This window comes from Pseudomonas mendocina, assembly GCF_900636545.1.
In the GTDB taxonomy this organism is placed as follows: domain Bacteria; phylum Pseudomonadota; class Gammaproteobacteria; order Pseudomonadales; family Pseudomonadaceae; genus Aquipseudomonas; species Aquipseudomonas mendocina.
In genome coordinates this window covers 1,032,812-1,144,339 of the sequence record NZ_LR134290.1, presented here as the reverse complement: position 1 = coordinate 1,144,339, position 111,528 = coordinate 1,032,812, and the positions used below count along the sequence as shown (strand labels likewise).

Below are 111,528 nucleotides of genomic sequence, written 5' to 3'. Positions count from 1 at the left end.
GTGGCAATGACAGCCCTGGCGCGCTAACCTGCCCGCTCTACTCGCCACAGCGATAAGCTCATGAGATTGCGTCAGCGCCTCGAAAACCTGCCGGTTGGCCGCAAACTGCTTGCCGCGCTGCTGGTGCTGCTCGCCGCGGTGATGCTGGTGGCCAACCTGGCGTTCATCAGCGCAGCCTACTGGATCACCCAGGAGAGCATGGCGCCACAGGCCCTGCACACTCTGGGTCGGCTCATCGCCAGTCAGACACTGAGCAAGGAGGCCCTGCACTCATCAGCCTCGGCCGAGGCGGTGCTCAAGCGCCTGGACGATTATGCGCCGCTGCGTGCAGCGGTCATCTATGACAGCAACGGCAACAGCCTGGCACAACTGCAGCGAGGGGAAAAACTGCAGCTGCCACAACAGCTCAGCCAGCTGCAGAACTGGCGTGACACCGCCTTTCGCACCAACCTGCTGGTTGACCTGCCGCACCCCAGCGGTCGCCCCGGAGCGCTGCTGCTGGTCGCGTCCAGCGAGCTGCCCAGTGTCTTCTATACCGGCACCCTGACCGCCAGCCTGGTAATCCTGGCGTTCAGTGTGCTGCTCTGGCTGCTGGTGGCCAAACAGATCAAACGCCTGGTAACCAAGCCCATCCGCCGCCTGGAGGAACTGTCCCGCCAGGTTACCCGCGAAGAAAACTATGCGCTGCGCGCCAACCGCGGTCACCAGGATGAAATCGGTAGCCTGGCCGACGCCTTCAATACCATGCTGATGCGCATGGAAGCGCGTGAACAGCAACTCAAACGCGCGCGCGACGACGCCCAGCAGGCCTTCGATCAGGCACAGAGCCTGGCCGAGGAAACCCGCCACTCCAACCGCAAGCTGGAGCTGGAAGTCCAGGTGCGCAGCAAGATCGAGAAGAAGCTCACCGGCTTCCAGAATTACCTCAACAGCATCATCGACTCCATGCCTTCGGCGCTGATTGCCCTCGACGAGCAGCTGTACGTAACGCAGTGGAATCAGGAGGCCAGCACGCTATCCGGCACGCGCCTGGAAGAGGCTCTGAACCAGCCAGTGTTCCTCGCCTTTCCACCACTCAAGCCGTTCCTCCCCCAACTCAAGCGCACCGCCGAACAGCACAGGGTGGAAAAGATCGAGCGCGTAACCTGGCACAAGGACGAAGAGCCCCATCACTACGCCCTGACCTTCTACCCACTGATGGGTGGTGCCGGGCGCGGTGTGGTGATCCGCATCGACGACATCACCCAGCGCCTGGCTCTCGAAGAAATGATGGTGCAGTCGGAAAAGATGCTCTCGGTCGGCGGCCTGGCCGCAGGCATGGCACACGAGATCAACAACCCGCTCGGCGCCATCCTGCACAACGTGCAGAACATTCGCCGACGTCTGTCACCGGACCTGGAGAAGAATCTCGAACAGGCCGAACAGGCGGGTGTCAGCCTGGCCGCCATCCAGCACTACATGGAAGCGCGCGAGATACCGCGCCTGCTCGACGGTATCCAGCAGGCCGGCCAGCGCGCCGCCAAGATCGTCAGCCACATGCTCAGCTTCAGCCGACGCAGTGACCGCCAGCTCTCGCCCTGCGATCTGCCGGCGCTGATCGACCAGGCGCTGGAGATCGCCGGCAATGACTTCGACCTGGCCGACAGCTTCGATTTCAAGACGCTGGAAATCGTGCGCCAGTTCGACCCGCTGCTGGGGCCGGTAGCCGGTACCGCCAACGAACTGGAACAGGTGCTGCTCAACCTGTTGAAAAATGCCGCCCAGGCCATCCACCAGCGCGACGAAGAGGCCGAGCCCGGCCGCATCATCCTGCGCACCCGACAAGCCGGCAACTGGGCAGAAGTGCAGGTGGAAGACAACGGCACGGGCATGAGCGAAGCCGTGCGCAAGCGCATCTTCGAACCCTTCTTCACCACCAAGGAGGTTGGCCAGGGCACCGGACTCGGCCTGGCGGTCTCCTATTTCATCGTCACCAACAACCACAAAGGGCAAATGGAGGTGCACTCCACGCCGGGCCAGGGCACCTGTTTCACCCTGCGCCTGCCACTGGCTTCGCTGCCCGAGCACACAGGACTCTGAACCATGGGCTTTCGCCTTTCGAAGATCTACACCCGCACCGGCGACAAGGGCGAAACCGGCCTCGCCGATGGCCGTCGAGTCGGCAAGGACCATCCGCGCATCGAAGCCATCGGTGAACTGGATACGCTAAACAGCCAGCTGGGCCTGCTGCTCGCCGGCCTCGATGAAGCCGCAGCGGCCAGCCCCGGCCTCAAGGAGATCAGCGAGGTGTTGAGCCCCTGCCAGCATCGCCTGTTCGATCTTGGCGGCGAACTGGCGATGCCCGAGTACCAAGCCCTGCAGCCAGAGGAAATCGAACGTCTGGAGGCTGTTATCGATCGCTGGAACGATGAGGTCGGGCCGTTGGAGAACTTCATCCTGCCCGGCGGCTCCAGGCTGATCGCCCAGGCTCATGTCTGCCGCAGCTTTGCCCGCAGCGCCGAGCGCCGTTGCCAGCATCTCAATGCCGTTGAGCCGCTGCGCGCCGAGGGCCTGGCCTACGTCAATCGCCTATCCGACCTGCTGTTCGTGGCTGCCCGTCTGATTGCCAGGCGCCAGGGCGTGGCCGAAGTACTGTGGAAAGCCGCAGACAAGCCGTAGAAGTGCGCCAGACCTATAGCGAATTCATTCGCGGTCATCGCAGACTCGGCGCCATCCGCTCTTCGCGGATAAATCCGCTCCTACCGACCGTGCATACAGGGTCGTAGGGCGTACTCGCGGAGCAGTACGCCATTCTGGAATACGATGATGGGTTGCAGAGCCACCGGCGGACTGTTCGCCTAGGCTCCTGAGTCCGCCCTACGGCCAGAATGCGCGGATGCCCGCAACGCCCTGGGCGCCAATCTGCCAGGCGCGCTCGATATCGGCCGGGCCGATACCGCCCAACAGGTAAGCCGGCAGGTTGAAATGGGTCAGCATCTCGCTTGCTGCCTCCCAACCCAGCGGCAGTGCTTCGGGATGCGTTGCGGTCGCCTGCACCGGCGACAGGGTGACGAAATCCACACCCATCTGCGCTGCCAACGCCAGCTCCTCGGCACTGTGGCAGGAGGCTGCCAGCCAGCGATGCTCCGGGAAAGGCCGGCCGCCAGCGGCATGCTTGCGCAACTGCTCGGCAGTCAGGTGCCAGCCTGCCGCCGGAAAGTCGCCCAGCCATTCCAGCGGTCCCTTGAGCATCAGTTGCGCCTTGCCGGCGCACAGGCCCTGCACGTCGACAGCCAGGTCGCGGTACTGCGGGTCGAACATGTTCGGCGCACGCAGCTGAATCAACCGGACACCCTGCGCCAGGGCACTGCGGATGCCGGCCAGCAGCTCGCTCGGTTCCAGGCCGTCCGGGGTGATCAGGTAACGATCTGGCAGGCGCGCGGCGGCGACTATGGGCTTGTTGGCAGCGGGAAACTCGTACTCCGGAAGTTGCCGCTCGCTGACCCAGGCCAGCGGCTGGCCTTCTGCGCCATGTGGCTCACCGCTGAAGGTCAAGACTTCCCAGACGTCCAGCAACACCTGCTTGTCCGGGTAATCGTGGCGAATCTGAATCAGCGCACGCGCCGCTTGCGGACGGATGCCAAGCTCTTCCTGCAACTCACGGTCGAGGGCGACGCGCACTGCCTCGCCCTCTTCCACCTTGCCGCCGGGAAACTCCCACAGACCACCCTGGTGCTTATCCTGCGGGCGCTTGGCAATCAGGATGCGTCCATCGACACCCCGAATCACCGCTGCGGCGACATGAACACGCTTCACCCCTTTACCTCCTGCAATGCTGCCTGATACCAGCGTTGGAACGCCGGCCAGCGATAGATGGTTTCGACATAAGCCGCAGCTGCTGTCGGTAGCGCCACACGATAGCTGCGCAGTCGCGCGGCGACCGGTGCGTAGAAGGCATCGGCGATACTGACCTGGCCGAACAGGTAGTTGCCGGTACTGGCGTATCGCTCGCGGCAGCCGGCCCAGATCGCGCAGATGCGGTCGATATCGGCCTGCGCCTCGTCAGGCAGCTCGGCCAGCGCCTTGTCCCGGGCCAGATCCATGGGTAGATGACTGCGCAGCGCCGTAAAGCCGCTGTGCATTTCCGCACAGATACTGCGCGCCAAGGCGCGGGCCTGACGCTCCTGCGGCCACAGCTGCGCCTCGGGATAACACTCGGCCAGGTACTCGGCAATCGCCAGGGAATCCCACACCGCCCCCCGCTCGGTCAGCAGAACCGGCACCTTGCCGGTGGGCGAATAGCGCAACAGTTGTGCGCGGCTATCAGGCTGAAACAAACGCACCCGCAGCTCTGCGCAGTCGGCACCGGCCAGATCGACCGCGAGCGCCGCACGCAGAGACCAGGAGGAATAGTTCTTGTCGCCAACCACCAGTTGCAGTGCCATCTCGCGTGTCCTCGGGAATGAAGTCGCTCGACGTTAAAAGCCCGACCACCGAATAGCAAATTCCCGCGCGTCATGAGGTCATGAGGCGCGGGAATAATATACGGCCGAGACTGATCAGGTGCGGTATTCGGCGTTGATCTTGACGTACTCGTGGGACAGATCGGTGGTCCAGATGATCTCGCTACAGGCACCGCGCCCCAGTTCGATGCGGATGGTGATCTCCTCACGGGCCATCACCGCTGCGCCTTGCTCTTCGGTGTAGGTAGTCGCACGGCAGCCCTTGCTGGCGATGCAGACCTCACCGAGGAATACATCGATCTTGCTTACGTCCAGCTGTGACACACCGGCATAGCCGACAGCCGCGAGGATGCGCCCCCAGTTCGGGTCGGAGGCGAACAGCGCGGTCTTGATCAGTGGCGAATGGGCCACGGCGTAGGCGACGTCCAGGCACTCCTGATGGGTGCCACCCCCGTTGACCTGCACGGTGACGAACTTGGTCGCACCTTCGCCGTCACGCACGATGGCCTGCGCCACTTCCATGAAGACGTCGAACACCGCCTGCTTGAGCTTGGTGAACAGCTCACCAGAGGCTTCGCCGATCTCAGGCAGTGCGGCCTGGCCGGTAGCGATCAGCATGCAGCAGTCGTTGGTGGAGGTATCGCCGTCGATGGTGATGCGGTTGAACGATTTGTTCGCCGCGTCGCGCACCAGATCCTGCAGCACACCTTGGGCGACCTTGGCGTCAGTGGCGATGTAGCCGAGCATGGTGGCCATGTTCGGACGAATCATGCCAGCGCCCTTGGAGATGCCGGTGACGGTGATGGTCACGCCGTCATGCTGGAACTGACGGCTGGCGCCCTTGGGCAGGGTGTCGGTGGTCATGATGCCGGTGGCGGCAGCTTCCCAGTTGTCGGCCTTGAGGTCATCCAGCGCAGCCTGCAACGCGGACTCGATCTTCTCCACTGGCAACGGCTCACCGATCACTCCTGTGGAGAACGGCAGCACGGCACTTTCGGCCACGCCGGCCAGCTCGGCCAAGCGGGCACAGGCGCGGCGCGCACGAGCCAGGCCGTCGGCACCGGTACCGGCGTTGGCGTTGCCGGTATTGGTCAGCAGATAGCGCACCTCGCCGCCCAGACGCTCGCGGGTGATCAACACCGGAGCTGCGCAGAAGGCATTGGTGGTGGTCACCCCGGCGATACGCGAGCCCTCGGCACAGCGCATCACCACCACGTCCTTGCGACCGGGGCGCTTGATGCCGGCCGAGGCGATGCCCAACTCGAAACCAGGAACCGGGTGCAGGGTAGACAGCGGGCCAAGACCAACAGCCATGAGATGCGCTCCTTCAGATATACGGTGATCGCTTCGGCGACCAAATGAGATGGTAAAACGCCGCGAGCGGCTGAGCCGTTCGCGGCGTTGTCAGGGCGCTGGCAGCATAGCCGAAGCGCCCGCTACTGCAAGAGTCCCAAACGGGCCGGTGATCAGCCGATCTGACCGTGGCAGTGCTTGTACTTCTTGCCCGAACCACAAGGGCACGGCTCGTTGCGACCAACCTTCGGCTCGGCACGCACCGGAGCGGCAGCCACGGCAACGTCGCCCTCTTCGCCATTGCTCTCTTCCGCCGCCAGGGCCGAGGCGTCGGCATGCTGGAACTGCATGCGCTCTGCCATGGCTTCGGCTTCACGACGCAGACGGGCCTCTTCTTCGGCCGGGTCTTCGCGACGGACCTGAACGTGGCTGAGAACGCGTATGGCGTCGCGCTTGATCGACTCCAGCAGCTCCTGGAACAGGGCGAAGGACTCGCGCTTGTATTCCTGCTTGGGGTTCTTCTGCGCGTAGCCACGCAGGTGAATACCGTGACGCAGGTGATCCATGGTAGACAGGTGGTCTTTCCACAGGTCGTCCAGCACGCGCAGCAGAATCTGCTTCTCGAAGGTGCGTAGTGCCTCGGCGCTGGCCTGGGTTTCCTTCTCGTTGTAGGCAGCCAGCAGCTCGGCGAGGATGCGCTCGCGCAGGGTTTCCTCGTACAGCTTGTCGTCTTCGTCCAGCCACTGCTGGATCGGCAGCTTGATGCCAAAATCGCTCTGCAGGGTGGACTCCAGACCGGCGACATCCCACTGCTCCGGCATCGACTGCGGCGGAATATGGTTGTTGACTGCGGTGGTCAGCACCTCCTCGCGGAACTCGGCGATGGTGTCGCCAACGTTCTCGGCAGCCAGCAGGCTGTTGCGCATGTGATAGATCACCTTGCGCTGCTCGTTGGCCACGTCGTCGAATTCGAGCAGTTGCTTGCGCATGTCGAAGTTGCGGCCTTCGACCTTGCGCTGGGCCTTCTCGATGGCATTGGTGACCATGCGGTGCTCAATGGCCTCGCCGGACTGCATACCCAGAGCCTTCATGAAGTTCTTCACCCGATCCGAGGCGAAGATGCGCATCAGGTTGTCTTCCAGCGACAGGTAGAAGCGGCTGGAACCCGGGTCACCCTGACGGCCGGCACGGCCACGCAGCTGGTTGTCGATACGGCGCGATTCGTGACGCTCGGAGGCGATCACGTGCAGGCCACCGGCCTCGATCACCTGCTGGTGACGCTTCTGCCACTCGGCCTTGATCTGCGCGATCTGCTCGTCGGTGGGGTTTTCCAGGGCAGCGACTTCCACTTCCCAGTTGCCGCCGAGGAGGATGTCGGTACCACGACCGGCCATGTTGGTGGCGATGGTCAGCGCCCCCGGACGACCGGCCTGGGCGATGATCTCGGCCTCCTTGTCGTGGAACTTGGCGTTGAGCACCTTGTGCTCGATACCTTCCTTGTTGAGCAACTGGCTGACGTACTCGGAGGTTTCGATGGTCGCAGTACCGACCAGGATCGGTCGGCCCTGGGCCTGGCAGTCCTTGATGTCGGCAATGATCGCCTGATACTTCTCTTCCTGGGTCAGGTAGACCAGGTCGTTGAAGTCCTTACGCGCGATCGGCTTGTTGGTCGGAATCACCATCACGTCCAGACCGTAGATCTGGCGGAACTCGAAAGCCTCGGTATCGGCAGTACCAGTCATGCCGGAGAGCTTGTTGTAGAGGCGGAAGTAGTTCTGGAAGGTGGTCGAGGCGAGGGTCTGGCTCTCGGCCTGGATATTCACCCCTTCCTTCGCCTCGATGGCCTGGTGCAGGCCCTCGGACAAGCGACGGCCCGGCATGGTGCGGCCGGTGTGCTCGTCGATCAGGATCACCTGGCCGTTCTGCACGATGTACTCGACATTGCGATGGAACAGCTTGTGCGCACGCAGGCCGGCATACACGTGGGTCAGCAGGCCGAGGTTGTGCGCCGAGTAGAGGCTCTCGCCTTCGGCCAGCAGGCCGGCTGCGGTAAGCATCTCCTCGACGTACTGGTGGCCGGCTTCGTTGAGTTCGACCTGACGGGTTTTCTCGTCGACCTTGTAGTGACCTTCCTGGGTCACCACACCTTCCTCTTCCTCGATGTGCTGCTTGAGGCGCGGAATCAGCTTGTTGATCTCGATGTACAGCTTGGAGCTGTCTTCGGCCTGGCCGGAAATGATCAGCGGGGTACGTGCTTCGTCGATGAGGATGGAGTCGACTTCGTCGATCACGGCGAAATTTAGCTCGCGCTGGAACTTGTCTTCCAGGCTGAACGCCATGTTGTCGCGCAGGTAGTCGAAACCGAATTCGTTGTTGGTACCGTAGGTGATGTCGGCAGCGTAGGCAGCGCGTTTCTCTTCCGGCGGCTGGAAGGGGGTGACGATGCCCACGGAAAGACCGAGGAACTCGTACAACGGACGCATCCAGTTGGCATCACGACGTGCCAGGTATTCGTTGACCGTGACCACGTGCACGCCCTTGCCGGACAGTGCGTTGAGGTAGACCGCCAGGGTACCTACGAGGGTCTTGCCCTCACCGGTACGCATCTCGGCGATCTTGCCTTCGTGCAGGGTCATACCACCGATCAGCTGCACATCGAAGTGGCGCATGCCCATCACCCGCTTGCCGGCCTCACGGGCCACGGCGAAGGCTTCGGGAAGCAGCTTGTCGAGGGTTTCGCCCTTGGCCAGACGCCCCTTGAACTCTTCGGTCTTGCCACGCAGCTGCTCGTCCGAGAGGGCGATCATCTGCTCTTCGAGGACGTTGACGGACTGCACCGCCTTGAGCATGCGTTTGACTTCACGCTCATTCTTGCTTCCGAAAAGTTTTTTAAACAGAGGCGCAAACATATCGACAGGATCTTCCGGCGAATGGATGGAGGTCGGCGCAAATCGCGACCTGGCAGCCTGCATGGCTGCGGGCGAAGGGGGCATTCTACCCGGAAAACCCAGGGAGGAAAGTGACGTTGTCAGCCCGTTGCTGCCGCGTGATGGCGCAAGCCACGCATCCCGGCAAACCGTGGGCGCGGCGTGAACGGTTATATGAGGGTCGCATGCTGGCAATTCAAGGGCAGCGCGAAAGCGGCATGCTTACTCGACGCCATTGGCACGCGCAATGTACAGCGCGGGATTGACCTGACGGCCATCCTTGCTGACTTCGAAATGCACGTGATAACCGGTGGAACGTCCAGTACGACCTACCCTGGCGATGGTCTGGCCACGCTGCACCAGGTCACCGATCTGCACGGTGTTGCTCTGGTTGTGGGCGTAGAGCGTGACGTAGCCATCGGCGTGGCTGATTTCCACGGTATTGCCGTAACCGCTCTTCTTGCCGGAGAAGGTCACTACGCCTGCGGCCACGGAAACCACATCGCTACCGGGCTTGGCGGCGAAATCCATGCCCTTGTGCACACTGGCGCGCCCGGTCAGCGGGTGTACACGCCGGCCGAACGGTGATGACACATAACCTTGTAAAACCGGGCGACCGGAAAGGGTTTCGGCCTCGCTCAAGCGACGTTCGCCAAGCAGTTGCTCCAGTACTTCCAGTTGCTGCTCGCGGCTTTCGACACGCAGGGCGAGTTCATCCAGCGCGTTCATGAAAGGCGGTGGTGCATAAGCCGAAACACCCAACGCATCTTCCGCACCGCCCTGGCCAACGCTCAGGGAGAAGTCGAATTCACCGGCATCCAGCTCCGCCAACTCCGTGAGGCGCTCGCCCAGAGCATCGAGCCGGGTAAGGCGCGCCTGCAACTCGGCGACGTGCACAGCGAATGCATCGAGCTGACGCTGAGCATCCTGACGCACGGCGCCAACCTGCTCGCGTTGCTGATCGAGTGCCTTGGCCAGCGAGGCGTCGACCACCGGTTCGGCTGTCAGCCACTTGGCACCCAACGCGGCACCGGCGCCAAGGCTCAGGACCAGCAACAGGACAACCGATAGCAGCAACCAGCGCAGGTTTAGATGGATCGTTCGCGCCGAACCATGACGACTGTTGAGCAGAATGATATGCATGGTTTCCCCATTTCGCAGAACGCAGGCCGGCAGCACGCTCTGCTACCATGACGACTCTGCAACCAAAGGCCTCCTGCCATGACGTTTCGTCCCTTGCCGGCCCAGGCACCCGCTAAGCTGTTACGCGAAGCCAAGCCCCTGAAAGCGCTGTTCGGTCAGGCGCAACGCCTTACCCACCTGCAGCGTCTTGTCGAAAGCCAGCTACAGCCCGCGGCCCGGGAACACTGTCATGTAGCGTCCTGGCGTGAAGGCTGTCTGCTATTGATCGTGACCGATGGCCACTGGGCAACACGCCTGCGTTATCAGCAAAGAAGACTGCAACGACAACTACAGGCACTCGAAGAATTCGCGACCTTAACGAAAATCCTGTTCAAGGTGCAACCTCAAGGGGGGCAGAATCGTGGAACCGGTCGCACCCTGCACTTGTCCAATAGCGCCGCACAAAGCATCCAAGCGACCGCCGAAGGTATCAGCGACCCCAGGCTGCGCGCCGCATTGGAGCGTCTGGCCAGCCATACACAGAAAGGCGAATAGCACGCCTGCTCCGTTCGTCGGCGTGCCTCACCTCGCCGCACTCGCCAGGTAAATAGCGCCAGAAATTCCCCGACGATTATTCGGCTTGCCACAAGACTGGCAAGTTTGTGTGCGTATCGCTTACTGACTTATCACTATTACCGCGTGCGCTGAGCGTTTGGCTTTTGCTCTTGAAGCGCGATCTCACAGACGACGCACAAGCCCCCTTCAGGAGGCCGAGTGGAATCGCTGCGTAAGGGGTTGAGCGACATGGATGTCGCGAGAGCTGCGATGGGCCAGGGATGGCCCTTCGCAGCGGCCCCTCGAGCAGTGATGGAACGAGGGAACCCCGGCGCAGCCGGGGCCGGATGGCGGGGTGCCCTTCTCTTTGGTTACTTTCTCTTGGGCAAGCAAGAGCTACGAAGCGCAGCGAAGTAACAGCCGCAGGCTGGCCCGAAGGGTGAGCGCAACGAATCAAGTGACTCGCCCGTAAGGGGCGAAACCTATCAGATCAGGCGACGCGCCAATGGATAGTGCCAATACCGAAAGCACACATTTATTTGCCAGTCCGGTGGCAAACGTATCCCTCCGCAAAAAGCGAAGAACCATAAAAAAGGCCACCCGAAGGCGGCCTCAAATAAAGCTGGAAAGAGAGTAGGTTTACACCGCCGCAACCGGGCGCATGTAGGAGATCGGTGCGAGCTTGGCGTCCTCGAAGGTCACCATTTCCCAGGCATCGGTCTGTTCGATCAACGTGCGCAGCAAACGATTGTTCAGCGCGTGACCCGACTTGAAGCCCTTGAACTCGCCGATCAGGCTGTTACCCAGCAGGTACAGGTCGCCGATGGCGTCGAGAATCTTGTGTTTGACGAACTCGTCCTCGTAACGCAGGCCGTCCTCGTTGAGCACGCGATACTCGTCGACCACGATGGCGTTTTCCACACTGCCGCCGAGCGCCAAGTTCTGCGAACGCAGGAACTCGATGTCACGCATGAAGCCGAAAGTGCGGGCCCGGCTGACTTCCTTGACGAAAGACGTGCTGGAGAAATCCACACTGGCGCTCTGCGTACGGTTGCGGAACACGGGGTGATCGAAGTCGATTTCGAAGCTCACCTTGAAGCCGTCGAAAGGTACGAAGGTGGCGCGCTTGTCGCCCTCCTCCACGGTTACCTCACGCAGGATGCGGATGAACTTCTTCGGCGCTTCCTGCTCCTGCAGGCCAGCGGATTGAATCAGGAATACGAAGGGACCGGCACTGCCATCCATGATCGGTACTTCGGACGCGGAGAGCTCGACGTAGGCGTTATCGATGCCCAGGCCTGCCATGGCCGAAAGCAGATGCTCTACCGTGTCCACCTTGACATCACCATTGATCAACGTAGTCGACATGGTGGTTTCACCGACATTCCCGGCCAGTGCGCGGATTTCCACGACTGGGTCGAGATCGGTACGACGAAACACGATACCGGTGTCCACCGGTGCCGGCTTCAGGGTCAGGTAAACCTTCTCCCCCGAATGCAGGCCAACGCCGGTGGCACGGATGATGTTCTTCAGGGTGCGTTGTCTGATCATGGCTTGGCCGCTATATCGCTAGTTGCGAACTGTTTTCAACAATGGTCGGGAATGATAGCAGAACCGACCTTTGCTGAACACCAATCACCCATATACTCCTGATAAATTCCATCAATCAGCCTGGCGACGCAGGAAAGCAGGAATATCCAGGTAATCCAGATCGTCCTGGGTATTGAGCTTGGCTGCAGTGGCCGCGCCGCTGTGGCTCTGACGCTGTACGGTCGGACGCTCGTAGTCCTTGTAGTTGACCGACTGCTCGCTACGCGGCTGCGCGGCGGGCTGCTGGGCGACCGGCTGGCTGACGGCGACCTGCACAGTGTTATCGACCACCTTGACCGGTTTTTCCATGCGCGCACCAAGGCCGGTGGCGACCACGGTAACGTGCAGCTCATCACGCATATCGGCATCGATCACGGTGCCGACCTTGACGGTGGCCTGCTCGGAAGCGAACTGCTCGATGATGCTACCCACGTCGGAGTACTCGCCCAGGGACAGGTCCGGACCGGCAGTGATGTTCACCAGGATGCCGCGAGCGCCCTGCAGGTTGACGTCTTCCAGCAGCGGGTTGCGGATAGCCGCTTCGGTGGCTTCACGCGCACGGTTCGGACCGCTGGCGCAGCCAGTGCCCATCATGGCCATGCCCATTTCACTCATCACAGTCTTCACGTCGGCGAAGTCGACGTTGATCATGCCCGGACGCTTGATGATGTCGGAGATACCGCGCACGGCACCGGCCAGCACGTCGTCAGCCTTGGCGAAGGCGGACAGCAGGCTGGCATCCTTACCGAGGATGGTCAGCAGCTTTTCGTTGGGGATGGTGATCAGCGAGTCGACGCTCTCGGCCAGCGCACGGATGCCTTCATCGGCGATGACCATGCGCTTCTTGCCTTCGAACGGGAACGGACGGGTGACCACGGCCACGGTCAGGATGCCCAGTTCCTTGGCCACCTCGGCGATCACCGGAGCCGCGCCGGTACCGGTACCACCACCCATGCCGGTGGTGATGAACACCATGTCGGTGCCTTGCAGCACTTCGGCGATGCGCTCGCGATCTTCCAGCGCGGCCTGACGACCGACTTCAGGATTGGCGCCAGCACCCAGCCCCTTGGTCACGCCTGGGCCGAGCTGCAGCACGGTGCGCGCACCGATGTTCTTCAGTGCCTGCGCATCGGTGTTGGCGCAGATGAACTCGACACCCTCGATGTTGCTGACAGCCATGTGATTGACTGCGTTACCGCCGCCACCACCGACACCGATGACCTTGATCACCGCGCTTTGTGGAATGTTGTCTACTAGTTCGAACATGATCCCTCTCCTTCCTTTCTAGTTGTGTAACGCCTACTGCAAAATTTAGAAATTGCCTTGCACCCAACGCTTGATGCGTTCGAGTACCGGGGTTTTGCTCTCGTCCTGATAGGGACTGCCCACCGACATGGAAATGCCGTCGTTCTGCTTCTGCAGCCCGTACAACAGCAAGCCCACACCGGTGGAATAAATCGGGTTGCGCACGACATCAGCCATGCCCTTGACGCTATGCGGCACGCCGAGACGTACCGGCATATGGAAGATTTCCTCGGCCAGTTCCACCGCACCTTCCATCTTCGCCGTACCGCCGGTCATGACGATGCCTGCGGGAATCAGGTCTTCGTAGCCACTGCGACGCAGCTCGGCCTGAACCAGGGTGAACAGCTCGTCGTAACGCGGCTCGACCACTTCGGCCAGGGATTGGCGCGAGAGGTCGCGCGGCGGACGATCGCCGACGCTCGGCACCTTGATGGTCTCGCCAGCACCAGCCAGCTTGGCCAGGGCGCAGGCGTAGCGGATCTTGATCTCCTCGGCGTACTGGGTCGGCGTACGTAGGGCCATGGCGATATCGTTGGTCACCTGGTCACCGGCAATAGGGATCACCGCGGTATGGCGAATCGCGCCCTCGGTGAAGATGGCGATATCGGTGGTGCCACCACCGATGTCCACCAAGCACACGCCCAGCTCCTTCTCGTCCTCGGTCAGTACCGAATAGGCCGACGCCAGTTGCTCGAGAATGATGTCGTCGACTTCCAGGCCGCAACGGCGCACGCACTTCTCGATGTTCTGTGCGGCATTAACGGCGCAGGTGACCACGTGCACCTTGGCCTCCAGACGCACACCGGACATGCCCAGCGGCTCGCGCACGCCTTCCTGGTTGTCGATCACGTAGTCCTGCGCCAGGGTGTGCAGCACGCGCTGGTCCGCCGGAATGGCCACGGCCTGCGCTGCGTCGAGCACACGCTCGATATCGGCCGGGCTCACTTCGCGGTCGCGGATGGCGACGATGCCGTGGCTGTTAAGGCTGCGAATGTGGTTGCCGGCCACGCCGACGAAAGCCGAGTGGATACGGCAACCGGCCATCAGCTGCGCTTCTTCCACAGCACGTTGAATCGAAGCCACGGTGGACTCGATGTTGACCACCACGCCCTTCTTCAGCCCGCGCGACGGATGGGTGCCGATGCCGACGATTTCCAGCTGGCCGTCGGCCGCCACCTCGCCCACCAGGGCAACCACCTTGGAGGTGCCGATGTCCAGGCCAACGATCATCTTGCCGCTCTGCGCGCTACTCATTAGTCCTGCCTCTCCTCAATTCACTTTCTGCTCGGCCGCGGCCGGCTCCACCGGCTCGCGCCAGGCCACGGCCAAGCCGTTGGCGTAACGCAGGTCGATGCGCGCGATATTCGCGCTTTGTTCCTTCAGCTCCCGCTCGTAGATGGCGGCGAACCGACGCATTTTTTCCACCACGTGATCACGTCCCAGCAGGATGTCGATACGCTGGCCGCTGGCATTCTCGGTGGCCGAGAGGAACCAGCTGCCACGTTCACGCAGTTGCAGCCCGACCACGGTGAAGCCCATCGGCCGCAGCAACTGGCTGAGCATCTGGTATTGCTGCATCACCTTCGGCTGCGCCCGCTTCGGGCCGGACAGCTGCGGCAGGTGCTGGTAGTTGTCCAGCTCCTGCGGCGCGAAGGCCTGGCCCTGGTTGTTGAGCAGCGCCTCGTCCCCCCAGCGGGCGATGGGCAGTTGTTCTTCCAGACGCACGTCGATCTGATCCGGCCAGACGCGACGCACTTCGGCGTGGGCAATCCAGGGCATGCGCTCAAGCTCTTCGCGCATGCCACGCAGGTCGACACTGAAGAAGCTCGCCTCGATGAATGGCGCGATCCGCCGCTGCACCGCCTGCTGGCTGACGTAGGCCAGATCACCCTGCACGCTGATCCGCGCGATCGGGCGGTCGGCGTAAGGCAGCAGACGCTGCGCACCTTCATAGGCGCCAAAGCCCAGACCGACCAGCAGCAGCGGCCAGAGCAAACGCCCGACCCAGGAAAAATCCGGCTTGGGCATGCGCAGGCGCATCGGCTCCTTGGCCACCAGACGGCTGGCGCCACGCGGCGCGGGCTTACCGCGCAACGGAGCCCTCAGCGTGTCCTGATGACGCAAAGCCACTGTCATGACTTAACCCCTCGCCTCGACGCTGTCGGCCAGGATCGCCAGCACCAATTGCTGGAAATCCAGGCCGGCGGCGCGCGCGGCCATAGGCACCAGGCTGTGATCGGTCATGCCCGGTACGGTGTTCACTTCCAGCAGCCAGAACTGGCCGCTGGCATCCTGCATCACATCAGCGCGCGCCCAACCCTGAGTACCCACGGCCTCGCAGGCACGTGCGGTGAGCGCCTTCAACTCGGCTTCCTTCTCCGCGGACAGGCCGCAGGGAATACGGTACTGGGTGTCATCGGCCAGGTACTTGGCGTCGTAGTCGTAGAAGGTGTGCGGTGTACCGAGGCCGATGGGCGGCAGCACTTCACCACGCAACACGGCGATGGTGTACTCGGGTCCGGCGATCCACTGCTCGACCAGCACCTGGCTGTCGTAGCGGGCCGCGTCCTGCCAGGCAGCGACCAGCGCCTCGACGCTCTCGACCTTGGCCATGCCGATGCTCGAGCCTTCGTGGGCCGGTTTGACGATCAGCGGGAAGCCCAGTTCAGTGGCGGCAGCCTCGCAATCGGCCTGCGAAGTCAGCACGGCATGGCGCGGCGTCGGCAGGCCGAGACTGTGCCAGACCTGTTTGGTCCGCAGCTTGTCCATAGCCAGCGCCGAAGCGAGGATGCCGCTACCTGTATAAGGAATGCCGGCGCACTCAAGCAGGCCCTGCATCGAGCCGTCCTCGCCACCGCGGCCGTGCAGCACGATGAAGGCGCGGTCGATCTTCTCGCTGTTCAAACGAGCCAGGAAATCATCACCCACGTCGATGCCGAAGGCGTCCACGCCAGCCGCCTGCAGGGCGCTGAGCACGGCATTGCCGGACTTCAGCGACACCTCACGCTCGGCGCTCTTGCCGCCGAACAGCACGGCGACGCGACCGAAAGCCTTGGGATCGAGGGTACTGTGCAAACTCATTTCGACTCCCCCACGAACAGTGGGTGCTTGATCAATTGCGGTGCTACCGCGCCAATATCACCAGCCCCCTGGCACAGCAGGATGTCGCCGGCACGCAGCAGCGGTTTGAGCAGCGGCGCCAGGTCGGCACCGCGCTCGACATAGATCGGATCGAGCTGGCCGCGCTGGCGGATGCTGTGGCACATCTGCCGGCTGTCGGCACCGGGGATCGGCTCCTCGCCGGCCGGGTAGACCTCCACCAGCAGCAGTACATTGGCCTCACCCAGCACCTGCACGAAGTCGTCGTACAGATCGCGGGTGCGACTGTAGCGGTGCGGCTGGTAGACCATCACCAGACGGCGCTCCGGCCAACCGCCACGTACGGCCTTGATCACCGCGGCCACTTCACGTGGGTGATGACCGTAGTCATCCACCAGCATCACGCTGCCGCCGTCCACCGGCAGTTCGCCGTAAACCTGGAAGCGCCGGCCGACGCCCTGGAAGCCGGACAGGCCGCTGACGATGGCGGCATCGTCGATGCCTTCGTCAGTGGCGATGGCAATGGTTGCCAGCGCGTTCAGAACGTTGTGATTGCCCGGCATGTTCACCGACACATCGAGCGGCTCGCAGTCCGGACGCAGCACGGTGAAATAGGTGCGCATACCTTCCTGGCGCACGTTGATCGCGCGCACGTCGGCGTCGTCGGAGAAGCCGTAGGTCACGGTCGGACGGCCGACCTGTGGCAGCAACTCGCGCACCACCGGATCGTCAACGCAGAGCACGGCCAGGCCGTAGAACGGCAGGTTGTGCAGGAACTCGATGAAGGTCTTCTTCAGCTTGTTGAAGTCGCCGCCATAGGTGCTCATATGGTCGGCGTCGATATTGGTGACCACCGAGACCATCGGCTGCAGATGCAGGAAGCTGGCGTCGCTCTCATCGGCTTCAGCGATCAGGAAGCGGCTGGAGCCCAGCTGAGCATTGGTACCGGCAGCGTTCAGACGGCCGCCGATGACGAAGGTCGGATCGAGGCCACCGGCAGCGAACACCGAAGCCAGCAGGCTGGTGGTGGTGGTCTTGCCATGGGTGCCGGCCACGGCGATGCCATGACGGTAACGCATCAGCTCGGCGAGCATCTCCGCACGCGGTACCACCGGAATGCGGCGCTCCAGCGCGGTGGCGACTTCCGGGTTGCTGGTGTTGACGGCGCTGGAAACCACCAGCACGTCAGCCTGCTCGGCATTCTCTGCGCGATGCCCGATGAAGATGGTGGCGCCGAAGTTTTCCAGGCGCTCGGTCACGGCCGAGGCCTTGAGATCGGAGCCAGACACCTCGTAACCCAGGTTGAGCAGCACTTCGGCGATCCCGCACATGCCCACACCGCCGATACCGACGAAATGAATGCGGCGGATACGGCGCATACGCCGTACTTCGGCCTTGACCGCTGCAGGCGACTTAGCCACGCATCACCTCCTGGCAGATGTCGACCACCGTGCGGGTGGCATCGGGCTTGGCCAGGCGACGCGCGGTGGCGCCCATGACATTGAGTTTCTCCAGGTGCATCAGAACCTCGGTGAGCTGCGCGGCAAGCGTGTCCGCGTCAGTGGCATGTTGCGCAAGAAGGACTGCAGCGCCCTCCTTCGCCAGGTATTCGGCATTGCGGCTCTGGTGGTCGTCGATGGCGTGCGGCAGCGGCACCAGAAACGACGGCAGACCCGCGGCGGCCAGCTCGCTGACGGTCAGTGCGCCGGCGCGGCACACCACCAGATCGGCCCAGCCGTAGGCGCGAGCCATGTCCTTGATGAAGGGCGCGACCTCGGCTTCGACCGCAGCATCGCGATAACGCTCCGCAGTGATCTCGGCATGTTGTTTGCCGGCCTGGTGGAACACCTGCGGACGGACGTCAGCGGCAATTTTCCCCAGCGCGGCCGGCAACAATTTGTTCAGCGGCTCGGCCCCCAGGCTACCGCCGAGGACCAGCAATTTCGGCTTGCGACCGACCAGCGGCTCGCGCGGCGTTTCCAGGAACAGCTCTTCACGCACCGGGTTACCGGTGGTACGCCGCTTGTCGGATGCACCGAAGGTGTTCGGGAAGGCTTCACAGATACGCGTGGCAATGCGCGACAACAGGCGGTTGGCGGTACCGGCTACGGCGTTCTGCTCATGAATCACCAGCGGTACGCCGGCCATGCGCGCGGCCAGGCCGCCCGGGCCAGTGACATAGCCGCCCATGCCCAGCACGCACACCGGCTGCAGCTCGCGCACGATGCGACGTGCCTGCAGCAGCGACCGCAGCAACTGGAACGGCGCCTTGAGCAACGACAGCTTGCTCTTGCCACGCAGACCGCTGACGTTGATCAGGTGCAGCGGCAAGCCGGCTTGCGGCACCAGCTCGTTCTCGATGCCACGCGGCGTACCCAGCCAGTGCACGCTATAGCCGCGTGTCTGGAACTCGCGCGCGCAGGCCAGCGCCGGGAACACGTGGCCGCCTGTGCCGCCAGCCATGATCAGGACATTACCGCGCATGGGCGACCTCCTTGTTCGGCTCGGCGAAATCCTCTTCGCTGAACTCGATATCCTCGTTGCCCAGCACGTTGCGCGCCTCCCACTCGATGCGCAGCAGGACTGCCAGGCTGACGCAGCAGATCACCAGCGACGAACCGCCGTAGCTGAGGAAGGGCAAGGTCAGGCCCTTGGTCGGCAGCAGGCCGGTGTTCACGCCGATGTTGATCAGGAACTGGCCGATCCACAGGAAGGACAGGCCGTAGGCCACATAGGCCGAGAAGAACTGCTTGGCCTTCTCGGCCCACAGGCCGATGTACAGGCCGCGCACGCAGACGAAGACGAACAGCGCCAGGGTCGCCAGTGCGCCGACGAAGCCCAGCTCCTCGGCCAGTACCGAGAAGACGAAGTCGGTGTGCGCTTCCGGCAGGTAGAACTGCTTCTGAATGCTGTTGCCCAGCCCCACACCGAACCACTCGCCGCGACCGAAGGCGATCAGCGCCTGAGTCAGCTGATAGCCCGAGCCATACTGGTCAGCCCAGGGGTCGGTAAAGGTGATCAGACGCTGCAGGCGATATTCCTGGGTCTGCACCAGGACGAATACCGCGCCGACCGCCAGAGCAACCATCAGGCCGAAGCGCAGCATGCCGACGCCGCCGAGGAACAGCATGGCCATGGCCGACCCCATCATTACCACGGTGGCGCCGAAGTCCGGCTCCAGCAGCAACAGGCCGGCCATTGGCAGCAGCACCACGAACGGCTTGAAGAAGCCCATCCAGCTTTCGCGCACTTCTTCCTGGCGGCGCACCAGATAGCCGGCCAGGTAGACCACCACGAACACCTTGGCGATTTCCGACGGCTGCACGTTGAAGGCGCCGAAGCCAATCCAGCGCCGCGCACCATTGACCTCTCGACCGATTCCGGGGATCAGCACCAACACCAGCAAACCGAACGCGGCCAGCAGCAGCATCCAGCCATAGCGCTGCCAGAAGCTCATCGGAATCATCAGCACGATGCCGGCTGCACCAAGGCCGATGACCAGATAAACCAGGTGGCGAATCATGTGATACAGCGGGTTGCCGGACAGCGCCGCCGCCACCTCCGACGACGCCGAGGTGATCATCACCAGCCCCAGGCCAAGCAGGCCAAGGCAGCCAGCCAGCATCGGGAAGTCGACATCGAAGCCGCGACCGAGCAGCGGCGAGGGGCGAACGCGCAGGAAGGCCAGCATCAGCCCAGCCCTCCCACGGCCTGGGCGAACAGACGCCCACGCTCTTCGAAGTTCTTGAACATGTCCAGGCTGGCGCAAGCCGGCGATAGCAGCACGGCGTCGCCAGCCTCTGCCAGTTCACTGCAGCGCTGCACCGCTTCGTCGAGAGTCTCGACCCGCACCAGCGGCGCCGCATCGCCCAACGCGTCGGCAAGGCGCCCGGCATCACGACCCAGCAGCACTACCGCGCGGCAGAAGCGCGCAACCGGCGCCTTCAGTGCGGAGAAATCAGCGCCTTTGCCGTCACCGCCAGCGATCAGCACCAGCTTGCCTGCGATGTCGGCCCCAAGGCCTTCGATGGCCGCCAGCGCCGCACCGACGTTGGTGGCCTTGGAATCGTCGTAGTAACTCACGCCGCCGCGCTCACCGACCCACTGGCAGCGGTGCGGCAAACCGGCGAACTGGCGCAGGGTGGCGAGCATCGCCTCCATCGGCAGGCCGACGGCATGGCCGAGTGCCAGCGCTGCCAGGGCGTTGGACTGATTGTGCGCGCCACGGATCTTCAGCTCGCTCACCGGCAGCAGTGCATCGAAGCGAAACGCCAGGGATTTCTCGCCGTTCTCTTCGAGCAGGCCGAAGCGCTTGAAGTCGGGTTTGCCCAGGCCGAATTCCCAGCTGGTCACCTGGTCGGCGATCAGCGGACGCGACAGTGCGTCGTCACGGTTGATCACCACCTGACGGGCGCCACGGAAGATCCGGTGCTTGGCCAGGTGATAAGCCGGCAGACCACTGTAGCGGTCCATGTGGTCTTCGCTGATGTTCAGGCAGGTGGCCACTTCGGCGTTGAGCTGATCAGTGGTTTCCAGCTGGAAGCTGGACAACTCCAGCACGTACAGCTCGACATCGTCCGCCAGCAGGTCCAGCGCCGGCGTACCAAGATTGCCACCCACCGCCACGCGCTTGCCAGCCGCAGCCGCCATCTCGCCGACCAGGGTGGTGACAGTGCTCTTGGCGTTGGAACCCGTGATGGCGACGATCGGTGCCTTGGCATACCGGGCGAACAGATCGATATCGCCGGATAGTTTCACCCCACGCGCCGCCGCTTCGACCAGCGCCGGAGTCGCCACCGCAAGACCAGGGCTCACGTACAGCTCCGAGGCACGGCAGAGGAAATCCACGTCCAGCTCACCGCAGCGTACTTCCACCTGCGGATAGTCACGCTTGAGCGTTTCCAGCTCCGGCGGGTTCGCGCGCGTATCGGCCACGGCAAAGCGCACGCCCTGCTGCGCGAGGAAGCGCACCAGGGACATGCCGCTCTTGCCGAGGCCGACAACGATGCGGAACTGGTCGGAAGCGATCAACGACACGCTCAATTACCTCAGTTTCAGGGTGGCCAGGCCGATCAGCACGAGAATCACGGTGATGATCCAGAAACGGACGATCACGCGCGGCTCAGGCCAGCCCTTGAGTTCGAAATGGTGGTGGATCGGCGCCATGCGGAACACGCGCTTACCGGTCAGCTTGAAGCTGGCGACCTGGATGATCACCGACAGGGTTTCCATGACGAACACGCCACCCATGATGAACAGCACGATTTCCTGGCGGACGATCACGGCGATGGTGCCCAGCGCGGCGCCCAGGGCCAGCGCACCGACGTCGCCCATGAACACCTGTGCCGGGTAGGTGTTGAACCACAGAAAGCCCAGACCGGCACCCACCAGTGCGGCGCAGAACACGATCAACTCGCCCGAGCCCGGCACGTAAGGGATCAGCAGGTACTCGGCGAAATTCACGTTGCCCGACAGGTAGCAGAAAATGCCCAGAGCGCCGCCGACCATGACAGTGGGCAGAATGGCCAGACCGTCGAGGCCGTCGGTAAGGTTCACCGCATTGCTGGTACCGACGATGACGAAGTAAGTCAGCACCACGAAGCCGACACCCAGGGGAATAGCGACGTCCTTCAGCAGCGGCAGGATCAGGGTGGTTTCCACCGGGCTCTGCGCAGTCATATAAAGGAAGGCGGCTGCAGCGAGACCGAACACCGACTGCCAGAAGTATTTCCAACGGCTCGGCAGGCCACGCGAGTTCTTCTCGATCACCTTGCGGTAGTCATCGACCCAGCCGATGGCACCGAACGCCAGGGTCACGGCCAGCACCACCCAGACGTAACGGTTGGACAGATCAGCCCAAAGCAGGGTGCTGACGGCAATGGCGGTAAGGATCAGCGCGCCACCCATGGTCGGCGTGCCTTTCTTCGAAAGGTGCGACTGCGGGCCATCGTTGCGCACGGCCTGACCGATCTGACGCACCTGCAGGGTGCGGATCATCCACGGGCCGAGCCACAGCGACAGCGCCAGGGCGGTGAGCACGCCGAGGATGCCGCGCAGGGTCAGGTACTGAAAGACCGCGAAGCCCTTGTGGAACTGTTGCAGGTACTCCGCCAGCAGCAGCAGCATTTAGTGAATCTCCCCAGATACGCCACACAGCGCCGCCACGACCTTGTCCATGGCAGCGCTGCGTGAACCCTTGATTAGTAGTGTGCTGCCGGCCTGCTCGGCGCGAAGCGCTTCGATCAACTCGGCTTGATCGACGAAGTGGCGGCCTTTTGAGCCAAACTCCTCGACCGCAAAACGCATCAGCGGACCGACGGCATACAGCGCATCGACCTTGCCCGCGGCATGGCGGCCGACGTCGCGATGGCCCTGTTCGGCCCATTCGCCCAGCTCGCCCATGTCTCCCAGCACCAGGACGGTGCGACCGGAGAAGCCGGCGAGTATATCCACCGCCGCACACATAGACACCGGGTTGGCGTTGTAACTGTCATCGATGACCCGCACACCGTTCGGCGCCAGCTGCGCTACCGCGCGGCCCTTGACCGGCTGCAGGCTTTCCAGCCCCTGAACCATGGCGACCAACGGCATGCCCAGAGCATGAGCTGCGGCGCAGGCTGCCAGGGCGTTGGCCACGTTGTGCTCGCCGAGCAGGTTGAGCTGAATGCGCGCGCTGCCAATTGGGCTGCGCAGGGTGAAGCCCTGGCAACCGCGCTCGTCACGGGCCAGATCGCTGCCATGGAAGTCGGCGCGAGTGTCACGCAAGGCAAAACTCAGCACCTTGCGTCCCGCAGCGCGGCGCTGCCAGGTGACAAAGGCCTTGTCATCCAGGTTGAGCACGGCCACGCCATCGCTCGGCAGGCCCTCGAGAATCTCGCCCTTGGCCCCAACGATCTTTTCCGGACCGCCAAACTCACCGACATGGGCATTGCCGGCATTGGTAATGATCGCCACCTGTGGCTGGGTGAGGCTGACGGTGTAGGCAATTTCACCGACATGGTTGGCACCCAGCTCGATCACCCCGGCGCGATGTTCCGGCACCAGCTCGAGCAGAGTCAGCGGCGCACCAAGATCGTTGTTGAGGTTACCGCGAGTGGCCAGTACCGCACCGTTCAGACCGGCGCGCAGAATGGAGGCGAGCATTTCCTTGACGCTGGTCTTGCCACTGGAGCCGGTCACGGCAGCCAGCGGGCCTTTAAAGGCTTGGCGATTCAGCGCGCCCAGTTGACCGAGCGCCACACGGGTATCGGCCACCAGCAATTGTGGCAGTGGGGCATTCGCCACTTCACGCTCGACCAGCGCGGCGACCGCGCCTTTGGCAGCGACTTCGGCCAGATAGTCATGACCATCGAAACGCGGCCCGGTCAGCGCCACGAACAGTTGGTCTGCAGCGATGGTACGGCTGTCGGTCCCCACAGCGGAGAAGGCGACATCGGCGCCAATCACACGCGCGCTCAGGTTCGCGGCGACTTCGCTGAGCAGCCAGGGCTTAAGCATGAGCCGCCTCCCAGGCCGCCAGGGCCTTGTTCGCTTCGATCAGATCGGAGAACGGCTGACGCACGCCCATGATTTCCTGGTAATCCTCGTGCCCCTTGCCTGCCAGCACCAGCACATCGGCGGCCTCGGCTTGAGCGACCAGACGCGCGATAGCATCGCCACGACCGTGAATGAACTGCACCCGCTCCGGCGCGGCGAAGCCGGCGCGGATATCGGCAACGATCTGCGCAGGCTCTTCAGTGCGCGGATTGTCATCGGTCACCCACACCACATCGGCCAGACGCTCGGCAACTGCGGCCATCAGCGGACGTTTGCCACGGTCACGATCACCACCGCAACCGAACAGGCAGACCAGGCGCCCTTCGACGTGGGGACGCATGGCTTCGAGAACTTTTTCCAGCGCATCCGGCGTGTGCGCGTAATCGACCACTACCAGCGGCTTTTCACCGCCACCGAGGCGCTGCATGCGGCCAGCCGGGCCCTGCAGCTGCGGCAGAACCTTGAGAATCTCGTCGAGTGCGTAGTCCAGCCCGAGCAGCGCACCGACCACGGCCAGCAGATTGCTCAGGTTGAAACGGCCGAGGAGATTGCTGCGCAGCACGCCCTCGCCACGCGGCGTCACCAGGCGTGCGCGTACGCCGTGATCATCGAAGTGAGCTTCGCTGCAATAAAGGAAGGCGTCGGCATCATTCAGGCTGTAGCCGATCAGACGCGACTCGTGCGTTTGTGCCGCCAGCTCACGGCCGAAGGCGTCATCGAGGTTGATCACCCGGCAACGCAGATTTGGCCAGGCGAACAGCTTGGCCTTGGCTGCACCATAGGCCTCCATGCTGCCGTGGTAGTCGAGGTGATCACGAGACAGGTTGGTGAACACCGCCACATCGAACTCCAGCGCGGCGACACGGCCCTGATCCAGACCATGGGAAGACACTTCCATGGCCACGGCGCGGGCACCGGCTTGCTTGAGCGAGGCCAGAGTGGCCTGGACGCCGACTGGGTCGGGCGTTGTGTGCTTGCCCTGCTCCAGCGCACCATGGAAGCCGTTGCCCAAAGTACCGACGATGCCACAAGGCTGGCCGAGCAGATCCAGCGCCTGCGCCAGCAACTGGCTGACACTGGTCTTGCCGTTGGTACCGGTGACGCCGACCAGATACAGGGCACGGCTCGGTTCACCGTAGAAACGCCCGGCGATGGCCGAGAGCTGGCCAGCCAACCCCTTGACCGGGACCAGTACCGCACTGTCGGCATGCATGGACGCAGCGCCTTCGGCCTCGAAGGCAACAGCGGCAGCGCCACGGGCGATGGCATCGGCGATATGCACGCGACCGTCCTGCTGAGTACCCGGCACGGCCAGGAACAGATCGCCAGGACGCACCTTGCGGCTATCCAGGGTCAGTTCACGAATGAGCACGCCGCTTTCGGCAGCGGGCAGTAATTGATTGAGCGGCATGGGCATCAGTTGCGCCCTCCCTGGCCTGCGGCCGCCATTTTCTGCTCGGGCGGCGGCAGATTGTCCGGCGCAATGTTCATCAAGCGCAGCGAGCCGGCCATCACTCGACTGAACACCGGCGCAGAGATCAGGCCGCCGTAATAGGCGCCCTTGCCGGGCTCGTCGATCACCACGACCAGCGCGAGACGCGGGTCCTGAGCCGGGGCAAAACCGGCAAACAGGGAGCGATAGGAGTTGGTCTGGTAGCCCTTGGCGCCGGAGTTGGTCTTACGCGCGGTGCCACTCTTGCCCGCGACGTGATAACCCGGCACCTGAGCGCGGAACACGCCACGCGGCGCTTCGATGACTTGCTGCAGCATACCTTGCAAAGTCTTGGCTACGTCAGCCGGAACCACCTGCATCGCACCCGGCTTTTCATCTACACGAATCATCGACAGCGGCGTCATGCTGCCGCCATTGGCCAGCGCCGCATAGGCGTGCGCCAGTTGTACTGCGGTCACCGAGAGGCCGTAGCCATAGGACAGCGTAGCGGTCTCCGCCTCACGCCATTTGCGATGATTGGGCAGGTTACCCACTCGCTCACCAGGAAACCCCAGACCAGTATCGCGACCGAAGCCCAGATTGCTGAATACCTGATGCAACTGTTCGCCACCCACGTCGAAGGCGACCTTGCTCATGCCGACGTTGCTGGAGTTGATCAGAATGCCGGTTAGGTCCAGCGCCGGCCCCTGCGTACGGGACACATCACGAATGGTGTAGCGACCGATCTGCAGAGTACCGTTACCGACCTGGACGATATCGCTGGGCTTCCAGCGCCCGGTTTCCAGCGCGGCAGCCATAGACAGGGGCTTGATGGTCGAGCCGGGCTCGAACACATCGATCATGGCGCGGTTACGCATCGCTGCCGGAGTCAGGTTGCGGCGGTTGTTCGGGTTGTAGGTTGGATGGTTGACCATCGCCAGCACTTCACCGGTTTTCACGTCGACCATCACTAGGCTGCCGGCCTTGGCATCGTTTTCCAGCAACGCATTGCGCAGCTCACGGTGGGCCAGGTACTGCAGACGCAGGTCGATGGACAACGCCAGAGCCTTGCCTGCCTTGGCGTTCTGGGCGACCTGCACATCCTTGATCAGCTTGCCGCGACGATCCTTGAGCACCTGCCGCTTGCCTGGCACACCGGCCAGCCAGTCTTCGTAGGCCAGTTCCATACCCTCGCGACCACGGTCGTCGATGTCGGTGAAGCCGACTACATGCGCGGCGACTTCGCCTGCCGGATAGAAACGACGGAATTCCTCGATGGCATAGACGCCCGGTACTTTCAGATCCAGCACACGCTGACCGTTCTCCGGGGTCAGGCCGCGTACCAGATACATGAACTCGCGCTCCTTGTTCTGCTCCAGACGTGCGGCGAAGCTGGCCGGATCCTGCCCCAGGGCGGCAGCCAGCGCCGGCCACTGCTCGCGACCAGCCTGCAACTCTTTGCCGTTGGCCCACAAGGTGGTGACCGGTGTACTGACCGCCAGCGGCTCGCCATTGCGATCGGTGATCAGACCGCGGTGCGCCGGAATCGGGATATGCCGCACGCTGCGGGCATCGCCATGGGCCTTGAGGAAATCATGGTCGAGCACCTGCAGATCGAGCATGCGCCAGGCGATGGCGCCGACCATCAGCGCCAGCAGCACCAGCACCAGACGGAAACGCCAGGGGTAGAGTGCGCCTTCGAGACCGATCATGGACGCACCATGCGCACAGCGGCGGGGTCGGGAATGTGCATCTTTAGCTGTTCGCTGGCGAGCGCTTCGATGCGATTGTGCGCAGTCCAGGTGCTCTGCTCGAGAATCAGTCGTCCCCACTCGGCCTGCGCCTTGTCACGCACGCTCAACTCCCCATACAGCTCGTTGAGCAGCAGGCGATTCCAGTGCGCGCTGTAGGACACCGCCACGGCGGACACCAGAATGGCGACGAACAACAACAGCATCAGAAAGCTGCCGCTGGGCATTGACTTGATCAGCCGGCGGCTCATCGCAACTTCTCCGCGATGCGCATCACCGCACTACGCGAGCGCGGATTGGCCTTGAGTTCGGCCTCGGCGGCGTAGACCGGCTTGCCGATCAGCTTCAGACGCGGTTCGAAGGCTTTCGGGATGATTGGCAGGTCACGCGGCAGCTTGTCGGCCTCGCCCTTGGCCTGGCGCTTCATGAATTGCTTGACGATACGGTCTTCCAGCGAATGGAAGCTAATCACCACCAGGCGACCACCTACCTCCAGCGTTTCCAGCGCCGCCTCTAGCCCGCGCTCAAGATCACCGAGTTCGTTGTTGACGTGAATACGGATGCCCTGAAAAGCGCGAGTGGCCGGATTCTTGCCCTTTTCCCAGGCTGGATTGGCCTCGGTCAGGACTTTCGCCAAATCAGCAGTGCGAGTGAACGGCTGCTCGGCGCGGCGCTGCACCACGGCGCGCGCCATGCGCTTGGCGAATCGCTCCTCGCCGTAATCCTTCATCACGCGGGCGATTTCGTCTTCCTCCGCCGTGGCGATCCAGTCAGCGGCGCTCACACCGGCATGCGGGTTCATGCGCATGTCCAGCGGACCGTCATTGAGGAAGCTGAAGCCGCGCTCCGGATCGTCCAGTTGCGGCGAGGACACACCGAGGTCCAGCAGGATGCCGGAGACCTGACCGGAAATGCCGCGGACAACAGCTTCGTCGCCGAGTTCCGCAAAACTGCGCTGCACAACGACAAAGCGGCCGTCTTCGGCCGCCAATGCTTCCCCTGTGGCTATCGCCAGGGGATCCTTGTCGAACCCCAGTAGCCGCCCACCCGGCCCGAGTTTCTGCAGGATCAGCCGGCTATGTCCTCCCCGCCCAAAAGTGCCATCCATATAGCAACCGTGAGCGCGCACGGCGAGCCCCTCGACGGCCTCGTCGAGCAGCACGGTGATATGGCGCAAGGTATCGGTCATGGTCACAGGATCAGGCTACGCAGTTCATCGGAAAGGGCTCCCGGCTGCTTGATGGCGGCCAGGTCGTTTGCAGCTTGGGCATTCCAGGTTTCTTCATCCCACAACTGGAACTTGTTCAGGTGGCCGACGAGCATTGCGTGCTTGTCCAGCTTGACGTGTTCACGCAGGCGCGGCGGGATCAGGATGCGCGCACTGCCGTCCATTTCGAGATCCACCGCATTCCCGACCAGCAGACGCTGCAGGATCCGGTTTTTCTCATCCAGGGAGGCCAACACGCTCAGCTTTTCCTCGATCCGCTCCCACTCCACCAGGGGATAGATGTTCAGGCAGGGGTCATTGATGTCGATAGTCACGATGAGCTGGCCTGCGCAACGCGAAACGAGCTCGTCACGATACCGACTCGGCATCGCGAGGCGCCCTTTGGCGTCGAGACTGATGGCGTTAGCTCCGCGAAACACGGTTGCGCTTCCCCTTTAATTAGCTGTCCGTGCCCATAAAAACCCACTTCATGCCACTTTTCACCACTTGCGCACACTATAGAAACGCCTACGCCTCACCGTCAAGGCGCTGCGGAACGGAAAAATCCTTACAGGACCGGTATTTAGCGAACAAAAGCGAGGAAAAAAGGGATGCCGAAGCCAACTTTAGGCAGATAAATTCCAGCCATTCCAGCGAGCTGAATTCAGAACTTAAAGTGATTTGTTAAGAGTAAGAATTTTTCGGTATCAGAAGAGCGGAGGATAGAAGCGCAAAACGAGAAGAAGGAGGGAGGAGAGTCGATCTGTAAGCCGGGTTCTGTCGAGGACAGCCATTCCTCTACGACGTACATCACTGCACGCCTTTAGCAACCTACCCGGTTCCAGCGCGGGCCACGCCGATGGAACCCTATTTGGTCTTGCTCCGAGTGGGGTTTACCTAGCCACGGACTGTTACCAGCCGTGCGGTGCGCTCTTACCGCACCTTTTCACCCTTACCGGCGCCGAAACGCTTAGGCGGTTATTTTCTGTGGCACTTTCCGTAGGCTCACGCCTCCCAGGCGTTACCTGGCACTCCGCCCTATGGAGCCCGGACTTTCCTCCCCCTTCTTGCGAAGGCAGCGACTGTCCGATCGACTCTCCGCCGGCAAGGGTACCGGGCGTGATGGCAAGCTGCAAGCGAGACAGGCGTCACAAGAGCTAGCCCTTGCGCTCCAAAGCCACTTGATAGAGGAGGTTCTTGCGCACCCCGGTGATCTCCGCCGCCAGAGCGGCCGCTCGTTTGAGCGGCATTTCCGCCATCAGCAGGTCGAGCACACGCAGCGCTTCGGCGCTGACCGCCTCCTCACCTTCCGGAGCCTGCCAGCCCGCCACCACCACCACGCACTCACCACGCTGCTGATTACTGTCTGCGGCCACCCAGTCGCATAGCTCTGCTAGCGGCAATCCCTGCAGGGTCTCGAAAGTCTTGGTCAGCTCACGCGCCAACAATGCGGGGCGATCACCGCCAAACACATCTCGCATATCCTGCAGGCATTCGAGAATCCGGTGCGGCGCTTCGTAGAAGATCAGCGTGCGGGGCTCCTCGTGCACCTGCTCCAGACGCGCACGGCGCCCAGTCGCTTTCGCCGGCAAGAAGCCTTCGAAGATGAAGCGATCCGAGGGCATACCGGCAGCCGACAGCGCGGCGATCAGCGCACAGGCACCCGGCACCGGCACCACCGCGAAGCCGGCTGCACGCGCCTGGCGCACCAGGTGATAACCGGGATCGGAAATCAGCGGCGTACCGGCATCGGAAATCAGCGCCACATCCTCACCTGCCTGCAGCCGCGCCAGAAAGCGGCCGCCCTGTTCACGCTCGTTGTGCTCATGACAGGCAGCCAGCGGCGTTTCGATGCCGAAATGCTGCAGCAGGCGCGCCGAATGTCGGGTGTCCTCTGCAGCGATGAGCGCTACGTCACGCAGAATCCGCAAGGCCCGCGCACTGATATCGTCCAGATTGCCAATCGGCGTGGCCACCACATAAAGGCTGCCTGGCTGGACGCTTGCGACTGCGGGCTGACTCACTGGAAACACCTCGTTAATTGAATGAGCGCTCATTCTAGCCGGTTCCGCCCTTGTGGCATCGCACCGATCTCAGGGCTTGGGTACAATCGCCGCTTGATTTGCTCAAGTATCAGGATGACCCGATGATCGCTAGCCTGCGCCCTCTTTCCGCTCTTTTCCTGGCCGGCCTGCTCGCCGCCTGCGCCAGCTCGCCCTCCAACAACCTGGGCCAGCTGCCACGCACACCGCAAGCCAGCATCGAGCAGATGCTCCAGCAAGCCGCCGAGAGCAAACCGGAACAGGCCGCCCTGCTACGCCTGTCGGCAGCCGACCAGAGTTACCAGCAAAATGACGTGGCGCGCGCCACGCGCATTCTCGAGCAGATCGACATTGCCAGCCTGCCCCCCGCGCAACAGATCTTCGCCAGCACCCTGAAGGCCGAACTGGCCTTGGCCCGCAAGCAACCCCAAAGCGCGCTGAAAGCCCTGCAGCACCCCAGCCTCGAACGCCTGGCCGAACTACCGGTCGAGCAACAGATTCGCACCCAGCTGGTTCGTGCGCGCGCCCTGGAAGCCGATGGCCAGACGCTGGCCGCCGCTCGTGAGCGCGTGTTCATCGCTCCACTGCTGAGCGGCCAGGCCGCCCATGACAACCACGAAAACATCTGGGCACTGGTGTCCACACTGCCAGCGCAAACCTCTGCCGGTGCCGACAGCGACTTGGCCGGCTGGCTGGAGCTGGCCCAGTTGACCAAAAGCAGCGCCACGCTCGAACAGCAGCAGACCGCCATCGACCAGTGGGTCGCGCAGAACCCGCAACACCCGGCCGCCGAACAACTGCCCGAAGCACTAGGCAAATTGCGCGAGCTGGCTAGTCAGCCGCTGACCCGCGTCGCCCTGTTGCTGCCGCAGGAAGGCCAGCTGGCCAGCGTTGCTCGCGCCCTGCGCGACGGCTTCCTCGCCGCGCATTACGAGGCCCAACAGGCCGGACAGAACCCGCCGGATATCAAGCTATACGACAGTTCGCGCATTGGCTCGCTGGACGCCTTCTACCAACAAGCGCAGGCCGACGGCGTGCAACTGGTAGTCGGCCCACTGGAGAAACCCCTGGTCAAGCAACTCAGCGATCGCGAACAACTGCCCATCACTACCCTCGCCCTGAACTACAGCGATGCCGGCCAGGAAGGCCCGGCGCAGCTGTTCCAGTTCGGCCTGGCGGCCGAGGACGAGGCCCGCGAAGTGGCGCGCCGCGCCTGGAATGACGGCATGCGCCGCGCCGTCGCCCTGGTGCCGCGTGGCGATTGGGGTGATCGTGTACTGGATGCCTTCCGCCAGAGCTGGCAAGCCCAGGGCGGCACCCTGATCGCCGCCGAGCACGTCGACCAGCCTGTGGAGCTGGCCCGCCAGATCGCCGACCTGTTCCAACTGCGCGAGAGCGAGGCCCGTGCACGCCGCCTGCAAAATACCCTGGGCACCAGCCTGGACGCACAGCCGGCACGTCGCCAGGACATCGATTTCATCTTCCTTGCCGCCACGCCGCAACAGGCACAACAGATCAAGCCGACCCTGGCCTTCCAGTACGCCGGCGACGTGCCGGTCTATGCCACCTCGCACCTGTTCACCGGCGCCCACAGCCAGGCTCAGTATCAGGACCTGGAAGGCATCCGTTTCTGCGAAACCCCCTGGCTGCTCGACACCCATGCACCGCTGCGCCAGGAAGTCATGAACCAGTGGCCGCAGGCCGGCGGCAGCCTGGGCCGCTTGTACGCCATGGGCGTCGACGCCTATCGCCTGGCCCCGCGCCTGGGCCAGCTCAAGGCGCTGCCCGACTCGCGCATCGACGGCTTGTCCGGCAGCCTTAGCCTGAACGCCACGCAGCGCATCGAACGCCAACTGCCCTGGGCAGAGTTCCGTGGTGGCCAGGTACAGCGCCTTCCCGACAGCATCAATTGAGCGCACACAACGACCTGGGCCGGGCCGCCGAACAGGCGGCTCGTCAGCATCTGGAACGTAACGGCCTGCTCCTGATCGAACAGAACTGGAGCTGTCGGCGTGGCGAGCTCGATCTGGTCATGCTCGACGGCGATACAGTAGTATTCGTCGAAGTCCGCGCCCGCCGCCATAGCGCCTGGGGCGGCGCCCTGGAGAGCATCGATGCGCGCAAGCGTGGCAAGCTGGTCATCGCCGCAGAACTCTTCCTCCAGCAACACTCATGCTGGGCCCGCTACCCCTGCCGCTTCGACGTGGTCGCCATCAGCACTGACGGCGCCACTCGCCTCGACTGGATCAAGAACGCTTTCGATGCCTGACGGCCGTACATTCAAGGTTTAACCGATGGACATGCAATCCCGAATCCGCCAGCTCTTCCAAGCCAGCATCGACACCAAGCAACAGGCTATGGAAGTTCTGGCGCCCTATATCGAGCACGCCAGCCTGGTGATGGTCCAGTCCCTGCTCAACGAGGGCAAGATTCTCACCTGCGGCAACGGCGGCTCTGCCGGCGATGCCCAGCATTTCTCTTCCGAGCTGCTCAACCGCTTCGAGCGCGAGCGCCCGAGCCTGCCGGCGATCGCCCTGACCACCGACAGCTCGACCATCACCTCGATCGCCAACGATTACAGTTACAACGAGGTGTTCTCGAAACAGATTCGCGCACTTGGTCAACCCGGTGACGTGCTGCTGGCGATCTCCACCAGCGGCAACTCGGCGAATGTCATCCAGGCCATTCAAGCTGCGCATGATCGCGAGATGATCGTCGTCGCCCTCACCGGCCGCGACGGCGGGGGCATGGCCTCGCTGCTGCTGCCGGAAGACGTCGAGATCCGCGTTCCAGCCAAAGCCACCGCACGCATCCAGGAAGTCCACCTGCTGACTATCCACTGCCTGTGCGACCTGATCGACAGTCAATTGTTTGGGAGTGAAGAATGAAGCGTTTCGCCCTGATTCTGGCCGCTCTGGCCGTTACCCTGACCCTGGCAGGCTGCGGTAGCCGCAGCATCGGCAACAAGATCGACGACCAGTTCCTCGGCCCGGAAGTCGCCTCGCGCATCAGCAATGCGCACGCCGACCTGACCAGCCCGACGTCGCGCATCGTGGTCACCAGCTACAACGGCGTGATCCTGCTTGCCGGACAAACCCCACGCAGCGAGCTCAAGGATCGCGCCGCGCAAACCGCGCGCGGCGTACAGGGCGTGAAGAAGGTCTACAACGAATTGCAGGTGCAGCAACCGGCATCCCTGCTCGCACGTAGCAACGACTCGCTGCTGACCACCAAGATCAAGACGCAGATGCTGGCCGACAGCAGTGTGCCGAGCGCACGCGTGAAGGTCGTGACCGAGAATGGCATCGTCTACATGCTGGGCCTGGTAACACGCGAAGAAGCCAATGCCGCCACTCGCGTGGTACAGGGCGTATCGGGCGTACAACGGGTCGTACGCCTGTTCGAATACACCAACTGATTCGAAACTAGCGACACTACAAGGGCGCCCATGGGCGCCCTTTTCATTTCCTACTTGACCACTTTCAGGCTTGGCCGGCCGCTTGGGCGCGGCGGCTCGCCACCGGACGGCCCGTCATCATCCGGCCCGGACTCTTCAGGACCACCGGCGACCGGCGGCTCCATGTCGAAGACCATGCCCTGGCCGTTCTCCCGCGCATAGATCGCCAGGATCGCTGCAGCAGGAATATAGAGACTGTGCGCCACACCACCGAAACGCCCTTCGAAGCTCACGGCCTCGTTGTCCATGTGCAGATGGCGCACGGCACTGGGCGAGGCATTGAGCACGATCTGGCCGTCACTGGCGAAGCCAGAGGGTACCTGCACCCCAGGGTGCTCGGCATTGACCAGCAGGTGAGGCGTGCAATCGTTGTCGACGATCCATTCATACAAGGCGCGAACCAGATAGGGACGACTGGAATTCATGATCTCCTCCTTCTCAGCGCATCGCGCGCTCGGCAGCGGAAAGACTGGCCTGAAAGGCCTCACGGGCGAACTGGCGCTCCATGTAGTCGAGCAGCGGCTTGGCCGGTCGCGGCAATTCGATACCCAGCACCGGCAAACGCCAGAGAATGGGCAATAGGCAGCAATCCACCAGGCTCAGTTCCTCACTGAGGAAGAATGCCTTATCGGCGAACAATGGCGAAACGCCTGTCAGGCTCTCGCGCAACTCCTTGCGCGCCAGCTGACGTTCGGCCTCCTTGCTGCGCTTGTCGAGAATACGATCGACCAGCACGCACCAGTCACGCTGGATGCGGTGCATGAGCAAGCGACTATTGGCCCGCGCCACCGGATACACCGGCAACAGGGGCGGATGCGGATAGCGCTCATCGAGGTACTCCATCACCACGGACGCTTCGTACAGCGCCAGGTCCCGATCGACCAGCGTCGGCAGACTGCCGTAGGGATTGACTTCGGCAAGCTTGGGCGGACAACGGCCCTGCTCGACATCGATGATCTCGACGCTGACACCTTTCTCGGCGAGCACCAGACGCACGCGATGGGAATAGTGGTCGGCGGGGTCGGAGTAGCAGGTCAACCTGTTGGTCACCGCCATGGCGATCCTCCTCGCTTTTTTTGATTTTCCAGAAACACGAAAAATTGCCGGAGCAATTTTTTCGTCGCAGACACGGCGACCAGAGGCAACCGTCAGAAATGGCAGGGTAGAAAAACCTGCGCGCCCCTCAGGGCGCGCAGGTCTGCTACCGCTTGAACGCTTTAGTGAACGTCCTTCCAGTACTCACGCTTGAGCAGGTAGGCGAACACGAAGAAGAACGCCAGGTACAGCAGCACATAGGTGCCGATGCGCTGGGACTTCAGCTTGACCGGGTTGGCCGAGTAGGCCAGGAAGGTCACCAAGTTCTTGATCTTCTCGTCGAACTCGGCCTCACTCAGCTTGCCGGTGTTCGGCTCGATGGTGAGCTGATCGCAAGCTTCGTGAGTGATCGGCGCACCGGTCAGCGGGTCGAATTGCTTCTTGCCCTCGGTGACGACCTGAACCTGCTTGCAACCGATGACCTGATTGCCCTGCAGACCGACCAGCACGTTAGGCATACCGACGTTCGGGAACACTTTGTTGTTGGAGCCCAGCGGACGCGAAGGATCCGCGTAGAAAGTGCGCAGGTAGGTGTACAGCCAGTCGTTGCCACGCACACGTGCGACCAGGGTCAGATCGGGCGGAGCGGCACCGAACCAGGCCTTGGCGTCATCCGGCTTCATGCCGATCTTCATGTGGTCGCCGATCTTGGCGTCATTGAACACCAGGTTGTCCAGCATGATTTCATGCGGGATGCCGAGGTCATCGGCAACACGCTCGTAACGCTGGTACTGGGCCGAATGGCAGCCCATGCAGTAGTTGGCGAAGGTACGTGCGCCGTCCTGCATGGCAGCCTTGTCGGTCAGATCGATATCGACCTTGTCCAGTTGCACATCATGACCACCGGCAGCGAAGCTGAGGGCCGGCAGCGCAGCGAAAACAAATGCAGCAAATAGCTTTTTCATCAGCCAGTCACCCTTTCCGGAACCGGTTTGGTCTTCTCCATCCTGGTGTAGAACGGCATCAGGATGAAGTACGCGAAGTACAGGAAGGTGCACACCTGCGACAGCAGGGTACGACCCGGGGTCGGCGCCAACACACCCAGCACGCCCAGGATGACGAAGGAGATGCAGAACACCACCAGCCAGATCTTGCTCAACCACCCCTTGTAGCGCATCGACTTGACCGGACTACGGTCGAGCCACGGCAGGACGAACAGCACGGCGATGGCAGCGCCCATGGCGATAACGCCCAGCAGCTTGTCCGGTACCGCACGCAGAATCGCGTAGAACGGGGTGAAGTACCAAACCGGAGCGATGTGCTCGGGGGTCTTGAACGGGTTGGCCGCTTCGAAGTTCGGCTTCTCGAGGAAGTAACCGCCCATTTCCGGGAAGAAGAACACCACGAAGCAGAACACGAACAGGAAGACCACTACGCCGACGATGTCCTTGACGGTGTAGTACGGGTGGAACGCGATACCGTCGAGCGGCACACCGTTCTCATCCTTCAGCTTCTTGATGTCGACGCCGTCCGGGTTGTTCGAGCCGACTTCGTGCAGCGCCAGGATGTGCAGCACGACCAAGCCGAGCAGAACGATCGGCAGCGCAATCACGTGCAGGGCGAAGAAGCGGTTCAGGGTGATGCCGGAGATCAGGTAGTCACCACGAATCCACTGGGTCAGGTCGTCACCGATCACCGGGATGGCACCGAACAGCGAGATGATCACCTGGGCGCCCCAGTAGGACATCTGGCCCCACGGCAGCAGGTAGCCCATGAAGGCTTCAGCCATCAGCACCAGGTAGATCAGCATGCCGAAGATCCACACCAGCTCGCGCGGCTTCTGATAGGAGCCGTAGAGCAGACCGCGGAACATGTGCAGGTAGACCACCACGAAGAATGCCGAAGCGCCGGTGGAGTGCAGGTAGCGCAGGATCCAGCCGTACTCGACGTCACGCATGATGTATTCGACCGAGGCGAAAGCCCCCTCAGCCGACGGCTCGAAGCTCATGGTCAGCCAGATACCGGTAACGATCTGATTGACCAGCACCAGCAGTGCCAGCGAGCCGAAAAAGTAGAAGAAGTTGAAGTTCTTCGGTGCGTAGTACTTGGAGAGATGGTCTTCCCACATCTTGGTGGCAGGGAAGCGCGCATCCACCCATTCCATGAATTTGCTCATCAGGCTTTCTCCTGGTCCACACCGATGATGATCACATCATCCGTCTCGTAGGTGTGCGGCGGCACTGGCAGGTTCAGCGGCGCAGGCTGGGCCTTGTACACGCGACCGGCGAGGTCGTAACGCGAACCGTGGCAGGGGCAGAAATAGCCACCGACCCAGTCCGGCCCCATATCGGCCGGCGCCACTTCCGGACGGAAGGACGGCGAGCAGCCCAAGTGGGTGCACAGACCTACCAACACCAGCAACTCTGGCTTGATCGAGCGGTTTTTCTTGTCCACGTACTCCGGCTGCACGGAGGCAGCGGATTCCGGGTCAGCAACGCTGCCTTCGATCTTGGTCAGGTTGGCCAGGATTTCCTCGGTACGGCGCACGATGAACACCGGCTGACCGCGCCATTCAGCAACCATCTGCTGACCCGCCTCGATCTTGCTGACGTTCACCTTCACCGGTGCACCGGCCGCCTTGGCCTTCGCACTGGGGAACCATGACCCCACGAACGGAGTCGCAGCACCTACCGCCCCTGCAGCACCCACCACGGAGGTGGCTGCAACCAGGAAGCGACGCCGGCCTGCATTCACGCCGTCATTGCTCATTCAGTCGTCTCCCATCAGCTTTGTGGCCTGTTGTTCAGGCCTCTACTAAGTAAAAATCGGGCCGCGCAAAAAATTCGCCAAATGGTAAAGAAAAGCCCCTTTTCTGACAAGGTAATTACCCTGGAAGAGATCGGCGAAAGCCTTGGCGCGTGCGGCCTGCGCGTCTGCGGCACGTTGTCGCAGCACTTTGCCACGCCCATAAAAAACGCCCAGCTCCGTAAGGAAACTGGGCGCTTTTGGAAGCGTAGACGCGATTAACGCTTCGAGTACTGCGGACGCTTACGCGCTTTACGCAGACCGACTTTCTTACGCTCGACTTCACGCGCGTCACGAGTGACGTAACCGGCTTTACGCAGCGGGCTGCGCAGGGTTTCGTCGTACTCGATCAGAGCGCGGGTGATGCCATGACGGATGGCACCGGCTTGACCACTGACACCACCACCGGCAACGGTGACGAAGATGTCGAACTTCTCGACAGTCTCGGTCAGCTCCAGCGGCTGACGCACGACCATGCGAGCGGTCTCACGGCCGAAGAAGGTATCCAGGCTGCGATTGTTGATCGAGATGTTACCAGTGCCCGGACGCAGGAATACGCGCGCGGTTGCGGTCTTGCGACGGCCAGTGCCGTAGTTTTGAGTCGCCGACATAATGAACTATTCCGTTAAATCTTCAGTTCTTGGGGCTGCTGAGCGGTGTGCGGGTGAGCGGCACCCTTGTACACCTTCAGCTTACGGTACATGTCGCGACCCAGCGGGTTCTTCGGCAGCATGCCTTTGACCGCGGTCTCGATCACGCGCTCAGGAGCACGAGCGATCAGCTTCTCGAAGTTGATCTCTTTGATGCCGCCCGGGAAACCGGAGTGGGAGTAGTACTTCTTGTCGCTGGCTTTGGCACCAGTTACACGCACCTGCTCGGCATTGATCACGACGATGTAGTCGCCGGTATCAACGTGCGGGGTGTACTCAGGCTTGTGCTTGCCACGCAGACGGCTCGCGATTTCGGTGGCCAGACGACCCAGGGTCTGACCAGCAGCATCAACGACGAACCAATCGCGTTTTACTGTTTCCGGTTTAGCAGTAAAAGTTTTCATTCTTTATAGCCTCAGGGGCCGCCCAGCAAAAATAGACGGCGGATCTTACTGGATAGTGCGTACTTTGACAAGTCAAAGGCAGCCGCATACGGACGCTATCGGGGGCTCGGGTCAGCGCGTCCACAATACGGCAAGATTCTTCGGCAGGCGGCGCATCACTTCCACCGCAGAAAGAGGTGCCGGATTATCCGGATTGCGAAAAAAAATTCAACCTGCTTGTATGACTCTTTTACCCAAGGAGTACCTCATGGAATACCGCAAGCTAGGCCGAACCGATCTCGACGTCAGCGCACTGTGCCTGGGCACCATGACCTGGGGCGAGCAGAACAGCGAGAGCGAAGGCCATGCCCAGATCGAACGGGCCAAGGCCAGCGGCATCAATTTCATCGACACCGCCGAGATGTACCCGGTACCGCCGCGTGCCGAAACCTACAGCAAGACCGAACAGATCATCGGTAGCTATTTCAAGCGCCACGGCGACCGGGCCGACTGGATCCTGGCCAGCAAGATCGCCGGCCCCGGCAACGGCATCAGCCATATCCGCGATGGCCAGCTCAAATTCAACCGCGAGCACATCGTCGCCGCGCTGGACGCCAGCCTGAAACGCCTACAAACCGACTGGATCGACCTGTACCAGTTGCACTGGCCGGAACGTCCGACCAACTTCTTCGGCCAGCTTGGCTACAAGCACCGGGAAACCGACTTCACACCACTCGAAGAAACCCTGGAAGTGCTCGACGAACAGGTCAAGGCCGGCAAGATCCGCCATATCGGCCTGTCCAACGAAACGCCGTGGGGCACGATGAAGTTCCTGCAACTGGCCGAGAGCCGCGGCTGGCCGCGCGCGGTATCGATCCAGAACCCCTACAACCTGCTCAATCGCAGCTTCGAGGTGGGCCTGGCCGAGGTGGCGATTCGCGAGCAGTGCGGCCTACTGGCTTATTCCCCCCTGGCATTCGGCATGCTCAGCGGTAAGTACGAAGGCGGTGCACGCCCGGCTGGCGCACGCATCAGCCTGTTCAGCCGCTTCGCCCGCTACACCAATCCGGAAGCCGAAGCGGCCTGCTCACGCTATGTCGCCCTGGCTCGCGAACACGGTCTGGATCCAGCGCAAATGGCCCTGGCGTTCGTCACCGCGCAGCCATTCGTGACCAGCAACATCATCGGTGCTACCAGCCTGGAGCAACTGGACAGCAACCTGGCCAGCGCCGAGCTGAAGCTCTCCGAAGAAGTGCTTGCAGGCATCGAGGCGATCCACAAAGCGCAACCCAACCCCGCCCCTTAAAAGAGTGAAGGCTGATCACGCCTGGCATCGCGTCGCGAGGCCAGGCGATCAGCCAGTCGGGTCGGCTCGGGCAAGCGGTGACGCCGGACACAGGCCATGACCAGTTCCGGCGCACGCTCGAGGCTGACCCGATTGCCCGGCGAGACGATCAGTGGCCGCACGCGATCCTTGCTGCGCAACACCCAGCCAATTCGCTCGCCTCTCCTGCTCAGCAGCTCGACGCGCGAACCTCGCAACTCATCCAGCTCGGCGTGATGCCCCGTAAGAACCTTCTTGGCCACGCCAATGGTCGGCAAGCCGCTGACCACACCCAGGTGTGCAGCGATGCCCAAACCGCGCGGGTGGGCGATGCCATGGCCGTCGACGAAGACGATATCCGGTACGTGCGGCAGATCAGCCAAGGCCCGCAGCAAAGCAGGCAATTCGCGAAAGGACAGCAGCCCCGGCACGTAGGGCATGCTGGTGGGGATGCGCACCACGCATTCGGCCAGAGGCTGCAGAGTATCGGCGTCCAGCAGCACTGCGGCAGCGCGGGTGATGGCGCCGCCCTCCTCGAAGCCTACATCCACGCCCGCCACACGCCGTAGCGGCGGGTAATCGTCTTCCAGCCGTACTTGCCGAGCCAGTTGCGTCTGCAACTCGCGGGCAGCCGCTGGGCTACCGTCCCAGCCCGCAAATGGGGAGGCGGCCAGATTGCTCAATCGGGTCATGAGGCTCTCCAGGCATTTCTGCCTTGGAGCCGCGGGGCTACGCCAGAGTTCGCCCCGCGAACCGCCGCCCAATCACACCAGCGAGCGGGAAATGATCTCCTTCATGATCTCGTTGGTGCCGGCATAGATGCGCTGCACGCGCGCGTCAGCCCAGGCTCGCGCAATCGGATACTCCCACATGAAGCCGTAGCCACCATGCAGCTGTACGCACTCATCGAGCACCTTGCACTGCAGGTCGGTGGTCCAGTACTTGAGCATCGCCGCCGTCGGCACGTCGAGCTTGCCCTGCAGGTGCAACTCCAGGCAGCGGTCGATGAACACCCGCCCAACCTGAATTTCCGTCGCCATCTCGGCCAGTTTGAAGCGAGTGTTCTGGAAATCCGCCACGGCCTTGCCGAATGCCTTGCGCTCACGGGTGTAATCCAGCGTCCACTTCAGCGCCGCCTCGGCCGAAGCCAGGGCGCCGATGCCGACGGTCAGGCGCTCCTGCGGCAGCTCCTGCATCAGGTAGGCGAAGCCCATGCCGGCCTGGCCCAGCAGGTTCTCCTTGGGTACGCGTACATCCTGGAAGAACAGCTCGGAGGTGTCCTGCGCCTTCATACCCACCTTCTCCAGGCGCTTGCCCTTGGAGAAGCCCGGCGTGTTGGCCTCCACCAGGAACAGGCTGGTGCCCTTGGCGCCGGCCTTCGGGTCGGTCTTGGCCACGACGATCACCAGATCGGCCAGCCAGCCGTTGGTGATGAAGGTCTTCGAGCCATTGATCACGTACTCGTCGCCATCGAGCACCGCAGTGGTCTTCACGCCCTGCAGGTCGGAGCCGGCACCCGGCTCGGTCATGGCGATGGCGGTGACCATCTCACCGCTCACCAGCTTGGGCAGGTAGTGCTGTTTCTGCACCTCGCTGCCGTAATGCAGGATATAGGGCGCGACGATATCCGAGTGCAGCGAGAAACCGATGCCGGTCAGCCCCAGGCGACCGATCTCCTCGATCACCACGGTGCTGTAGAGGAAGTCGGCAGCCATGCCGCCGTATTCTTCGGGGATATGCGAGCAGAGCATGCCGGCCTCGCCCGCCTTGTTCCACAGCGCCCGATCGATATGGCCGTCCTTCTCCCACTGATGGTGATGAGGCACCGCTTCCTGCTCGAGAAACTTGCGCACGCTGTCACGAAACAGTTCATGGTCGGAGCTGAATAGGGTTCTGGGGATCATGGCGCTACCTGTGGTCATCGTGGGTTCAGCGCTCGACTTTAGCCAAGCAAACGCTTGCTTACACTGGACACAAGCGCCAAAAAATAAGACGATCCAGCCGCCTAGTGACCACTTAGCCTTTATAAAAACAACATATGGTTAATCATCAGTCAGGCGCCTTACGGCGCGTCAGCATCCTCGCCACCGACGGCGTTTTCGCTTCCACCCTCATGCAGGCCAAGGACTTCTTCCACATGGCCGGCATCCGTTACGCCAGGCAGCAGCGCCTTGGCGATCAGCCTCCGTTCGAAATTCTTCTGGTCAGCCCGGACGGCCAGCCAGTGAACAGCTTCAGCAACGTCCGCGTACCGGTCGATAGCGGCCTGGAAGCCTGCGATGTGATCATCCTGCCGGCCTTCTGGGACGACTTCGATGCGCTCAGCCGGCGCTATCCGCAGGTGCTGGACTGGCTCAGGCGCCAGCATGCCGGCGGTACGGCGATCTGCGGGGAGGCCAGCGGGGTGTTCTGGATGGCCGAAGCCGGCCTGCTCGACGGCAAGGAGGCGACCACCTACTGGCGCTTCTTCCGCGAGTTCGCCGAGCGCTTCCCCAAGGTCCTGCTCAACCAGGACAAACACCTGTCCGATGCCGACAACCTGTATTGCGCCGGCGGCGTCACCTCGGCCTGCGATCTGTACATCTACCTGATCGAGCGTTACTGCGGTGCCGGCGTGGCCCAGGGTGTGGCACGCGACATTCTCTACGAGGTGCAGCGCAGCTATACACCAGGGCGCATCGGCTTCGGCGGGCAGAAGCTGCACCAGGACGTGACCGTGCTGCAGATCCAGCATTGGCTGGAGGAGCACTACGCCGACAAGTTCCGCTTCGAGGATGTGGCCCGCGAGCACGGCATGAGCATTCGCAACTTCATGCGCCGCTTCCAGGGCGCCACCGGCGACAAGCCCCTGCACTACCTGCAGCGCCTGCGCATCGAAACCGCCAAGAGCCTGCTCTCCTCCACGCGCAAGAGCATCAAGACCATCAGCTACGAGGTCGGCTACGACGACGCCAGCTTCTTCGCCCGCCTGTTCCGCCAGCATACCGAGCTGTCGCCGAACCAGTATCGCCGGCAATTTCAGCAGAAGGACCAGCAGAACTGAGGACCTCGAACCATAGGGCGGCAGCGCCAGCCCACCCTTGGTTAGGTTGGCGCCCCGCAGCAGCGCCCTATGATCGACGGTGAACATAACAACAACAGGTTCACCGCCATGCGTCGTTTATTGATTGCCCTGCTTGCCACCTGCAGCCTCAGCGCTGCGGCGGCCGATAACTGGAAATCCTTCCCGCTCGACCAGAGCGCCTACGACTACAGCGGCGACAAGCTGCGCCAGGCCTGGCCGCACCTGACCCGCGGCTTCGGCGATTACCCCTTCCCCGACGCCGACTGGGTGGTAAGCATGGCCACCCAGCACCCGCAGGCCCTGGAAAAGACCGTGGCCACCGGCACCGGCTTTAGCGGCAAACCGGAAGAAGCCGAGGCCTATGCGCAGAAGCTGCAGGAAGTCTGGCGCCTGATGTTCCGCGGCGATTTCGCCCAGGCCAAGGAACAGGGCATGGCGCTGGGCGTCGGCGGACAGATACCGGCGATGTTCGCTCAGGTCATCTATGCCATGTTCCTCGTCCCGGAGCAGGCTGAGAAGCACCGCCTGCTGGAAGAGGTGATCGCCTACACCGACGAGGCCGGAGATCTGGTTCAAGCCGATGCCGTCGCGCAGTTCGGCCGCGTCTATGCCAAGGCTCGCCTGGGCGAGGAGCTCTCCGTGCCGGTGGTACTCAAGCGCGGCTACACCTCGCAGATTCCACAGGAGCTCGATGCCCTGCTGGCCAAGCAGCCCAAGCAACCGTTCGCCCTGGCGCTGTACGGCGGATACGAAGCTGGCGTGATCCGCAAGGTCGGCAAGCTGGTGGGCAAGATGACTTACGGTGTCAGCGCCGACAAGATGGAAACCTACTTCCAGCGCAGCTTCCAGGCTCGCGACGACCTGCCCATCGGCCACTACGAATACGCCAACGCACTGACCTACGTGTATGGCGACGATGAAGAACAGAAGGTCATCGAACACCTCGAGCGCGCCGTGGCGATCAAGCCGATCAGCGCCATGGAGGCCCTGGAAGTGGCCCACGCGCAGAAGCTTCTGGCCCAGTATCAGCAGAAGCTGGCGAAGAACTGAAAGGCCCGCCGTAGGCGGCGCCGCACGCACCGAACAAGCCGCAAATAGCCAAGGCCTTCGGCGCGCATGGCGCCCCCTACGGACAAGTGGCACCCATGAAAAAGGCGACCTTGTGAGTCGCCTTTTTCATATCGCTTTCCGTCAGGGCCGGTGTGGGCGCGAGAGGAATTCGTGCGATTGCATTTCCAACAGGCGGCTCAGCGTACGCTGGAACTCGAAGCTCAGGCGGCCGCCGGTATAGAGATCCTTGAGCTCCACCTCGGCAGAGATGATCAGCTTGACGTTGCGGTCGTAGAACTCGTCCACTAGGTTGATGAAACGACGGGCCATGTCGTCCTTGGCCACGCTCATCTGCTCGACGTTGGCCAGGATCACCGCATGGAAGATCTTGCCCAGCTCGATGTAGTCGTTCTGGCTGCGCGGACCATCGCAGAGCTCACGGAACTCGAACCAGGCCACGTCTTCGCACAGGCGCACGGCATTGATCGCGCGATTCTCGATCATCAATGCCTCGTTCTCGACCATGTGCGTGCAGTCCGGCAGCAGACTCCGGAAGCTCTTGCGCAGGCTCTCCTCCGCCGTCGGTCCGAGCGGGAAGTGGAACAGCTCAGCCTGCTCCAGGGCACGCAGGCGATAGTCGACGCCGCTGTCGACGTTGACGATATCGGTGTGCTCCTTGAGGAGGGCGATGGCCGGCAGGAAGCGCGCACGCTGCAGTCCGTCCTTGTACAGACCGTCCGGCACGATGTTGGAGGTGGCGACCAACGACACACCATTCTTGAACAGCTCTTCGAGCAGCGTGGCGAGGATCATCGCGTCGGTAATGTCGCTGACGAAGAACTCGTCGAAGCAGATCACCCGCGCCTCGTCGGCGAAGCGCTTGCCGATGATGGTCAGCGGGTTCTTCTCGCCCTTGAGGGTCTTCATCTCCTCATGCACGCGCTTCATGAAGCGGTGGAAGTGGGTGCGCATCTTCTGCTCGAACGGCAGCGCATCGAAGAAGGTATCGACCAGATAGGTCTTGCCGCGCCCTACACCGCCCCAGAAATACAGCCCCTTGACCGGCCCTTGCGGCTTCTTGCCGAACAGCTTGCCCATCAACCCGGACTTGCCCTGATCCCGCGCGATCAGGTCGTCGTACAGACGCTGCAGATGGCGGACGGCATTTTCCTGGGCCGCATCATGGAAGAAGTCGGGCCGCTTGAGGTCGGCCTGATAACGCTCGAGAGGAGTCATGATTCGTTAGAGCCTGTTCAAAGTCTGCTGCGCGTCGGGCCTGCTGCGTTAGAAACAGGCTCGAAATGCTCATGTACACCAGTACACGCCGCCTCCTCGCCTGTCTCTGCCTTGCATGCCTCTAGCTCGCGAGCCTTTCAACAGGCTCTCGGCCGGCAAGTAAAAACGGGGGCGTCACTTTAGCGACGCCCCCGCTGATTGGCAATCGGCCCGTAGCCCGGATGTAATCCGGGGAATGCTGGCGACGCTCGCCCCGGATTACACCGAGCTACTTCACTCCTGTGGCGCCAGCGCCTCGCGCAGACGGGCGATGGCCGCCTCAACCGCTTGAGCATCGGCGAACTCGGGGCTGCTGGCCACGTTTTCACCGTCGATCCACACCGAGAACGCCAGGCCTTCGGCGCGCACATCAAGCGTTTCGCCGGACTGCAAACGCTTGTTGACCATGCCGGCAGACTTGCCATCAGCGAAGGACTTCGATAGCAGCAGTTGCTCGCCGTCGGCGTCCAGCAGACGGAAGCGGAAGCTGCCGTCGTCATCACGGAAGCTGACGAAGCGCGCACTCTTGCTGACTTTCTTCTTCTCGCCGGTAGCCACCTGCACCTGCTCACGGAACGAGCGCAGGCCCACCGCCTCGCGCAGTTCACCGAGGAACGGCGTGGCGATCCTGCGAGCCTTGGCTGCACCGGCGAGGAGAATGTCCTCCAAGTCGGCCGGCTTGGCGATCAGCGCGTTGTAGCGCTCGCGCGCCTCGCCAAGGGTGTCTTCGAGCAGTTGGTACAGGCGATTCTTCGCCTCGCCCCAGGCCAGACCACCTTCCAAGTCGGCGCGGAACTCGGCCTGCTGCGACTGGCTGGCGAAGGCCTGGTACAGGGTGAACAGGTGCGAGCCCTCGGCATCCTTGGGCTCGCCCGGCAGCCTGGAGTCGGTGACGATGCGCGCCACGGCATCCTTGAGCTGCTTGGCGGTGCCGAACAGCGGGATGGTGTTGTCGTAGCTCTTGCTCATCTTGCGCCCGTCGAGGCCAGGCAGCGTGGCCACTTCTTCCTCGATCACCACCTCGGGCAGCACGAACAGATCCTTGCCCTTGCCGAACAGGTGGTTGAAGCGCTGGCCGATATCGCGAGCCATCTCCACGTGCTGGATCTGGTCACGGCCGACCGGCACCTTCTGCGCGTTGAACATCAGGATGTCCGCCGCCATCAGCACCGGGTAGCTGAACAGGCCCATGGTCACGCCGGCATCCGGGTCTTCACCGGCTTCAACGTTCTTGTCCACCGAGGCCTTGTAGGCATGGGCGCGGTTGAGCAGGCCCTTGCCGGCGACGCAAGTGAGCAACCAGCACAGCTCGGGGATCTCGGGAATATCGGACTGGCGATAGAAGGTCGCCTTGTCGGTATCCAGGCCCAGGGCCAGCCAGGTCGCGGCGATCTCCAGACGCGAGCGCTGAATGCGCGCCGGATCGTCGCACTTTATCAGCGCGTGGTAGTCGGCGAGAAAGTAGAAAGAGTCCATCTGCGGATCGCGGCTGGCAGCGATGGCCGGGCGAATGGCGCCGGCATAGTTGCCCAGGTGCGGCGTGCCGGTGGTGGTGATACCGGTGAGGATACGGGTAGTCATGACGTTCGCTTATCAATGGCTGAAAGACTTGGAACCTGTTCACGATCTGCTGCGCGTCGGCCATGCAGCGTTGAAACCAGCCTCAAAATGCTCATTTACAACTCGTAAACTGCGCTTTTTCGCCTGGTTTCGCGGGGCCGCCATCGGTGTTGCCTGGCTCTAGCTCGCGAGATCGTGAACAGGTTCTTACAGGCGAGGCAACAGCAGATCCTTCAGATCCGTCAGCTTGCCGTGAAAAAAGTGCCCGCATTCTGCCACTTTCAACAGCTCGTGGGCACGCCCGAGGTTGGCCGACCAGTCGTAGACCGCTTGCGGCTCGATCACTTCGTCCGTGTCCGGCTGGATCACCACCAGCGGGCACTGGCTGGCGGACGGTGTTTCAGCCGTCAGACGATGCACCGCTGGCGCGATCATGAACAGCTTGCTGGGCACACGGCCTTGCGCTTCAAGACGTGCCCCCAGCGCGGCTGCCACGAAGCCGCCAAAGGAAAAGCCCAACAACGTAACGGGTAGATTCGGATACTTTTCCTGCAGCCAGGCGGCAACCGCCTCGGTGTCGTCCACTTCGCCGGTCCCCATGTCGTGGCTGCCGGCACTGGCGCCCACACCGCGATAATTGAAACGCAGTGTGTGATAACCACCATCACGCGCGGTACGCTGCAACGTGGACACCACCTTGTTGAGCATGGTGCCACCCTGTACGGGGTTGGGATGACAGACCAGTGCCACGCCCTGGGCGTCAGGCACCTCCAGCAGAAGGGCCTCGAGTTGGCCCACCGGGCCCTGGATGAAAAGAGGGGTTTCGCGACTGAGCAACACTGAACTCCGTGACCCCGCAACGGGTCGACTCGTCTAGCAAACTGCCTGTGTGGCAAATGAACCTGTTTAGCACCTCACACGCTCGCGCAATGCAAGGCAAAAACAGAGGAGGAAGCGGAGTGTACTGTTGTACATGCGCATTCCGAACCTGTTTTTAACCCAGCAGTGCCGAACGCAATAGACTCTGAGCAGGCTCTGGTCGTATACAGCACAGGCTCAAGCCGCTAACGTAAAGCAAAGCCGTTTTGAGAGGAAGGACTCGTGGAACAGACCGTTACAGCCTGGTTGATACCCGCTCTGACCCTGGTGGTCGGCATCGCCGTGGGCTTTGTGCTCGCCCGCCTGGCCCCCAATGCTGCACCGGGCCGTACGCAGCGGCAGATGGATGAAATGCAGGCGCGCTTCGAGGCCTACCAGAGCGAAGTGGTGACCCACTTCAACACCACCGCCAGCCTGGTGAAGAAACTCACCCAAAGCTATCAGGACGTGCAGGAGCACCTGTCCGACGGAGCCAACCGCCTTGCCCTGGACGAACTGACCCGTCAGCGTCTGCTGGCCACCCTGAACAGCACCGAAGCCGGCGAGAAGCGCGAGCGCCTGACGCCGCCGAAGAACTACGAAATGCCCAAGGACTATGCGCCGAAGAGCGATGGCCCAGGCATGCTGGACGAAAGCTACGGGCTGAAGAAGTAACCCATCAGCCAGAAACACCGAGCCCCGCCATTGCGGGGCTTTTTATTGGGCGCGGTTGCGGGCCACGCTTCTACAAAAGACACCCACAAACGATGAGCCCCGCTAATAAGCGGGGCTCATCATGCAGCATCGCGAATGTTAGATCGCGCCGCGACTACGCAGCAGATCCAGCACCGCCTTGACGCCGTCCTCGACCGACTGAGTCTGGGTGTCGATCACCAGATCGGCATCCAGCGGTACGTCATAGGGGAAGCCTTCACCGGGGATGTTGTCGCCACCGGCGGCATAAAGCCCCTGCGGGTCACGCTCGGCGCAAACCTGTGGCGAGGCCTGTACGTAGACGGTCAGGGCGCGCTCGCTGCCAATCAGCGCCTTGGCCTGCTCGCGACCCTCGGCATCCGGAGCGACGAAGGCAGCCAGAGCGATCAAGCCGGCCTCGTTGAACTGACGCGCCACATGCGCGGCACGACGCCAGTTCTCGGCACGGCCGGCGCGATCCTGCGGCAGGCCCTTGTTCAGGTCATGGCGCAGGTTCTGGCCATCGAGCACATACACGGCACGGCCCATGTCGAACAGCTTGCGCTCCACGGCATAGGCCAGGGTGCTCTTGCCGGCGCCAGAAAGCCCCGTGAACAACACGGTAGCCGGCTGCTGGCCAAAGCGCGAGGCGCGCTCCTCGGTAGACACATGGGCCAGACGGCCATGCTGCCCGCCGCCATGGGCGACCGGGTCGGCGATGATCATGCCGGCGCCAACGGTGCCGTTGGTCAGACGATCGATGACGATGAAGGCGCCGGTGGTGCGGTTGTATTCGTAACCATCCAGAGCGATCGGTGCATCCAGCGCGATCTTGACCCGGCCGATCTCGTTGAGCTTCAGCTCGCTGGCCGGCCCTTGCTCCAAAGTGTTCACGTCAACGCGATGGACGATGCTGGGGATCGAACCCGGCACGTAGCTGGTGGCGCGTTTGATGTCGTACTTTTTGCCCGGCAGCATCGGCTCTTCGCCCATCCACACCAGCATGGCCTCGAAGCTATCGGTGACCAGCGGACGATTGTCGGCATGCACCAGCATGTCGCCGCGCGACACGTCGATCTCGTCTTCCAGGGTCAGGGTGATCGCCTGGCCGGGGCCGGCGTGCTCCAGCTCGCCCTCGAAGGTGACGATGGACTTGACCTTGCTGGTCTTGCCCGACGGCAGCGCCATGACTTCATCGCCCTTGCGCACGATGCCGCTGGCCAGGGTACCGGCGAAGCCGCGGAAGTTGAGGTTGGGGCGGTTGACGTACTGCACCGGGAAGCGCAGGTCGTCGAAGTTGCGATCACCCGCCACCTCCACGGTCTCGAGAATCTCCATCAGCGACTGCCCGGTGTACCAGAGCGAGCGCTCGGACTTGTTGACCACGTTGTCGCCCTTGAGCGCCGACATCGGCACGAACTCGAGGGTGGTGGGGCGCAGACCGATCTTCTCGGCGAAGGCCAGGTAATCGGCCTTGATCTGCTCGAACACGCCCTGATCGAAGTCCTTGAGGTCCATCTTGTTGACGGCCACGACGATGTGCTTGATGCCCAGCAGGGACGCGATGAAGCTGTGCCGCTTGGTCTGGGTCTGCACGCCGTAACGGGCGTCGATGAGGATGATCGCCAGGTCGCAGGTGGATGCACCGGTGGCCATGTTGCGCGTGTACTGCTCATGGCCGGGGGTGTCAGCGATGATGAACTTGCGCTTGGCGGTGCTGAAGTAACGGTAGGCCACGTCGATGGTGATGCCCTGCTCGCGCTCAGCCTGCAGGCCGTCGACCAGCAGCGCCAGGTCGATGTCATCGCCGGTGGTGCCGACCTTCTTGGAATCCTTGGTGATGGCTTCCAGATGATCCTCGTAGATCATCTTGGAGTCGTGCAGCAGGCGGCCGATCAGCGTGCTCTTGCCGTCGTCGACGTTGCCGCAGGTAAGGAAGCGCAGCAGTTCCTTGCGCTCGTGCTGGGCCAGGTAGGCGAGAATGTCCTGGCTGATCAAATCGGATTGGTGACTCATGGTGCGCGATCCTCAGAAATAGCCCTGACGTTTCTTCTCTTCCATCGAACCAGCCTGGTCGTGGTCGATGACCCGGCCCTGACGTTCGCTGGTCTTGGTCAGGAGCATCTCCTGGATGATTTCCGGCAGCGAGGTGGCCGTGGACTCCACGGCCCCCGTCAGCGGGTAGCAGCCGAGGGTGCGGAAACGCACCATCTTCTTGGTGATGCGCGCCTTCTCTTCATCGGACAGATGCTCGAGGATGCGCTCGTCGTCGATCATGATCAGCGTGCCATTCTTCTCGATCACCTCGCGCTCGGCAGCGAAATACAGCGGCACGATCGGGATCTGCTCCAGATAGATGTATTGCCAGATATCCAGCTCGGTCCAGTTCGACAGCGGGAAGACGCGGATCGACTCGCCCTTCTTCACCTTGCCGTTGTACACGTTCCACAGCTCGGGGCGCTGGTTCTTCGGGTCCCAGCGGTGCTTGCTGTCGCGGAAGGAATACACGCGCTCCTTGGCACGCGACTTCTCTTCGTCGCGACGCGCACCACCGAAGGCGGCATCGAAGCCGTACTTGTCCAGCGCCTGCTTGAGGCCCTCAGTCTTCATCACGTCGGTGTGCTTGGCACTGCCGTAGGTGAAGGGGTTCATGTCCTGTGCCACACCATCGGGGTTGATGTGGGTCAGCAGCTCCAGGCCGTATTCACCGACCATCTTCTCGCGGAAGCGATACATCTCCTGGAATTTCCAGCGCGTGTCGACGTGCAGCACCGGGAACGGCAGCTTGCCGGGGAAGAATGCCTTGCGGGCCAGATGCAGCATCACGGCTGAATCCTTGCCGATGGAATAGAGCATCACCGGGTTATCGAATTCGGCGGCCACTTCACGAATGATGTGGATGCTTTCCGCCTCCAGCTGCTTCAGATGGGTCAGTTTGTCGAGCATGGCTACTCACGGTTTGCTGTTATGGGGCCGGCGGGCCGTGGACGAGCGCGCACTCTACCACAGCGTCTGCTTATACTCAGGGCGCTGGTTAGACCGAAACGATCTAGGGTTATACCTGCCCGTTCAGACCATTCAGATCGGGTTCGGACAGTCGATGAACAGGTGCTCGAGAGCGAAACGCCGCGCCAGATAATCACCCAGCGCCTGCACGCCATAACGTTCGGTAGCATGATGGCCTGCTGCAATGAAGCTCACACCATTCTCCTGGGCGCTGTGGAAGGTCTGCTCGGAGGCTTCGCCGGTCAGGTACAAATCGACACCAGCCGCAATCGCCTGGTCGATATAGCCCTGGCCACCGCCCGTGCACCAGCCAACGCGGCGAATCAGTCCTTCGCCTTCGACAAGCAGCGGCTCGCGCCCCAGCGTCTGCTGGATATGCCGGGCGAAATCGGCGGCGCTCATCGGTTCTGCCAGCGACCCGACGAGGCCAACGGTACGTGGATTTTCAGGCTCCAGCGGGCCCTCGACAACAATGCCGAGCTGACGCGCCAGTTGCACGTTATTGCCCACCTCGGGATGAACGTCGAGCGGCAGGTGATAGGCCAGCAGGCTGATGTCGTGAGTCAGTAAGGCTTTCAAACGGCGCTGCCTCATGCCAGTGACACAGGGGTTCTCGCCCTTCCAGAAATAGCCATGATGCACCAGCAGTACATCGGCCTGAGCCTCGATGGCAGCTTCGATCAGGGCCTGGCTCGCGGTAACGCCGCTGACGATACGACTGACCTGCGGGCGCCCCTCGACCTGCAGGCCATTGGGGCAATAATCACTGATGCGCGACGCGTTCAGAAAAGCGTCAGCTTCTTCCACTAACGTGGACAGGGCAATGGCCATGAAGATTCCTCTCAAGCTGTTGCGGGCCGCTGCCTTATTGGCGAGCACCTCACTATAATGCGCCACCTTAAGGGCGACATTTGGCCCCCGCAACCCTCAGGATTGTCTCGATGCCCCAGGCACTGCGTTTTCTCGGTTGGCCCCTGCTGGTCGGTGTGTTGCTCGCACTGCTGCTGATCCAGCGCTACCCGCAATGGGTAGGGCTACCAAGCCAGGATGTGCAGTTGGTGCAGGCCCCGGTCTACAGCCGTCTGCAGGAAGGCCCGGTGTCCTACGCCGAGGCTGTCGATACCGCATCGCCGGCAGTGGCCAACCTGTACACCACAAAATTGGTGAGCAAGCCGGCTCACCCACTTTTTGAAGACCCGACATTCCGTCGATTCTTCGGCGACAACCTGCCGCGTCAGCAGCGCATGGAATCCAGCCTCGGCTCGGCGGTATTGATGAGCAAGGAAGGCTACCTGTTGACCAACAATCATGTGGTCAGCGGCGCCGATCAGATCGTCGTGGCACTCAAGGATGGTCGCGAGACCTTGGCGCGAGTGATCGGCAGCGACCCGGAAACCGACCTGGCAGTCTTGAAGATCGACCTACCCAACCTGCAGGCGATCACCCTCGGCCGCTCCGACAGCATTCGCATCGGCGATGTAACGCTGGCCATCGGCAACCCTTTCGGTGTCGGCCAGACGGTGACCATGGGCATCATCAGCGCCACCGGGCGCAACCAATTGGGCCTCAACACCTACGAAGACTTCATCCAGACCGACGCCGCCATCAACCCGGGCAACTCCGGCGGCGCGCTGGTCGATGCACACGGCAACCTGGTGGGCATCAACACGGCGATCTTCTCCAAGTCCGGCGGCTCGCAGGGCATCGGTTTCGCCATCCCGGTAAAGCTGGCGATGGAGGTGATGCGCGCCATCATCGAACACGGTCAGGTAATCCGCGGCTATCTGGGGGTCGAGGTGCAACCGCTGACGCCGGAGCTGGCCGAGTCCTTCGGTCTCGACGGGCGCCCCGGCATCGTCGTTGCGGGCGTGTACCGTGATGGCCCGGCGCAGAAGGCCGGCCTGCAACCGGGCGACCTGATTCTCAGCATCGATGGTGAGCCTGCCAGCGACGGCCGTCGCTCGATGAACCAGGTCGCACGCACGAAACCGGGCGACAAGATCAACATCGAGGTGCTGCGTAACGGCAAATCGCTGAGCCTGACAGCGGAAATTGGCATCCGGCCGCCAGTCAACAACAACTGAAACATGAAAAAGCCGGCATTAGCCGGCTTTTTCATGTCTGCTCAGGCCATCTCACAGCCCGCGCAAGGCATCCAGCAGGGCCTGGTTCTGTTCCTTGGTACCAATGGTGATACGCAGGAACTGGGCGATGCGCTGCTGCTTGAAGTGACGCACGATCACGCCCTGCTCACGTAGGCCTGCTGCCAGAGCGGCGGCATCCTTACCCGGATGGCGGGCGAAGACGAAGTTGGCCGCGGAGGGCAGCACTTCGAAGCCCAGCGCTTGTAGCCCCGCAACGACCGCCTCGCGGCTGTCGATCACCTGCTTACAGGTCTGCTCGAAGTACTCGCGATCCTCGAACGCCGCCGCCGCACCGGCAATAGCCATACGATCGAGCGGATAGGAGTTGAAGCTGTTCTTGATCCGCTCCAGCGCCTCGATCAGGTCCGGATGGCCGACCGCGATGCCGACGCGCAGCCCTGCCAGCGAACGTGATTTGGACAGGGTCTGAGTCACCAGCAGGTTCGGATACTTGTCGACCAGGGCGATGGCCGTCTGCCCGCCGAAATCGATGTAGGCCTCATCCACCAGCACCACCGAATCCGGGCTGGCTTGCAGCAGGCGCTCGACGGCCTCGAGCGGCAGCAGGCAACCGGTCGGCGCGTTGGGATTGGGGAAGATGATCCCAGCGTTTGGCTTGGCGTAATCCTCCACACGAATCTGGAACTGCTCGTCCAGCGCCACCTGTTGATATTCGATGCCATACAGGCCGCAGTAGACCGGATAGAAGCTGTAGCTGACATCCGGGAACAGCAGCGGTGCGTCGTGCTGGAACAGACCATGGAACGCGTGGGCCAGGACTTCGTCGGAACCGTTACCGACGAACACCTGGGCCGGCTGCACACCATAGTAATCAGCCACCGCCTGCTTCAGGCGCTCGCCGTTAGGGTCCGGGTACAGGCGCAGGTCGTCGTTGAGCTCGGCCTGCATGGCTGCAATGGCCTTGGGCGACGGGCCGTAGGGGTTCTCGTTGGTATTGAGCTTGACCAGCTTGCTCAGCTTGGGCTGCTCACCTGGCACGTAGGGCACCAGGTCTTTGACGAAGGGGCTCCAGAATTTGCTCATCTGCCCTTCTCTCCTCGAAATGCGTGATATGGGCGATGGATATCGCTTCGCTCAATCAGCGAAACGCGATCCCGTAGGGTGCGCCAGGCGCACCAAAACATTCAAAGGGTGCGCAACGCACCCGGCCTTACTTGATCCGATACTCGGCGCTGCGCGCATGCGCGGTCAGCGACTCGCCACGGGCCAGCACGGAAGCACTCTTGCCCAGCTCCGACGCGCCATCCGGCGAGCAGAAGATGATCGACGAGCGCTTCTGGAAGTCGTAGACACCCAGGGGCGAGGAGAACCGCGCGGTGCCCGACGTCGGCAGTACGTGGTTCGGGCCAGCCACATAGTCGCCCAAGGCCTCTGCTGTGTAGCGGCCCATGAAGATCGCGCCAGCGTGGCGAATCTCGGGCAACCAGGCCTCTGGGTCAGCCACCGAAAGCTCCAAGTGCTCCGGCGCGATGCGGTTGGCAACGATGATGGCCTGGGCCATGTCGGCTACCTGGATCAGCGCACCACGGCCTTCCAGCGAGGTGCGGATGATCTCTGCACGCTCCATGGTCGGCAGCAGCTTGGCGATGCTCTCGGCCACGCGGTCGAGGAAGGCGGCATCCGGGCTGACCAGAATCGACTGAGCGTCTTCGTCGTGCTCGGCCTGGGAGAACAGATCCATGGCGATCCAATCCGGGTCAGTCTGGCCATCGCACACCACCAGAATCTCGGAAGGCCCGGCGATCATGTCGATGCCCACCTTGCCGAACACATGGCGCTTGGCGGTGGCTACGTAGATATTGCCAGGTCCTACGATTTTATCGACTGGCGGCACGCTCTCGGTGCCATAGGCCAGGGCGGCGACGGCCTGGGCGCCCCCAATGGTGAACACACGGTCGACACCGGCGATGGCGGCGGCGGCGAGAACGATCTCGTTGATCTCGCCGCGCGGGGTCGGCACCACCATGACCACTTCGGGCACACCGGCGACCTTGGCCGGAATCGCGTTCATCAATACCGAAGATGGATAGGAGGCTTTGCCGCCAGGCACATACAGGCCGGCGCGGTCCAACGGGGTGACCTTCTGGCCCAGCACGGTGCCGTCGGCCTCGGTGTAGCGCCAGGAATCCTGCTTCTGCTTCTCGTGGTAGCTGCGCACGCGCTCGGCTGCTACTTCAAGCGCCTGGCGCTGCTCGGCGCTGATGCGGGTCAGGGCCAGTTCCAGACGCTCGCGCGGCAGGATCAGGTCGGCCATGGAAGCGACTTCGAGGCCATCGAAACGCTGGGTGTACTCGACCAGCGCAGCGTCACCACGCTCGCGCACGGCCTGGATGATTTCCAGCACGCGCTGGTTGACGCCATCGTCGGAGACACTTTCCCAGGACAGCAGATGATCCAGATGACGCGCGAAGTCCGTATCGGCGGCGTTGAGTCGGCGGATGGCAACGGGTGCGGTCATAGCGAAAGCCTCATTAAATGGCGGTTTCTCGGGCGCCCGTAATGTAGCAAGCCCACCGTGCGGGCACCCAAGAAAAATGGCTATGACACGGATAGGCTGCCGCGACCAGAAGTCGCGGAAAGGAGTCAGCCTTGGTGTCGCGCCTCGACGGCGCCACGCAGGGTTTCGATCAGCGCCTGGATGCGCGCGTGCTGCATCTTCATCGACGCCTTGTTGACGATCAGACGTGAGCTGATGGTGGCGATCAGCTCCTGCGGTTCCAGACCGTTGGCGCGCAGGGTGTTGCCGGTGTCGACCACATCGATGATCTTGTCAGCCAGGCCAACCAGCGGCGCCAGCTCCATCGAGCCGTACAGCTTGATGATGTCGACCTGACGCCCCTGCTCGGCGTAGTAGCGCTTGGCGACATTGACGAACTTGGTGGCCACGCGCAGGCGGCCCTTGGGCTCCGGCGCGCCGATCTTGCCGGCAGTCATCAGCTTGCACTTGGCGATCTGCAGATCCAGCGGCTCGTAGATGCCCTGGCCGCCGTACTCCATCAACACGTCCTTGCCGGCCACGCCCAGGTCGGCAGCGCCGTGCTCGACATAGGTCGGCACGTCGGTGGCTCGCACGATCAGCAGACGCACGTCATCCTGAGTGGTCGGGATGATCAGCTTGCGGCTCTTGTCCGGGTTCTCGGTCGGCTCGATGCCCGCTGCGGCCAGCAATGGCAGGGTGTCATCGAGAATACGGCCTTTGGACAGGGCGATGGTCAGCATGAAACGGTTTCCTTGAACGGAAGCGGCCGCTCCGACAGGGGGCGGCCTAACGACAACGGACGCAGGCAATCAACCCGGAACGCGGCGGATCTTGGCACCCAGCAACTGCAACTTCTCTTCGATGCACTCATAACCACGGTCGATGTGGTAGATACGGTCGATCAACGTATCGCCCTCGGCCACGAGCGCAGCCAGCACCAGACTCGCCGAGGCACGCAGGTCGGTCGCCATGACTGGCGCGCCTTTGAGTCTCTCGACGCCGGTGACTACCGCCGTGTTGCCTTCGACCAGGATATTGGCGCCCATGCGCAGCATCTCGTAGACGTGCATGAAGCGGTTTTCGAAAACGGTTTCGATGATGGTGCCAGTGCCTTCGGCCACGGCATTCAGGGCAATGAACTGCGCCTGCATGTCGGTGGGGAACGCCGGGTACGGAGCGGTGCGCAGGTTGACGGCCTTCGGACGCTTGCCTTTCATGTCCAACTCGATCCAGTCCGGACCAGTGGTGATCTCGGCCCCCGCTTCCTGCAGCTTGGCCAGCACAGCCTCCAGGGTCGACGGGTCGGCATCCTTGACCTTGACGCGACCACCGGTGACGGCAGCGGCGACCAGATAGGTGCCGGTCTCGATACGGTCGGGCATCACACTGAAACGAGCACCATGCAGGCGCTCGACACCGTCGATGATGATGGTATCGGTACCCGCGCCCTGGATCTTCGCGCCCATGGCGATCAGGCAGTTGGCCAGATCGACCACCTCAGGCTCACGCGCGGCGTTTTCCAGCACGCTGCGGCCCTTGGCCAGGGTCGCGGCCATCATGATGTTCTCGGTACCGGTCACGCTGACCACGTCGAAGAAGAAGTGCGCACCGCGCAGGCCACCCTCCGGCGCCTTGGCCTTGATGTAGCCACCTTCGACATCGATGATCGCACCCATGGCCTCGAGGCCACGGATGTGCAGGTCGACCGGACGTGAACCGATGGCGCAACCACCAGGCAGCGCCACCTCGGCCTCACCGAAGCGAGCGACCATCGGGCCGAGCACCAGAATCGAGGCGCGCATGGTTTTTACCAGCTCGTAAGGCGCGACCAGGGTCTTGATTGCGCGGGCATCAACTTCAACCGCCAGCTTCTCGTCGATCACCGGCTCGATGCCCATGCGACCGAACAGCTCGATCATGGTGGTGATGTCGTGCAGGTGCGGCAGGTTGCAGATGGTGACGGGGGCATCACCCAGCAGGGTCGCCGCCAGAATAGGCAGCGCAGAGTTCTTCGCACCGGAAATGCGGATTTCGCCATCGAGGCGAGCGCCGCCGGTAATGATCAGTTTATCCATAGGAATCTCGTCGCCCGCAGGCTCAGGAACGCGCGGCCCAATCGGCCTGGCTGAAGAATTTCATGGTCACGGCGTGGATGCTGCCATCGGCGATCCAGGCGTTGAGGTGGGCATAGATCTGCTGCTGACGCTTGACCGGGCTGAGAGCGGCCAGCTCGTCGCTGATCAGATTGAGCTGGAAGTTGCAGCCTTCGCCTTCGACTTCCACCTGGGTATTCGGGAGTTTTTCCTCTAGGAGGCTTTTTACTTCTGCAGCCTGCATGCTCGACCTCGACTGACGCTTTCGGGCACCGGCGCCCGCGGGTCGGCCATCATACAAAAAAGCCTCCCGCCTGCGAACCCCGCCAGCAGCGGTGCTGACGGAACGACGGGAAGCGCTTCACGATTGCAGCGGCAGTAACTCGAGCAAGCCGCTGACCTGGGCGATCTCGCGCATGTCGTCAGGCAGCCCACTGATGGTCAGCTCACGGCCCGCCTTGCGCGCATCACGCATGAACGCCAGCAGCAACGCCAAACCGACGCTGCTGGATTTTTCCACGGCATTGCAGTCGAGCGACAGACGCGCGGCACTGCTGGAAGCAATCAGGCGCGCCCCTTGCTCCCGCAGTTGCGGCCCGGTGCTGTAGTCCAGCACGCCGGCCAGTTGCAGTTGCCCAGTGCTGCGCTCGGTTATGCTGGCCTGGCTCACGACTCGCCCCGAGCCTGGCGCGCCCTGGCCACGGTATCGGCCCAGGTATCGATGACCTTGTCGAGGTCGTTGCGATTGGTCTGCATCGACTGGGCGAACTGGTCGCGGAACAGCTTGCCGACGTTGATACCGTTGATCACCACATTGCGCAGCTTCCAGCCGCCATCGATCGACACCATGGTGTAGGACAGCGGGTAGACCACACCCTTGCCATCACGAATCTCCATGCCCACCGACGTGCGCTCGCCCTCGGCCCTGCCGCTGGCCGGCAGCACGCGAATATCCTGATTGTTGTATTCGAGCAGGGCATTGCCATAGAACTGCATCAGGCTGCGCTTGAAGTTCTCCTGAAAGCGGCTCATCTGCTCGGGCGAGGCCTGCCGCGAGTAGCGCACGGTCATCACACCACGGGAAATGCCATCGACATCGACCACAGGGCCGAGAATCTCATTGAGGGAGTCGTAGAAGGCATTGGGGTCGCTGCGGTAGCGATCCTTGTTGGCCTTGAGATCGGCCAGCAGGGTATCGGTGGTCTGCTGCACCACTTCATGAGCACTTGGCGCGGCGGCCGCCAGCAGCGGCAAGGCGGCCAGCAACACCAGTAGGGAATTACGCACGGTCTTGAACATCTGAGGAGCCCTCATCAATTGGCTTCATCTTTATTGACCGAATTGAGCAGGAATTTGCCAATCAGGTCTTCCAGCACCAGCGAGGACTGCGTGTCGTGGATGGTGCTGCCGTCCTTGAGCACCTCCTCGTCACCACCGACGCTGATGCCGATGTACTTCTCACCGAGCAGACCTGCAGTCAGGATCGACGCAGTGGAATCCTCGGGCAGGTTATTGACGTTGCCATCAAGCTCCAGGGTCACCCGGCCCATGTAGCTGTCGCGATCCAGATCGATGGCGGTGACCTTGCCGATGCTCACGCCGGCCATCGTGACCTTGGCGCGCACGGTGAGCCCGGCGATGTTGTCGAAGTAGGCGTAGACTTTGTAGGTATCGCCTGCACTGCCGACGCTCAGGCCGCTGACGCGCAAGGCCAACAGCAGCAGGGCCAGCACACCAGCCATGAGGAACAGGCCGACACCAATCTCCAGCGTGCGGTTTTGCATCAGAAGTCTCCAAACATCAAAGCGGTCAGAATGAAATCCAGGCCCAGAACGGCCAGCGAGGCGTACACCACGGTGCGCGTGGTCGCGCGGCTGATGCCCTCGGAAGTGGGCTCGCAGTCGTAGCCCTGGAATACGGCGATCCAGGTCACCACGAAGGCGAAGACGATGCTCTTGATCACGCCGTTGAGCACATCGTCATAAAAGGAAACACTGTTCTGCATGTTGGCCCAGAACGAGCCCTCGTAGACGCCCAGCCAGTCCACGGCCACCATCGCCCCGCCCCAGATGCCGACGACACTGAAGATCATCGCCAGCAGCGGCATGGAGATGAAGCCGGCCCACAGCCGCGGCGCGACGATGTACTTGAGTGGATCGACGCCGATCATTTCCAGGCTGGAGAGCTGCTCGGTGGATTTCATGTTGCCGATTTCGGCTGTCAGCGCGGAGCCGGCACGGCCGGCGAACAGCAGTGCAGTCACTACGGGCCCCAACTCACGCAGCAGGGTTAGCGCGACCATCTGCCCGACCGCCTGCTCGGAGCCGTAGCTGACCAGGATGTTGTAGCCCTGTAGGGCCAGCACCATGCCGATGAAGATGCCGGAGACGACGATGATCGCCAGCGACATCACACCAACTGCGAAAAGCTGCTTGATCAGCAATTGCAGCGGCTTGCCGGCGCGACTGCGGCCGAACAGCGCGCCCAGCAGAAACAGCACCGAACGCCCCAGCGTAGCGACCACATCGATACCCGCACGACCAAACAGACGCAGCCGTTCGAGCGGTGAAATTCTGCGCATCAACCTCTCCCCAACAGATCTTCGCGATAGTCCGGCGCTGGAAAATGGAATGGCACCGGGCCATCCGGAATGCCCTTCATGAACTGACGGATACGCGGATTATCCGACGCCATCAGCTCGGCCGGCGTACCCTGCCCCAGTACCTGGGCATCACCGACCACATAGATGTAGTCAGCGATGCTGGCGGTTTCCGCTAGATCGTGAGAGACCACCACACTGGTGATTCCCAAGGCATCGTTAAGCAGGCGAATCAAACGCACCAGCACGCCCATGGCGATAGGGTCCTGGCCGACGAACGGCTCGTCATACAGTAAAATCTGCGGATCGAGGGCGATGGCACGTGCCAGCGCCACGCGCCGCTTCATACCGCCCGACAGCTCATCCGGCATCAGTTCCAGCGCCCCGCGCAGACCAACGGCCTGCAGCTTCATCAGGACGATGTCGCGAATCATCTCCTCGGGGAGCTTGGTGTGCACGCGCAACGGAAAGGCCACGTTCTCGAACACGTCGAGATCGGTGAACAACGCACCGCTTTGGAATAGCACGCCCATCTGCTTGCGCATATCGAACAGTTCGTCGCGCGAGAGCTTCGGCAGGCTGATGCCGTCGACGCGAACATCGCCTGCAGAAGGGCGCAGCTCGGCGGCAATCAGGCGCAACAAGGTAGTCTTGCCGCAGCCGGAGGGCCCCATGATGCCGGTGACTTTGCCGCGCGGAATGCGAATGTCGACCCTGTCGAAAATCGACCGCGTGCCGCGCTGAAAGCTGACGCCCTGCAACTCGATCGCGTACTCGTGCTCGGCGCTCATCTGAACTCCTTGAAAACAGGCCTTCCTTGCAGACGCCGCCTCCCGATGCGGGGACACGCGTCGGCCAGAGGGAGGGGCCAAAAAAGGCCGCAAACTATAGCATTTGCCGAACATGTCGCCCAATAGCGCCACAATGCAGTATTCAGACTTGCGACAGCTTCGACACGGACCACTTGAAAGCGAAGGTGAGCGCGGAAAGCTTTTCCCGTTATAATCCCCGTCTTTTTTCGGCCGACAGCTCAGCCCCATGAACCAGACCCGCGACCTGATTGATTCCGCGCAGCGCACCATTCGCCTCGAACTGGAAGCGGTGCAGGAGCTGCTGCCACGCATCAACGCCGATTTCATCAAGGCCTGTGAGCTGATCCTGAACTGCAACGGTCGCGTGGTCGTGGTTGGCATGGGCAAGTCAGGGCACATCGGCAACAAGATCGCCGCGACCCTGGCCAGCACCGGCACCACGGCGTTCTTCGTCCATCCGGCCGAGGCCAGCCACGGCGATATGGGCATGATCACCAAGGACGATATCGTCCTGGCTCTGTCCAACTCGGGCTCGACCGCCGAGATCGTCACCCTGCTTCCTTTGATAAAACGCCTCGGCATCCGCCTGATCAGCATGACCGGCAACCCCGACTCACCGTTGGCCAAGGCAGCCGAAGTCAATCTCGACGCTCGCGTCTCGCAGGAGGCCTGCCCGCTGAACCTGGCTCCGACCTCCTCGACCACTGCCAGCCTAGTGCTCGGCGACGCCCTGGCCATCGCCTTGCTGGAAGCACGCGGTTTCACCGCCGAAGACTTCGCCTTCTCCCATCCGGGCGGCGCCCTCGGCCGTCGCCTGCTTCTCAAGGTCGAGAACGTGATGCACAAGGACGATGCACTGCCGCGCGTACACCGCGGCACCAGCCTGCGCGATGCTCTGCTGGAAATGACCCAGAAGGGCCTGGGGATGACGGTGGTACTCGAAGAAGACGGCCGACTGGCGGGCATTTTCACCGATGGCGATCTGCGCCGTACTCTGGACAAGGGCATAGACGTACGCCACGCATCGATCGACGAAGTCATGACCCCGCACGGCAAGACCGCCCGTGCCGAAATGCTCGCCGCCGAAGCCCTGAAGATCATGGAAGACCACAAGATCAACGCCCTCGTGGTGGTCGACGACCAGGACAACCCGGTCGGCGCCCTCAACATGCACGACCTGCTGCGCGCTGGAGTAATGTAATGAACGACCTGCTGCAACGCGCCCGCGTCGTTAAACTGGCGATCTTCGACGTCGACGGCGTCCTCACCGACGGACGCCTGTACTTTCTCGAAGACGGTAGTGAATTCAAGACGTTCAACACGCTCGACGGCCACGGCATCAAGATGCTAATCAACTCGGGCGTGCGCACTGCCATCATCAGCGGACGCAAGACCCCGGTAGTCGAACGCCGCGCCAACAACCTCGGTATCCAGCATCTGTTTCAGGGCCGAGAGGACAAACTCGTGGTGCTCGACGGCCTGCTCGCCGAACTCGGCCTAAGCTATGAAGAGGTCGCCTATCTGGGCGACGATCTGCCGGATCTTCCAGTGATCCGCCGGGTCGGATTGGGCATGGCCGTGGCCAGCGCTGACAGCTTCGTGCGCCAGAACGCCCATGGTGTAACCCAGGCCCGCGGCGGCGACGGTGCGGCGCGGGAATTCTGCGAACTGATCATGCGCGCCCAGGGCACACTGGATGCGGCCCAAGCCGCCTACCTCTAGAGAACAGCATGCCGCGTAAAATCCTCAATATTCTGATATTCGCCCTGATTGCGATCGTGGTGGCCGCCCTCGGCTACTGGAACCTAGCGCCGGACAGCGCCCGCGTAACTCAACAGAGCGGCGACGACAACGTCGTCGACTTCTATGTGATGGGCGCGCGCACCGTGCAATTCCAGGACGACGGCAAGGTGCACTACCGCATGACTGCGGACAAGCTCGAACACGTCAAGAACACCGACATCACTCTGGTAGACACGCCCAAGCTGGACCTCTATCGCGGCACAGAACTGCCGTGGAAAGTCACCAGCCAGCGTGCCGAAGTCTCACCTGGCGGCGTCGAGGTAGAACTGATCGACGACGTGCGCATCGCCCGCACCGATGCCAAGAACCGTCCAACTATCATCACCAGTAGCCGCATGACCGTTATTCCTGACAAGGAATATGCGCAGACCGAGCAAGCCGTTAGAATCGTCGCGGCCAACGGGGTGACCACGGCACAAGGAATGAAAGCGTACTTGAATGACGGCAGGATGCTCCTGCAGTCCAACGTAAGAGGCCAGCATGAGGTTCGTTAATACCCTCCCCCTGATTCTCAGCCTCGGCGCCGCATTGGGAAGCGCGGCTGCCTGGGCACTGCCATCGGATCGAGACCAGCCGATTCGCATCCAGGCCGACAGCGCCGAACTGGATGACAAGCAGGGCGTCGCCGTGTACCGGGGTGACGTGATCATCACCCAGGGCACCCTGAAGATCACCGGCGACACCGTGACCATCACGCAGACCGCCAGCGGCGATATCGACGTCTTCACCTCGGTGGGCAACCTGGCTTACTACGAGCAAAAGCCAGCCGTGGACAAGGACATCGTCAAAGCCTACGGCAAGACCATCCAGTATTTCGCCAGCAACGAGCGCATCGTGCTGATCGATCAGGCCAAGGTGATCCAGGAAGGTATCACCTTCGAAGGCGAGAAGATCGTCTATGACACCCGCCGCCAGATCGTCAATGCCGGTCGCGCCACGGGCGGCAACGTCAGCACGCCGCGCCCGCGCATCGACATGGTCATCCAACCGAAGAACAAACCCGCGGATCAGCAGCAGTAATGGCCATTCTCAAAGCCCAACACCTGGCGAAAAGCTACAAGAGCCGTCAGGTCGTGCGTGACGTCAGCCTGAGCATCGAAAGCGGCCAGATCGTTGGCCTGCTCGGCCCCAATGGTGCCGGCAAGACCACCTGCTTCTACATGATCGTCGGCCTGGTACGCGCCGATCAGGGCCGCGTGCTGATCGACGACCTGGACGTCAGCCATCAACCGATGCACGGCCGCGCTCGCGCCGGCATCGGCTACCTGCCGCAGGAAGCGTCGATCTTCCGTAAGCTGTCGGTGGCCGACAACATCATGGCCATTCTCGAGACCCGCAAGGACCTGGATCGCGCCGGACGCCAGGCGGAGCTGGAAAACCTGCTGCAGGAATTCCACATCCACCACATCGCCGACAGCCTCGGCATGAGCCTGTCCGGCGGTGAACGACGCCGCGTGGAGATTGCCCGCGCCCTGGCGACCAACCCCAAGTTCATTCTGCTCGACGAACCCTTCGCCGGGGTCGACCCGATTTCGGTGGGCGATATCAAGCAGATCATCCACCACCTCAAGACCAAGGGCATCGGCATCCTGATCACCGATCACAACGTGCGCGAGACCCTGGACATCTGCGAGACCGCCTATATCGTCAACGACGGACAGCTGATCGCCGAAGGTGACGCCGAAACCATCCTCGCCAACCAGACGGTGAAGGAAGTTTATCTGGGCCACGAGTTCCGCCTCTAGGTCGCCGCTGTTTCGCTACAGAAATATTGCAACCCCTAGGCAAGAACGAGAAATTCAGGCATATAATTTGCTTCCTGGCGGCGCTTCGGCGCCCTGATGTGGAAGGCGTAACTCGCCAGTAAATTAAGGTCTGCAATGAAACCATCGCTAGTCCTCAAGATGGGCCAGCAGCTGACGATGACCCCGCAGCTGCAACAGGCTATCCGCCTCCTCCAACTGTCCACCCTGGACCTGCAACAGGAAATCCAGGAGGCGCTGGAATCCAACCCCATGCTCGAGCGCCAGGAAGATGGCGACGACTTCGACAACAGCGACCCGATGGCCGATGGCGCCGAAAGCGCTACCCCTGCCCCGAGCAAGGAAGAGAGCTATCAGGAAACCACTCCGACGGTGGACAACCTGGAAGACGGCGAGTGGGGCGAACGCATCCCCAACGAGCTGCCGGTCGATACCGCCTGGGAAGACATCTACCAGACCAGCGCCAGCAGCCTGCCCAGCAACGATGACGACGAGTGGGACTTCACCACTCGCACCTCTAGCGGTGAGAGCCTGCACAGTCACCTGCTCTGGCAACTGAACCTGGCTCCCATGTCGGACAAGGACCGACTGATTGCCGCCACCCTGATCGACTGCATCAACAATGATGGCTACCTCGAAGAAACCCTCGAGGAAGTGACCGAGTCCTTCGACCCCGAACTGGATATCGAGCAGGACGAAGTCGAGGTCGTGCTGCACCGCATCCAGCAGTTCGAACCGGCCGGTATCGGCGCCCGCGACCTGCGCGAATGCCTGCTGCTGCAATTGCGCCAGCTACCTGCCAACACGCCCTGGCTGAACGAAACCCAGCGCGTGGTCAGCGACTACCTGGAGCTGCTCGGCAGCCGCGACTACGCACAGCTGATGCGCCGCACCAAACTCAAGGAAGACGAGCTGCGCCAGGTCATCGACCTGATCCAGCGCCTGAATCCGCGACCGGGCTCGCAAATCGAGTCCAGCGAGCCGGAATACGTAGTACCGGACGTGATCGTGCGTAAGCACAACGACCGCTGGCTGGTGGAACTGAACCAGGAAGCCATGCCACGACTGAGGGTCAACCCGCAGTATGCCGGCTTCGTCAAACGCGCCGACTCCAGCGCCGACAACACCTTCATGCGCAACCAGTTGCAGGAGGCGCGCTGGTTCATCAAGAGCCTGCAGAGCCGCAACGAAACGCTGATGAAGGTGGCCACACAGATCGTCGAGCACCAACGTGGTTTTCTCGACTACGGCGACGAGGCGATGAAGCCTCTGGTCCTGCACGACATCGCCGAAGCGGTAGGTATGCACGAGTCGACGATCTCACGCGTGACCACGCAGAAATTCATGCACACGCCACGTGGTATTTACGAGCTGAAATATTTCTTCTCCAGCCACGTCAGCACCGCTGAAGGCGGTGAATGCTCGTCCACCGCGATCCGCGCCATCATCAAAAAACTGGTTGCTGCGGAAAACGCGAAAAAGCCATTGAGTGACAGCAAGATCGCTGGTTTACTGGAGGCACAAGGCATCCAAGTCGCCCGTCGGACGGTCGCCAAGTATCGCGAGTCCCTCGGTATAGCGCCCTCCAGTGAGCGCAAGCGACTGATGTAGGCCAGATCGACTGAAGGCACAAGGTCTTCAGGCCAAAGTGTTCCGGCGGCGGGTCGAATAGGGCCCGTCTCTTACACAAGGCAACAAGGAGAAAGCGGTATGCAAGTCAACATCAGTGGACATCAGCTGGATGTGACCGACGCCCTGCGTGACTACATCGGCGAGAAACTGGGCCGACTGGAACGCCACTTCGACAAGATCACCAACGTTCAGGTGACCATGGAGGTCGAGAAACTCAAGCAGAAGATCGAAGCCACCCTGCATGTCGCCGGCGGCGAAGTCGTCGCCAATGCCGAACATCAGGATATGTACGCTGCCATCGACCTGTTGGCCGATAAACTCGACCGTCAACTCATCAAGCACAAGGAAAAGCAGCTCGAGCGCCTGCAAGGCGCCACGGCCCGCTAACATTCCCCATCCATGATCCGACTTGAAAACATCCTGACCCCCGGCCGTTCCCTGGTGAACGTGCCGGGCGGCAGTAAGAAACGCGTGCTCGAACAGATCGCCAATCTGGTTGCGCGCGACCTGCCCGACCTGGATGCCCAGGACATCTTCGAGAGCCTCATCGCCCGCGAGAAGCTCGGCTCCACCGGCTTCGGCAACGGCATAGCCATTCCCCACTGCCGCCTGGCAGGCTGCAGTGCCCCCATCAGCGCCGTACTGCACCTCGATGCGGCTGTCGACTTCGACGCCATCGACGGCGCACCGGTCGACCTGCTGTTCGTCCTGCTGGTGCCGGAAGCGGCAACCGACGCCCACCTCGAGTTGCTGCGCCAGATCGCCAGCATGCTCGATCGTCAGGATGTACGTGAACGTCTACGCCAGGCCAACAATGGCGGAGATCTCTATCAGGTCGTGGTGGACATTCAGAACGGTCAATGACATGCGCCTGATCATCGTCAGCGGTCGCTCGGGCTCGGGCAAGAGCACCGCCCTCGATGTACTTGAGGACAACGGTTTCTATTGCATCGACAACCTCCCGGCCGGTCTGCTACCGGACCTCGCCGAGCGCTTCCTGCCGCACAGCGACATGCTGCTGCCGCAAGTGGCCGTTTCCATCGATGCACGTAACCTGCTGAGTCAGCTCAAGCGTTTCCCGGAACTGCTCGAAGAAGTACGCAAACGTAATATCCGCTGCGATGTGCTCTACCTCGACGCCGAAGACGAGACGCTGCTCAAGCGTTTTTCGGAAACCCGCAGGCGCCATCCGCTGACCAACGATAACCGCTCGCTGGCCGAAGCCATTGCGTACGAAAGTCTGCTGCTGGCGCCGATCACCGATCGTGCCGATCTGAAGATCGACACGACTCGACTAAACCTTTATCAGTTGCGCGATACGCTCAAACTGCGCCTGCTCGGCCAGACACAGACCGGAACCGCCTTTCTCGTCGAGTCCTTCGGCTTCAAGCGTGGCATGCCGGTCGACGCCGATCTGGTGTTCGATGCACGCTGCCTGCCCAATCCTTACTGGAAGCCGGAACTGCGCGACTACTCCGGCATGGATCAACCTGTGATCGACTACCTGGCTGCGCAGCCGGAGGTCGAGGAAATGTATCAGGATATCCTCGCCTATCTGGAAAAATGGCTACCGCGCTTCGCTGCCAGCAACCGCGCCTACGTCACAATCGCCATCGGTTGCACCGGTGGTCACCACCGCTCTGTGTATCTGGCCAATCGCCTGAGCCAGGCGCTCAAAGACTCGCTGAAGAATGTCCAGGTGCGTCACCGCGACCTCAGCTAAGGAGCCATGCCGCGATGCCCGCACGTGAAATCACCATCATCAACAAGCTTGGTCTACATGCCCGCGCCGCTGCGAAGTTCGTCGGCGTGGCGAGCACTTACCCCTGCCAGGTGCGCATCGGTCGCAGCACCGAAAGTCTGGTGGACGGCAAGAGCATCATGGCCGTCATGATGCTGGCGGCCGGCAAGGGCTCCAACGTGCACCTGCTGACCGAGGGCGAGCAGGACGAAGAAGCGATGGCCGCCCTGGTAGGCCTGATAGAGAACTACTTCGACGAAGGCGAGTAATATCTCTCGCTAAAACGAAGGCCACCCGCGGGTGGCCTTGTCGTTACTGCCAGCTTCAACTGCCGGCGACGGTCATCTTCTCGATCAGCACCGAGCCGGTGCAGATATTGCCGCGCCGCTCCAGGTCGCGACCGACTGCCACAATCTGGCGGAACATATCGCGCAGGTTGCCGGCGATGGTCACCTCCTGCACCGGGAACTGGATCTCGCCATTCTCCACCCAGAAGCCCGCCGCGCCACGGGAGTAGTCACCGGTAACCAGATTCAAGCCCTGCCCCATCAGCTCGGTCACCAGCAGGCCGCGCCCCATGCGCCGGATCAGCGCCTGCTGATCCTCATCGCCATGGGTGACGAACAGGTTGTGCACACCACCCGAATTGGCAGTGCTCGGCAAACCCAGCTTGCGCCCGGAATAGGTGCCGAGTACGTAAGACACCAACTCTCCCTTCTCCACGAACGGCTTGGCGTAAGTGGCAAGGCCATCGCCATCGAAAGCCGCACTGCCCAGGGCTCGTGGAAGATGCGGGCGCTCGTCGAGGCTCAGCCACTCGGGAAAAAGACGCTGGCCAAGTGCGCCTTCGAGGAAGGAGGAGTGACGATAGAGATTGCCGCCCGAGATTGCCGCCAGCAGGTGACTGAACAACCCGCCGGCAAGCTCGGCAGCGAACAGCACCGGCACCTCACAGGTCGGTACCGGTCGAGCACCAAGGCGGCTGACCGCACGCTCGGCAGCCCGCTGGCCGATACCCGCGGCGTCGGCCAGCAGTTCGCCCTGGCGATTGACGTCATACCAGTAGTCACGCTGCATCTGTCCTTCGCCTTCGGCGATCATCACGCAACTCAGGCTGTGGCGGGTGCTGGCATAGCCACCAACGAAACCATGGCTGTTGCCGTAAACGCGGCAACCCTGATGGGTGTTGAGGCTGGTACCGTCCGCGTTCTTGATCCGGGTGTCGGCGGCGAACGCTGCCGCTTCACAGGCCAGTGCCTGCTCGACTGCCTGCTCCGGAGTGATCGACCAGGGGTGATAGAGATCCAACTCCGGCAGTTCGCGCGCCATCAGCGCCGCATCGGCCAAACCGGCGCACTCGTCTTCGGATGCATGTTTGGCAATCGCCAAGGCTGCCGCCACCGTCTCGCGAATCGCGGCCTCACCGGTCGCAGAAGTGCTCGCCGAGCCCTTGCGCTGGCCGACATAGAGCGTGATGCCGAAGCCCTGGTCGCGATTGAACTCGACGGTTTCCACCTCGCCCTGACGCACCGTAGTGGAAAGCCCCTGCCCCGCAGAAACGGCCACTTCGCAGGCGCTGGCGCCCTGGCGCCTGGCCTCGGCGAGAATCGTCTCGACCTGCTGCTGCAACGCGGGCAGAGCCTGCGGCCCGATCCGTTCTACTTCACTCATAACCACTCCCGACTCTCTTGGCACAGGCCCCCGTGAGCTTGGTCCAGGGCCTGCTGTCGATTACCAGCCACAGGCCGGCAATCACGGTTGCTGCTATCATGGCGGCGTTTCCCTCTGGACCCACCCCATGTCTGATTCCTACGACGACTTCTCCCTGGAGAAGAGCAAATCCCAGGTCAAGCGCGAACTGCATGCACTGCAGGAACTCGGCGAGCGCCTGACTACGCTCAAGCCGGACCTGCTGGCGAAAATGCCGCTGACCGACGCACTACGCCGCGCCCTCGCCGAAGCGCCGAAACATACTGCCAACACCGCGCGCAAACGCCATATCCAGTTCATCGGCAAGCTGATGCGTGAACAGGACGTCGAGGCGATCATCGCTATGCTCGACCAGGTGGACAGCTCCACCCGCGAATACAACGAGCGCTTCCATGCCCTTGAGCGCTGGCGCGACCGCCTGATCGGCGAAGGCGACAGTGCGCTGGAAAGCTTCGTCGAGCTTTATCCCGATGCCGACGTCCAGCACCTGCGCGGGCTGGTTCGTCATGCCCAGCATGAAGCCGCGCGCAACAAGCCGCCTGCCGCCGCGCGCAAGGTGTTCAAGTACATCCGTGAGCTCGACGAAATCCAGCGCGGCCTGCGCTGATTCGACATTACCTCAGGCACCGGTGCCTCCGACGGTGATCGCGTCTATCTTCAGCGTCGGCTGACCGACACCGACCGGCACCGACTGGCCATCCTTGCCACAGGTGCCCACGCCGCTATCCAGAGCCAGATCATTGCCGACCATGGACACCCGGCTCATGGCTTCGGGGCCGTTGCCGATCAGCGTGGCACCTTTTACCGGCGCGGTGATCTTGCCGTCCTCAATCAGGTAGGCCTCACTGGTAGAGAAGACGAACTTGCCGCTGGTGATGTCCACCTGGCCGCCACCGAGATTGGCGCAGTAAATGCCTTTTTTCACCGAACGGATGATCTCCTCCGGGTCGCTCTCGCCGGCCAGCATGTAGGTGTTGGTCATGCGTGGCATCGGCAGGTGTGCGTAGGACTCGCGACGACCGTTGCCGGTAGCTGCCACGCCCATCAGGCGCGCGTTGAGCTTGTCCTGCATATAGCCCTTGAGCACGCCGTTCTCGATCAGCGTCGTGCATTGGGTCGGCGTACCCTCATCGTCGACACTGAGCGAGCCTCGACGACCGGCCAGGGTGCCGTCATCGACGATGGTGCAGAGACTGGAGGCAACCTTCTGCCCGACCTTGCCGCTATAGGCCGAGCTGCCCTTGCGGTTGAAATCACCTTCCAGGCCATGGCCAACGGCTTCGTGCAGCAGCACGCCAGACCAACCGGCCCCCATCACCACCGGCATGCTGCCGGCGGGTGCGGCAATGGCTTCGAGGTTGACCAGCGCCTGGCGCAGCGCCTCGCGGGCATAGCCCATGGCGCGATCTTCCTCTAGAAAGTAACGGTAATCGGTGCGCCCACCGCCGCCATGGCCACCACGCTCGCGGCGGCCGTTCTGTTCGACGATGACGCTGACATTGAAACGCACCAGCGGACGGATATCGGCGCTGAGACCGCCATCATGCGCTGCAACCAGAATCCGATCCCAGACGCCGGCCAGGCTGACGGTCACCTGTTTGATACGCGGATCCAGCGCACGCGTGGCGCGGTCGATGCGTTGCAGCAGTTCGACCTTCTCGGCGCGACTCATGACATCCAGCGGATTACCGTCGGCATAGAGCTGGGACACCTGTGGACTGACGAAAGCCTGTACCCCGCCTTGCTGGCCGGCGCGTGAGATCGAACGCGCCGCCTGTGCGGCCTGGGTCAAGGCATCGAGGCTGATCGCATTGCTGTAGGCAAAACCGGTTTTCTCACCGGACTGGGCGCGCACGCCGACGCCCTGATCGAGGTTGAAACTGCCTTCCTTGACGATGCCATCTTCCAGCACCCAGGTTTCCGACACCTGGCTTTGAAAGTACAGATCAGCAGCATCGATGCCAGGACCTGCCACTTCGCCCAGTACGGCGCTGAGGCTGTCGAGCGTCAGGTTCCCGGGCGCCAGCAGGTGCTCGCTGACGGATTGCAACATCGTATTCATGATCACTCCACAACGATCGGACGCGGTGCGCCCGATAAAAAGAATCGGCGGTGCTGCTGCACCGGCATACGTTGGCGTATGGCTGCCTGCTCGGTGGCATCGCGCGAAGCCAGCAATGCGGCTTCGCCTTGATCCTGCTCGGCCAGTACGCTGCCCCAGGGGTCGATGATGGCCGAATGGCCGAAGGTCATGCGCTGCCCGGGGTGCTCGCCGCCCTGCCCGGCGGCCAGCACATAACACTGGGTTTCGATGGCGCGGGCACGCGTCAGCACCTGCCAGTGCGCCGCGCCAGTCACTGCCGTGAACGCGGCGGGTACGCTGATCAGCTCCGCGCCGGCTTCCCGCAGCGCCCCGAACAGTTCAGGAAAGCGCAAGTCGTAACACACACTCAACCCCAGGCGCCCCACCGGCGTATCAGCCACCACCACACGCTGGCCATGGGCGAAATCATCGGACTCACGATAACGGCCACGGTTGTCGGTGACGTCGACATCGAACAGGTGCAGCTTGTCGTAGCGAGCCGCGCGTTCGCCCTGGTCGTCGATCAGCAGCGAGCATGCGCGCGGCTTGCCCTCGGCATCGTCATCCGGCGGCAACGGCAAGGTGCCGGCCACTATCCATAAACTGAGGTCACGCGCGGCCCGTTTCAACCAGGGCAGGATCGGCCCCTCGCCCACTGCCTCGGCACGGCCGATGGTGGCCAGGTCTCGACGCCCCATGGCAGCGAAGTTCTCGGGCAGCACGGCTAGGCGTGCACCGCCCTGGGCGGCTCGTTCCAGCATACGACGGGCCAGGCGCAGGTTGGTTTGCACGTCGTCCTGACTGACCATCTGAATTACAGCGAGATTCATGGTGGTACTCATCGGTTCTCGTTGTAACAGCCTACGCCAAGACGCCAAGTCATTGCGGTTTTTCGAATGGCTTGTCGAAACTGATATCCGGGTCCTGCAGCGGCCCCTTGACCTCGTATTGCACGCTTGCAAAACGCGCGACCTTGTCGCCCAGCAACTTGTCCGCCACGAACAGGGCTCCACCGATCGCCGGCGCACCGACGATCAAGGCCGCCAACGGCAGGTTATTGGTCACCGGCAGGGTCACCAGCAGTTTGGCGTCGATACGCTCATCGCGCATATCCAGATTGCCGTTGAGCTCAAGATTGCTCGAAGGCCCGGTCAGGGTGATGGGCTCCTGAGTAACGAACAAGCCATTGGTCGCCTGCAGGTTGCCCTTGACCCGGTCATAACTGAGCCCCTTGCCCAGCAGGTCGGAGAAATCCAGGCGCAGACGGCGACCGATGGAGTTGAAGTTGAGCAAGCCGAACACTCGCAGCGCCTGGGCAGAGCCCTGTACTTCGACGAACTGCCCCTTGCGCAGCGAGGGGTCGAGATTGCCCGAGAAGCGCTTGAGCGAGAACCAGGCTGGCGAGCCGGGCCAACTGCCATCGACGTCGACACGGAAACTCTCGCTGGTCACGCTCGGAGCAAAATCCCAGGCCTTGAGGATGTCGCTGAGATTCTTGCCCTGCAGGCGCCCCTTGTACCAGCTGCGCGTATTGCCCGGCGTACCTCGCCAGCCGGCACTGCCGCCGATCTTCAATCCCTGCAGGTCAAGATCGAGTTCATCGAAACGCACGCCCTGGGCTTCCGGGCGGACTTTGAGCGACCAGGCACCGAGCACCTTGTCGCCGCGCTGCACACGCTGGATGCTGATATCCAGCGCCGGCATCTGGCTGGGGTCGAAATCGGCCAGTGGATCAGGTGCACCATCGGTCTTTTCTGCATCAGGGTCGGGTGCAGGAAGACGCACATGCTGCAGATCGACACGAATCGGTACACCCTCGCTATCGGCCAGCAACACGCGACCGGCTGCCAGGTCACTATCGAGCTGTATGGCCCAACCCTTTCCGTCTCTCTCTAGGCCGACCGTCAACTGATCGACCTCCTGCCCAAAACCTCGGAACCGTCCGATATCCAACCGTGCACTGCGAAACAGACGCTGGCTGTCCGCATCCACCTTGACCGGATGATTGCTGCCGAGCTGCTTCCAGGCATCTAGGTCCAGTTCATCCAGACGCCCACGTACACGCAGCCCCTGGCCAGGTGGCAGGCCTGCTGCGCCGCCGCCGACCACCACCTCACCGCGTCCATCCGCCAGTGCACCGGCAGGTGCTGCCAGACTCAAGCTGGCCAGATCGCCATAATCCGCCCAGTAACGCCGCTCGCGCCCGGAAAGAGTCATGCGCCAGCTAGCGTCCCGCTCCTGCGCTGCCGGCTTGCCGAACGGCGCAGGCAGATCGATTGCAACACCGCGCAGGTTGGAATCGACACGCAGCTTGCTGTCATCACCATCGAGCGTCAGGCCCAGGCGGTATGGCAACAAGCCGCTAACGGGGAGTTTTTGCGGGCCACCCAACCACTGGCTCAGCGTATCGACCTGCACCTGCCCGCGCAGATCGAACACCGTACGTGCCTGCCCGCGCGCGCCCTCGGCGCTGATCTTGCCGCTGACCTGGCGTCCGAACACCTCGGCACGAACGTCCGGAGCGCTCAGCCCAGCAGCGCTGTCAAAGCGAAACGCACCCTTTACCTTGTTCAGTTGCAGATCCGGATTGGCCAGCTTGAGGCTGGCACCCTCTGTGGCAAAATCCACCACCACACCGGGCTTGGCTCCCTTCTGCAGCGGAATATCCAGCTGCAGTCGCCCAGCCAGTGCGCCTTCACCCTGCCAGCCGGCAAAGATCTCCGAGGTCCCTAGAGGAGCATCCTGCAACAGCTTGATCGCATCACCCAGGCTGCTCTGTACGTCGCCATCAAGCTGCAGGCGTGGCGGCTTGCCATCGTGTAACAAGGGGATGTTGGCGGTAACGTCATTGACCTGGCTATCCAGCAGACGGCCGCTCTGCAGGCGCACGCGCACCGCATCGTCCTCGATCAATACCTCGCCCACACCCTCACGCAGCGAAGGCCAGCCAGGTTGAAAGGCCAACTCGGCATCCCGGACCTTGAAGAACAGGCTGAGGCTGCGCGCCCCCAGTGGCGCGCCCTTGTTCAGCGAACCCTGGTACTGGAAGTAGCCTTCCTCAACGTGGCCTGCGCGAATCGCCGTCTTGAGCCAATGATCGAGTTCCTTGCTCATGCCGGGTGAGCGGCTCGGCAGGTACTTCTCGGTGTAGGCCGCGTCGCCTTCACTCAATCCGACGCGCAGGTCCATGTAGTCCTCAGCCTCGGGATCGCGCAGCAGGCGGATCAGCATATCGCCTGCGATCTGTCCCTCTTCACCATCGAGACGCATGTAGGGGCTGTGCAGGGTCAGGCCGGTTTCGCTCCAGTCCCAGCTCAACCGCGCCTGAGCATGGCGATAGCGCCAGGGCGCGGGAAACAACTGGTCCAGGTGCAGGGCGAAATCCTCGGTATTGAGGCGCAACTCACCTTTGAACATGTTGCCAGACGCGCTGCCACTGACATTCTCGGCTGCCGGCGCGCCGTGATAAGCCTGGATACCCACCTTGTCCAGATTGGCGGCGAACTGCAGGCGCTCAGCGCCTTGACGCTGCGGGTAATAGTCGAGCAACAGGTTGTTGATCGCACCGACCGGGGCCAATGCGACCAAGACATCACGGGCATTGTCCGGCATTGGCACAAGCTCTTGTACCAATGATGCCCAGCCGGCGAGATCGAGACGATCGGCCGTCAGCGCCCAACGCTCGTCAGCCTCGCCGACGTCGCTCTGTTTCAGGTTCAGGTGGAGTTCACCAAGGCGCTGCTCACCATGGGTCAAGGCCAGGGAGTCGATCTGTGCCCGCACTCCCTGCTCGTCCTGGGCGAAGAAGGCGTTGAATGCCAGATCCTTGATCGTCACAGCCTTGCGCTTGGCCTGACCGCCAACCAGCTCGGGGGCATGCAGACGCAACGCCCCTTTATGCAGGGCCAGACCGCGCCCCTCCAGCCAAAACTCACCGCCAGCCTGCAAGTGCTGCACCTGCCAGTCGCCAAGCAGTGATTTCGGTAGCCAGCTCGCCCAGTCACTCTGCGGCAGGCTCAGATAAAGCTGCGACTCGGCTTCACGCCAGGTCTCCGGCTGCATGCGCGTACGCAAGCTCAGCGCCACCGGCTGGCCGTCTGGAAGCAGCAGGCGACCATCGAGGCGCTGGCTGTTGCTGCCGTAGCGCAGGCTCAGATCGACGTAGCTAAGCAGCAACGGCTCCTGATCGAGTGGTTGTACCACCACCCGACTGTCAAGCAGGCTGATGCGATGCACGGCCTGCAGTTGCTGCAACAATCGTTCGACATTCAGCTCGGGACTCTCGCGCTTTGGCAACCCCTGCAACTGCCAGCCGCCTTCAGCGTTCTGCTGCACGTTCAACTGCAAACCATCGAACTGCAGGTGAGCAATCCGCGGCTGACGAGCCATCAGGCTCGCTGCCACATCCGGCACCAGCTGCACACGCTCCAGGCTCAGCCCTTCACCCTCTTCCCCCAGACGCACATCGCGCGCCACCAGCAACGGCGCGAAGCCCTGCCAGCGGCCTTCGAGGCTGCCGATACGTACCGGTACGCCCAATTGCGCGGAGGCGCGATCCTCCAATTCAAGGCGGTACTCAGCCACCATAGGCACCAGCTCACGCCCCAGGCTGACGTACAGAGCAGCCAGCACCAGCACGGCCGCACACAGCCCCAGCCCCCAGCGCAGCAGGGCCGAGAACAGGCGCACCAGGGCGCCCTCAGTGCCTGCCGAGCTCAGAGCAGCACCACGTCGTACTGTTCCTGGGAATACATGGTTTCCACCTGGAATTTGATAGTACGCCCGATAAAGGCTTCCAGATCGGCGACGTTGCCCGATTCTTCATCGAGCAGACGATCAACCACCTTCTGATTGGCCAATACACGATAACTTTCTGCCTGATAGGCGCGTGCCTCTCGCAGAATTTCGCGGAAGATTTCGTAACAGATGGTCTCGGGGGTTTTCAACTTGCCGCGCCCCTGGCAGGCGGTGCAGGGCTCGCAGAGGATCTGTTCGAGGCTTTCGCGGGTGCGCTTGCGCGTCATCTGCACCAGGCCAAGCTCGGTGATGCCAATGATGTTGGTCTTGGCATGGTCACGCTCGAGCTGCTTCTCCAGGGTGCGCAGCACCTGGCGCTGATGCTCCTCGTCTTCCATGTCGATGAAATCGATGATGATGATGCCGCCCAGGTTGCGCAGGCGCAGCTGACGGGCAATGGCGGTAGCGGCCTCGAGATTGGTCTTGAAGATGGTTTCCTCAAGCGTGCGATGACCGACGAAAGCGCCGGTATTGACGTCGATGGTGCTCATCGCCTCGGCCGGATCGACCACCAGGTAGCCGCCGGACTTAAGCGGTACCTTGCGCTCCAGAGCACGCTGGATTTCATCCTCGACACCATACAGATCGAAGATCGGCCGCTCGCCAGGGTAGTGCTCCAGGCGATCGGCAATTTCCGGCATCAGCTCGGCAACGAACTGGGTGATCTTCTGGAAGGTTTCCCGCGAGTCCACGCGAATCTTCTCGGTGCGTGGGCTGACCAGGTCGCGCAGAGTACGCAGCGCCAGGGACAGATCCTCGTAGATCACCACCGGCGCCTTGGCATTCTGGATCTGCGCGCCGATCTGGTCCCAGAGGCGGCGCAAGTAGCGGATATCGATAAGTATCTCGTCAGCGCCTGCCCCCTCGGCAGCGGTGCGCAGGATGAAGCCACCGGCTTCCTCTATACCTTCGGCCGCGACGCAATCGGCGACCACTTGCTTGAGGCGCTCGCGCTCGGCTTCATCTTCGATCTTCAGAGAAATGCCGACATGACTGGTACGCGGCATGTACACCAAATAGCGCGAGGGAATCGACAACTGGGTGGTCAGGCGCGCGCCTTTGCTGCCGATGGGGTCCTTGGTGACCTGCACCACCAGACTCTGCCCTTCGTGGACCAGTGCACTGATCGGCTCCACCGCCGCACCTTCGCGGGTGGAGATTTCCGAGGCATGGATGAAAGCTGCGCGCTCCAGGCCAATGTCGACGAATGCCGCCTGCATGCCTGGCAGCACCCGCACCACCTTGCCCTTGTAGATATTGCCGACAATGCCGCGCTTCTGCGTACGCTCGACGTGAACTTCCTGCAGCACGCCGTTTTCCACCACGGCCACGCGCGACTCCATCGGCGTGATATTGATCAGAATCTCTTCGCTCATGCATCCATCCTGGTGATCATGCCGGCCGGCCACTGCACCGCCCCGCGGGCTCAAGCTTTCGGACACCTATTTGGCCACCGCGTTGCCATCGCCTGTTCTTTCTGGGTGCCCTTTCGCCGACAACTGCCAGCAGGCAATACCGAACTCGCCAAGCAGCTCGGCCGTTTCGCACAGCGGCAAACCGACCACCGCCGAATAACTACCCTGCAACCGGCTGACGAATACCGCCGCCAGCCCCTGGATACCATAGCTGCCCGCCTTGTCACATGGCTCGCCGCTGGCCCAGTACGCCTCGATTTCAGCTTCGCTGATAGGGCGGAAACTCACTTCGCTGCTGACTACCCGCGCAGCCTCACGTCCATCGCCGACCAGCGCAACGGCGGTCAGTACCTGATGGCTTCGCCCAGACAGGGCCTGCAGCATGGCCCGAGACTCGGCGAAATCTGCCGGTTTGCCAAGAATGCGCCCATCCAGCACGACAGCGGTATCGGCACCCAGCACCACGGCATCGGAACGCTCGCCCAATGCACGCAGGCCGGCTCGCGCCTTTTCTCGGGCCAGACGCTCTACATAGGCCGCCGCAGGCTCGTCTGGCAACGGATTTTCGTCTATCGAGGCGATTTGCGTGACGCACGGCACAGCGATCTGGGCCAGCAATTCACGACGGCGGGGCGAAGCAGAGGCCAGAAACAGCTCGGCCATGCGGGTATCTCCCTTGGCGAACCGCGGCCAGTCATGCGCCAGGCCGCGTTCAGTTGACGTTGAGGCGCAGGTGCAGACCACGCAAAATGACGCAGATCCAGGGCCATAGCAGCGCGCTGACCACCGCCGGCAGAATGAAGGCCAGGGTTGGCGGACGGCTGCCGGTCAGGGCGTTGAGCCACAGTTGAACCAGCTGGGCGAGGCCGAACACCACCATCAGCACCATGCTCTGCTGCCACATGGGGAACATGCGCAGACGCTGGTGCAAGCTCAGCACCAGGAAGGTGATCAGCGTGAGGATCAGCGCGTTCTGCCCGAGCAACGTGCCGAGCAGCACGTCCTGCGCCAGGCCTAGCCCCCAGGCCGTGGTCAGACCGACGCGATGCGGCAGGGCCAGCACCCAGTAGGTGAGAATCAGGGCGACGCACAGCGGGCGGCCGACCTGCATGAACTCGAGCAGCGGCGCCACGCTGAGCAGCAACGCGAAGGCCAGGGTCAGCCAGATCACCCAGCCATTACGTGGTCTTGCACCGACCATCAGTTCGCCTCCTGTGCGGGAACATCCGCGGCCGGAGCGGCGCTCGACTCTGGCACCGGCTCACCCTGAGTACGCTCCTGCGCGGCCTCGCGGTCGGCGGCTTCCTGAGCCTTGGCCGAATCCGAGGCACGTTGTTCCGGGCTGCGGCGATCAGAGAACACCAGCAGCAGGTAACGGCTGCGATTGAGCGCCGCGGTCGGCGTGGCGCGAACGATGGCGAACGGCTGGCCGGAGTCGTGGATGACTTCCTTGACCGTGGCGACCGGGTAGCCGGCCGGGAAACGCTGGCCCATGCCGGAGCTGACCAGCAGATCGCCTTCCTTGATGTCAGCGGTATCGGCGACGTGGCGCAGCTCGAGGCTTTCCGGGTTGCCGGTGCCGACAGCGATGGCGCGCAGGCCGTTACGGTTGACCTGCACGGGAATGCTGTGGGTATTGTCGGTGAGCAGCAATACGCGCGAGGTATAGGGCATGACTTCCACCACCTGGCCCATCAGGCCACGCGCATCGAGCACCGGCTGACCGAGGAACACGCAGTTTTTCTTGCTCTCGTCGACGCAGTCCTTCTCACCCTTGTCGATCAGGATGCGATGCGTGTAGGGGTTGGGATCGACGCCGATCAGTTCGCTGACCAGTACCTCCTCGTCCACCAACGCTGCAGAATTGAGCAGCTCGCGCAGACGCACGTTCTGCTCGGTAAGGGTCGCCAACTTCTGCAGGCGGCGCTGCAGCAACAGGGCTTCGGCCTTGAGCTTCTCGTTTTCGGCCAGCAATTCGCTGCGCGAGGAAATTTGCTGGGTCGCGCCTTCCCAGGCTCGCACAGGCATCTCGGCCAGTTCGTACAGGGGCGTCAACACCATGCCCATCATGCTACGCACAGGTTTGAGCGTATCGAAGCGGGCGTCGACCACCATCAGCACTGCCGACAATACGGCAAATACCAACATGCGAATGCCCAGCGAGGGACCTTTGGCGAAGAGCGGCTTAATGAGCTGCTCCTTGTGCGCCACGAGGGCGGAAAGCGCGCGAATTCATGCGAAGGGCGAACCGGTCTGGCGAAGGTTGGGCCGAGTGTACTGCAATGCTCGAATATGCGCGTGCCGCCCGGAGGCGGCACGGCAAGCGTCCACAGCCGCGGGGCTCACTCGGTGGAGAGCAGGTCCATGGCGTGGCGATCCATCATTTCCAGGGCCTTGCCGCCGCCACGGGCGACGCAGGTCAGCGGGTCTTCGGCAACGATCACCGGCAGACCGGTTTCCTGGGAGAGCAGCTTGTCCAGGTCACGCAGCAGCGCGCCACCACCGGTCAGCACCAGGCCGCGCTCGGCGATGTCCGAGGCCAGCTCGGGCGGCGATTGCTCCAAGGCGCTCTTGACCGCCTGAACGATGGTCGCCAGGGACTCCTGCAGCGCTTCGAGCACTTCGTTGGAATTCAGGGTGAAGCTGCGCGGTACGCCCTCGGCCAGGTTGCGGCCGCGTACGTCGACTTCGCGGATCTCGCCGCCCGGGTAGGCAGTGCCGATTTCCTGCTTGATCCGCTCGGCGGTGCCCTCACCGATCAGCGAACCGTAGTTGCGGCGCACATAGGTGATGATGGCTTCGTCGAAGCGGTCGCCGCCGACGCGAACGGACTCGGCATAGACCACGCCGTTCAGGGAAATCAGGGCGATCTCGGTGGTACCGCCGCCAATGTCGACGACCATCGAACCGCGGGCCTCTTCGACCGGCAGGCCGGCACCGATGGCAGCGGCCATCGGTTCTTCGATCAGGAACACTTCACGGGCACCAGCGCCCAGGGCCGATTCACGGATGGCGCGGCGCTCGACCTGGGTCGATTTGCACGGCACGCAAATAAGCACGCGCGGCGACGGCTGCAGGAAGCTGTTCTCGTGAACCTTGTTGATGAAGTACTGCAGCATCTTCTCGCAGACGCTGAAGTCGGCGATCACGCCATCCTTCATCGGACGAATCGCGGAAATGTTACCGGGGGTGCGGCCGAGCATGCGCTTGGCCTCGGTGCCGACGGCCACGACACTCTTCTGGTTGCCATGGGTACGGATAGCGACCACGGACGGCTCATTCAGGACGATACCGCGCTCGCGCACATAAATAAGGGTATTGGCAGTGCCCAGGTCGATCGACAGATCGCTGGAAAACATGCCACGCAGTTTCTTGAACATTAGGAAGGGACCCTAGGCAACGCGTGGGTAAAAGTCAGACGCGGAAAAACGCGCGGGTAAAAAGTGCGGCAAACTCTAACAACGGCAGGGATTTTGAGCAAGGCGGCAATATGGTAGATTGCCTGTTTTTCCGGGCCTTGTAGCTGCACATCGCGGCCTTTGACCGCTGGCTCGCGACATCCGTTCCCTGCATGCCCTCTCTGTCACACTTCCACTGGAGAACCCCCGATGGCGCTTGAACGCTCCGAGGTGGAAAAAATCGCCCACCTGGCCCGCCTGGGTCTGAACGAAGGCGATATTCCGCAAACCACCGAGACCCTGAACAACATCCTCGGTCTGATCGACCAGATGCAGGCCGTCGACACCCAGGGCATCGAACCCCTGGCCCACCCGCTGGAAGCCACCCAGCGCCTGCGTGCCGACGTGGTCAACGAGAGCAACCATCGCGACGCCTACCAGGCCATCGCCCCGGCCGTGGAAAGCGGCCTGTACCTCGTGCCGAAAGTCATCGAATAAAGGAAAGGGCCTGACATGCATCAACTGACTCTGGCCGAGATCGCCAAGGGCCTTGCGGCCAAGCAATTCTCCGCCGAAGAACTGACCCGCAGCCTGCTGACGCGCATCGAACAGCTCGACCCGCAGCTCAACAGTTTCATCACCGTTACCCAAGACCTCGCTCTGCAGCAGGCCAAGGCCGCCGACGCCCGCCGCAGCGCCGGTGAAAACGGCGCCCTGCTCGGCGCGCCGATCGCGCACAAGGACCTGTTCTGCACCAACGGCGTGCTGACTTCCTGCGGCTCGAAGATCCTCACCGGCTTCAAGGCGCCCTATGACGCCACCGTGGTCGACAAGCTCAAATCCGCCGGCACCGTCACCCTCGGCAAGCTGAACATGGACGAATTCGCCATGGGCTCGGCCAACGAATCCAGCCACTACGGCCCGGTGAAGAACCCCTGGGACACCAGCCGCGTACCTGGCGGCTCTTCGGGCGGCTCCGCCGCAGCGGTTGCCGCGCGCCTGCTGCCGGCCGCCACCGGCACCGACACCGGCGGTTCGATCCGCCAGCCAGCCGCACTGACCAACCTCACCGGCATCAAGCCGACCTACGGCCGCGTTTCGCGCTGGGGCATGATCGCCTATGCCTCCAGCCTCGATCAGGGCGGCCCGCTGGCCCGCACCGCCGAGGACTGCGCCCTGCTGCTCGGTGCCATGGCCGGTTTCGACCCCAAGGATTCGACCAGCGTCGACCAGCCGGTCGATGACTACCTGGCGGCGCTGGCCCAGCCGCTGGCCGGCCTGCGCATCGGCCTGCCCAAGGAATACTTCGGCGCCGGCCTCGACGCCCGTATTGGCGAGAAAGTCATGGCTGTGGTCGAGGAACTGAAAAAGCTCGGCGCCAGCGTCAAGGACATCTCGCTGCCAAACATGCAGCACGCGATCCCCGCCTATTACGTGATCGCCCCGGCCGAAGCCAGTTCCAACCTGTCGCGCTTCGACGGCGTGCGCTTCGGCTATCGCTGCGAGAACCCGGTCAACCTCGAAGACCTGTACAAGCGCTCGCGTGGCGAAGGCTTCGGTGCGGAAGTCAAACGCCGCATCATGGTCGGTACCTACGCCCTGTCCGCCGGTTACTACGACGCCTACTACATCAAGGCCCAGCAGATCCGCCGCCTGATCAAGAACGACTTCGTCGCTGCGTTCAACGATGTCGACGTGATCCTCGGCCCGACCACGCCAAACCTGGCGTGGAAGATCGGCGAGAAAGGTGGCGACCCGGTTTCTGCCTATCTGGAAGACATCTACACCATCACCGCCAACCTCGCCGGTATTCCCGGCCTGTCGATGCCGGCCGGCTTCGTCGATGGCCTGCCGGTCGGTGTGCAACTGCTCGGCAACTACTTCCAGGAAGGTCGTCTGCTCAACGTCGCGCATCAGTACCAACAGGTCACTGACTGGCACCAACAAGCACCGACTGGTTTCTGAGGAATAAACAGATGCAATGGGAAACAGTGATCGGGCTTGAGATTCACGCTCAGCTCAGCACCCAATCGAAGATCTTCTCGGCCAGCGCCACCAGCTTCGGCGCCGAGCCCAACACCCAGGCCAGCCTGATCGACCTCGGCATGCCCGGCACCCTGCCGGTGCTCAATGCCGAAGCCGTGCGCATGGCCTGCAAGTTCGGTCTGGCCATCGATGCCGAGATCGGCGCGCGTAACGTCTTCGCCCGTAAGAACTACTTCTACCCGGACCTGCCCAAGGGCTACCAGACCAGCCAGATGGATCACCCCATCGTCGGCAAGGGCCATCTGGACATCACCCTGGAAGACGGCACCGTCAAGCGCATCGGCATTACCCGTGCGCATCTGGAAGAGGATGCCGGCAAGAGCCTGCACGAAGACTTCCACGGCATGAGCGGTATCGACCTGAACCGTGCCGGCACCCCGCTGCTGGAGATCGTCTCCGAGCCGGACATCCGTTCGGCCAAGGAAGCGGTGGCCTACGTCAAGGCCATCCACGCACTGGTGCGTTACCTGGGCATCTGCGACGGCAACATGGCCGAAGGCTCGCTGCGCTGCGACTGCAACGTTTCCGTGCGGCCGAAAGGCCAGGAAGCCTTCGGCACCCGCGCCGAGATCAAGAACGTCAACTCCTTCCGCTTCATCGAGAAGGCCATCAACCACGAGATCCAGCGCCAGATCGAACTGATCGAGGACGGTGGCAAGGTCATACAGGAAACCCGCCTGTACGACCCGAACAAGGACGAAACCCGCTCCATGCGTGGCAAGGAAGAAGCCAACGACTACCGTTACTTCCCCTGCCCCGACCTGCTGCCGGTGGTGATCGAGCAGAGCTTCCTCGACGAAGTGCGCAGCCAGTTGCCGGAGTTGCCGACGCAGAAGCGCGAGCGTTTCCAGAGCCAGTACGGCCTGTCCACCTACGATGCCAGCGTCCTCTCGTCCAGCCGCGAAATGGCCGAGTACTTCGAGGAAGTGGCCAAGGTCTGTGGCGACGCGAAGCTGGCTGCCAACTGGGTGATGGGCGAGCTGTCCAGCCTGCTCAACAAGGAAGGCCTGGAGATCGAGCAGTCGCCGGTGTCCGCCGAGCACCTGGGTGGCATGATCCTGCGCATCAAGGACAACACCATCAGCGGCAAGATCGCCAAGATGGTGTTCGAGGCCATGGCCGCCGGTGAAGGCAGCGCCGATGCGATCATCGAGAGCAAGGGCCTCAAGCAGGTCACCGACTCCGGCGCCATCGAGAAGATGCTCGATGAGGTGCTGGCCGCCAACGCCGAGCAGGTCGAGCAGTACCGCGCCAGCGACGAAGCCAAGCGCGGCAAGATGTTCGGCTTCTTCGTCGGCCAGGCCATGAAAGCCTCCAAGGGCAAGGCCAACCCGGGGCAAGTGAACGAACTGCTGAAGAAGAAGCTCGAAGGCTGAGCCTGGCCGGCTCGCTTACGACAGTTGCAACGACGCCGGGCTCGCCCGGCGTTTTTTATGGAGACAGACAAGATGAATATCCGTAACCCGGATGCAATCCGGGAATGCTCGCCCGCCCGAATCGCATCCGCGTTGCGCAGCTACGCCCTGCTCGGTGCGCTTGCCCTGCTCACCGGTTGTTCCACCCTTGGCGGCGGTGCAGGCGGTAGCGAAACCGGCAAGGCCTCCTACTACGGTGATCGCCACCACGGCCAGCGCACCGCCAGTGGCGAGCGCTTCGATCAGAACGCCTTGACTGCCGCGCATCGCACCCTGCCGTTCGGCACTCGCGTGCGGGTGACCAACCTGAACAATGAACGCAGCGTCGTATTGCGCATCAATGATCGTGGGCCCTTCGTACGCGGCCGCGTGATCGACGTTTCACGGGCTGCCGCCGTGCGCCTGGACATGCTGCGTGCAGGGGTGGTGCCGGTGCGGGTCGAGACGCTGGACTGACGAACAATTGGCAACAAAATCTTTCTGCAGCACCTGGCGGCGCAAAATGCCATCGCTACACTAGCCGCACTTTTTCCGGAGCTCCCTTGCAATGACCCTGATGACCTATGTCTACCTGATCGCCGGCCTGGTGCTGCTGGTAGCCGGTGCCGAAGTGCTGGTGCGCGGCGCCGCCAAGCTGGCCGCACAGTTCGGCATCCCTCCCCTGGTGATCGGCCTGACCGTGGTGGCCTTCGGCACCAGCGCGCCGGAAACCGCGGTCAGCGTGCAATCGGCATTCAACGGCAGCGGCGACCTGGCCATTGGCAACGTCATCGGCAGCAATATCGCCAACGTCCTGCTTATCCTCGGTGTGACGGCCCTGGTCGCGCCGCTGGTTGTCTCGCGCCAGCTGATTCGCCTCGATGTGCCGATCATGATCGGCGCCAGCCTGGTCACCTTCGGCCTGGCCTGGGACGGCGAACTGAGTCGCCTCGATGGCGCCCTGCTGTTCGCTGGCGTTCTGGCCTACACCGGCTTCCTGATCTATGGCGCACGCAAGGAAAAGGCCGGCGATGACGATGAATTCGCCAAGGAATTCGGCCTCGACGAATCCCCCAAACCCTATGCCTGGGCAATCAACCTGGGCCTGGTCATCGCGGGCCTGGTGCTGCTGGTGACGGGTTCCAACTTCCTGGTCGAAGGCGCCGTGCAACTGGCTCGCGCATTGGGCCTGTCGGAGTTGGTGATCGGCCTGACCGTGATCGCCGTAGGCACCTCACTACCCGAGCTGGCGACCTCGATCATTGCCGCCTTCAAGGGCGAGCGAGACATCGCCGTAGGCAACATCGTCGGCAGCAACATCTTCAACCTGCTCTGCGTGCTGGGTCTGGCCTCGCTGGTCTCGCCGGCAGCCATTCCGGTCGCTGCCAATGCCCTGGCCTTCGACTTCCCGGTAATGATCGCCGTGGCGGTGGCCTGCCTGCCGATCTTCTTCAGCGGCTATCGCATCAACCGCTGGGAAGGCCTGTTGTTTCTCGCCTACTACGTGGCCTACACCCTGTATCTGGTGCTGTTCAGCACCGGCCGCCCGCAGGCCGAAACCTTTGGTGACGCGATGATCGGCTACGTGCTGCCGCTCACCGCCATCACCCTGGTGATCATCGCCGGGCGTGCCTGGCACAAACAACGTGGCGAGCAGGTGTGAACATGAGCGAGAACCATGACCGCGGTCTGCAGGTGCGTCGTGAGGTGATGGGCGATGCATTCGTCGACCGCGCCCTGAACAATGCCACCGAGCTTACCCAGCCATTGCAGGACTTCGTCAACGAACATGCCTGGGGTGGCGTATGGACACGCAGCGGTCTGCCGCGTGCGACGCGCAGCCTGATCACCCTGGCGGCGCTAACCGCCCTGAAATGCCCACAGGAACTCAAAGGCCACGTGCGCGGTGCGCTGAACAATGGCTGCACCGTCGAGGAAATTCGCGAAACCCTGCTGCACTGTGCGGTGTATGCCGGCGTACCAGCCAGCATCGACGCCTTCCGCGCGGCGCAGGAAGTGATCGACGAGTGGCAGCGCAACGCATCTGAAACCTAGCAGCCCACCTGCGTAGCAACGCTGCGGAAAGTGAGGGACATCGTGCCCACTTTCTGTCTCGGCCTCCGAGGCAAGACCTCAGGTGTGCTGGCGAACCTGGCGCGCTTCGGGCCCCAGTTCAGCCAGTAGCGCCTCGATCATCGACTCATCCGGCCACCAGTTGCAGAAGCCCACCCCCAGATTGCCGAAAGCCCAGGGCATGGGCAGGAACTGCCAGTCGTGCAGGCGCCCGGCGCGCTGACAGGCCGGACAGTTAAGCGTCGCATCGTCCTGCCCGGCGAACCAGTTGCCGACGGCCTCGTCCCAGGCGATTTCATCAGCTGCACTGACCTGCTGGCAGCTCGGACAGGCCAATCCTTCCAGGCCACTGTCGCCCGCATGGAATACGGTACGTTCCTGAACGAGCTGGACGCCGCAGTAGTCGATAGCGCGGTCGAATCCCTGCGCAGCGTCCCCTGGCAGATAGAGGCCACTGCGCGGGCAGACCTGGGCCGCAACGATCCTTCGTTCGATCAGCCAGTCCAGCAGCGACCGCCCCCGCACACGCGCCTGCTCGTCACTGCGGCAACTCACCACGAACCAGTGGATGGAATCGCTCATTTTTCCTCTCCTTGAAAAACCGAGTTCAGCGAATACCGAAACGCTAGATCCAGCCGCCCCATTGCAACAACAACAAACCGATGTTGGTGGTGACCACCGCCGCCAGCGTGGTGATCACGATGATGGCTGCCGCCAGCTCATGGTTGGCCCCCACTGCACGGGCCATGACGAAGCTGGCCGCCGCCGTGGGGCTGGCGAAATAGAGGAAGAGGATCGCCAGGTCCGCGCCGCGAAAGCCCAACAGCCAGGCGCCAGAGGTACTCAGCAGGGGTAGCCAGACCATTTTCATCATGCCCGAGCCGATCGCGGTGCCGCTGCTGCGATGCAGCGACGCCAGGCTCAGCGTGCCGCCGATACAGATCAGCGCCAGCGGCAAGGTCATCTGCGCGAAGTACTCGGCCGAGGTCAGAAACCACTGCGGTAGCGGGATCTTCCAGTAGGCGATCGGTACGGCCAACAGCACGCCGATGATCATCGGATTGGTCACGATGCTGCGCACTATGGCCTTGGCACCAGGTTTCACGCCTGGGCTGTAGATGGCCAGCACGACGGCCGACAGCGCGTTGTAGCAGAGGATCACCAGCGCCGCGAGCAGTGAGCCGACCGACAGACCGTAGTCGCCATACATGCTGGTGGCCAGCGCCAGACCGACAATGCCGTTGTTACCGCGGAAGGCACCCTGGGTGTAGATACCGCGGTCCTCGAACGGCACCCGCCAGATAGCCCAGGCCCAGGCAACGAAGAACGAGGCCACGGTAGCCAGGAAGAAGTAGGTCAGCAGTTGCGGCTGCATGGCCGCATCCAGGTCGGCCTTGACCACACCAAGAAACAGCAGGGTCGGCATGGTGCCGCGAAACACCAGGCTCGAGGCCGTATCGATGAAGGGGGTATCGATCCAGCGTACACGCTTGAGTATCACGCCGAGAAACAGCATGGCGAACACGGGCGCAGTGATGGCGAGGGTTTGTGCTGCGACGGCGAACATAGGGCACCAGAGTTGTCTGACGACCTATGTTAGCTGGCTAAGCATTTATCGGCCATGGGCAAAAAACGCGTCGTTGTAGAGTGGGCTTTAGCCCACGTGAACCCGCGTTGATGAGCTCAGCCCATCCTACGGCCTGAGCCCCCTGGTGGGCTGAAGCCCACCCTACGGGCTAAAGCGGATCGCCGCCCGGCCCACCCTACAGGGTTGAAGCCCGGGCTATACAGGCATGCTAAGAATCAGCGGCGAACCGGGCGCTTCTGCAATTTGCGCTGCAACGTGCGGCGGTGCATGCCCAGGGCGCGTGCGGTGGCGGAGATGTTGCCCTCGTGCTCGGCCAGCACGCGCTGGATGTGCTCCCATTGCAGGCGGTCCACCGACATCGGGTTTTCCGGCACCAGGCTGTCCAGGTCGGCGTGCTCGGAGAGCAGCGCAGTGAGCACATCGTCAGCATCGGCCGGCTTGCACAGGTAGTTGGCCGCACCGCGCTTGATGGCCTCCACCGCGGTGGCGATGCTGGAATAGCCGGTGAGGATCACCACACGCATCTCGGCGTCCAGCTCCAGCAGCTTGGGCAATAGCACCAGGCCAGAGTCGCCTTCCATCTTCAGATCGACCACGGCGTAATCCGGCAGATCGTCCTTGGCCAGGGCCAGGCCCTCTTCGGCGCTGGATGCGGTGGAGACGCGCAGGCCGCGGCGACTCATGGCACGCGCCATCACGCGGGTGAAGGTGGGATCGTCATCCACCAGCAGCAGATGCGGATGCTCTTCGCCTTCGAACAGGGATTCTTCGCTCATGCTTGGTTTTCCTAATCAGGCCACGCCGTAGGCACGCGGCAACTTCAATTCGGTGAGGGTGCCGCCTTCCTCGTGGTTATACAACTTAACCGTACCACCGGCACGGGTCACGCTGGCCTGGCTGAGGAACAGCCCCAACCCGAAGCCCTTGCCCTTGGTGGTGAAGAAGGGTCGACCGAGCTGTTCGGCAATGGCCAGCGGTACGCCGACGCCGTGGTCACGGATGCTCAGGCGCAGCCACTGATGATCCCAGTCCAGACGGATATCGAGTTTGTCCGGGCAGGCATCGGCGGCGTTGTTGAGCAGATTGAGCAGCGCCTGGGTCAGGTCTGCCGGCGGCATGATGCGCGGTGGCGTGCCACGGCCGAGGCATTGGTAGCGGTAGCTGGCCTCGGGGCGCATCAGGTGCCAGCGATTGAGGGTGGTTTCCAGCCACTCCACGCTGGACTGTTCGATCACCGCCTGGCGCCGATCGTTCTCGGCAGCGCGCACCAACTGCTGCAAGGTGAACTTGCACAGCCTGACCTGCTCCTGCAGCAGCGCCAGGTCATCCTGCAGCGCAGGCGTGTCGCGATATTCCTGGCGCAGCTCCTTGAGCAGCACGCTCATGGTACCCAGCGGCGTACCCAGCTCATGGGCGGCGCCGGCAGCCTGCGTGGCCACGGCCAGCAGCTGTTGATCACGCAGGCTTTCCTCACGGCGCTCGGCGCGCAGCTCATCCTGGCGGCGCAGTTCCTCGGCCATCTTGGCCACGAAGAAGGTGATCAACGATGCAGCCAGGGCGAAGCTCAGCCACATGCCGTAGACCAGCAGGCTCTCGCGGGCGGCAGGCAATTCGAGTGGGTGCGTCCACACCAGCAGCAGGGTATATCCCGCCAACGCCAGGCCGGATAGCACGATGGTGAACAGCCAGGGCAGCGTCGCCGCGGCGATGGTCAGCGGCACCAGGTAGTAGGAGACGAAGGGATTGGTCGAACCACCCGAGTAATACAGCAGCACGCTATGAATGATCAGGTCACAGCCGAGCTGTACCGCGTACTCGACCTCGGTCACCGGCCAGGGACCGCGCAGGCGCAGCGCCGTGCCCAGACACAACAGCAGAGAAACGCCAAGGGTGACCGATAACTGCAACCAGGGCAGCGGTATCATGCCCGACTTGTAGGCAAGCCCGACCGAACCTGCCTGAGCGGCCAGCACCAGAATTCGAATGAGGGTCAGGCGCCATAGATTCTGGCGACTGGCGGAGAGTAACTGCACGGGTTCGAGCATGGCGACTCCAATTGATGGCGCGAGTATAACCAAGCCTGCTGCGGCCTTGCGCCGCTGCGGCAACCGGACGCACACCTTTGTGCCCCTGTTTCGACGCCCGGCAAAAAAACTCAAGCGGGTTTAACCCGAATCGTCACCCGTCTTCGTCTACCCTCGGGAAACGGCCATCAAGGCCACTGAAAAAGGAACTGCACATGCGCACCATGCCCCGTATCGCCTCCATCCTCGCCCTGACCGCCGCCAGCCTGGCCAGCACCGGCCTGCTGGCCGATGAGGCGCGCTACAACCAGATTTCCCTGCGCGCCGAGGTGAACCAGGAGGTCGCCCACGACCTGATGCACGTCGCCCTCTACACCGAGTCGCAGAATGCCGACCCGGCCAAGCTGGCAGCCGAGATCACCACGGCCCTCAACAAGACCCTGGAGCAGGCGCGCCAGGTCAAGGGCGTGACGGTCAAACTGGGCAGCCGCAACAGCTACCCGGTGTACGACGACAAGGGCCAGAAGATCACCGCCTGGCGCGAGCGCGCCGAGGTGCGCCTGGAAAGTGCCGACTTCGCCCGCCTGTCCACCCTCACCGGAGAGCTGCTGCAATCGATGAAGATGGCCGGCATGGACTTCAGCATCGCCACCGACACGCGCAAGACGCGTGAGGACGCCATGCTCAAGGACGCCGTCAATGCCTTCAAGGCACGCGCCCAACTGGCCACCGAAGCGCTGGGCGGCAAGGGCTACAAGCTGGTCAGTCTGAGCCTCAACACCGGAGGCTTCCAGCCGCAAATGGCCATGCGCAACTTCGAGGCCAAGGGCATGGCGATGATGGACGCAGCGCCCACGCCGCAGATCGAAGCCGGCACTAGCCAGGTCACGGTCAGCGCCGATGGCGTCATCGAAGTGCAGATGCCCTGATTCCCGAGCGGAAACGAGAAACGCCGTTATCGACGGATAACGGCGTTTCACTGTCTGCGTGATGCTCGCTCCGCGCGGACAAGAGGCCGCGTAGCAGCATGCCTGCGCTCGCCTCAAGGCACCGGCGGTAGCGTCAGCTCGATGTTCTCCGCCAGCGAATCCTCGAGACGCTGCAACTCGACACCGACCGCTGCGGCGTCGTCGGCCATGGTTTTGGCGATATGCAGGAACTCCGGCGTCGCTTCGACGAACGCCAGTACCACCAGGGGATCGAAGCGCGTGCCGCTGGCCGCGCAGATCTGCGTCACCGCCTGCTCCGGGCTGACGGCCGGCAGGTAGGCATGCTGGCAGGTCAGTTCTTCGAAGTGCCCCACCAGCGCCATCAATCGAGCCGATAGCGGTATCTGCTCACCGAACAGGCCCTGCGGATAGCCTTTGCCATCCCAGCGCTCGTGCTGGCCGTAAACGATATCCTTGGCGTCGGACAGGAAGTCGGTGATGCTACCCAGCTTGCGCTCGGCCCGTTCCAGGGCTTCACGTCCGGCAATCACGCCCTCGCTCAGCAGGCGCAGGTCGCTCTCGTCCGGCTCGCCATGGCTGAGCAGTACGCGATCGGGCAAGGTCAGACGATCGATCACGTGCAGCATGGCCGACTTGCCCAACTGGGCGATGCGCTCCTCGCTCAATGTTTCCCACAGGGCCGGCTGCTGCCGCGCCAGGGCAGTGGCCAGGCCGATCATGTAGCGTTCGATCCGCTCCAGGCGGCGGCTGCGCGGGTTGTCACGCATCACCGCGACACTGGCCATGGCCTCGATGGTGACGTCCTGCAAGCGCTGGATATCGCGTGTACGGCGTTTGACCTCGAGCTCCAGATATTCGCTCTTGTCGCGCAGGTAGTCGGTGGCAGCCTTGAGCTGCAGTTGCGCCCGCACGCGGGCAAGAACGATGGGCGGGCTGACCGGCTTGGTGATGTAGTCGGCAGCGCCGAGGTCGAAGCCCAACTGCTCGTCGGCGGCATCGCTTCTGGCCGTCACCAGAATCAACGGAATGTAGCGGGTTTGCGGATCATTCTTCAGCTCGCGGCACAATGCGTAGTCATCCTGCCAACTGAGCAGAATCAAATCTGGCTGCGGGCGGGCCCTGGCGGCATGCAGGGCTTCCTCATTCCCGACCAGTCGCACCTGATAGCGGTCGACCAACAAGGCACCAAGCCGCTGGCGCGCATCTACCGAATCATCCACTACCAGAATCAATTCCTGCTCCGGCCTATCGAGCATCCCGCGCATGGCGACCTCCGTTGGCACCCGCCTATCCTCATTAAAGGCGCTGGGCTGCATTTGCGCTCAGGCCGTCATACAAATGACCTTGCCTGGGGTTTGAAAGTGCAATTCGGATTGGCAGCGCGGCAGTGCCAGCCGACAATCGTCGCCAGAATCCTTAGCGCAAGGGCATCCAATGCTCGACCAGGAACGTTACTGGCAAGCAGTCTGTGAGCGTGACGAGGCGTTCGACGGACGCTTCGTCTTCGCCGTACGCAGCACCGGCATCTATTGTCGGCCGAACTGTCCGGCTCGACGGCCGCGACGCGACAACGTCAGTTTCCATAGCGATGCACAAAGTGCAGAAGCAGCTGGATTTCGCCCCTGCAAGCGCTGCTCGCCGCAAGGCCAGAGCCCGGCGCAACAGCTCGACGCACTGGTCGCGGCCGCTTGTGAGTTACTGCGTGGCGAACAACGGCTGACGCTGGCACAACTGGCCGCACGCATCGGTTTGTCGTCATCGCATCTGGCCCGAGCGTTCAGGGCGCGCACCGGGATGACGCCCAATGCCTGGGCCGCGGCGCAACGGCGCCAGCGCCTCGAGGCTCATCTACCAGAGGCCGATAGCGTGCTCGACGCGGCCCTGGCCGCCGGCTACTCCGGCACCCGCGCCCTGTATGAAAAGCCCCAGGCCCTGACGCCTGCTCAACGCCGCCAACGCGCGGCCGGCGAGTGCCTGCGTTACAGCATCGCGCCCTGCCCGCTCGGCCAGGTGCTGCTGGCAACCAGCGACAGGGGTGTCTGCGCGCTGCTGTTCGGCGACGAACCGGCAGCCCTGCGCGAGGAGCTTCAGCAACGCTTTGCTGCGGCGCAACTGGAAGAGGATGAAGCAGGCCTGCGCAGTTGGCTGCAACAGGTGCTGGCGCAACTCGAGGAACCCGAACGCGCCGCTCACCTGCCGCTGGACATTCGCGGCAGCGCTTTCCAGCAGCGCGTCTGGCAGGCGCTGCAGCGTATCCCCAGCGGTGAAACCCGCAGCTATGCCCAACTGGCTGCACAACTGGACAGTCATCCGCGGGCAGTTGCCCGCGCCTGCGCCAGTAACTCCATCGGTCTGCTGCTGCCATGCCACCGTGTGGTGGCCAGTGATGGCAGCCTCAGTGGCTATCGCTGGGGGCTGCAGCGCAAGCGGCGGTTACTGGAGCAGGAGCAGTCGTAACACTGTCGGTGCGCACGGCGCACCCTACACTTTGCTGCGCTGCGCGCTGACAGCCGTAGAGTGCGCTATGTGCACCAGCCCTCTCACCGGTTGCTAGACCAGCATCGCCTTGGCCACCTCGCTGCGCGTGCCGCGCCCGACCAACTGCTCCACCAGAGTCAGGGCAAAGGCCAACGCCGTTCCCGGGCCCTGGCTGGTAATGCAGTTGCCATCGACCACCACCGCCTCGTCGACGAAAGTGCAACCACTCAGCCGATCACTGAACGCCGGGTAGCAGGTCATCCGTCGCTGCCTGAGCACGCCGTAATTCTGCAACACCAACGCAGGTGCAGCGCAGATGGCGGCGAACAGTTCCCCGGCCTTGGCCTGCCTGCGCACCCGTTCGGCCAGCGGCTCGAAGTCAGCCAGACGCTGAGCACCAGGCATACCGCCAGGCAGCACGATCAGGTCGAAGTCCTGCGCCAGTACGTCGACCAGCATGGCGTCGGCCGTCAAACGCGTGCCACGGGCGCAGGTGATCATCCGCCGCTCCTCGATGCTCGCCACCAGCACCTCCACATCGGCGCGGCGCAGCACGTCGATCAGGGTCACGCACTCCAGATCCTCGACGCCATCGGCGACGGCAATCAACGCTCGCTTGCTCATGTTTTCAACTCCTCCAGGCACAAAACGAAACTGTCCGGCCGGTCATGAAAAGGCCGAAAAGACCATAAATTCACCCGGTAAAACCTTGCTGGTATGATGCGCGGCTTTTGCAAGATCGAGCAATTTTCCGGCCCGTTCGGACGAATGTGCTTTGCTGTCTGCAGACCAATTTCGGCGCGTTCGCGCCTCGGGGAGCCACCATGCTGGAAAGACTGTTCCAACTCAAAGCCCACAACACCACGGTGCGCACCGAGATCCTGGCCGGGGTCACCACCTTCCTGACCATGGCCTACATCCTCTTCGTCAACCCCAACATGCTGGCCGAGACCGGCATGGACCACGGCGCGGTATTCGTCGCGACCTGCCTGGCCGCCGCCATCGGCTCGCTGGTGATGGGCCTGTTGGCCAACTACCCAATCGCCCTGGCACCGGGCATGGGCCTCAACGCCTTCTTCACCTATACCGTGGTCATGACCATGGGCTACAGCTGGCAGACCGCCCTGGGCGCGGTGTTCCTCTCCGGCGCGATCTTCTTCCTGCTGTCGATCTTCAAGATCCGCGAGTGGATCATCAACAGCATCCCCCTGGCCCTGCGCGCCGGCATCGCCGCCGGCATCGGCCTGTTCCTGGCGATCATCGCGCTGAAGAACGCCGGCATCGTGGTCGATCACCCGGCCACTCTCGTCGGCCTGGGCGACCTGAGCAAGGGCGGCGCACTGCTGGCCTGCCTGGGCTTCTTCGTCATCGCCGCCCTGGCCTATCGCAAGGTCACCGGCGCGGTGATGATCGGCATCCTGCTGGTCACCGGCCTGTCCATCGCGCTCGGCCTGTCCGAACTGCCGGGCGTGATCTCCATGCCGCCGTCGCTGATGCCGACCCTGCTGCAACTGGATATTGCCGGCGCGCTGGATATCGGCCTGATCAGCGTGATCTTCGCCTTCCTCTTCGTCGACCTGTTCGACACCTCCGGCACCCTGGTGGGCGTGGCGCAGAAAGCCGACCTGCTGGACAAGGACGGCAAGATGCCGCGCCTGGGCCAAGCCCTGCTGGCCGACAGCACCGCGACCATGGCCGGCGCTGCGCTGGGCACCAGCACCACCACCAGCTACATCGAATCCGCCGCCGGCATCAGTGCCGGTGGACGTACCGGCCTGACCGCCTGCGTGGTCGCCGCGCTGTTTTTGCTCAGCCTGTTCTTCGCCCCGCTGGCCGGCTCGGTGCCGGCTTACGCCACGGCTCCTGCGCTGCTGTTCGTTGCCGTACTGATGATGAGCAGCCTGGCGCAAATCGATTGGGACGATCTGACCGTCGCCGCCCCCGTAGTGGTCGCCGCCCTGGCCATGCCACTGACCTTCTCCATCGCCAATGGCATCGCCTTCGGCTTCATCGCCTGGACCGGCATCAAGCTGCTGTCCGGCCGTGCTCGCGAACTGAATGCTGCGATGTGGGTGCTGTCTGCCCTGTTCATCGTCAAGCTGGCTTACTTCGCCTGATCCCCCCCGGATCGTTCCCACGCTCCGCGTGGGAACGCCTCCCAGGACGCTCCGCGTCCTGCACCACCAATGATCGATGACCACGGCACGCCAGCAACGGAATCGCTACAATGGCGCCCCGTTTTCCTGCCCCATGAGTGACCGATGAGCCGCCCCGCATTCGACCCCGCCGCCTACGACGCCCAACTCGCCGAGAAGAAGGCCCGTCTGGTCGAGCTGCTGGCCCCCTTCGCCGCGCCCGAGCCCGAGGTGTTCGACTCGCCACCCGAGCACTACCGCATGCGCGCCGAGTTCCGCCTGTGGCGTGAAGAGGGCCAGCGTCACTATGCGATGTTCGCCCCGGGCGACAAGCACACGCCGATCCTGCTCGATGACTTCCCCATCGCCAGCCTACGCATCATCGAACTGATGCCGCGACTACGCGCCGCCTGGCAGGCCAGCGAGGCGCTGTCGTTCAAGCTGTTCCAAGTGGAGTTTCTCACCACCCTGGCCGGCGATGCGTTGATCACCCTGGCCTACCACCGCCCGCTGGACGAAGCCTGGCAGGCCGAGGCGGAGAAACTGGCCGCCGAACTGAACGTCAGCCTGGTGGGACGCTCTCGCGGTCAGCGCCTGGTGATCGGTCGTGACTACGTGGAAGAGGCACTGAGCGTAGCCGGACGCACGTTCCGCTATCGCCAGCCGGAAGGCGCCTTCACCCAGCCCAACGGCCGGGTCTGCGAGAAGATGCTGGGCTGGGCCCATGACGTACTCGGCGAGCGCGACGACGATCTGCTGGAGCTGTACTGCGGCAACGGCAACTTCACCCTGCCGCTGGCCACCCGCGTGCGCCGCGTTCTGGCCACCGAGATCAGCAAGACTTCGGTGGGCGCCGCCCTGGCCAACCTGGAAGGCAACGGCGTGAACAACGTCGAGCTGGTGCGTCTGTCCGCCGAGGAGCTGACCCAGGCGCTGAACGAGGTGCGCCCGTTCCGCCGCCTGGCCGGCATCGACCTGAAAAGCTACGATTTCGGCAGTGTCTTCGTCGACCCGCCACGCGCAGGCATGGACCCAGACACCTGCGAGTTGACCCGACGTTTCCAGCGCATCCTGTACATCTCCTGCAATCCGGAAACCCTGGCCGCCAACATCGCCCAGCTCAACGACACCCACAAGGTGACGCGCAGCGCACTGTTCGACCAGTTCCCCTATACCCACCATATGGAAGCGGGTGTGCTGCTGGAGCGGCGCTGAGCCGGCTACGTCTCGCGCTGAATAACGCGCAACGCCCACCAGGCCAGCGCGGCCGAAACGGCTTCGAGCAACAGCGCGTAGAGATTGAAGGTCTGTTGCGTACCACCGTCCAGCCACAGCCCGGCGAGGCGTGCCAACGCCAGCACGCTGTAAGGCAACACCAGCAGGATCAACGCCGGCCGCAGCAGGTCAAGGCGCAGCAGCGCCATCGCCAGATAGGTAGCCAGCCCCAACTGCAGACCACCGTAGTAGGCGCGCACCTCGGTCACTGCGGCGTTGCCCATCAGCAGGGCGCCGCTGAAACTGGCCATTTCTTCAGGTCGGATGAAGTAGGCCAGCCCCAGCAGAGCAAGGGCTGCGATCTGGATCAGCAGAACGATTCGAGCGAACAGCATCAGCGGCTCCCGGACATTGACCACTCCCGCAGCATAGGCGCCGCCTGTCGCGACGCATAGTCGCAATCACTTGGGCCGTGCCTGCCGCGGCGCTATGCTGGGCGCTCGTTCATCTGGAGCCTTGCCATGCGTCGTTCCCTGCTCGCCCTCTTCCTCGTCTCCGGCCTGGCTCATGCCAGCGAGCCTTTGACCATCGATGTTCACCGCGACGCCAATTGCGGCTGCTGCAAGGCCTGGATCAGCCATCTGCAAGACAACGGCTTCACCGTCAACGACCATGTCGAGGCCGACATGAGCGCCGTGAAACAGAAGCTTGGGGTGCCGCCACGCCTGGCGTCCTGTCACACCGGCGTGATCGACGGCAAGTTCGTCGAAGGGCATGTGCCGGCAGCGGACATTCTCAAGCTGCGCGAACGCGCGGACCTGATCGGCGCTGCCGTACCCGGTATGCCCATGGGGTCGCCGGGCATGGAATATGGCGACCGTGTCGATGCCTATCAGGTCATCGGCCTGGATCAGGATCGCAAGGATCAGTTGCTCAGCGACTACCCAGCCAACTGAGCCTGCATCGACGGCTACACTGCAGCGATCAGCAACCCGGGAGAGCAACCATGCGCTGGCAACGCGGTAGACGCAGTGACAACGTGGTGGACGCGCGCGGCCGCTCCGGCCGGCGCCTCGGTGGCGGCCTGAGCCTGGGCGGCGTGGCGCTGATCGTCATCTTCGGCCTACTGACCGGGCAGGACCCGCTGCAGATTCTCGGCCAGATAGCCGGCCAGGCCACCCAGCCACAGGTCGCGCAGACACAAAGCGCACCGCCAGCCGATGACCAACAGAGTGAGTTCGTCCGCGCCATTCTCGGCGACACAGAAGACACCTGGCGCGAGCTGTTCCAGCAGGCCGGCCAGCAGTATCGCGATCCGCAACTGGTGCTGTTCTCCGGCGGCGTCAATTCGGCCTGCGGCTTCGCCAGCTCGGCAGTCGGCCCCTTCTATTGCCCTGGCGATCAGCGCGTGTACCTGGACATGGCGTTCTTCCGCGAGATGGAGCAGCGTTTCTCCGCTGCCGGTGACTTCGCGCAGGCCTACGTGATCGCCCACGAGGTCGGCCACCACGTGCAGACGCTGCTGGGCGTGTCGGCCAAGGTCAATGCAGCGCGCCAGCGCGGCGAACGCGTAGAGGGTGATGGCGGCCTGCTGGTGCGCCAGGAACTGCAGGCCGACTGCCTGGCCGGGGTCTGGGCGCATCACGCGCAACGCCGGCATGACTGGCTGGAAGCCGGCGACCTGGAAGAGGCGCTGAATGCCGCCAGCGCCATCGGTGATGACCGTCTGCAAAAGCAGGCACGTGGCCAGGTCGTGCCGGACGCCTTCACCCATGGCACCTCGCAGCAGCGCGTGCGCTGGTTCAGCACCGGTTTCGACAGCGGCCAGCCGGGGCGTTGTGACACGTTCAAGGCGGCCCGCCTGTAACGCGCCGGGTCAGATCGCGAAACGCCTGCTCCACCAGGCGAAACCGGCTGCTGCCGCACCACAGAGGGCAATCACCAGCGCCATGGGCATGGCCGAACCATCATGCAGGAAGGCCACCAAAGCCGAAGCACTGGCCGCCACGCTGAACTGCATGCTACCCAGCAAGCCCGACGCGCTGCCAGCATGACGGCCCTGACCGGCCATGGCGCAAGCCGTGGCATTGGGCAGCACGCAGCCGAGGCTGGCCACGCAGATGAACAGCGGAACCATCAGCGGCCACAGCTGCGCCGGTCGCCACAACGCCAGTGCCAGCAGGCACAGGCCACTGGCCAGGTACACCAGCACCATGCGCCGCAGCCACAGCGCCGGGCCGCCACTGCGCACCAGACGCGCATTGATCTGCGCCATGATCACGAAGCCAGCGGCATTGCTGCCGAACAGCCAGCCATAGTGCTCGACCGGCACGCCATACAGCTCAATGAAAACGAAGGGCGAGCCGGCGATGTAGGCGAACATGCCAGCCATGGCGACACCCCCGGCCAGGCTGTAGCCCATGAACGGGGCATTCCCCAGCAACGCTCGGTACTGGCCGAACGCACCACGCAGCGGCGCAGGTTGCAGGTACTGCGGGCGCGTTTCCGGCAGCCACAGCAGCACGGCCAGCAGGCACAAACCGGCAAAGATCGCCAGGCTATGGAAGATCGACGGCCAGCCCAGGGTATTGAGCAACAGTCCGCCGCCCAGGGGCGCGAGAATCGGCGCCAGCCCCATCACCAGCACCAGTTGCGAGAACACCTTGGCCGAGGCCAGTGGATCGCACAGATCGCGTACCACGGCGCGGGTGATGACCATGCCGGCGCAACCGCCGAGGGCCTGCACGAAGCGCGCGGCCACCAGCCATTCCAGGCTGGGAGCCAGGGCGCAGGCCAGCGATGCCAGGGAGAACAGGGTCACCCCGACCAGCAGCGGCACGCGGCGTCCGAAACGATCCGCCAGTGGCCCATAGAACAATTGACCGATGGCAATGCCGACAAAATAAGCCGCCAGTGATAGCTGGATATGCTCGACATCGGTGCCGAACTGCTGGGCCAGGGTGGGGAAACTCGGCAGGTAAAAATCGATGGCCAGAGGGCCGAAAGCGCTGAGCGCGCCCAGAATCAGGAGGGTTCGCAGGTTCATGAATAGTCCGGACCATTGTTAGCCGGCTAATCATCTCACCGACCAGATGCCTTGCGAAAGCGCGGGCCGCCGAACGACGGCCCGCGCAACTCAATGCGATTCTGTCTGCCTGGCCTTGCCACCTCGGCTCATGCGTTGCGCTACCGACTCCACCAGGAGGTAGAACATCGGGATGAGGAAGGTGGCCAGCAGCGTGGCGGCGAGCATGCCACCGATCACCCCGGTGCCGATGGAATGGCGGCTGGCCGAACCGGCGCCGGAACTGATGGCCAGCGGCACGCAGCCGAGGATGAAGGCCAGCGAGGTCATCACGATGGGGCGGAAACGCAGCTTGGCCGCCTCCAGCGCCGCCTCGAAGATACCCTTGCCCTCGGCACGCAGCAGCACGGCGAACTCGACGATGAGGATGGCGTTCTTCGCCGCCAGGCCGATCAGAGTGACCAGCCCGACCTGGAAGTACACGTCGTTCTGAATACCGCGCAGCCATACCGCGAGGATCGCCCCGAACACCGCGAAGGGCACGGCGGTGACCACCGCCAGCGGCAACGTCCAGCGCTCGTACTGCGCCGCCAGGATCAGAAATACCAGAATCAGGCCGAAGACGAAGGCCTGTGCGCCTGAGCCCTGCGTGGCCAGCTCCTGATAGGCCGAGCCGATCCAACCCAGGCTGTAATCCTCGCCGAGCACCTCATCGGCCACCTCCTGCATTGCTGCCAGCGCCTGCCCGGAGCTGTAGCCCGGTGCCGGACCACCGAGCACCTTGGCCGACGGGTAGACGTTGAAACGGTCGTAGGAGTCCGGCCCGAGGATGCGCCGCACCCGCAGCAACGTAGACAATGGCACCAGATCGCCGCTGCTGGAACGCACGTAGACCTGGCCGAGATCCTCCGGCTTGCGACGGAACTGCGATTCGGACTGCAAACTGACCTGCCAGGTGCGTCCATAGAGGGTGAAATCGTTGACGTAATAACTGCCGAAGGTCGCCTGCATGGCGGTGAACACGTCGCTGACGCTGACGCCCAACGCACGCGTCTTGGTGCGGTCCAGGTCGATGTAGTACTGCGGTACATTGGCGCTGAAGGTGCTCTGCACGCCGGCCAGTTCCGGTCGCTTGCTGGCCGCCTCGACGAAGGCCTGGACCTTCTCGCCAAGCTGCTCGACGCTGCTACCGGAGCGGTCCTGGATGTAGGACTCGAATCCACCGGTGGTACTCATACCGGTAATCGGTGGCGGGTTGAAGGACATCACCAGGCCGTCCTTCTGCGCCGCCCCCATGCCCATGAACTCGCGCGTCAGGTTACGCGCATCGAGTTCATCCGTGGTGCGCTCGCTCCAGTCCTTGAGTGGCACGAAGGACACCCCGGCGTTGCTGCGCACACCGAAGGTGAGCACGTCGAAACCGGCGAAGGTCACCACGTCCTGCACTGCCGGATGCTCCATCAGTTGCTGGCTCACCGCACCAGTCAATGCCTCGGTGCGATTGAGCGAGGCAGCCGGTGGCAGGTAGTAGGCGTTGATCACGTAGCCCTGGTCCTCATCGGGCACCAAGGATCCGGGGACGCGCGCGAACAGCAGCAGGATCAGCGCAATCATGCCGCCGAACAGCAGCACGCCGATCAGCGAACGCTTCAGAAAGAAACGCACGCCCGCGCCGTAACCCTCTGTGGCTTTTTCAAAGAAGCGGTTGAAGGCGCGAAACGGCGCTGCCGGCTCGTGGTGACCGGGCTTGAGCAGCAAGGCGCAGAGCGCGGGCGAAAGGGTCAGGGCGACGATGCCGGAGATCACCACCGATACGGCGATGGTGATCGCGAACTGCTTGTACATCTGCCCCGCCAGGCCGCCGAGAAAGCCAACCGGCACGAACACGGCACAGAGCACCAGAACGATGGCGATGATCGGCCCGGTGACCTCCTCCATCGCCTTGATCGCGGCGTCGCGCGCATTGAGGTTTTCGGTGCGCATTACCCGTTCGACGTTCTCGATCACCACGATGGCGTCATCCACCACGATGCCGATGGCCAGCACCATGCCGAACAGGGTCAGCAGGTTGATGGAGAACCCCAGCAGGTACATGCCGGCGAAGGTACCGACCAGCGATACCGGAATCGCCAGCACCGGAATCAGGGTGGCGCGCCAGTTCTGCAGGAACACGAAGACCACCAGCACCACCAGCACCAGCGCTTCGAAGAAGGTATGGATCACCTCCTCGATGGAGACCTGGACGAACTTGGTGGTGTCGTAGGGGATTTTGTAGGCGATGCCCTCGGGGAAGCGCTTGGCCAGACGCTGCATGGTGCGCTCGACCGCCTCGGCGGTATCCAGGGCATTGGCGCCGGGCTGCAGGTAGATACCGAAGGCGGCGTTCTGCTGGCCATTGAGGGTGGTGACCAGCGAGTAGTCCTGTGCCCCCAGCTCGACCCGCGCCACGTCCTTGAGCAACAGGCTGGCGCCGGTGTCGTCGGTGCGCAGGATGACGCTTTCGAACTCCTTGGGGTCGGTGAAGCGGCCCTGGGTGGTGACCGTGTAGGTGAAATCCTGCGGCTCCTTGAGCGGCTGCTGGCCGAAGCTACCAGCGGCGAACTGCGAGTTCTGCTCGCGGATGGCATTGACCACGTCGGTGGGCGTGAGGTTGTACTGCGCCAGTTTGTCCGGGCGCAGCCAGATACGCATGGAATAGTCCTTGGAGCCGAACTGGCTGGCATCGCCCACGCCCTTGAGGCGCTTGAGCTCATCAATGACGTTGATCAACGCATAGTTGCTGATGAAGATCGGATCACGCGAACCATCCGGCGAATAGAGGGTGATCACCTGGAGAATGTCGGATGATTTTTTCTCGACCTTCACACCCTGGCGGCGCACCTCTTCCGGTAGCTTGGCCAATGCTGCCTGGACCTTGTTGTTGACGTTGATGGTGGCCTGGTCCGGGTCGGTGCCGACCGCGAAGTATACCGTCAGGCTCATCGCCCCGCTGCTGGAAGAGTTGGACAGCTGGTAGATCATGTTCTCGACGCCGTTGATCTCCTGCTCCAGCGGCGCTGCCACGGTTTCGGCGATCACCTGCGAGCTGGCCCCGGGATAGGCGGCGCTGACCGACACCTGCGGCGGCAGGATTTCCGGGTACTGGGCGATGGGCAGTGCGCGCATCGCCGCCAGGCCGGCGAGCACGATGACGATGGAGATGACGGTGGCGAATACCGGACGGTCGATGAAAAAGCGCGAGATCATGGCCTTTACTCCTGCGCCGGACTGGCGGGCGTGGCTGCCTTCGCCTCCTCGACCTTGACCGGGCTGTCCGGCCGCACCTTGGCCAGACCATCGACGATCACCCGTTCACCATCACTGACGCCGGAGAGGATCAACCAGCGTCCGCCCGCCGTGTCGCCCGTGTTGACCTGACGCATCCGCGCGACATTCTGCTCGTCCACTACATAGACAAAGGTGCCGCGCGGTCCCTGAGCGACGGCACGCTCCGGCACGGTGATGGCATTGGGACGAGTCAGGCCCTTGACCTTCACCCGTACGAACTGCCCCGGCAGCAGTTCCTGCTCCGGATTGGGTACCACGCCACGAGCGCTGACGGTGCCGGTGCCGCGGTCGATCAGGCTGTCGGTGAAGTCCACCTCGCCCGCCGTCGGATAGGCCGAGCCGTCACCGAAATAGACTTCGATACTGAGCTTGCCGCTACTTGGCGGTACCAGGCTGCCTTCGGACAGCTCACGCCGCAGGCGCTCGGCCTCGGCGTCCGGATAGGCGAAGTTGACGAAAATCGGATCGAGCTGGGTGATCTGCGTCAGCAGGCTGGCACTGGGGTCGCCGGCAACGATCAGGCTGCCCTCGGAAACGCTCTCCTTGCTAGTCATGCCGGTGATCGGCGCCTTCACCGTGGTGTAGTCGAGGTCGATCTGACGCGACTGCACCTCGGCCTGGGCCGCCTCGATATTGGCCTTGCTTTGCTCGAAATTGGAAATGGCGTTGTCCAGCTCGCTCTCGCTGGCGAAACCCTTCTTCTGCAATTCACGGATGCGCTTGAGATCACGATCGGTCTGCCGGAAGCGCGCCTGCTCCTGCGCCAGCGCGCCCTTGGCGCGTGCCAGGGCGGCCTCGTAGGGACGCGCGTCGATGCGAAACAGCACCTGGTCCTTCTGCACCCGGCTCCCTTCCAGATAGGTCCGCTCCTGCAGAATGCCGCCGACCTGGGCCCTGACCTGCACCTCGCGATAACCGGTCGTGCGAGCCGGGTACTCCAGCACGATGGGCAGTTCACCAACCTTGATCCGCTCCACCGTCACCGCCGTAGGTGGCGCGTCGGCGGCCTGCGCACCGAGCGCGAGGAGGAGCGTTGCAGTTGCGGATAGGTAGAAACGGTTCAGGCGAACGAACGACATGAGGCATTCCTCTCCATGGCTAGCCGCGGGGCAGAAGCGACACAGCGAAGCGCACCACCAGCAGACGGGGCAAAATCGGTAAACTCGATACCTCCTGAGCCTAGTCCCAATTACCCGGATCGCCATGCGTAGAACCAAAGAAGACGCGGAGAAGACCCGCGGCGCCATCCTCGCCGCCGCAGAACAGCTGTTTCTCGAACGCGGGGTCGCCCACACCAGCCTGGAGCACATCGCCCGGCATGCTGGTGTGACGCGCGGGGCGGTCTACTGGCACTTCCAGAACAAGGCGCATCTGTTCCACGAGATGCTCAATCAGGTACGCCTGCCGTTAGAGCCACTGGCCGAACAGCTGGCGGCAGTCGATGGCCTGTCATCGCTGCAGCTGCTGCGCGACCTGTGCATCGAGGCGATGGCCAATCTGGTGCTGGATGAACAGCGGCGGCGCATCCTCACCGTGCTGCTGCGCCGCTGCGAGTTCACCGAAGACCTGCGTGAGGCCGAGGAGCGCCACGAGACCTTCGTCAACCAGTTCATCGCCCTGTGCGAACAACAGTTCGCCCTGCCGGCCGTGCAGCCGCATCTGCAGCCGGGCATCACCCCGCGCCTGGCCTCGCGCACGTTGCACGCCCTGATCGTCGGCCTGTTCAGCGACTGGCTGCGCGATCCCAATCTGTTCGATGCGCAGACCGACACCCCGGCCATGATCGACAGCTGCTTTCGCGGCCTGCTGCGGCAGTGGCCTTAGCCAATCAGGGGCCTAGGCAGGCGTGACCTCGTAACCCTCTTCACGAATGGCGGCCTGTATCCGCGCTGCATCCAGCTCGCCCTGCACGCGCACAAGCCCCGCGGCCAGATCGACTTCGACCCTGGCCGCCTGATCCTGTGCCTGGATTGCCTGGGTGATGGCGCGCACGCAATGACCGCACGACATTCCGCTAACCTTGAACTGTTGCATGTGCTGACTCCTTGGATCAGTGGTCGATGGGAGTAGTCTCAACCTTGCCACGATGGCAAGGTCAAGCCCTTGCGTCATGCCATTAGCATTCCCCTGCGAGGATCATCACCATGCGCCTGCTCTGCTCTGCCCTTGTCCTGCTGCTGGCGCCTCTGGCCCAGGCCGAACCACTGGCCCCGTTGCCGTCGACAAGCCAGGGCGAAGGTTATGCGGTGCTGATCGTCTCGCGCGAACGCCTGGAAGTAGCGACCACCTGCGAGGTCGCGCTGTACCTGCATGACCAGATGGCCGCACGCCTGCACCAGGGTCAGTCAGTGTCCTTCAATCTGCCGCCGGGCAAGGTCTCGCTGCGCCTCGGCCTGACCGGCACCGGTCCCTGCCAGGACGGTATCAACCAGCTCGCCGGTCAGTCGCTGGAACTGCAGGCCGGCGAAGTGCGCCGCTACCGTATTGCCATGGGCAGCGATGGCCTGCGACTGCATGCCGCGCCGACACTGAACTGAGGGCTTGACCTTGCCATGGGGTCAAGGTTGATCCTGTAGTCAAGTCGTTACCAGACCATTGAAAGCCACCTGCCTTGGCAAAACTGCCTGGCCTACGTTTTTCAACGGCCTGCTACAGGGAGCCGAACAACCATGACCACCTTTGATCTGCCGATTCAGGGCATGACCTGCGCCAGTTGTGCCGGTCGTGTCGAGCGCGCGCTGCGCAAATTACCGGAGGTGAGCAGCGCCAGCGTCAACCTGGCCAATGAGCAGGCGCGTATCGAAGCGCCCGCCGGCAGCCTGCCGCAGTTGATCAGCGCCATCGAGGGCGCCGGTTACAACGTGCCCAGCCAGCCGCTGGAGTTGGGTATCGAGGGCATGACCTGCGCCAGCTGCGTCGGTCGTATAGAGCGCGCACTGGGCAAGCTGCCGAGTGTCAGCCAGGTCGCCGTCAATCTTGCCGATGAGAAGGCGCGCCTGCAGGTACTTGCCGGTTTCGACCCACAGTTGGCGGTGAAGGCTGTCGTTGCCGCCGGCTACAAAGCACAACTGCTCGGAGAACGCCCGGCCACCGATCTGGCTCAGCGCCGTTTACGGCGTGAGCGCCTGACCTTGCTGGCCGCCATCGCCCTGACCCTGCCGCTGGTGCTGCCGATGCTGGTCGAGCCTTTCGGCCTGCACTGGATGCTGCCGGCCTGGGCGCAGTTCCTGCTGGCAACACCGGTGCAGTTCATCTTCGGCGCGCGCTTCTATCGCGCGGCCTGGCAGGCGCTGAAGGCCCGTGCTGGCAACATGGATCAACTGGTCGCCATCGGCACCAGCGCCGGCTACGGCCTGAGTCTGTACCAGTGGGCCGTGACGCCCACCGGGCACATGCCGCATCTGTACTTCGAAGCCTCGGCGGTAATCATCAGCCTGATCCTGCTCGGCAAATACCTGGAAAGCCGCGCCAAGCGCCAGACCGCCAGCGCCATCCACGCGCTGCAGGCTCTGCGCCCGGACCACGCGGCGCGCCTCGTCGACGGCCGCGAGGAGCGCGTCGGCATCGACGCCCTGGCGCTGGGCGACCGCATCCTGGTCAAGCCGGGCGAGCGCTTCCCGGTCGACGGCCAGGTACTGGAGGGCCACAGCCATGCGGACGAGGCGCTGATCAGCGGCGAGAGCCTGCCGGTCGCCAAGCAGCCGGGCGACAAGGTCACCGCTGGCGCCATCAACGGCGAAGGCCGCCTGCTGGTCGAGACCACCGCCCTGGGTGCAGAGACCGTACTGTCACGCATCATCCGTCTGGTCGAGGCTGCCCAGGCAGCCAAGGCGCCGATCCAGAAGCTGGTAGACAAGGTCAGCCAGGTGTTCGTCCCCGCAGTACTGCTCATCGCACTGGCCACACTGCTGGGCTGGCTGGCGCTCGGCGCATCCTTGGAAAACGCATTGCTCAACGCCGTCGCCGTACTGGTGATTGCCTGCCCCTGCGCCCTTGGCCTAGCCACACCGACCGCGATCATGGCCGGCACTGGCGTCGCCGCACGTCATGGCATCCTGATCAAGGACGCCGAAGCGCTGGAAGTGGCGCATGCGGTGCAGCACATCGCCTTCGACAAGACCGGTACCCTCACCGAAGGTAAACCGCGCATCGTCCATATCGGCCTGGGCGAATCCAGCGAAACAGAACTGCTGCGCCTGGCCGGTAGCCTGCAACAGGGCAGCGAACACCCGCTGGCCAAGGCCGTATTGCAGCGCTGCGCAGACCAGCACATCGCCCTGCCGGCACTCAGCGATAGCCGCGCACTGGCCGGTCGTGGGATAGCTGGCAGTGTCGAGGGTCGCAGCCTGCAACTGGGCAGCAGCCGCCTATTGGAGGAAAACCAATTGCAGGTGGGGGAGCTGGCCGAATCCGCCCACACCTGGGAGGCCGAGGGCCGTACCCTGTCCTGGCTGATCGAAACCGGTGACGCCCCTCGCCTGCTCGGCCTGCTGGCCTTCGGTGATCAGCTCAAGGAAGGTGCGGCCGACGCCATCACCGAACTGCGTGCACAGGGCATCACCAGCCATCTGATCAGCGGCGACAACCAGGGCAGCGTGGCTGCGGTCGCCAGTGTGCTGGGTATCGACGAACCTCACGCGCAGGTACTGCCGGCCGACAAGGCCCGCCTGGTTGGCGAACTGCGCAAGCAGGGCACCGTGGCCATGGTCGGCGACGGCATCAACGACGCACCGGCCCTAGCGGCTGCGGACGTCGGTATCGCCATGGGCGGCGGCACCGACGCGGCGATGCATGCCGCCGGTATCACCCTGATGCGCGGCGACCCGCGCCTGGTGGCGGCCGCCCTGGACATCAGCCGGCGCACCTACGCCAAGATTCGCCAGAACCTGTTCTGGGCCTTCATCTACAACCTAATTGGCATCCCACTGGCCGCCGCCGGCCTGCTCAACCCGATGTTCGCTGGCGCCGCCATGGCGCTGTCCAGCGTCAGCGTGGTGAGCAACGCATTGCTGCTCAATCGCTGGAGACCGCGAGCATGAACATCGGCCAAGCTGCCAAGCACACCGGCCTGAGTGCCAAGATGATTCGCTACTACGAGTCCATCGACCTGCTGCCCCATGCGGGGCGCTCGGAGAGTGGCTATCGACAGTACAGCAGCAGCGACCTGCATCGCCTGGCGTTCATCAAACGCGCACGGGATCTGGGTTTTTCGCTGGAAGAAGTCGGCAAGCTGCTTGCCCTGTGGCAGGACAAGCAACGCGCCAGTGCCGATGTGAAGGCGCTGGCCGAGGGACATATCGCCACGCTGTCACGCAAGATCGCCGAGATGAGTGCCTTGCGCGATACGCTGGTAGAGCTGGCAAACAGCTGTCAGGGTAACGACCGGCCGGACTGCCCGATTTTGAAGGGCATCGAGCAGGGCGTGGGCTGCGGCACATCGAGTTGCGCACACGGAGACACCTTGTAGCCCGGATGCAATCCGGGGGAGGCTGCGAAAACCGCCCCGGATTTCATCCGGGCTACGGCAAGGCGCAGCCCCCCGACAACCGCTATTCAGCGCATCCAGGGCGGTGTCGGCTCGGCGTCCTTGGGCTCGTCTTCGGCATTGCGCAGCGCCTGCTTCTTCGCCTCTTCGGCCAGGGCGGCCTTGATCTCGCGCATCACCGCGTCGATATCGGCGGCGTCCTCGGGCTCGGCGAATTCGCCGGTCAGTGGCGTATCGGGCTGCAGCTTGCCGGCCTCGTAGAGCGCCCACATTTCCTTGGCGTACTTGGTGTATTTAAGCTCGGGAGCGAACTGGCCGAAGTATTCGGCCATGTTGCGCACGTCCCGTTCGAGCATGCTGAAGGCGTGGTTGTTGGCGGCTGCATCCACCGCCTGCGGCAGGTCGATGATCACCGGGCCTTCAGGGCCGAGCAGCACGTTGAATTCCGACAGATCGCCATGCACCAGGCCGGCGCAGAGCATCTTGACGATCTCCTGGATCATGAAGGCATGGAATTCACGCGCATCGTCCGGGTGCAGCTCGACATCGTTGAGGCGCGGTGCCACATCGCCTTCACCGTCGCCGACCAGTTCCATCAGCAACACGCCATCGAGAAAGTCATAGGGCTTGGGCACCCGCACGCCGGCACTGGCGAGGCGGAACAGGGCTGCCACTTCGGCGTTCTGCCAGGCTTGCTCCTGCTCCTTGCGCCCGTACTTGCTGCCCTTGGCCATGGCCCGCGCCTGCCGGCTGCCACGCACCTTGCGACCCTCCTGGTATTCGGACGCCTGGCGGAAGCTGCGTTTATTGGCTTCCTTGTAGACCTTGGCGCAACGCAGCTCATCGCCACACCGCACCACATATACCGCTGCTTCCTTGCCGCTCATCAGCGGTCGCAGCACCTCGTCCACCAGGCCATCCTCGACCAGGGGTTCAATACGTTTGGGCGTCTTCATCGGTGTGGATCACGGGTCCTTTCTGACGGAAAGATTGATTGCCGACCATCCTCGCACAGCCAGGAACCTGTTCAAAGGCTCGCGAGCTAGCGCCGGGCAGGACGAAGAGGCTGAACAGACGCAGTTTACGGCTTGTACTGGGCATCTGAGCCCCATATCAACGCAGCATGACCGACGCGCAGCCGACCTTGAACAGGCCCCGAGGTAGGCCAACGATGATCATCATGCTTTTACCAGATGGTGCATGAGCGCCTCGATGGCATAGCGCACCTTGGCCGGTTGCGCATCGCGCCGAGGCGTGACGATATGCAGGCCGATGGCCTCGAGCTGCCAATCCGGCAGTAGCGGCAAGAGCTCGCCGCGCGCCAGCAACTCGCGGATTTCCGGCTCGGGCTGCAATGACACGCCCATACCCGCCAGGGTGAACTGCCGCGCAGCCAGGATGTTGTTGCAGCTGATCCGCGTCTCCAGCCGCAGGCGCTGCTGTGCCCCACTCGGACCATGCAACGTGAGGTGCTGGCTGCGTTCCAGATGCAGGCCGATCCAGTCGAGCCCGAGTAATTGCTGCGGTTCGACCGGCACACCGGCGCGGGCCAGGTAAGCCGGCGCCGCGCATAGCAGCATGCGCCAGTCAGTCACGTGGCGGGCCACCAGGCTGGAGTTCTCCTGGTGGCCGACGCGGATAGCCAGGTCGATACGCGACTCGACCAGGTCGATCTGCTCATCCTGAAAAAACAGACTCAGGCTCAACCCCGGATGAGCGCCGAGCAAGGGAGCCAATGCCTCACACAGCAAGGGGCCAGAAAACCCCACCGGCGCAGCGACGCGCAGTTCACCAACAGGTGCGTCGCGCTGTTCGGCCAGACGCTGCTCGGCCTGCT

109 protein-coding genes and 1 other RNA gene (1 of these 110 running past the window's edge) are annotated in these 111,528 nt (G+C 62.9%); 40 read left to right on the top strand and 70 right to left on the bottom strand.

All coding sequences use genetic code 11. The features are described from left to right. Positions 1 to 60 precede the first annotated feature (60 nt). Positions 61 to 2,079: a HAMP domain-containing sensor histidine kinase gene (locus EL191_RS05200; protein ID WP_041976998.1), complete on the top strand. Its 2,019-nt coding sequence runs from the start codon at positions 61 to 63 to the stop codon at positions 2,077 to 2,079. Between the two features lie 3 nt (positions 2,080 to 2,082). After that, complete coding sequence (locus tag EL191_RS05195; RefSeq protein ID WP_041976995.1) at positions 2,083 to 2,658, top strand: cob(I)yrinic acid a,c-diamide adenosyltransferase; 576 nt, start codon at positions 2,083 to 2,085, stop codon at positions 2,656 to 2,658. A 198-nt stretch (positions 2,659 to 2,856) separates the two neighbouring features. On the opposite strand, the gene EL191_RS05190 is transcribed toward EL191_RS05195, so the two are convergent. The 5 genes from EL191_RS05190 to EL191_RS05170 all read right to left on the bottom strand — a co-directional run bounded on the left by EL191_RS05190 (position 2,857) and on the right by EL191_RS05170 (position 9,805). Further along, a complete protein-coding gene (locus EL191_RS05190) occupies positions 2,857 to 3,795 on the bottom strand; it encodes a Nudix family hydrolase (RefSeq protein ID WP_017361314.1) in 939 nt (312 codons plus the stop codon). After that, positions 3,792 to 4,424 (bottom strand): glutathione S-transferase family protein, encoded by a 633-nt coding sequence (locus tag EL191_RS05185; protein ID WP_041976992.1) that lies wholly within the window; start codon positions 4,422 to 4,424, stop codon positions 3,792 to 3,794. Before EL191_RS05185 ends, EL191_RS05190 begins: the two co-directional genes overlap by 4 nt. Before the next feature lie 114 nt (positions 4,425 to 4,538). Beyond that, positions 4,539 to 5,756: a bifunctional glutamate N-acetyltransferase/amino-acid acetyltransferase ArgJ gene (argJ, locus tag EL191_RS05180; RefSeq protein WP_041976989.1), complete on the bottom strand. Its 1,218-nt coding sequence runs from the start codon at positions 5,754 to 5,756 to the stop codon at positions 4,539 to 4,541. A gap of 152 nt (positions 5,757 to 5,908) precedes the next feature. Then, positions 5,909 to 8,644, bottom strand: coding sequence for a preprotein translocase subunit SecA (secA, locus tag EL191_RS05175; RefSeq protein ID WP_041976986.1), 2,736 nt, complete (start codon positions 8,642 to 8,644; stop codon positions 5,909 to 5,911). A gap of 240 nt (positions 8,645 to 8,884) precedes the next feature. Then, positions 8,885 to 9,805 (bottom strand): M23 family metallopeptidase, encoded by a 921-nt coding sequence (locus tag EL191_RS05170; RefSeq protein ID WP_041977178.1) that lies wholly within the window; start codon positions 9,803 to 9,805, stop codon positions 8,885 to 8,887. Positions 9,806 to 9,883: 78 nt separating this feature from the next. On the opposite strand from EL191_RS05170, the gene EL191_RS05165 reads away from it, so the two are divergent. After that, a complete protein-coding gene (locus tag EL191_RS05165) occupies positions 9,884 to 10,339 on the top strand; it encodes a DUF721 domain-containing protein (RefSeq protein WP_041976983.1) in 456 nt (151 codons plus the stop codon). 639 nt (positions 10,340 to 10,978) lie between these two features. On the opposite strand, the gene lpxC is transcribed toward EL191_RS05165, so the two are convergent. The 18 genes from lpxC to rsmI all read right to left on the bottom strand — a co-directional run bounded on the left by lpxC (position 10,979) and on the right by rsmI (position 30,316). After that, complete coding sequence (lpxC, locus tag EL191_RS05160) at positions 10,979 to 11,890, bottom strand: UDP-3-O-acyl-N-acetylglucosamine deacetylase (protein ID WP_013714156.1); 912 nt, start codon at positions 11,888 to 11,890, stop codon at positions 10,979 to 10,981. A 111-nt stretch (positions 11,891 to 12,001) separates the two neighbouring features. Beyond that, positions 12,002 to 13,195: a cell division protein FtsZ gene (gene ftsZ / locus EL191_RS05155; RefSeq protein WP_013714155.1), complete on the bottom strand. Its 1,194-nt coding sequence runs from the start codon at positions 13,193 to 13,195 to the stop codon at positions 12,002 to 12,004. Positions 13,196 to 13,240: 45 nt separating this feature from the next. After that, a complete protein-coding gene (gene ftsA / locus EL191_RS05150; protein ID WP_013714154.1) occupies positions 13,241 to 14,488 on the bottom strand; it encodes a cell division protein FtsA in 1,248 nt (415 codons plus the stop codon). A gap of 15 nt (positions 14,489 to 14,503) precedes the next feature. Beyond that, complete coding sequence (locus tag EL191_RS05145) at positions 14,504 to 15,370, bottom strand: cell division protein FtsQ/DivIB (RefSeq protein ID WP_013714153.1); 867 nt, start codon at positions 15,368 to 15,370, stop codon at positions 14,504 to 14,506. Positions 15,371 to 15,373: 3 nt separating this feature from the next. Further along, entirely contained in the window at positions 15,374 to 16,315 is a 942-nt protein-coding gene (locus tag EL191_RS05140) for a D-alanine--D-alanine ligase (protein WP_041976977.1), read from the bottom strand. After that, positions 16,312 to 17,712, bottom strand: a complete 1,401-nt coding sequence (murC, locus tag EL191_RS05135) for a UDP-N-acetylmuramate--L-alanine ligase (RefSeq protein WP_217997019.1) — start codon at positions 17,710 to 17,712, stop codon at positions 16,312 to 16,314. The genes EL191_RS05140 and murC overlap by 4 nt, the downstream gene beginning before the upstream one ends. Before the next feature lie 34 nt (positions 17,713 to 17,746). Continuing rightward, complete coding sequence (gene murG, locus EL191_RS05130; protein WP_041976974.1) at positions 17,747 to 18,817, bottom strand: undecaprenyldiphospho-muramoylpentapeptide beta-N-acetylglucosaminyltransferase; 1,071 nt, start codon at positions 18,815 to 18,817, stop codon at positions 17,747 to 17,749. Next, entirely contained in the window at positions 18,807 to 20,024 is a 1,218-nt protein-coding gene (gene ftsW, locus EL191_RS05125) for a putative lipid II flippase FtsW (protein ID WP_013714149.1), read from the bottom strand. The genes murG and ftsW overlap by 11 nt, the downstream gene beginning before the upstream one ends. Continuing rightward, positions 20,024 to 21,376 (bottom strand): UDP-N-acetylmuramoyl-L-alanine--D-glutamate ligase, encoded by a 1,353-nt coding sequence (gene murD, locus EL191_RS05120; protein ID WP_041976971.1) that lies wholly within the window; start codon positions 21,374 to 21,376, stop codon positions 20,024 to 20,026. The genes ftsW and murD overlap by 1 nt, the downstream gene beginning before the upstream one ends. Beyond that, positions 21,377 to 22,459 (bottom strand): phospho-N-acetylmuramoyl-pentapeptide-transferase, encoded by a 1,083-nt coding sequence (gene mraY / locus EL191_RS05115; protein ID WP_017361323.1) that lies wholly within the window; start codon positions 22,457 to 22,459, stop codon positions 21,377 to 21,379. Beyond that, positions 22,460 to 23,830 (bottom strand): UDP-N-acetylmuramoyl-tripeptide--D-alanyl-D-alanine ligase, encoded by a 1,371-nt coding sequence (locus EL191_RS05110; protein WP_041976969.1) that lies wholly within the window; start codon positions 23,828 to 23,830, stop codon positions 22,460 to 22,462. Further along, a complete protein-coding gene (gene murE, locus EL191_RS05105; RefSeq protein WP_041976966.1) occupies positions 23,823 to 25,286 on the bottom strand; it encodes a UDP-N-acetylmuramoyl-L-alanyl-D-glutamate--2,6-diaminopimelate ligase in 1,464 nt (487 codons plus the stop codon). The genes EL191_RS05110 and murE overlap by 8 nt, the downstream gene beginning before the upstream one ends. Continuing rightward, the gene (locus EL191_RS05100) at positions 25,286 to 27,013 is read right to left on the bottom strand and encodes a peptidoglycan D,D-transpeptidase FtsI family protein (RefSeq protein WP_041976965.1); all 1,728 of its coding nucleotides are present in this window, start codon (positions 27,011 to 27,013) and stop codon (positions 25,286 to 25,288) included. The genes murE and EL191_RS05100 overlap by 1 nt, the downstream gene beginning before the upstream one ends. Next, positions 27,010 to 27,303 carry a cell division protein FtsL gene (gene ftsL / locus EL191_RS05095; protein WP_013714143.1) on the bottom strand — a complete coding sequence of 98 codons (294 nt, stop codon included), beginning with the start codon at positions 27,301 to 27,303 and terminating at the stop codon, positions 27,010 to 27,012. Before ftsL ends, EL191_RS05100 begins: the two co-directional genes overlap by 4 nt. Next, on the bottom strand, positions 27,300 to 28,241 hold the full coding sequence (gene rsmH, locus EL191_RS05090; RefSeq protein WP_162184341.1) for a 16S rRNA (cytosine(1402)-N(4))-methyltransferase RsmH: 942 nt from the start codon (positions 28,239 to 28,241) through the stop codon (positions 27,300 to 27,302). The genes ftsL and rsmH overlap by 4 nt, the downstream gene beginning before the upstream one ends. 2 nt (positions 28,242 to 28,243) lie before the next feature. Then, a complete protein-coding gene (mraZ, locus tag EL191_RS05085; protein WP_026041944.1) occupies positions 28,244 to 28,699 on the bottom strand; it encodes a division/cell wall cluster transcriptional repressor MraZ in 456 nt (151 codons plus the stop codon). Positions 28,700 to 29,009: 310 nt separating this feature from the next. Further along, an RNA gene (rnpB, locus tag EL191_RS05080) (RNase P RNA component class A) lies at positions 29,010 to 29,357 on the bottom strand. Between the two features lie 59 nt (positions 29,358 to 29,416). Continuing rightward, complete coding sequence (gene rsmI / locus EL191_RS05075) at positions 29,417 to 30,316, bottom strand: 16S rRNA (cytidine(1402)-2'-O)-methyltransferase (RefSeq protein ID WP_041976960.1); 900 nt, start codon at positions 30,314 to 30,316, stop codon at positions 29,417 to 29,419. An 89-nt stretch (positions 30,317 to 30,405) separates the two neighbouring features. Between rsmI and EL191_RS05070 the strand changes: the two genes are divergently transcribed. Genes EL191_RS05070 through EL191_RS05055 form a run of 4 tightly spaced genes read left to right on the top strand, consistent with a single transcriptional unit; the run spans position 30,406 to position 33,719 of the window. Further along, complete coding sequence (locus EL191_RS05070) at positions 30,406 to 32,214, top strand: penicillin-binding protein activator (RefSeq protein WP_017361327.1); 1,809 nt, start codon at positions 30,406 to 30,408, stop codon at positions 32,212 to 32,214. Beyond that, the gene (locus tag EL191_RS05065) at positions 32,211 to 32,570 is read left to right on the top strand and encodes a YraN family protein (protein ID WP_041976955.1); all 360 of its coding nucleotides are present in this window, start codon (positions 32,211 to 32,213) and stop codon (positions 32,568 to 32,570) included. The genes EL191_RS05070 and EL191_RS05065 overlap by 4 nt, the downstream gene beginning before the upstream one ends. 25 nt (positions 32,571 to 32,595) lie before the next feature. Continuing rightward, positions 32,596 to 33,189 (top strand): phosphoheptose isomerase, encoded by a 594-nt coding sequence (locus tag EL191_RS05060; RefSeq protein ID WP_013714137.1) that lies wholly within the window; start codon positions 32,596 to 32,598, stop codon positions 33,187 to 33,189. Then, positions 33,186 to 33,719: a BON domain-containing protein gene (locus EL191_RS05055; protein ID WP_013714136.1), complete on the top strand. Its 534-nt coding sequence runs from the start codon at positions 33,186 to 33,188 to the stop codon at positions 33,717 to 33,719. The genes EL191_RS05060 and EL191_RS05055 overlap by 4 nt, the downstream gene beginning before the upstream one ends. Before the next feature lie 50 nt (positions 33,720 to 33,769). Here EL191_RS05055 and EL191_RS05050 read toward each other — a convergent pair whose 3' ends face one another. From EL191_RS05050 to rplM, 7 genes are all read right to left on the bottom strand, one after another. Continuing rightward, positions 33,770 to 34,183 (bottom strand): ClpXP protease specificity-enhancing factor, encoded by a 414-nt coding sequence (locus EL191_RS05050; RefSeq protein WP_041976951.1) that lies wholly within the window; start codon positions 34,181 to 34,183, stop codon positions 33,770 to 33,772. 13 nt (positions 34,184 to 34,196) lie between these two features. Then, positions 34,197 to 34,814, bottom strand: a complete 618-nt coding sequence (locus EL191_RS05045; RefSeq protein WP_013714134.1) for a glutathione S-transferase N-terminal domain-containing protein — start codon at positions 34,812 to 34,814, stop codon at positions 34,197 to 34,199. Between the two features lie 161 nt (positions 34,815 to 34,975). Next, positions 34,976 to 35,758: a cytochrome c1 gene (locus tag EL191_RS05040; protein WP_013714133.1), complete on the bottom strand. Its 783-nt coding sequence runs from the start codon at positions 35,756 to 35,758 to the stop codon at positions 34,976 to 34,978. Further along, complete coding sequence (locus EL191_RS05035; RefSeq protein ID WP_013714132.1) at positions 35,758 to 36,969, bottom strand: cytochrome b; 1,212 nt, start codon at positions 36,967 to 36,969, stop codon at positions 35,758 to 35,760. Before EL191_RS05035 ends, EL191_RS05040 begins: the two co-directional genes overlap by 1 nt. Next, positions 36,969 to 37,562, bottom strand: a complete 594-nt coding sequence (petA, locus tag EL191_RS05030; RefSeq protein ID WP_017361328.1) for a ubiquinol-cytochrome c reductase iron-sulfur subunit — start codon at positions 37,560 to 37,562, stop codon at positions 36,969 to 36,971. Before petA ends, EL191_RS05035 begins: the two co-directional genes overlap by 1 nt. 254 nt (positions 37,563 to 37,816) lie before the next feature. Further along, positions 37,817 to 38,209: a 30S ribosomal protein S9 gene (gene rpsI, locus EL191_RS05025; RefSeq protein WP_013714129.1), complete on the bottom strand. Its 393-nt coding sequence runs from the start codon at positions 38,207 to 38,209 to the stop codon at positions 37,817 to 37,819. A gap of 14 nt (positions 38,210 to 38,223) precedes the next feature. After that, positions 38,224 to 38,652 carry a 50S ribosomal protein L13 gene (rplM, locus tag EL191_RS05020; protein ID WP_003242947.1) on the bottom strand — a complete coding sequence of 143 codons (429 nt, stop codon included), beginning with the start codon at positions 38,650 to 38,652 and terminating at the stop codon, positions 38,224 to 38,226. 247 nt (positions 38,653 to 38,899) lie between these two features. Between rplM and EL191_RS05015 the strand changes: the two genes are divergently transcribed. Continuing rightward, a complete protein-coding gene (locus tag EL191_RS05015; RefSeq protein WP_013714128.1) occupies positions 38,900 to 39,937 on the top strand; it encodes an NADP(H)-dependent aldo-keto reductase in 1,038 nt (345 codons plus the stop codon). On the opposite strand, the gene nfi is transcribed toward EL191_RS05015, so the two are convergent. Then, on the bottom strand, positions 39,934 to 40,647 hold the full coding sequence (gene nfi / locus EL191_RS05010) for a deoxyribonuclease V (protein WP_041976947.1): 714 nt from the start codon (positions 40,645 to 40,647) through the stop codon (positions 39,934 to 39,936). The genes EL191_RS05015 and nfi overlap by 4 nt on opposite strands. A 72-nt stretch (positions 40,648 to 40,719) precedes the next feature. Then, on the bottom strand, positions 40,720 to 41,859 hold the full coding sequence (locus EL191_RS05005; protein ID WP_013714126.1) for an acyl-CoA dehydrogenase family protein: 1,140 nt from the start codon (positions 41,857 to 41,859) through the stop codon (positions 40,720 to 40,722). Between the two features lie 134 nt (positions 41,860 to 41,993). Between EL191_RS05005 and EL191_RS05000 the strand changes: the two genes are divergently transcribed. Continuing rightward, the gene (locus EL191_RS05000) at positions 41,994 to 42,998 is read left to right on the top strand and encodes a GlxA family transcriptional regulator (RefSeq protein WP_041976944.1); all 1,005 of its coding nucleotides are present in this window, start codon (positions 41,994 to 41,996) and stop codon (positions 42,996 to 42,998) included. Positions 42,999 to 43,106: 108 nt separating this feature from the next. After that, a complete protein-coding gene (locus EL191_RS04995) occupies positions 43,107 to 44,069 on the top strand; it encodes a hypothetical protein (RefSeq protein ID WP_026041947.1) in 963 nt (320 codons plus the stop codon). A gap of 141 nt (positions 44,070 to 44,210) precedes the next feature. Here the strand turns inward: EL191_RS04995 and zapE are convergent, their stop codons facing one another. Together zapE and EL191_RS04985 are read right to left on the bottom strand one after the other, a co-directional pair. Beyond that, the gene (gene zapE, locus EL191_RS04990) at positions 44,211 to 45,305 is read right to left on the bottom strand and encodes a cell division protein ZapE (RefSeq protein ID WP_041976942.1); all 1,095 of its coding nucleotides are present in this window, start codon (positions 45,303 to 45,305) and stop codon (positions 44,211 to 44,213) included. Between the two features lie 273 nt (positions 45,306 to 45,578). Next, positions 45,579 to 46,925: a tryptophan--tRNA ligase gene (locus EL191_RS04985; RefSeq protein WP_041976940.1), complete on the bottom strand. Its 1,347-nt coding sequence runs from the start codon at positions 46,923 to 46,925 to the stop codon at positions 45,579 to 45,581. On the opposite strand from EL191_RS04985, the gene EL191_RS24375 reads away from it, so the two are divergent. Continuing rightward, positions 46,924 to 47,088 carry a hypothetical protein gene (locus EL191_RS24375; protein ID WP_155294767.1) on the top strand — a complete coding sequence of 55 codons (165 nt, stop codon included), beginning with the start codon at positions 46,924 to 46,926 and terminating at the stop codon, positions 47,086 to 47,088. The two genes, EL191_RS04985 and EL191_RS24375, sit on opposite strands and share 2 nt — an antisense overlap. Before the next feature lie 23 nt (positions 47,089 to 47,111). Here the strand turns inward: EL191_RS24375 and EL191_RS04980 are convergent, their stop codons facing one another. Next, positions 47,112 to 47,741 carry an alpha/beta hydrolase gene (locus tag EL191_RS04980; protein WP_041976937.1) on the bottom strand — a complete coding sequence of 210 codons (630 nt, stop codon included), beginning with the start codon at positions 47,739 to 47,741 and terminating at the stop codon, positions 47,112 to 47,114. A 264-nt stretch (positions 47,742 to 48,005) separates the two neighbouring features. On the opposite strand from EL191_RS04980, the gene EL191_RS04975 reads away from it, so the two are divergent. Continuing rightward, positions 48,006 to 48,437, top strand: a complete 432-nt coding sequence (locus EL191_RS04975; protein ID WP_013714120.1) for a YhcB family protein — start codon at positions 48,006 to 48,008, stop codon at positions 48,435 to 48,437. Between the two features lie 138 nt (positions 48,438 to 48,575). On the opposite strand, the gene cysN is transcribed toward EL191_RS04975, so the two are convergent. From cysN to EL191_RS04960, 3 genes are all read right to left on the bottom strand, one after another. Continuing rightward, on the bottom strand, positions 48,576 to 50,471 hold the full coding sequence (gene cysN, locus EL191_RS04970; RefSeq protein WP_041976935.1) for a sulfate adenylyltransferase subunit CysN: 1,896 nt from the start codon (positions 50,469 to 50,471) through the stop codon (positions 48,576 to 48,578). Between the two features lie 12 nt (positions 50,472 to 50,483). Further along, positions 50,484 to 51,401 (bottom strand): sulfate adenylyltransferase subunit CysD, encoded by a 918-nt coding sequence (gene cysD, locus EL191_RS04965; RefSeq protein WP_017361338.1) that lies wholly within the window; start codon positions 51,399 to 51,401, stop codon positions 50,484 to 50,486. Between the two features lie 132 nt (positions 51,402 to 51,533). Next, the gene (locus tag EL191_RS04960; protein ID WP_041976932.1) at positions 51,534 to 52,292 is read right to left on the bottom strand and encodes a Nif3-like dinuclear metal center hexameric protein; all 759 of its coding nucleotides are present in this window, start codon (positions 52,290 to 52,292) and stop codon (positions 51,534 to 51,536) included. A 110-nt stretch (positions 52,293 to 52,402) separates the two neighbouring features. On the opposite strand from EL191_RS04960, the gene algW reads away from it, so the two are divergent. Further along, positions 52,403 to 53,545: a Do family serine endopeptidase AlgW gene (gene algW, locus EL191_RS04955; protein ID WP_013714116.1), complete on the top strand. Its 1,143-nt coding sequence runs from the start codon at positions 52,403 to 52,405 to the stop codon at positions 53,543 to 53,545. Positions 53,546 to 53,596: 51 nt separating this feature from the next. Here the strand turns inward: algW and hisC are convergent, their stop codons facing one another. The 10 genes from hisC to EL191_RS04905 all read right to left on the bottom strand — a co-directional run bounded on the left by hisC (position 53,597) and on the right by EL191_RS04905 (position 61,588). After that, positions 53,597 to 54,649, bottom strand: coding sequence for a histidinol-phosphate transaminase (gene hisC / locus EL191_RS04950; protein WP_017361340.1), 1,053 nt, complete (start codon positions 54,647 to 54,649; stop codon positions 53,597 to 53,599). A gap of 127 nt (positions 54,650 to 54,776) precedes the next feature. Then, a complete protein-coding gene (gene hisD / locus EL191_RS04945) occupies positions 54,777 to 56,084 on the bottom strand; it encodes a histidinol dehydrogenase (protein ID WP_041976929.1) in 1,308 nt (435 codons plus the stop codon). A 125-nt stretch (positions 56,085 to 56,209) separates the two neighbouring features. Continuing rightward, positions 56,210 to 56,845, bottom strand: a complete 636-nt coding sequence (gene hisG / locus EL191_RS04940; protein WP_013714113.1) for an ATP phosphoribosyltransferase — start codon at positions 56,843 to 56,845, stop codon at positions 56,210 to 56,212. A gap of 69 nt (positions 56,846 to 56,914) precedes the next feature. Beyond that, positions 56,915 to 58,180 carry a UDP-N-acetylglucosamine 1-carboxyvinyltransferase gene (gene murA, locus EL191_RS04935; protein WP_013714112.1) on the bottom strand — a complete coding sequence of 422 codons (1,266 nt, stop codon included), beginning with the start codon at positions 58,178 to 58,180 and terminating at the stop codon, positions 56,915 to 56,917. 22 nt (positions 58,181 to 58,202) lie between these two features. After that, the gene (locus tag EL191_RS04930) at positions 58,203 to 58,442 is read right to left on the bottom strand and encodes a BolA family protein (RefSeq protein ID WP_003459267.1); all 240 of its coding nucleotides are present in this window, start codon (positions 58,440 to 58,442) and stop codon (positions 58,203 to 58,205) included. A 117-nt stretch (positions 58,443 to 58,559) separates the two neighbouring features. Beyond that, complete coding sequence (locus EL191_RS04925; protein WP_013714110.1) at positions 58,560 to 58,868, bottom strand: STAS domain-containing protein; 309 nt, start codon at positions 58,866 to 58,868, stop codon at positions 58,560 to 58,562. Next, positions 58,865 to 59,497 carry an MlaC/ttg2D family ABC transporter substrate-binding protein gene (locus EL191_RS04920; RefSeq protein ID WP_013714109.1) on the bottom strand — a complete coding sequence of 211 codons (633 nt, stop codon included), beginning with the start codon at positions 59,495 to 59,497 and terminating at the stop codon, positions 58,865 to 58,867. The genes EL191_RS04925 and EL191_RS04920 overlap by 4 nt, the downstream gene beginning before the upstream one ends. A 14-nt stretch (positions 59,498 to 59,511) precedes the next feature. Beyond that, a complete protein-coding gene (mlaD, locus tag EL191_RS04915; RefSeq protein WP_013714108.1) occupies positions 59,512 to 59,982 on the bottom strand; it encodes an outer membrane lipid asymmetry maintenance protein MlaD in 471 nt (156 codons plus the stop codon). Further along, the gene (gene mlaE, locus EL191_RS04910) at positions 59,982 to 60,779 is read right to left on the bottom strand and encodes a lipid asymmetry maintenance ABC transporter permease subunit MlaE (RefSeq protein WP_013714107.1); all 798 of its coding nucleotides are present in this window, start codon (positions 60,777 to 60,779) and stop codon (positions 59,982 to 59,984) included. The genes mlaD and mlaE overlap by 1 nt, the downstream gene beginning before the upstream one ends. After that, a complete protein-coding gene (locus EL191_RS04905) occupies positions 60,779 to 61,588 on the bottom strand; it encodes an ATP-binding cassette domain-containing protein (protein WP_041976924.1) in 810 nt (269 codons plus the stop codon). Before EL191_RS04905 ends, mlaE begins: the two co-directional genes overlap by 1 nt. Before the next feature lie 247 nt (positions 61,589 to 61,835). Between EL191_RS04905 and EL191_RS04900 the strand changes: the two genes are divergently transcribed. The 10 genes from EL191_RS04900 to EL191_RS04855 all read left to right on the top strand — a co-directional run bounded on the left by EL191_RS04900 (position 61,836) and on the right by EL191_RS04855 (position 68,817). Then, positions 61,836 to 62,810: a KpsF/GutQ family sugar-phosphate isomerase gene (locus tag EL191_RS04900; protein ID WP_013714104.1), complete on the top strand. Its 975-nt coding sequence runs from the start codon at positions 61,836 to 61,838 to the stop codon at positions 62,808 to 62,810. Beyond that, complete coding sequence (locus tag EL191_RS04895) at positions 62,810 to 63,331, top strand: KdsC family phosphatase (RefSeq protein WP_041976922.1); 522 nt, start codon at positions 62,810 to 62,812, stop codon at positions 63,329 to 63,331. Before EL191_RS04900 ends, EL191_RS04895 begins: the two co-directional genes overlap by 1 nt. Before the next feature lie 8 nt (positions 63,332 to 63,339). Beyond that, positions 63,340 to 63,906, top strand: a complete 567-nt coding sequence (gene lptC, locus EL191_RS04890; RefSeq protein WP_041976919.1) for an LPS export ABC transporter periplasmic protein LptC — start codon at positions 63,340 to 63,342, stop codon at positions 63,904 to 63,906. Next, entirely contained in the window at positions 63,893 to 64,432 is a 540-nt protein-coding gene (lptA, locus tag EL191_RS04885) for a lipopolysaccharide transport periplasmic protein LptA (RefSeq protein WP_041976917.1), read from the top strand. Before lptC ends, lptA begins: the two co-directional genes overlap by 14 nt. Further along, the gene (lptB, locus tag EL191_RS04880) at positions 64,432 to 65,157 is read left to right on the top strand and encodes an LPS export ABC transporter ATP-binding protein (protein WP_013714100.1); all 726 of its coding nucleotides are present in this window, start codon (positions 64,432 to 64,434) and stop codon (positions 65,155 to 65,157) included. Before lptA ends, lptB begins: the two co-directional genes overlap by 1 nt. 135 nt (positions 65,158 to 65,292) lie before the next feature. Then, a complete protein-coding gene (locus EL191_RS04875) occupies positions 65,293 to 66,786 on the top strand; it encodes an RNA polymerase factor sigma-54 (protein ID WP_041769345.1) in 1,494 nt (497 codons plus the stop codon). A 99-nt stretch (positions 66,787 to 66,885) separates the two neighbouring features. Further along, positions 66,886 to 67,194, top strand: coding sequence for a ribosome hibernation-promoting factor, HPF/YfiA family (hpf, locus tag EL191_RS04870; RefSeq protein WP_003242873.1), 309 nt, complete (start codon positions 66,886 to 66,888; stop codon positions 67,192 to 67,194). 12 nt (positions 67,195 to 67,206) lie between these two features. Continuing rightward, complete coding sequence (gene ptsN / locus EL191_RS04865; RefSeq protein ID WP_013714098.1) at positions 67,207 to 67,671, top strand: PTS IIA-like nitrogen regulatory protein PtsN; 465 nt, start codon at positions 67,207 to 67,209, stop codon at positions 67,669 to 67,671. 1 nt (position 67,672) lies between these two features. Further along, complete coding sequence (gene rapZ, locus EL191_RS04860; protein WP_013714097.1) at positions 67,673 to 68,530, top strand: RNase adapter RapZ; 858 nt, start codon at positions 67,673 to 67,675, stop codon at positions 68,528 to 68,530. Positions 68,531 to 68,544: 14 nt separating this feature from the next. After that, complete coding sequence (locus tag EL191_RS04855) at positions 68,545 to 68,817, top strand: HPr family phosphocarrier protein (protein WP_013714096.1); 273 nt, start codon at positions 68,545 to 68,547, stop codon at positions 68,815 to 68,817. Positions 68,818 to 68,872: 55 nt separating this feature from the next. On the opposite strand, the gene pmbA is transcribed toward EL191_RS04855, so the two are convergent. Continuing rightward, complete coding sequence (pmbA, locus tag EL191_RS04850) at positions 68,873 to 70,219, bottom strand: metalloprotease PmbA (RefSeq protein WP_013714095.1); 1,347 nt, start codon at positions 70,217 to 70,219, stop codon at positions 68,873 to 68,875. A gap of 127 nt (positions 70,220 to 70,346) precedes the next feature. Here pmbA and yjgA point away from each other — a divergent pair, with 127 nt between their 5' ends. Next, entirely contained in the window at positions 70,347 to 70,865 is a 519-nt protein-coding gene (gene yjgA / locus EL191_RS04845; protein WP_013714094.1) for a ribosome biogenesis factor YjgA, read from the top strand. Between the two features lie 12 nt (positions 70,866 to 70,877). On the opposite strand, the gene tldD is transcribed toward yjgA, so the two are convergent. The 8 genes from tldD to mreB all read right to left on the bottom strand — a co-directional run bounded on the left by tldD (position 70,878) and on the right by mreB (position 81,933). Continuing rightward, positions 70,878 to 72,320: a metalloprotease TldD gene (tldD, locus tag EL191_RS04840; protein WP_041976911.1), complete on the bottom strand. Its 1,443-nt coding sequence runs from the start codon at positions 72,318 to 72,320 to the stop codon at positions 70,878 to 70,880. A gap of 2 nt (positions 72,321 to 72,322) precedes the next feature. Further along, entirely contained in the window at positions 72,323 to 73,171 is an 849-nt protein-coding gene (locus tag EL191_RS04835; RefSeq protein ID WP_041769666.1) for a carbon-nitrogen hydrolase family protein, read from the bottom strand. 49 nt (positions 73,172 to 73,220) lie between these two features. Then, complete coding sequence (locus tag EL191_RS04830; RefSeq protein WP_041976909.1) at positions 73,221 to 77,030, bottom strand: YhdP family protein; 3,810 nt, start codon at positions 77,028 to 77,030, stop codon at positions 73,221 to 73,223. Between the two features lie 26 nt (positions 77,031 to 77,056). Then, positions 77,057 to 78,514 (bottom strand): ribonuclease G, encoded by a 1,458-nt coding sequence (gene rng / locus EL191_RS04825; protein ID WP_013714090.1) that lies wholly within the window; start codon positions 78,512 to 78,514, stop codon positions 77,057 to 77,059. 66 nt (positions 78,515 to 78,580) lie between these two features. Next, on the bottom strand, positions 78,581 to 79,216 hold the full coding sequence (locus EL191_RS04820) for a Maf family protein (protein WP_041976908.1): 636 nt from the start codon (positions 79,214 to 79,216) through the stop codon (positions 78,581 to 78,583). A gap of 49 nt (positions 79,217 to 79,265) precedes the next feature. Further along, positions 79,266 to 79,754: a rod shape-determining protein MreD gene (mreD, locus tag EL191_RS04815; RefSeq protein ID WP_041976905.1), complete on the bottom strand. Its 489-nt coding sequence runs from the start codon at positions 79,752 to 79,754 to the stop codon at positions 79,266 to 79,268. Then, positions 79,754 to 80,701, bottom strand: a complete 948-nt coding sequence (mreC, locus tag EL191_RS04810; RefSeq protein ID WP_232005509.1) for a rod shape-determining protein MreC — start codon at positions 80,699 to 80,701, stop codon at positions 79,754 to 79,756. Before mreC ends, mreD begins: the two co-directional genes overlap by 1 nt. Before the next feature lie 194 nt (positions 80,702 to 80,895). Beyond that, on the bottom strand, positions 80,896 to 81,933 hold the full coding sequence (gene mreB, locus EL191_RS04805) for a rod shape-determining protein MreB (protein WP_013714086.1): 1,038 nt from the start codon (positions 81,931 to 81,933) through the stop codon (positions 80,896 to 80,898). A gap of 228 nt (positions 81,934 to 82,161) precedes the next feature. Between mreB and gatC the strand changes: the two genes are divergently transcribed. The 6 genes from gatC (at position 82,162) to EL191_RS04775 (ending at position 87,446) form a co-directional block, all read left to right on the top strand. Further along, positions 82,162 to 82,449, top strand: coding sequence for an Asp-tRNA(Asn)/Glu-tRNA(Gln) amidotransferase subunit GatC (gatC, locus tag EL191_RS04800; RefSeq protein WP_013714085.1), 288 nt, complete (start codon positions 82,162 to 82,164; stop codon positions 82,447 to 82,449). Between the two features lie 15 nt (positions 82,450 to 82,464). Continuing rightward, positions 82,465 to 83,916, top strand: coding sequence for an Asp-tRNA(Asn)/Glu-tRNA(Gln) amidotransferase subunit GatA (gatA, locus tag EL191_RS04795; RefSeq protein WP_041976903.1), 1,452 nt, complete (start codon positions 82,465 to 82,467; stop codon positions 83,914 to 83,916). An 11-nt stretch (positions 83,917 to 83,927) separates the two neighbouring features. Beyond that, on the top strand, positions 83,928 to 85,373 hold the full coding sequence (gene gatB / locus EL191_RS04790) for an Asp-tRNA(Asn)/Glu-tRNA(Gln) amidotransferase subunit GatB (RefSeq protein WP_041976900.1): 1,446 nt from the start codon (positions 83,928 to 83,930) through the stop codon (positions 85,371 to 85,373). A 72-nt stretch (positions 85,374 to 85,445) separates the two neighbouring features. After that, positions 85,446 to 85,868, top strand: a complete 423-nt coding sequence (locus tag EL191_RS04785; protein WP_041976899.1) for a septal ring lytic transglycosylase RlpA family protein — start codon at positions 85,446 to 85,448, stop codon at positions 85,866 to 85,868. A 91-nt stretch (positions 85,869 to 85,959) separates the two neighbouring features. Continuing rightward, positions 85,960 to 87,054, top strand: coding sequence for a calcium/sodium antiporter (locus EL191_RS04780; protein WP_013714081.1), 1,095 nt, complete (start codon positions 85,960 to 85,962; stop codon positions 87,052 to 87,054). 2 nt (positions 87,055 to 87,056) lie between these two features. Next, positions 87,057 to 87,446 carry a carboxymuconolactone decarboxylase family protein gene (locus EL191_RS04775; RefSeq protein ID WP_013714080.1) on the top strand — a complete coding sequence of 130 codons (390 nt, stop codon included), beginning with the start codon at positions 87,057 to 87,059 and terminating at the stop codon, positions 87,444 to 87,446. Between the two features lie 78 nt (positions 87,447 to 87,524). Here EL191_RS04775 and EL191_RS04770 read toward each other — a convergent pair whose 3' ends face one another. The 4 genes from EL191_RS04770 to EL191_RS04755 form a co-directional block, all read right to left on the bottom strand. Continuing rightward, positions 87,525 to 88,046: a hypothetical protein gene (locus tag EL191_RS04770; RefSeq protein WP_013714079.1), complete on the bottom strand. Its 522-nt coding sequence runs from the start codon at positions 88,044 to 88,046 to the stop codon at positions 87,525 to 87,527. 43 nt (positions 88,047 to 88,089) lie between these two features. Continuing rightward, positions 88,090 to 89,031, bottom strand: a complete 942-nt coding sequence (locus tag EL191_RS04765; RefSeq protein WP_013714078.1) for an AEC family transporter — start codon at positions 89,029 to 89,031, stop codon at positions 88,090 to 88,092. A gap of 236 nt (positions 89,032 to 89,267) precedes the next feature. Beyond that, positions 89,268 to 89,828 (bottom strand): response regulator transcription factor, encoded by a 561-nt coding sequence (locus EL191_RS04760; RefSeq protein ID WP_013714077.1) that lies wholly within the window; start codon positions 89,826 to 89,828, stop codon positions 89,268 to 89,270. Positions 89,829 to 89,843: 15 nt separating this feature from the next. Then, entirely contained in the window at positions 89,844 to 91,097 is a 1,254-nt protein-coding gene (locus tag EL191_RS04755) for an ATP-binding protein (RefSeq protein ID WP_041976897.1), read from the bottom strand. Between the two features lie 194 nt (positions 91,098 to 91,291). On the opposite strand from EL191_RS04755, the gene EL191_RS04750 reads away from it, so the two are divergent. Further along, complete coding sequence (locus tag EL191_RS04750) at positions 91,292 to 92,005, top strand: SIMPL domain-containing protein (RefSeq protein ID WP_041976895.1); 714 nt, start codon at positions 91,292 to 91,294, stop codon at positions 92,003 to 92,005. Between the two features lie 113 nt (positions 92,006 to 92,118). Here the strand turns inward: EL191_RS04750 and EL191_RS04745 are convergent, their stop codons facing one another. Continuing rightward, on the bottom strand, positions 92,119 to 93,291 hold the full coding sequence (locus tag EL191_RS04745) for an HD-GYP domain-containing protein (protein ID WP_041976892.1): 1,173 nt from the start codon (positions 93,289 to 93,291) through the stop codon (positions 92,119 to 92,121). Between the two features lie 169 nt (positions 93,292 to 93,460). Here EL191_RS04745 and ada point away from each other — a divergent pair, with 169 nt between their 5' ends. Continuing rightward, a complete protein-coding gene (ada, locus tag EL191_RS04740) occupies positions 93,461 to 94,483 on the top strand; it encodes a bifunctional DNA-binding transcriptional regulator/O6-methylguanine-DNA methyltransferase Ada (RefSeq protein WP_041976889.1) in 1,023 nt (340 codons plus the stop codon). A gap of 93 nt (positions 94,484 to 94,576) precedes the next feature. Here ada and EL191_RS04735 read toward each other — a convergent pair whose 3' ends face one another. Continuing rightward, a complete protein-coding gene (locus EL191_RS04735; RefSeq protein WP_041976886.1) occupies positions 94,577 to 95,128 on the bottom strand; it encodes a DJ-1 family glyoxalase III in 552 nt (183 codons plus the stop codon). Between the two features lie 200 nt (positions 95,129 to 95,328). Between EL191_RS04735 and EL191_RS04730 the strand changes: the two genes are divergently transcribed. Together EL191_RS04730 and trmA are read left to right on the top strand one after the other, a co-directional pair. Next, positions 95,329 to 96,621 carry an NCS2 family permease gene (locus EL191_RS04730; RefSeq protein ID WP_041976884.1) on the top strand — a complete coding sequence of 431 codons (1,293 nt, stop codon included), beginning with the start codon at positions 95,329 to 95,331 and terminating at the stop codon, positions 96,619 to 96,621. Positions 96,622 to 96,765: 144 nt separating this feature from the next. Further along, positions 96,766 to 97,854, top strand: coding sequence for a tRNA (uridine(54)-C5)-methyltransferase TrmA (gene trmA / locus EL191_RS04725; protein ID WP_041976882.1), 1,089 nt, complete (start codon positions 96,766 to 96,768; stop codon positions 97,852 to 97,854). Positions 97,855 to 97,859: 5 nt separating this feature from the next. Here the strand turns inward: trmA and EL191_RS04720 are convergent, their stop codons facing one another. Beyond that, on the bottom strand, positions 97,860 to 98,249 hold the full coding sequence (locus EL191_RS04720) for a DUF4345 domain-containing protein (protein WP_041976880.1): 390 nt from the start codon (positions 98,247 to 98,249) through the stop codon (positions 97,860 to 97,862). 126 nt (positions 98,250 to 98,375) lie between these two features. Between EL191_RS04720 and EL191_RS04715 the strand changes: the two genes are divergently transcribed. Together EL191_RS04715 and ypfJ are read left to right on the top strand one after the other, a co-directional pair. Further along, positions 98,376 to 98,810, top strand: coding sequence for a DUF411 domain-containing protein (locus tag EL191_RS04715; RefSeq protein WP_013714067.1), 435 nt, complete (start codon positions 98,376 to 98,378; stop codon positions 98,808 to 98,810). 50 nt (positions 98,811 to 98,860) lie between these two features. Beyond that, positions 98,861 to 99,721: a KPN_02809 family neutral zinc metallopeptidase gene (gene ypfJ / locus EL191_RS04710; RefSeq protein ID WP_041976877.1), complete on the top strand. Its 861-nt coding sequence runs from the start codon at positions 98,861 to 98,863 to the stop codon at positions 99,719 to 99,721. A 9-nt stretch (positions 99,722 to 99,730) separates the two neighbouring features. Here ypfJ and EL191_RS04705 read toward each other — a convergent pair whose 3' ends face one another. From EL191_RS04705 to EL191_RS04695, 3 genes are all read right to left on the bottom strand, one after another. Beyond that, positions 99,731 to 100,900, bottom strand: a complete 1,170-nt coding sequence (locus EL191_RS04705; protein WP_041976873.1) for a Bcr/CflA family multidrug efflux MFS transporter — start codon at positions 100,898 to 100,900, stop codon at positions 99,731 to 99,733. Between the two features lie 90 nt (positions 100,901 to 100,990). After that, the gene (locus EL191_RS04700; protein ID WP_041976871.1) at positions 100,991 to 104,125 is read right to left on the bottom strand and encodes an efflux RND transporter permease subunit; all 3,135 of its coding nucleotides are present in this window, start codon (positions 104,123 to 104,125) and stop codon (positions 100,991 to 100,993) included. 5 nt (positions 104,126 to 104,130) lie between these two features. Continuing rightward, positions 104,131 to 105,285, bottom strand: a complete 1,155-nt coding sequence (locus tag EL191_RS04695; RefSeq protein ID WP_013714063.1) for an efflux RND transporter periplasmic adaptor subunit — start codon at positions 105,283 to 105,285, stop codon at positions 104,131 to 104,133. Positions 105,286 to 105,409: 124 nt separating this feature from the next. Between EL191_RS04695 and EL191_RS04690 the strand changes: the two genes are divergently transcribed. Then, positions 105,410 to 106,030 carry a TetR family transcriptional regulator gene (locus EL191_RS04690; protein ID WP_013714062.1) on the top strand — a complete coding sequence of 207 codons (621 nt, stop codon included), beginning with the start codon at positions 105,410 to 105,412 and terminating at the stop codon, positions 106,028 to 106,030. A 12-nt stretch (positions 106,031 to 106,042) separates the two neighbouring features. Here the strand turns inward: EL191_RS04690 and EL191_RS04685 are convergent, their stop codons facing one another. After that, complete coding sequence (locus EL191_RS04685) at positions 106,043 to 106,240, bottom strand: heavy-metal-associated domain-containing protein (protein ID WP_013714061.1); 198 nt, start codon at positions 106,238 to 106,240, stop codon at positions 106,043 to 106,045. Positions 106,241 to 106,350: 110 nt separating this feature from the next. Between EL191_RS04685 and EL191_RS04680 the strand changes: the two genes are divergently transcribed. From EL191_RS04680 to cueR, 3 genes are all read left to right on the top strand, one after another. Beyond that, positions 106,351 to 106,743, top strand: a complete 393-nt coding sequence (locus EL191_RS04680; protein ID WP_013714060.1) for a hypothetical protein — start codon at positions 106,351 to 106,353, stop codon at positions 106,741 to 106,743. A 132-nt stretch (positions 106,744 to 106,875) separates the two neighbouring features. Further along, the gene (locus EL191_RS04675) at positions 106,876 to 109,245 is read left to right on the top strand and encodes a heavy metal translocating P-type ATPase (protein ID WP_041976867.1); all 2,370 of its coding nucleotides are present in this window, start codon (positions 106,876 to 106,878) and stop codon (positions 109,243 to 109,245) included. Next, positions 109,242 to 109,673 carry a Cu(I)-responsive transcriptional regulator gene (cueR, locus tag EL191_RS04670; protein ID WP_013714058.1) on the top strand — a complete coding sequence of 144 codons (432 nt, stop codon included), beginning with the start codon at positions 109,242 to 109,244 and terminating at the stop codon, positions 109,671 to 109,673. The genes EL191_RS04675 and cueR overlap by 4 nt, the downstream gene beginning before the upstream one ends. A gap of 86 nt (positions 109,674 to 109,759) precedes the next feature. Here the strand turns inward: cueR and EL191_RS04665 are convergent, their stop codons facing one another. Together EL191_RS04665 and EL191_RS04660 are read right to left on the bottom strand one after the other, a co-directional pair. Further along, positions 109,760 to 110,647: a PA4780 family RIO1-like protein kinase gene (locus EL191_RS04665; protein WP_017361368.1), complete on the bottom strand. Its 888-nt coding sequence runs from the start codon at positions 110,645 to 110,647 to the stop codon at positions 109,760 to 109,762. 222 nt (positions 110,648 to 110,869) lie between these two features. Continuing rightward, positions 110,870 to 111,528, bottom strand: partial view of a LysR family transcriptional regulator gene (locus EL191_RS04660; RefSeq protein ID WP_041977174.1) — the 3' portion only. 229 nt of this gene lie beyond the right edge of the window; only the last 659 of its 888 coding nucleotides appear in the window; its start codon lies beyond the right edge, outside the window — the gene reads right to left on this strand; its stop codon occupies positions 110,870 to 110,872.

What these genes read in the sequence shown, in the direction of transcription:
- mlaE (WP_013714107.1), bottom strand. Translation starts at nt 60,779, where the DNA reads ATGCGCAGAATTTCACCGCTCGAACGGCTGCGTCTGTTTGGTCGTGCG.
- secA (WP_041976986.1), bottom strand. Translation starts at nt 8,644, where the DNA reads ATGTTTGCGCCTCTGTTTAAAAAACTTTTCGGAAGCAAGAATGAGCGT.
- hpf (WP_003242873.1), top strand. Translation starts at nt 66,886, where the DNA reads ATGCAAGTCAACATCAGTGGACATCAGCTGGATGTGACCGACGCCCTG.
- ftsA (WP_013714154.1), bottom strand. Translation starts at nt 14,488, where the DNA reads ATGAGTAGCGCGCAGAGCGGCAAGATGATCGTTGGCCTGGACATCGGC.
- EL191_RS04775 (WP_013714080.1), top strand. Translation starts at nt 87,057, where the DNA reads ATGAGCGAGAACCATGACCGCGGTCTGCAGGTGCGTCGTGAGGTGATG.
- argJ (WP_041976989.1), bottom strand. Translation starts at nt 5,756, where the DNA reads ATGGCTGTTGGTCTTGGCCCGCTGTCTACCCTGCACCCGGTTCCTGGT.
- yjgA (WP_013714094.1), top strand. Translation starts at nt 70,347, where the DNA reads ATGTCTGATTCCTACGACGACTTCTCCCTGGAGAAGAGCAAATCCCAG.
- cysN (WP_041976935.1), bottom strand. Translation starts at nt 50,471, where the DNA reads ATGAGTCACCAATCCGATTTGATCAGCCAGGACATTCTCGCCTACCTG.
- mraY (WP_017361323.1), bottom strand. Translation starts at nt 22,459, where the DNA reads ATGCTGCTGCTGCTGGCGGAGTACCTGCAACAGTTCCACAAGGGCTTC.
- mreC (WP_232005509.1), bottom strand. Translation starts at nt 80,701, where the DNA reads ATGTTGGTATTTGCCGTATTGTCGGCAGTGCTGATGGTGGTCGACGCC.
- algW (WP_013714116.1), top strand. Translation starts at nt 52,403, where the DNA reads ATGCCCCAGGCACTGCGTTTTCTCGGTTGGCCCCTGCTGGTCGGTGTG.
- EL191_RS04695 (WP_013714063.1), bottom strand. Translation starts at nt 105,285, where the DNA reads ATGTCGTTCGTTCGCCTGAACCGTTTCTACCTATCCGCAACTGCAACG.
- tldD (WP_041976911.1), bottom strand. Translation starts at nt 72,320, where the DNA reads ATGAATACGATGTTGCAATCCGTCAGCGAGCACCTGCTGGCGCCCGGG.
- EL191_RS04995 (WP_026041947.1), top strand. Translation starts at nt 43,107, where the DNA reads ATGCGTCGTTTATTGATTGCCCTGCTTGCCACCTGCAGCCTCAGCGCT.
- EL191_RS04680 (WP_013714060.1), top strand. Translation starts at nt 106,351, where the DNA reads ATGCGCCTGCTCTGCTCTGCCCTTGTCCTGCTGCTGGCGCCTCTGGCC.
- EL191_RS05055 (WP_013714136.1), top strand. Translation starts at nt 33,186, where the DNA reads ATGAAGCGTTTCGCCCTGATTCTGGCCGCTCTGGCCGTTACCCTGACC.
- EL191_RS04765 (WP_013714078.1), bottom strand. Translation starts at nt 89,031, where the DNA reads ATGTTCGCCGTCGCAGCACAAACCCTCGCCATCACTGCGCCCGTGTTC.
- murE (WP_041976966.1), bottom strand. Translation starts at nt 25,286, where the DNA reads ATGCCCATGCCGCTCAATCAATTACTGCCCGCTGCCGAAAGCGGCGTG.
- EL191_RS04835 (WP_041769666.1), bottom strand. Translation starts at nt 73,171, where the DNA reads ATGAATCTCGCTGTAATTCAGATGGTCAGTCAGGACGACGTGCAAACC.
- pmbA (WP_013714095.1), bottom strand. Translation starts at nt 70,219, where the DNA reads ATGAGTGAAGTAGAACGGATCGGGCCGCAGGCTCTGCCCGCGTTGCAG.
- EL191_RS04855 (WP_013714096.1), top strand. Translation starts at nt 68,545, where the DNA reads ATGCCCGCACGTGAAATCACCATCATCAACAAGCTTGGTCTACATGCC.
- EL191_RS05000 (WP_041976944.1), top strand. Translation starts at nt 41,994, where the DNA reads ATGGTTAATCATCAGTCAGGCGCCTTACGGCGCGTCAGCATCCTCGCC.
- EL191_RS04745 (WP_041976892.1), bottom strand. Translation starts at nt 93,291, where the DNA reads ATGCGCGGGATGCTCGATAGGCCGGAGCAGGAATTGATTCTGGTAGTG.
- EL191_RS05050 (WP_041976951.1), bottom strand. Translation starts at nt 34,183, where the DNA reads ATGAATTCCAGTCGTCCCTATCTGGTTCGCGCCTTGTATGAATGGATC.
- mreD (WP_041976905.1), bottom strand. Translation starts at nt 79,754, where the DNA reads ATGGTCGGTGCAAGACCACGTAATGGCTGGGTGATCTGGCTGACCCTG.
- EL191_RS24375 (WP_155294767.1), top strand. Translation starts at nt 46,924, where the DNA reads ATGACGTTCGCTTATCAATGGCTGAAAGACTTGGAACCTGTTCACGAT.
- lpxC (WP_013714156.1), bottom strand. Translation starts at nt 11,890, where the DNA reads ATGATCAGACAACGCACCCTGAAGAACATCATCCGTGCCACCGGCGTT.
- ypfJ (WP_041976877.1), top strand. Translation starts at nt 98,861, where the DNA reads ATGCGCTGGCAACGCGGTAGACGCAGTGACAACGTGGTGGACGCGCGC.
- EL191_RS04780 (WP_013714081.1), top strand. Translation starts at nt 85,960, where the DNA reads ATGACCCTGATGACCTATGTCTACCTGATCGCCGGCCTGGTGCTGCTG.
- murA (WP_013714112.1), bottom strand. Translation starts at nt 58,180, where the DNA reads ATGGATAAACTGATCATTACCGGCGGCGCTCGCCTCGATGGCGAAATC.
- EL191_RS05045 (WP_013714134.1), bottom strand. Translation starts at nt 34,814, where the DNA reads ATGGCGGTGACCAACAGGTTGACCTGCTACTCCGACCCCGCCGACCAC.
- EL191_RS04705 (WP_041976873.1), bottom strand. Translation starts at nt 100,900, where the DNA reads ATGAACCTGCGAACCCTCCTGATTCTGGGCGCGCTCAGCGCTTTCGGC.
- EL191_RS05195 (WP_041976995.1), top strand. Translation starts at nt 2,083, where the DNA reads ATGGGCTTTCGCCTTTCGAAGATCTACACCCGCACCGGCGACAAGGGC.
- EL191_RS04900 (WP_013714104.1), top strand. Translation starts at nt 61,836, where the DNA reads ATGAACCAGACCCGCGACCTGATTGATTCCGCGCAGCGCACCATTCGC.
- EL191_RS05005 (WP_013714126.1), bottom strand. Translation starts at nt 41,859, where the DNA reads ATGATCCCCAGAACCCTATTCAGCTCCGACCATGAACTGTTTCGTGAC.
- petA (WP_017361328.1), bottom strand. Translation starts at nt 37,562, where the DNA reads ATGAGCAATGACGGCGTGAATGCAGGCCGGCGTCGCTTCCTGGTTGCA.
- rsmI (WP_041976960.1), bottom strand. Translation starts at nt 30,316, where the DNA reads ATGAGCGCTCATTCAATTAACGAGGTGTTTCCAGTGAGTCAGCCCGCA.
- EL191_RS05035 (WP_013714132.1), bottom strand. Translation starts at nt 36,969, where the DNA reads ATGAGCAAATTCATGGAATGGGTGGATGCGCGCTTCCCTGCCACCAAG.
- EL191_RS05015 (WP_013714128.1), top strand. Translation starts at nt 38,900, where the DNA reads ATGGAATACCGCAAGCTAGGCCGAACCGATCTCGACGTCAGCGCACTG.
- EL191_RS04770 (WP_013714079.1), bottom strand. Translation starts at nt 88,046, where the DNA reads ATGAGCGATTCCATCCACTGGTTCGTGGTGAGTTGCCGCAGTGACGAG.
- hisG (WP_013714113.1), bottom strand. Translation starts at nt 56,845, where the DNA reads ATGCTGACCATCGCCCTGTCCAAAGGCCGTATTCTCGATGACACCCTG.
- EL191_RS04930 (WP_003459267.1), bottom strand. Translation starts at nt 58,442, where the DNA reads ATGCAGGCTGCAGAAGTAAAAAGCCTCCTAGAGGAAAAACTCCCGAAT.
- ftsL (WP_013714143.1), bottom strand. Translation starts at nt 27,303, where the DNA reads ATGAGCCGCCGGCTGATCAAGTCAATGCCCAGCGGCAGCTTTCTGATG.
- EL191_RS04690 (WP_013714062.1), top strand. Translation starts at nt 105,410, where the DNA reads ATGCGTAGAACCAAAGAAGACGCGGAGAAGACCCGCGGCGCCATCCTC.
- EL191_RS04895 (WP_041976922.1), top strand. Translation starts at nt 62,810, where the DNA reads ATGAACGACCTGCTGCAACGCGCCCGCGTCGTTAAACTGGCGATCTTC.
- lptB (WP_013714100.1), top strand. Translation starts at nt 64,432, where the DNA reads ATGGCCATTCTCAAAGCCCAACACCTGGCGAAAAGCTACAAGAGCCGT.
- EL191_RS04665 (WP_017361368.1), bottom strand. Translation starts at nt 110,647, where the DNA reads ATGAAGACGCCCAAACGTATTGAACCCCTGGTCGAGGATGGCCTGGTG.
- mlaD (WP_013714108.1), bottom strand. Translation starts at nt 59,982, where the DNA reads ATGCAAAACCGCACGCTGGAGATTGGTGTCGGCCTGTTCCTCATGGCT.
- EL191_RS05140 (WP_041976977.1), bottom strand. Translation starts at nt 16,315, where the DNA reads ATGAGTTTGCACAGTACCCTCGATCCCAAGGCTTTCGGTCGCGTCGCC.
- gatB (WP_041976900.1), top strand. Translation starts at nt 83,928, where the DNA reads ATGCAATGGGAAACAGTGATCGGGCTTGAGATTCACGCTCAGCTCAGC.
- EL191_RS04960 (WP_041976932.1), bottom strand. Translation starts at nt 52,292, where the DNA reads ATGGCCATTGCCCTGTCCACGTTAGTGGAAGAAGCTGACGCTTTTCTG.
- murC (WP_217997019.1), bottom strand. Translation starts at nt 17,712, where the DNA reads ATGCGCCGTATCCGCCGCATTCATTTCGTCGGTATCGGCGGTGTGGGC.
- mreB (WP_013714086.1), bottom strand. Translation starts at nt 81,933, where the DNA reads ATGTTCAAGAAACTGCGTGGCATGTTTTCCAGCGATCTGTCGATCGAC.
- EL191_RS04685 (WP_013714061.1), bottom strand. Translation starts at nt 106,240, where the DNA reads ATGCAACAGTTCAAGGTTAGCGGAATGTCGTGCGGTCATTGCGTGCGC.
- lptC (WP_041976919.1), top strand. Translation starts at nt 63,340, where the DNA reads ATGCCGCGTAAAATCCTCAATATTCTGATATTCGCCCTGATTGCGATC.
- EL191_RS04720 (WP_041976880.1), bottom strand. Translation starts at nt 98,249, where the DNA reads ATGCTGTTCGCTCGAATCGTTCTGCTGATCCAGATCGCAGCCCTTGCT.
- EL191_RS04755 (WP_041976897.1), bottom strand. Translation starts at nt 91,097, where the DNA reads ATGCTCGAACCCGTGCAGTTACTCTCCGCCAGTCGCCAGAATCTATGG.
- EL191_RS04730 (WP_041976884.1), top strand. Translation starts at nt 95,329, where the DNA reads ATGCTGGAAAGACTGTTCCAACTCAAAGCCCACAACACCACGGTGCGC.
- EL191_RS04750 (WP_041976895.1), top strand. Translation starts at nt 91,292, where the DNA reads ATGCGCACCATGCCCCGTATCGCCTCCATCCTCGCCCTGACCGCCGCC.
- EL191_RS04675 (WP_041976867.1), top strand. Translation starts at nt 106,876, where the DNA reads ATGACCACCTTTGATCTGCCGATTCAGGGCATGACCTGCGCCAGTTGT.
- lptA (WP_041976917.1), top strand. Translation starts at nt 63,893, where the DNA reads ATGAGGTTCGTTAATACCCTCCCCCTGATTCTCAGCCTCGGCGCCGCA.
- ptsN (WP_013714098.1), top strand. Translation starts at nt 67,207, where the DNA reads ATGATCCGACTTGAAAACATCCTGACCCCCGGCCGTTCCCTGGTGAAC.
- nfi (WP_041976947.1), bottom strand. Translation starts at nt 40,647, where the DNA reads ATGACCCGATTGAGCAATCTGGCCGCCTCCCCATTTGCGGGCTGGGAC.
- EL191_RS05100 (WP_041976965.1), bottom strand. Translation starts at nt 27,013, where the DNA reads ATGATCGGTCTCGAAGGCGCACTCTACCCCTGGCGTTTCCGTCTGGTG.
- EL191_RS05185 (WP_041976992.1), bottom strand. Translation starts at nt 4,424, where the DNA reads ATGGCACTGCAACTGGTGGTTGGCGACAAGAACTATTCCTCCTGGTCT.
- EL191_RS05165 (WP_041976983.1), top strand. Translation starts at nt 9,884, where the DNA reads ATGACGTTTCGTCCCTTGCCGGCCCAGGCACCCGCTAAGCTGTTACGC.
- EL191_RS04820 (WP_041976908.1), bottom strand. Translation starts at nt 79,216, where the DNA reads ATGGCCGAGCTGTTTCTGGCCTCTGCTTCGCCCCGCCGTCGTGAATTG.
- EL191_RS04905 (WP_041976924.1), bottom strand. Translation starts at nt 61,588, where the DNA reads ATGAGCGCCGAGCACGAGTACGCGATCGAGTTGCAGGGCGTCAGCTTT.
- ftsW (WP_013714149.1), bottom strand. Translation starts at nt 20,024, where the DNA reads ATGCTGGCCTTCCTGCGCGTTCGCCCCTCGCCGCTGCTCGGTCGCGGC.
- EL191_RS05110 (WP_041976969.1), bottom strand. Translation starts at nt 23,830, where the DNA reads ATGCTTAAGCCCTGGCTGCTCAGCGAAGTCGCCGCGAACCTGAGCGCG.
- hisC (WP_017361340.1), bottom strand. Translation starts at nt 54,649, where the DNA reads ATGAGCAAATTCTGGAGCCCCTTCGTCAAAGACCTGGTGCCCTACGTG.
- EL191_RS05070 (WP_017361327.1), top strand. Translation starts at nt 30,406, where the DNA reads ATGATCGCTAGCCTGCGCCCTCTTTCCGCTCTTTTCCTGGCCGGCCTG.
- cueR (WP_013714058.1), top strand. Translation starts at nt 109,242, where the DNA reads ATGAACATCGGCCAAGCTGCCAAGCACACCGGCCTGAGTGCCAAGATG.
- cysD (WP_017361338.1), bottom strand. Translation starts at nt 51,401, where the DNA reads ATGCTCGACAAACTGACCCATCTGAAGCAGCTGGAGGCGGAAAGCATC.
- EL191_RS05060 (WP_013714137.1), top strand. Translation starts at nt 32,596, where the DNA reads ATGGACATGCAATCCCGAATCCGCCAGCTCTTCCAAGCCAGCATCGAC.
- murG (WP_041976974.1), bottom strand. Translation starts at nt 18,817, where the DNA reads ATGCGCGGTAATGTCCTGATCATGGCTGGCGGCACAGGCGGCCACGTG.
- gatA (WP_041976903.1), top strand. Translation starts at nt 82,465, where the DNA reads ATGCATCAACTGACTCTGGCCGAGATCGCCAAGGGCCTTGCGGCCAAG.
- rapZ (WP_013714097.1), top strand. Translation starts at nt 67,673, where the DNA reads ATGCGCCTGATCATCGTCAGCGGTCGCTCGGGCTCGGGCAAGAGCACC.
- EL191_RS04715 (WP_013714067.1), top strand. Translation starts at nt 98,376, where the DNA reads ATGCGTCGTTCCCTGCTCGCCCTCTTCCTCGTCTCCGGCCTGGCTCAT.
- trmA (WP_041976882.1), top strand. Translation starts at nt 96,766, where the DNA reads ATGAGCCGCCCCGCATTCGACCCCGCCGCCTACGACGCCCAACTCGCC.
- EL191_RS04920 (WP_013714109.1), bottom strand. Translation starts at nt 59,497, where the DNA reads ATGTTCAAGACCGTGCGTAATTCCCTACTGGTGTTGCTGGCCGCCTTG.
- rng (WP_013714090.1), bottom strand. Translation starts at nt 78,514, where the DNA reads ATGAGCGAAGAGATTCTGATCAATATCACGCCGATGGAGTCGCGCGTG.
- EL191_RS04700 (WP_041976871.1), bottom strand. Translation starts at nt 104,125, where the DNA reads ATGATCTCGCGCTTTTTCATCGACCGTCCGGTATTCGCCACCGTCATC.
- EL191_RS04760 (WP_013714077.1), bottom strand. Translation starts at nt 89,828, where the DNA reads ATGAGCGAAGAATCCCTGTTCGAAGGCGAAGAGCATCCGCATCTGCTG.
- EL191_RS05145 (WP_013714153.1), bottom strand. Translation starts at nt 15,370, where the DNA reads ATGACAGTGGCTTTGCGTCATCAGGACACGCTGAGGGCTCCGTTGCGC.
- EL191_RS04785 (WP_041976899.1), top strand. Translation starts at nt 85,446, where the DNA reads ATGAATATCCGTAACCCGGATGCAATCCGGGAATGCTCGCCCGCCCGA.
- hisD (WP_041976929.1), bottom strand. Translation starts at nt 56,084, where the DNA reads ATGACCGCACCCGTTGCCATCCGCCGACTCAACGCCGCCGATACGGAC.
- EL191_RS05170 (WP_041977178.1), bottom strand. Translation starts at nt 9,805, where the DNA reads ATGCATATCATTCTGCTCAACAGTCGTCATGGTTCGGCGCGAACGATC.
- EL191_RS04985 (WP_041976940.1), bottom strand. Translation starts at nt 46,925, where the DNA reads ATGACTACCCGTATCCTCACCGGTATCACCACCACCGGCACGCCGCAC.
- EL191_RS05200 (WP_041976998.1), top strand. Translation starts at nt 61, where the DNA reads ATGAGATTGCGTCAGCGCCTCGAAAACCTGCCGGTTGGCCGCAAACTG.
- EL191_RS04735 (WP_041976886.1), bottom strand. Translation starts at nt 95,128, where the DNA reads ATGAGCAAGCGAGCGTTGATTGCCGTCGCCGATGGCGTCGAGGATCTG.
- rsmH (WP_162184341.1), bottom strand. Translation starts at nt 28,241, where the DNA reads ATGACCGATACCTTGCGCCATATCACCGTGCTGCTCGACGAGGCCGTC.
- gatC (WP_013714085.1), top strand. Translation starts at nt 82,162, where the DNA reads ATGGCGCTTGAACGCTCCGAGGTGGAAAAAATCGCCCACCTGGCCCGC.
- rpsI (WP_013714129.1), bottom strand. Translation starts at nt 38,209, where the DNA reads ATGTCGGCGACTCAAAACTACGGCACTGGCCGTCGCAAGACCGCAACC.
- ftsZ (WP_013714155.1), bottom strand. Translation starts at nt 13,195, where the DNA reads ATGTTCGAACTAGTAGACAACATTCCACAAAGCGCGGTGATCAAGGTC.
- ada (WP_041976889.1), top strand. Translation starts at nt 93,461, where the DNA reads ATGCTCGACCAGGAACGTTACTGGCAAGCAGTCTGTGAGCGTGACGAG.
- EL191_RS05040 (WP_013714133.1), bottom strand. Translation starts at nt 35,758, where the DNA reads ATGAAAAAGCTATTTGCTGCATTTGTTTTCGCTGCGCTGCCGGCCCTC.
- zapE (WP_041976942.1), bottom strand. Translation starts at nt 45,305, where the DNA reads ATGACTCCTCTCGAGCGTTATCAGGCCGACCTCAAGCGGCCCGACTTC.
- rplM (WP_003242947.1), bottom strand. Translation starts at nt 38,652, where the DNA reads ATGAAAACTTTTACTGCTAAACCGGAAACAGTAAAACGCGATTGGTTC.
- EL191_RS04875 (WP_041769345.1), top strand. Translation starts at nt 65,293, where the DNA reads ATGAAACCATCGCTAGTCCTCAAGATGGGCCAGCAGCTGACGATGACC.